108 protein-coding genes, 14 tRNA genes, 1 other RNA gene and 1 pseudogene (2 of these 124 running past the window's edge) are annotated in these 115343 nt (G+C 53.6%); 60 read left to right on the top strand and 64 right to left on the bottom strand.

The window, feature by feature from the left end:
• From F0Q32_RS19900 to aroG, 4 genes are all read right to left on the bottom strand, one after another.
• On the bottom strand, nt 1-426 hold the 5' end (the start) of the coding sequence (locus F0Q32_RS19900) for an iron ABC transporter permease (protein WP_149464559.1). The gene continues 633 nt to the left of window position 1, outside the view; the window shows 426 of its 1059 coding nt (coding positions 1-426); its start codon is at nt 424-426; the stop codon falls past the left edge of the window.
• Between the two features lie 18 nt (nt 427-444).
• Nucleotides 445-1434, bottom strand: coding sequence for an ABC transporter substrate-binding protein (locus tag F0Q32_RS19895; protein WP_149464447.1), 990 nt, complete (start codon nt 1432-1434; stop codon nt 445-447).
• 10 nt (nt 1435-1444) lie between these two features.
• Entirely contained in the window at nt 1445-3616 is a 2172-nt protein-coding gene (locus tag F0Q32_RS19890; RefSeq protein ID WP_149464446.1) for a TonB-dependent siderophore receptor, read from the bottom strand.
• Between the two features lie 166 nt (nt 3617-3782).
• A complete protein-coding gene (gene aroG, locus F0Q32_RS19885) occupies nt 3783-4835 on the bottom strand; it encodes a 3-deoxy-7-phosphoheptulonate synthase AroG (RefSeq protein ID WP_149464445.1) in 1053 nt (350 codons plus the stop codon).
• A 317-nt stretch (nt 4836-5152) separates the two neighbouring features.
• Here aroG and F0Q32_RS19880 point away from each other — a divergent pair, with 317 nt between their 5' ends.
• Both F0Q32_RS19880 and zitB read left to right on the top strand, forming a co-directional pair.
• A complete protein-coding gene (locus tag F0Q32_RS19880; RefSeq protein ID WP_149464444.1) occupies nt 5153-5533 on the top strand; it encodes a YbgS-like family protein in 381 nt (126 codons plus the stop codon).
• A gap of 110 nt (nt 5534-5643) precedes the next feature.
• Nucleotides 5644-6588, top strand: coding sequence for a CDF family zinc transporter ZitB (zitB, locus tag F0Q32_RS19875; RefSeq protein ID WP_149464443.1), 945 nt, complete (start codon nt 5644-5646; stop codon nt 6586-6588).
• Here zitB and pnuC read toward each other — a convergent pair.
• From pnuC to mngA, 23 genes are all read right to left on the bottom strand, one after another.
• Nucleotides 6585-7304, bottom strand: a complete 720-nt coding sequence (pnuC, locus tag F0Q32_RS19870) for a nicotinamide riboside transporter PnuC (protein WP_149464442.1) — start codon at nt 7302-7304, stop codon at nt 6585-6587. The genes zitB and pnuC overlap by 4 nt on opposite strands.
• A gap of 23 nt (nt 7305-7327) precedes the next feature.
• Entirely contained in the window at nt 7328-8371 is a 1044-nt protein-coding gene (gene nadA / locus F0Q32_RS19865) for a quinolinate synthase NadA (protein ID WP_015965295.1), read from the bottom strand.
• 279 nt (nt 8372-8650) lie between these two features.
• A non-coding RNA gene (locus F0Q32_RS19860) (RtT sRNA) lies at nt 8651-8777 on the bottom strand.
• A 29-nt stretch (nt 8778-8806) separates the two neighbouring features.
• Nucleotides 8807-8882: transfer RNA gene (locus tag F0Q32_RS19855), tRNA-Lys, on the bottom strand.
• A 132-nt stretch (nt 8883-9014) separates the two neighbouring features.
• Nucleotides 9015-9090 (bottom strand) — tRNA-Lys (locus tag F0Q32_RS19850).
• Between the two features lie 47 nt (nt 9091-9137).
• Nucleotides 9138-9213 (bottom strand) — tRNA-Lys (locus F0Q32_RS19845).
• A 3-nt stretch (nt 9214-9216) separates the two neighbouring features.
• Nucleotides 9217-9292 (bottom strand) — tRNA-Val (locus F0Q32_RS19840).
• 139 nt (nt 9293-9431) lie between these two features.
• A tRNA-Lys gene (locus F0Q32_RS19835) sits at nt 9432-9507 on the bottom strand.
• A 2-nt stretch (nt 9508-9509) separates the two neighbouring features.
• Nucleotides 9510-9585 (bottom strand) — tRNA-Val (locus F0Q32_RS19830).
• A 36-nt stretch (nt 9586-9621) separates the two neighbouring features.
• Nucleotides 9622-9697: transfer RNA gene (locus F0Q32_RS19825), tRNA-Lys, on the bottom strand.
• A gap of 164 nt (nt 9698-9861) precedes the next feature.
• Nucleotides 9862-10656: a cell division protein CpoB gene (gene cpoB, locus F0Q32_RS19820; protein WP_149464441.1), complete on the bottom strand. Its 795-nt coding sequence runs from the start codon at nt 10654-10656 to the stop codon at nt 9862-9864.
• 9 nt (nt 10657-10665) lie between these two features.
• On the bottom strand, nt 10666-11190 hold the full coding sequence (gene pal / locus F0Q32_RS19815; protein ID WP_015965297.1) for a peptidoglycan-associated lipoprotein Pal: 525 nt from the start codon (nt 11188-11190) through the stop codon (nt 10666-10668).
• Nucleotides 11191-11225: 35 nt separating this feature from the next.
• Nucleotides 11226-12518, bottom strand: coding sequence for a Tol-Pal system beta propeller repeat protein TolB (gene tolB / locus F0Q32_RS19810; protein WP_149464440.1), 1293 nt, complete (start codon nt 12516-12518; stop codon nt 11226-11228).
• A 132-nt stretch (nt 12519-12650) separates the two neighbouring features.
• Nucleotides 12651-13937 carry a cell envelope integrity protein TolA gene (gene tolA, locus F0Q32_RS19805; protein WP_149464439.1) on the bottom strand — a complete coding sequence of 429 codons (1287 nt, stop codon included), beginning with the start codon at nt 13935-13937 and terminating at the stop codon, nt 12651-12653.
• Nucleotides 13938-14019: 82 nt separating this feature from the next.
• Nucleotides 14020-14448 carry a colicin uptake protein TolR gene (gene tolR / locus F0Q32_RS19800; protein WP_149464438.1) on the bottom strand — a complete coding sequence of 143 codons (429 nt, stop codon included), beginning with the start codon at nt 14446-14448 and terminating at the stop codon, nt 14020-14022.
• Between the two features lie 3 nt (nt 14449-14451).
• Nucleotides 14452-15144: a Tol-Pal system protein TolQ gene (gene tolQ, locus F0Q32_RS19795; protein ID WP_015965301.1), complete on the bottom strand. Its 693-nt coding sequence runs from the start codon at nt 15142-15144 to the stop codon at nt 14452-14454.
• Nucleotides 15141-15545, bottom strand: coding sequence for a tol-pal system-associated acyl-CoA thioesterase (ybgC, locus tag F0Q32_RS19790; RefSeq protein WP_015965302.1), 405 nt, complete (start codon nt 15543-15545; stop codon nt 15141-15143). The genes tolQ and ybgC overlap by 4 nt, the downstream gene beginning before the upstream one ends.
• A 272-nt stretch (nt 15546-15817) precedes the next feature.
• Nucleotides 15818-16108: a cyd operon protein YbgE gene (ybgE, locus tag F0Q32_RS19785; RefSeq protein ID WP_108473870.1), complete on the bottom strand. Its 291-nt coding sequence runs from the start codon at nt 16106-16108 to the stop codon at nt 15818-15820.
• A gap of 2 nt (nt 16109-16110) precedes the next feature.
• Nucleotides 16111-16221 (bottom strand): cytochrome bd-I oxidase subunit CydX, encoded by a 111-nt coding sequence (gene cydX / locus F0Q32_RS19780; RefSeq protein WP_015965304.1) that lies wholly within the window; start codon nt 16219-16221, stop codon nt 16111-16113.
• Between the two features lie 14 nt (nt 16222-16235).
• Nucleotides 16236-17375, bottom strand: coding sequence for a cytochrome d ubiquinol oxidase subunit II (gene cydB / locus F0Q32_RS19775; protein WP_149464437.1), 1140 nt, complete (start codon nt 17373-17375; stop codon nt 16236-16238).
• A 15-nt stretch (nt 17376-17390) separates the two neighbouring features.
• The gene (gene cydA / locus F0Q32_RS19770) at nt 17391-18959 is read right to left on the bottom strand and encodes a cytochrome ubiquinol oxidase subunit I (protein WP_149464558.1); all 1569 of its coding nucleotides are present in this window, start codon (nt 18957-18959) and stop codon (nt 17391-17393) included.
• Between the two features lie 679 nt (nt 18960-19638).
• Nucleotides 19639-22281 carry a mannosylglycerate hydrolase gene (gene mngB, locus F0Q32_RS19765; RefSeq protein ID WP_149464436.1) on the bottom strand — a complete coding sequence of 881 codons (2643 nt, stop codon included), beginning with the start codon at nt 22279-22281 and terminating at the stop codon, nt 19639-19641.
• A gap of 26 nt (nt 22282-22307) precedes the next feature.
• Nucleotides 22308-24221 (bottom strand): PTS 2-O-a-mannosyl-D-glycerate transporter subunit IIABC, encoded by a 1914-nt coding sequence (mngA, locus tag F0Q32_RS19760; protein ID WP_188016894.1) that lies wholly within the window; start codon nt 24219-24221, stop codon nt 22308-22310.
• Nucleotides 24222-24422: 201 nt separating this feature from the next.
• On the opposite strand from mngA, the gene F0Q32_RS19755 reads away from it, so the two are divergent.
• On the top strand, nt 24423-25139 hold the full coding sequence (locus F0Q32_RS19755; protein WP_149464434.1) for a GntR family transcriptional regulator: 717 nt from the start codon (nt 24423-24425) through the stop codon (nt 25137-25139).
• Between the two features lie 196 nt (nt 25140-25335).
• A complete protein-coding gene (locus tag F0Q32_RS19750) occupies nt 25336-26109 on the top strand; it encodes a hypothetical protein (RefSeq protein ID WP_149464433.1) in 774 nt (257 codons plus the stop codon).
• A 149-nt stretch (nt 26110-26258) separates the two neighbouring features.
• Here F0Q32_RS19750 and F0Q32_RS19745 read toward each other — a convergent pair whose 3' ends face one another.
• The 10 genes from F0Q32_RS19745 to sdhC form a co-directional block, all read right to left on the bottom strand.
• On the bottom strand, nt 26259-27449 hold the full coding sequence (locus F0Q32_RS19745; protein ID WP_149464432.1) for a tetratricopeptide repeat protein: 1191 nt from the start codon (nt 27447-27449) through the stop codon (nt 26259-26261).
• Between the two features lie 12 nt (nt 27450-27461).
• A complete protein-coding gene (locus F0Q32_RS26210) occupies nt 27462-27614 on the bottom strand; it encodes a hypothetical protein (protein WP_188016890.1) in 153 nt (50 codons plus the stop codon).
• 55 nt (nt 27615-27669) lie between these two features.
• A complete protein-coding gene (gene sucD, locus F0Q32_RS19740; RefSeq protein ID WP_015965312.1) occupies nt 27670-28539 on the bottom strand; it encodes a succinate--CoA ligase subunit alpha in 870 nt (289 codons plus the stop codon).
• Nucleotides 28539-29705 carry an ADP-forming succinate--CoA ligase subunit beta gene (gene sucC / locus F0Q32_RS19735; RefSeq protein ID WP_108473876.1) on the bottom strand — a complete coding sequence of 389 codons (1167 nt, stop codon included), beginning with the start codon at nt 29703-29705 and terminating at the stop codon, nt 28539-28541. The genes sucD and sucC overlap by 1 nt, the downstream gene beginning before the upstream one ends.
• Nucleotides 29706-29838: 133 nt before the next feature.
• A complete protein-coding gene (gene odhB / locus F0Q32_RS19730; protein ID WP_149464431.1) occupies nt 29839-31059 on the bottom strand; it encodes a 2-oxoglutarate dehydrogenase complex dihydrolipoyllysine-residue succinyltransferase in 1221 nt (406 codons plus the stop codon).
• A gap of 14 nt (nt 31060-31073) precedes the next feature.
• Nucleotides 31074-33875 carry a 2-oxoglutarate dehydrogenase E1 component gene (sucA, locus tag F0Q32_RS19725; RefSeq protein WP_149464430.1) on the bottom strand — a complete coding sequence of 934 codons (2802 nt, stop codon included), beginning with the start codon at nt 33873-33875 and terminating at the stop codon, nt 31074-31076.
• A 282-nt stretch (nt 33876-34157) separates the two neighbouring features.
• Nucleotides 34158-34874: a succinate dehydrogenase iron-sulfur subunit SdhB gene (gene sdhB, locus F0Q32_RS19720; RefSeq protein ID WP_015965316.1), complete on the bottom strand. Its 717-nt coding sequence runs from the start codon at nt 34872-34874 to the stop codon at nt 34158-34160.
• A 15-nt stretch (nt 34875-34889) separates the two neighbouring features.
• Nucleotides 34890-36656: a succinate dehydrogenase flavoprotein subunit gene (gene sdhA, locus F0Q32_RS19715; RefSeq protein WP_149464429.1), complete on the bottom strand. Its 1767-nt coding sequence runs from the start codon at nt 36654-36656 to the stop codon at nt 34890-34892.
• Complete coding sequence (sdhD, locus tag F0Q32_RS19710; protein WP_015965318.1) at nt 36656-37003, bottom strand: succinate dehydrogenase membrane anchor subunit; 348 nt, start codon at nt 37001-37003, stop codon at nt 36656-36658. The genes sdhA and sdhD overlap by 1 nt, the downstream gene beginning before the upstream one ends.
• Complete coding sequence (gene sdhC, locus F0Q32_RS19705; RefSeq protein ID WP_015965319.1) at nt 36997-37401, bottom strand: succinate dehydrogenase cytochrome b556 subunit; 405 nt, start codon at nt 37399-37401, stop codon at nt 36997-36999. Before sdhC ends, sdhD begins: the two co-directional genes overlap by 7 nt.
• A gap of 639 nt (nt 37402-38040) precedes the next feature.
• Here sdhC and F0Q32_RS19695 point away from each other — a divergent pair.
• The 3 genes from F0Q32_RS19695 (at nt 38041) to F0Q32_RS19690 (ending at nt 39881) form a co-directional block, all read left to right on the top strand.
• Nucleotides 38041-39324, top strand: coding sequence for a citrate synthase (locus tag F0Q32_RS19695; RefSeq protein WP_149464427.1), 1284 nt, complete (start codon nt 38041-38043; stop codon nt 39322-39324).
• A gap of 117 nt (nt 39325-39441) precedes the next feature.
• Nucleotides 39442-39591 (top strand): hypothetical protein, encoded by a 150-nt coding sequence (locus tag F0Q32_RS26840; RefSeq protein ID WP_370516895.1) that lies wholly within the window; start codon nt 39442-39444, stop codon nt 39589-39591.
• 11 nt (nt 39592-39602) lie between these two features.
• Nucleotides 39603-39881 (top strand): bacteriocin immunity protein, encoded by a 279-nt coding sequence (locus tag F0Q32_RS19690; protein ID WP_149464426.1) that lies wholly within the window; start codon nt 39603-39605, stop codon nt 39879-39881.
• A gap of 55 nt (nt 39882-39936) precedes the next feature.
• Here the strand turns inward: F0Q32_RS19690 and nei are convergent, their stop codons facing one another.
• From nei to F0Q32_RS19650, 8 genes are read right to left on the bottom strand one after another with little or no spacing between them, the layout of a single operon-like run.
• On the bottom strand, nt 39937-40728 hold the full coding sequence (nei, locus tag F0Q32_RS19685; RefSeq protein ID WP_149464425.1) for an endonuclease VIII: 792 nt from the start codon (nt 40726-40728) through the stop codon (nt 39937-39939).
• Nucleotides 40729-40742: 14 nt separating this feature from the next.
• The gene (gene pcp / locus F0Q32_RS19680) at nt 40743-41387 is read right to left on the bottom strand and encodes a pyroglutamyl-peptidase I (RefSeq protein WP_149464424.1); all 645 of its coding nucleotides are present in this window, start codon (nt 41385-41387) and stop codon (nt 40743-40745) included.
• 9 nt (nt 41388-41396) lie between these two features.
• Nucleotides 41397-42392 (bottom strand): DUF979 domain-containing protein, encoded by a 996-nt coding sequence (locus tag F0Q32_RS19675; protein WP_015965326.1) that lies wholly within the window; start codon nt 42390-42392, stop codon nt 41397-41399.
• Entirely contained in the window at nt 42392-43114 is a 723-nt protein-coding gene (locus F0Q32_RS19670; RefSeq protein WP_149464423.1) for a DUF969 domain-containing protein, read from the bottom strand. Before F0Q32_RS19670 ends, F0Q32_RS19675 begins: the two co-directional genes overlap by 1 nt.
• A gap of 57 nt (nt 43115-43171) precedes the next feature.
• A complete protein-coding gene (gene pxpA / locus F0Q32_RS19665; protein ID WP_149464422.1) occupies nt 43172-43906 on the bottom strand; it encodes a 5-oxoprolinase subunit PxpA in 735 nt (244 codons plus the stop codon).
• Nucleotides 43896-44828 (bottom strand): 5-oxoprolinase subunit PxpC, encoded by a 933-nt coding sequence (pxpC, locus tag F0Q32_RS19660; protein ID WP_149464421.1) that lies wholly within the window; start codon nt 44826-44828, stop codon nt 43896-43898. Before pxpC ends, pxpA begins: the two co-directional genes overlap by 11 nt.
• The gene (gene pxpB, locus F0Q32_RS19655) at nt 44822-45478 is read right to left on the bottom strand and encodes a 5-oxoprolinase subunit PxpB (protein WP_149464420.1); all 657 of its coding nucleotides are present in this window, start codon (nt 45476-45478) and stop codon (nt 44822-44824) included. The genes pxpC and pxpB overlap by 7 nt, the downstream gene beginning before the upstream one ends.
• 16 nt (nt 45479-45494) lie before the next feature.
• Nucleotides 45495-46238, bottom strand: a complete 744-nt coding sequence (locus F0Q32_RS19650) for a type 2 GTP cyclohydrolase I (RefSeq protein WP_149464557.1) — start codon at nt 46236-46238, stop codon at nt 45495-45497.
• A gap of 278 nt (nt 46239-46516) precedes the next feature.
• Between F0Q32_RS19650 and dtpD the strand changes: the two genes are divergently transcribed.
• On the top strand, nt 46517-47992 hold the full coding sequence (gene dtpD, locus F0Q32_RS19645) for a dipeptide permease DtpD (protein WP_149464419.1): 1476 nt from the start codon (nt 46517-46519) through the stop codon (nt 47990-47992).
• Nucleotides 47993-47996: 4 nt separating this feature from the next.
• On the opposite strand, the gene phrB is transcribed toward dtpD, so the two are convergent.
• The 3 genes from phrB to F0Q32_RS19630 all read right to left on the bottom strand — a co-directional run bounded on the left by phrB (nt 47997) and on the right by F0Q32_RS19630 (nt 50700).
• Entirely contained in the window at nt 47997-49415 is a 1419-nt protein-coding gene (gene phrB, locus F0Q32_RS19640; protein ID WP_149464418.1) for a deoxyribodipyrimidine photo-lyase, read from the bottom strand.
• Nucleotides 49416-49427: 12 nt separating this feature from the next.
• The gene (locus F0Q32_RS19635) at nt 49428-50384 is read right to left on the bottom strand and encodes a DUF523 and DUF1722 domain-containing protein (RefSeq protein WP_149464417.1); all 957 of its coding nucleotides are present in this window, start codon (nt 50382-50384) and stop codon (nt 49428-49430) included.
• A gap of 109 nt (nt 50385-50493) precedes the next feature.
• The gene (locus F0Q32_RS19630) at nt 50494-50700 is read right to left on the bottom strand and encodes a YbfA family protein (RefSeq protein ID WP_149464416.1); all 207 of its coding nucleotides are present in this window, start codon (nt 50698-50700) and stop codon (nt 50494-50496) included.
• Nucleotides 50701-51129: 429 nt separating this feature from the next.
• On the opposite strand from F0Q32_RS19630, the gene kdpF reads away from it, so the two are divergent.
• From kdpF to speF, 7 genes are all read left to right on the top strand, one after another.
• Nucleotides 51130-51219: a K(+)-transporting ATPase subunit F gene (gene kdpF / locus F0Q32_RS19625; RefSeq protein WP_149464415.1), complete on the top strand. Its 90-nt coding sequence runs from the start codon at nt 51130-51132 to the stop codon at nt 51217-51219.
• Nucleotides 51219-52886, top strand: coding sequence for a potassium-transporting ATPase subunit KdpA (kdpA, locus tag F0Q32_RS19620; protein ID WP_149464414.1), 1668 nt, complete (start codon nt 51219-51221; stop codon nt 52884-52886). The genes kdpF and kdpA overlap by 1 nt, the downstream gene beginning before the upstream one ends.
• A gap of 20 nt (nt 52887-52906) precedes the next feature.
• Nucleotides 52907-54955, top strand: a complete 2049-nt coding sequence (gene kdpB, locus F0Q32_RS19615; protein WP_149464413.1) for a potassium-transporting ATPase subunit KdpB — start codon at nt 52907-52909, stop codon at nt 54953-54955.
• Nucleotides 54956-54963: 8 nt separating this feature from the next.
• Nucleotides 54964-55539, top strand: coding sequence for a potassium-transporting ATPase subunit KdpC (kdpC, locus tag F0Q32_RS19610; protein WP_149464412.1), 576 nt, complete (start codon nt 54964-54966; stop codon nt 55537-55539).
• A gap of 2 nt (nt 55540-55541) precedes the next feature.
• Complete coding sequence (kdpD, locus tag F0Q32_RS19605; RefSeq protein WP_149464556.1) at nt 55542-58229, top strand: two-component system sensor histidine kinase KdpD; 2688 nt, start codon at nt 55542-55544, stop codon at nt 58227-58229.
• Complete coding sequence (kdpE, locus tag F0Q32_RS19600; protein WP_149464411.1) at nt 58226-58903, top strand: two-component system response regulator KdpE; 678 nt, start codon at nt 58226-58228, stop codon at nt 58901-58903. The genes kdpD and kdpE overlap by 4 nt, the downstream gene beginning before the upstream one ends.
• A gap of 267 nt (nt 58904-59170) precedes the next feature.
• Entirely contained in the window at nt 59171-61333 is a 2163-nt protein-coding gene (speF, locus tag F0Q32_RS19595; RefSeq protein WP_149464410.1) for an ornithine decarboxylase SpeF, read from the top strand.
• 237 nt (nt 61334-61570) lie between these two features.
• Here speF and pgm read toward each other — a convergent pair whose 3' ends face one another.
• Nucleotides 61571-63211 (bottom strand): phosphoglucomutase (alpha-D-glucose-1,6-bisphosphate-dependent), encoded by a 1641-nt coding sequence (gene pgm, locus F0Q32_RS19590; RefSeq protein ID WP_149464409.1) that lies wholly within the window; start codon nt 63209-63211, stop codon nt 61571-61573.
• Nucleotides 63212-63235: 24 nt separating this feature from the next.
• Nucleotides 63236-63793, bottom strand: a complete 558-nt coding sequence (gene seqA / locus F0Q32_RS19585; protein WP_149464408.1) for a replication initiation negative regulator SeqA — start codon at nt 63791-63793, stop codon at nt 63236-63238.
• A 183-nt stretch (nt 63794-63976) separates the two neighbouring features.
• Between seqA and ybfF the strand changes: the two genes are divergently transcribed.
• From ybfF to fur, 4 genes are all read left to right on the top strand, one after another.
• Nucleotides 63977-64741, top strand: coding sequence for an esterase (ybfF, locus tag F0Q32_RS19580; RefSeq protein WP_149464407.1), 765 nt, complete (start codon nt 63977-63979; stop codon nt 64739-64741).
• Nucleotides 64742-64870: 129 nt separating this feature from the next.
• The gene (gene ybfE / locus F0Q32_RS19575) at nt 64871-65164 is read left to right on the top strand and encodes a LexA regulated protein (RefSeq protein ID WP_149464406.1); all 294 of its coding nucleotides are present in this window, start codon (nt 64871-64873) and stop codon (nt 65162-65164) included.
• A 150-nt stretch (nt 65165-65314) separates the two neighbouring features.
• Complete coding sequence (fldA, locus tag F0Q32_RS19570; protein ID WP_149464405.1) at nt 65315-65845, top strand: flavodoxin FldA; 531 nt, start codon at nt 65315-65317, stop codon at nt 65843-65845.
• 281 nt (nt 65846-66126) lie between these two features.
• The gene (gene fur, locus F0Q32_RS19565) at nt 66127-66579 is read left to right on the top strand and encodes a ferric iron uptake transcriptional regulator (protein WP_013367108.1); all 453 of its coding nucleotides are present in this window, start codon (nt 66127-66129) and stop codon (nt 66577-66579) included.
• Between the two features lie 52 nt (nt 66580-66631).
• Here the strand turns inward: fur and F0Q32_RS19560 are convergent, their stop codons facing one another.
• Nucleotides 66632-67498 (bottom strand): LysR family transcriptional regulator, encoded by an 867-nt coding sequence (locus F0Q32_RS19560; RefSeq protein WP_149464404.1) that lies wholly within the window; start codon nt 67496-67498, stop codon nt 66632-66634.
• Nucleotides 67499-67605: 107 nt separating this feature from the next.
• Between F0Q32_RS19560 and F0Q32_RS19555 the strand changes: the two genes are divergently transcribed.
• On the top strand, nt 67606-68304 hold the full coding sequence (locus F0Q32_RS19555) for an HAD family phosphatase (RefSeq protein WP_149464403.1): 699 nt from the start codon (nt 67606-67608) through the stop codon (nt 68302-68304).
• 53 nt (nt 68305-68357) lie between these two features.
• On the opposite strand, the gene chiQ is transcribed toward F0Q32_RS19555, so the two are convergent.
• Both chiQ and chiP read right to left on the bottom strand, forming a co-directional pair.
• Complete coding sequence (gene chiQ, locus F0Q32_RS19550) at nt 68358-68690, bottom strand: ChiQ/YbfN family lipoprotein (RefSeq protein ID WP_149464402.1); 333 nt, start codon at nt 68688-68690, stop codon at nt 68358-68360.
• 51 nt (nt 68691-68741) lie between these two features.
• Complete coding sequence (chiP, locus tag F0Q32_RS19545; protein ID WP_149464401.1) at nt 68742-70145, bottom strand: chitoporin; 1404 nt, start codon at nt 70143-70145, stop codon at nt 68742-68744.
• A gap of 79 nt (nt 70146-70224) precedes the next feature.
• Here chiP and F0Q32_RS26835 point away from each other — a divergent pair.
• A pseudogene (locus F0Q32_RS26835) lies at nt 70225-70341 on the top strand (hypothetical protein); the annotation flags it as partial.
• A gap of 194 nt (nt 70342-70535) precedes the next feature.
• Here the strand turns inward: F0Q32_RS26835 and glnS are convergent.
• Both glnS and nagE read right to left on the bottom strand, forming a co-directional pair.
• A complete protein-coding gene (gene glnS, locus F0Q32_RS19540) occupies nt 70536-72200 on the bottom strand; it encodes a glutamine--tRNA ligase (RefSeq protein WP_149464400.1) in 1665 nt (554 codons plus the stop codon).
• Between the two features lie 183 nt (nt 72201-72383).
• Nucleotides 72384-74405 (bottom strand): N-acetylglucosamine-specific PTS transporter subunit IIBC, encoded by a 2022-nt coding sequence (nagE, locus tag F0Q32_RS19535; protein ID WP_149464399.1) that lies wholly within the window; start codon nt 74403-74405, stop codon nt 72384-72386.
• 323 nt (nt 74406-74728) lie between these two features.
• Between nagE and nagB the strand changes: the two genes are divergently transcribed.
• From nagB to asnB, 5 genes are all read left to right on the top strand, one after another.
• Nucleotides 74729-75529: a glucosamine-6-phosphate deaminase gene (gene nagB / locus F0Q32_RS19530; RefSeq protein WP_015965356.1), complete on the top strand. Its 801-nt coding sequence runs from the start codon at nt 74729-74731 to the stop codon at nt 75527-75529.
• Nucleotides 75530-75584: 55 nt separating this feature from the next.
• Nucleotides 75585-76730 carry an N-acetylglucosamine-6-phosphate deacetylase gene (gene nagA, locus F0Q32_RS19525; RefSeq protein WP_149464398.1) on the top strand — a complete coding sequence of 382 codons (1146 nt, stop codon included), beginning with the start codon at nt 75585-75587 and terminating at the stop codon, nt 76728-76730.
• Between the two features lie 12 nt (nt 76731-76742).
• Nucleotides 76743-77963, top strand: a complete 1221-nt coding sequence (locus F0Q32_RS19520; RefSeq protein WP_149464397.1) for an N-acetylglucosamine repressor — start codon at nt 76743-76745, stop codon at nt 77961-77963.
• Between the two features lie 87 nt (nt 77964-78050).
• Nucleotides 78051-78803, top strand: coding sequence for a ribonucleotide monophosphatase NagD (nagD, locus tag F0Q32_RS19515; RefSeq protein ID WP_015965359.1), 753 nt, complete (start codon nt 78051-78053; stop codon nt 78801-78803).
• A 255-nt stretch (nt 78804-79058) separates the two neighbouring features.
• Nucleotides 79059-80723 carry an asparagine synthase B gene (gene asnB, locus F0Q32_RS19510; RefSeq protein ID WP_149464396.1) on the top strand — a complete coding sequence of 555 codons (1665 nt, stop codon included), beginning with the start codon at nt 79059-79061 and terminating at the stop codon, nt 80721-80723.
• 44 nt (nt 80724-80767) lie between these two features.
• Here asnB and F0Q32_RS19505 read toward each other — a convergent pair whose 3' ends face one another.
• Complete coding sequence (locus tag F0Q32_RS19505) at nt 80768-81208, bottom strand: hypothetical protein (RefSeq protein ID WP_149464395.1); 441 nt, start codon at nt 81206-81208, stop codon at nt 80768-80770.
• 348 nt (nt 81209-81556) lie between these two features.
• Between F0Q32_RS19505 and F0Q32_RS19500 the strand changes: the two genes are divergently transcribed.
• From F0Q32_RS19500 to F0Q32_RS19465, 8 genes are all read left to right on the top strand, one after another.
• A tRNA-Met gene (locus F0Q32_RS19500) sits at nt 81557-81633 on the top strand.
• Between the two features lie 9 nt (nt 81634-81642).
• Nucleotides 81643-81727 (top strand) — tRNA-Leu (locus tag F0Q32_RS19495).
• A gap of 23 nt (nt 81728-81750) precedes the next feature.
• Nucleotides 81751-81825, top strand: a tRNA-Gln gene (locus F0Q32_RS19490).
• A gap of 37 nt (nt 81826-81862) precedes the next feature.
• Nucleotides 81863-81937 (top strand) — tRNA-Gln (locus tag F0Q32_RS19485).
• A 19-nt stretch (nt 81938-81956) separates the two neighbouring features.
• A tRNA-Met gene (locus tag F0Q32_RS19480) sits at nt 81957-82033 on the top strand.
• A 44-nt stretch (nt 82034-82077) separates the two neighbouring features.
• Nucleotides 82078-82152 (top strand) — tRNA-Gln (locus F0Q32_RS19475).
• A 36-nt stretch (nt 82153-82188) separates the two neighbouring features.
• Nucleotides 82189-82263, top strand: a tRNA-Gln gene (locus tag F0Q32_RS19470).
• A 126-nt stretch (nt 82264-82389) separates the two neighbouring features.
• A complete protein-coding gene (locus tag F0Q32_RS19465; RefSeq protein WP_149464394.1) occupies nt 82390-82974 on the top strand; it encodes a hypothetical protein in 585 nt (194 codons plus the stop codon).
• 8 nt (nt 82975-82982) lie between these two features.
• On the opposite strand, the gene ubiF is transcribed toward F0Q32_RS19465, so the two are convergent.
• Nucleotides 82983-84158 carry a 3-demethoxyubiquinol 3-hydroxylase gene (gene ubiF / locus F0Q32_RS19460; protein WP_149464393.1) on the bottom strand — a complete coding sequence of 392 codons (1176 nt, stop codon included), beginning with the start codon at nt 84156-84158 and terminating at the stop codon, nt 82983-82985.
• 162 nt (nt 84159-84320) lie between these two features.
• Between ubiF and miaB the strand changes: the two genes are divergently transcribed.
• The 10 genes from miaB to rihA all read left to right on the top strand — a co-directional run bounded on the left by miaB (nt 84321) and on the right by rihA (nt 94684).
• Nucleotides 84321-85745, top strand: coding sequence for a tRNA (N6-isopentenyl adenosine(37)-C2)-methylthiotransferase MiaB (gene miaB / locus F0Q32_RS19455; RefSeq protein WP_149464392.1), 1425 nt, complete (start codon nt 84321-84323; stop codon nt 85743-85745).
• Nucleotides 85746-85931: 186 nt separating this feature from the next.
• Nucleotides 85932-86978: a PhoH family protein gene (locus F0Q32_RS19450; protein WP_149464391.1), complete on the top strand. Its 1047-nt coding sequence runs from the start codon at nt 85932-85934 to the stop codon at nt 86976-86978.
• On the top strand, nt 86975-87442 hold the full coding sequence (gene ybeY / locus F0Q32_RS19445; RefSeq protein WP_149464390.1) for an rRNA maturation RNase YbeY: 468 nt from the start codon (nt 86975-86977) through the stop codon (nt 87440-87442). The genes F0Q32_RS19450 and ybeY overlap by 4 nt, the downstream gene beginning before the upstream one ends.
• A 97-nt stretch (nt 87443-87539) precedes the next feature.
• On the top strand, nt 87540-88418 hold the full coding sequence (gene corC, locus F0Q32_RS19440) for a CNNM family magnesium/cobalt transport protein CorC (protein ID WP_149464389.1): 879 nt from the start codon (nt 87540-87542) through the stop codon (nt 88416-88418).
• A gap of 22 nt (nt 88419-88440) precedes the next feature.
• On the top strand, nt 88441-89979 hold the full coding sequence (lnt, locus tag F0Q32_RS19435; RefSeq protein WP_149464388.1) for an apolipoprotein N-acyltransferase: 1539 nt from the start codon (nt 88441-88443) through the stop codon (nt 89977-89979).
• A 442-nt stretch (nt 89980-90421) separates the two neighbouring features.
• Nucleotides 90422-91327 carry an amino acid ABC transporter substrate-binding protein gene (locus F0Q32_RS19425; RefSeq protein WP_149464386.1) on the top strand — a complete coding sequence of 302 codons (906 nt, stop codon included), beginning with the start codon at nt 90422-90424 and terminating at the stop codon, nt 91325-91327.
• Between the two features lie 161 nt (nt 91328-91488).
• Nucleotides 91489-92229, top strand: coding sequence for a glutamate/aspartate ABC transporter permease GltJ (gene gltJ, locus F0Q32_RS19420; RefSeq protein ID WP_015965369.1), 741 nt, complete (start codon nt 91489-91491; stop codon nt 92227-92229).
• The gene (gene gltK, locus F0Q32_RS19415) at nt 92229-92906 is read left to right on the top strand and encodes a glutamate/aspartate ABC transporter permease GltK (RefSeq protein ID WP_149464385.1); all 678 of its coding nucleotides are present in this window, start codon (nt 92229-92231) and stop codon (nt 92904-92906) included. Before gltJ ends, gltK begins: the two co-directional genes overlap by 1 nt.
• Complete coding sequence (locus F0Q32_RS19410) at nt 92903-93628, top strand: amino acid ABC transporter ATP-binding protein (RefSeq protein WP_149464384.1); 726 nt, start codon at nt 92903-92905, stop codon at nt 93626-93628. Before gltK ends, F0Q32_RS19410 begins: the two co-directional genes overlap by 4 nt.
• A 120-nt stretch (nt 93629-93748) precedes the next feature.
• The gene (gene rihA / locus F0Q32_RS19405; RefSeq protein WP_149464383.1) at nt 93749-94684 is read left to right on the top strand and encodes a pyrimidine-specific ribonucleoside hydrolase RihA; all 936 of its coding nucleotides are present in this window, start codon (nt 93749-93751) and stop codon (nt 94682-94684) included.
• An 86-nt stretch (nt 94685-94770) separates the two neighbouring features.
• On the opposite strand, the gene F0Q32_RS19400 is transcribed toward rihA, so the two are convergent.
• Nucleotides 94771-95253, bottom strand: a complete 483-nt coding sequence (locus F0Q32_RS19400) for a zinc ribbon-containing protein (protein WP_149464382.1) — start codon at nt 95251-95253, stop codon at nt 94771-94773.
• 223 nt (nt 95254-95476) lie between these two features.
• Here F0Q32_RS19400 and leuS point away from each other — a divergent pair, with 223 nt between their 5' ends.
• Genes leuS through nadD form a run of 4 tightly spaced genes read left to right on the top strand, consistent with a single transcriptional unit; the run spans nt 95477 to nt 100329 of the window.
• Complete coding sequence (gene leuS, locus F0Q32_RS19395; protein WP_149464381.1) at nt 95477-98059, top strand: leucine--tRNA ligase; 2583 nt, start codon at nt 95477-95479, stop codon at nt 98057-98059.
• Nucleotides 98060-98073: 14 nt separating this feature from the next.
• Nucleotides 98074-98655: an LPS assembly lipoprotein LptE gene (lptE, locus tag F0Q32_RS19390; RefSeq protein WP_149464380.1), complete on the top strand. Its 582-nt coding sequence runs from the start codon at nt 98074-98076 to the stop codon at nt 98653-98655.
• Entirely contained in the window at nt 98655-99686 is a 1032-nt protein-coding gene (gene holA / locus F0Q32_RS19385; protein WP_149464379.1) for a DNA polymerase III subunit delta, read from the top strand. Before lptE ends, holA begins: the two co-directional genes overlap by 1 nt.
• 1 nt (nt 99687) lies before the next feature.
• Nucleotides 99688-100329 (top strand): nicotinate-nucleotide adenylyltransferase, encoded by a 642-nt coding sequence (gene nadD, locus F0Q32_RS19380; protein ID WP_149464378.1) that lies wholly within the window; start codon nt 99688-99690, stop codon nt 100327-100329.
• On the opposite strand, the gene cobD is transcribed toward nadD, so the two are convergent.
• Nucleotides 100304-101398 carry a threonine-phosphate decarboxylase CobD gene (cobD, locus tag F0Q32_RS19375; protein WP_149464377.1) on the bottom strand — a complete coding sequence of 365 codons (1095 nt, stop codon included), beginning with the start codon at nt 101396-101398 and terminating at the stop codon, nt 100304-100306. The two genes, nadD and cobD, sit on opposite strands and share 26 nt — an antisense overlap.
• Nucleotides 101399-101458: 60 nt before the next feature.
• Between cobD and F0Q32_RS19370 the strand changes: the two genes are divergently transcribed.
• From F0Q32_RS19370 to lipA, 11 genes are all read left to right on the top strand, one after another.
• Nucleotides 101459-102070 (top strand): adenosylcobalamin/alpha-ribazole phosphatase, encoded by a 612-nt coding sequence (locus F0Q32_RS19370; protein WP_149464376.1) that lies wholly within the window; start codon nt 101459-101461, stop codon nt 102068-102070.
• Between the two features lie 257 nt (nt 102071-102327).
• Nucleotides 102328-102645: a ribosome silencing factor gene (gene rsfS, locus F0Q32_RS19365; RefSeq protein WP_041686290.1), complete on the top strand. Its 318-nt coding sequence runs from the start codon at nt 102328-102330 to the stop codon at nt 102643-102645.
• Between the two features lie 3 nt (nt 102646-102648).
• Nucleotides 102649-103116 (top strand): 23S rRNA (pseudouridine(1915)-N(3))-methyltransferase RlmH, encoded by a 468-nt coding sequence (gene rlmH, locus F0Q32_RS19360; RefSeq protein WP_108473933.1) that lies wholly within the window; start codon nt 102649-102651, stop codon nt 103114-103116.
• Between the two features lie 27 nt (nt 103117-103143).
• Nucleotides 103144-105045 (top strand): peptidoglycan DD-transpeptidase MrdA, encoded by a 1902-nt coding sequence (gene mrdA, locus F0Q32_RS19355; protein ID WP_149464375.1) that lies wholly within the window; start codon nt 103144-103146, stop codon nt 105043-105045.
• A 2-nt stretch (nt 105046-105047) separates the two neighbouring features.
• The gene (gene mrdB, locus F0Q32_RS19350; RefSeq protein WP_015965383.1) at nt 105048-106160 is read left to right on the top strand and encodes a peptidoglycan glycosyltransferase MrdB; all 1113 of its coding nucleotides are present in this window, start codon (nt 105048-105050) and stop codon (nt 106158-106160) included.
• Nucleotides 106161-106170: 10 nt separating this feature from the next.
• The gene (gene rlpA, locus F0Q32_RS19345) at nt 106171-107271 is read left to right on the top strand and encodes an endolytic peptidoglycan transglycosylase RlpA (protein ID WP_149464374.1); all 1101 of its coding nucleotides are present in this window, start codon (nt 106171-106173) and stop codon (nt 107269-107271) included.
• A 146-nt stretch (nt 107272-107417) separates the two neighbouring features.
• Nucleotides 107418-108617, top strand: a complete 1200-nt coding sequence (gene dacA, locus F0Q32_RS19340; RefSeq protein ID WP_149464373.1) for a D-alanyl-D-alanine carboxypeptidase DacA — start codon at nt 107418-107420, stop codon at nt 108615-108617.
• Between the two features lie 104 nt (nt 108618-108721).
• The gene (gene ybeD, locus F0Q32_RS19335) at nt 108722-108985 is read left to right on the top strand and encodes a DUF493 family protein YbeD (protein WP_015965386.1); all 264 of its coding nucleotides are present in this window, start codon (nt 108722-108724) and stop codon (nt 108983-108985) included.
• Nucleotides 108986-109046: 61 nt separating this feature from the next.
• A complete protein-coding gene (lipB, locus tag F0Q32_RS19330) occupies nt 109047-109718 on the top strand; it encodes a lipoyl(octanoyl) transferase LipB (protein ID WP_370516894.1) in 672 nt (223 codons plus the stop codon).
• Between the two features lie 274 nt (nt 109719-109992).
• Entirely contained in the window at nt 109993-110946 is a 954-nt protein-coding gene (locus F0Q32_RS19325; RefSeq protein WP_149464371.1) for a YbeF family transcriptional regulator, read from the top strand.
• 199 nt (nt 110947-111145) lie between these two features.
• Nucleotides 111146-112111 (top strand): lipoyl synthase, encoded by a 966-nt coding sequence (lipA, locus tag F0Q32_RS19320; RefSeq protein WP_149464370.1) that lies wholly within the window; start codon nt 111146-111148, stop codon nt 112109-112111.
• 227 nt (nt 112112-112338) lie between these two features.
• Here lipA and tatE read toward each other — a convergent pair whose 3' ends face one another.
• Together tatE and F0Q32_RS19310 are read right to left on the bottom strand one after the other, a co-directional pair.
• A complete protein-coding gene (tatE, locus tag F0Q32_RS19315; RefSeq protein WP_149464369.1) occupies nt 112339-112545 on the bottom strand; it encodes a twin-arginine translocase subunit TatE in 207 nt (68 codons plus the stop codon).
• A gap of 127 nt (nt 112546-112672) precedes the next feature.
• Nucleotides 112673-113461 carry a deaminated glutathione amidase gene (locus F0Q32_RS19310; protein WP_149464368.1) on the bottom strand — a complete coding sequence of 263 codons (789 nt, stop codon included), beginning with the start codon at nt 113459-113461 and terminating at the stop codon, nt 112673-112675.
• Nucleotides 113462-113554: 93 nt separating this feature from the next.
• Here F0Q32_RS19310 and crcB point away from each other — a divergent pair, with 93 nt between their 5' ends.
• Nucleotides 113555-113932, top strand: a complete 378-nt coding sequence (crcB, locus tag F0Q32_RS19305) for a fluoride efflux transporter CrcB (protein ID WP_015965392.1) — start codon at nt 113555-113557, stop codon at nt 113930-113932.
• 59 nt (nt 113933-113991) lie between these two features.
• On the opposite strand, the gene cspE is transcribed toward crcB, so the two are convergent.
• From cspE to F0Q32_RS19290, 3 genes are all read right to left on the bottom strand, one after another.
• Nucleotides 113992-114201 carry a transcription antiterminator/RNA stability regulator CspE gene (gene cspE, locus F0Q32_RS19300; RefSeq protein ID WP_000034825.1) on the bottom strand — a complete coding sequence of 70 codons (210 nt, stop codon included), beginning with the start codon at nt 114199-114201 and terminating at the stop codon, nt 113992-113994.
• Between the two features lie 193 nt (nt 114202-114394).
• A complete protein-coding gene (pagP, locus tag F0Q32_RS19295; protein ID WP_370516893.1) occupies nt 114395-114970 on the bottom strand; it encodes a lipid IV(A) palmitoyltransferase PagP in 576 nt (191 codons plus the stop codon).
• Between the two features lie 149 nt (nt 114971-115119).
• Nucleotides 115120-115343, bottom strand: the end of a protein-coding gene (locus tag F0Q32_RS19290) for an efflux RND transporter permease subunit (RefSeq protein ID WP_149464366.1). The gene runs 2896 nt beyond the window's last position; 224 of the gene's 3120 nt are visible here — the last part of the coding sequence; the start codon falls outside the window, past its right edge; it ends in the stop codon at nt 115120-115122.

The raw sequence follows: 115343 nt of genomic DNA, 5'->3' as shown, positions 1-115343 counted from the left end.
CGCATTGGCAGGGATAAACCAACTCTCCGGCACCCCGGGAATGCCGATGCCCAGCACAATCGCCAGCGCCGCACCAAAGGCAGCCGCGGACGATACGCCCAGCGTGAACGGACTTGCCAGCGGATTGTTGAGGATAGTTTGCATCTCTGCGCCCGCCAGCCCCAACCCCATCCCCACTAACAGGGCCATCAGCGCATACGGCAAACGAATATCCCAGACGATAACACGCATACCGGTTGGTGCATCAGCAGGATGAATCAGCGTTTGCAACAGGGAATGAACAGAGAGCCCGGACGGGCCGAGCGTAAAATCGAGCAGCAGCGAGACAATAATGGCGACAAAAATAGCCGCCAGAATCGCCAGACGCTGGCGGAACACCTGCCGGTAGCGGGTCTCCACCGACAGGGGATTTTCCATCACAGACATCATTTTCCTTACCGCACATCAGCGTGGCGGATTGAGCACATCATCCACCTGCGCATCACTCAACGTCAGGCCAAAGAATTGCTGATAGAAATCATGCGTTTCTTTATGCATATCCACATCGGTAAAACGTTCCGGATAGAGTGTTTTCGCCAACCACAGGAACTGTAACGCCTCTTCGCTGGTTTCCCGACACCACCAGAACATCCCTTTTGGGTTAACGTAAACGCGGTGATGGATCACGGCGTCTATGCCTGCCCACTGAGGCGACGTGAGGATAGACTCGGCATCGCGTTTATTCATGACCACAATAACCGCTGGATTGGCGGTGACGATGTTTTCCATCGCCACTTCACCAGAGCGATTCTGCTTCGTGCCACCGAACCAGTTTTCAGCAATATTTTTGCCGCCTGCCAGATCTATCCAGTCCTGATTCAGCGATGGTCTGCCGGTGGTGGTTAGCGGATTTCCCATACTGTGGTAGAGCGATACGCGTTTAGCATCAGGAAGATCCTTCAGACGCCCGGCAACCAACGCCACATTGCGGTCAAAGTAGCGTTGATAGGCCTGCGCTTTTTGTTGTGCATCCGGCCCCAGCACGGCTGCCGTCTGCTGCACGCGATGGGTCAGCGCCGGCATGGAATTTGCTTCGAACGCCAGCACCTGCACGCCCGCCTTTTTTAGCAAATCCTGTTGCGGCACCACCATGTTATGCGGCACAAACAGCATATCGACGCCCAGCGAAATAATTTGTTCCGGGTTAATTTCATGACCACTGTTCACGCTCACTACCGGCACATTTTCAATGCCGGGCAGGCTCTGGCGAAACAGGGGGATTTTTTTGGCAATCATCGAGGTGCCAACAATGTTATCGCCATAACCCAGCATGGCGATAATGGTGTTCTGCGCAGGCCACGGCGAGGCAATACGCACCTCCTTGTGCGTATTTTCTGCGTGCAGGCTGGCCGCCAGAAACAGCGCCAGCGCGGGGAGTAAACGAGAAAGTTTCATTACCTGTCCGTTAGAAATCAAAGGTCACGGAAGCGCGAACTTCACGGCCGCTGCCGATAAACGCGCTCGGGGAGCCGTTATCGCCATCGGTGCCTGACGGGAAGATAGATGCCCAGTAGTGTTTATCAAACACGTTATTCACCACCACGCGGAAGGTCGTTGGCACGTTACTCACTTTGGTGGAGTAACGCGTGCCCAGATCCCAGGTGGTGTAGCTGCTGGCATAAGACGTGTTGGTGTCGTTCGCCGCACGTTTACCCGTGTAGTGAACATTGGCGCTGTAAACCCACTGCGGGATTGACGGCAAGCTGTATTCAGCCAACAGGTTAGCCTGTACTTTCGGCACGCCGACAACTTGTTTGTCCTGGGTGGCAGAGCTGGCGGTATCTTTCAGTTTCGGATCGAGGAAGGTGACGCCACTGTAGATGTTCAGCCCCTGCCATACGTTCCCGGACGCGGTCAGTTCCAGGCCGTTGTTAACCTGATTGCCCTGTTCTTTATAGACATTATCCGTGTCGAGATAGGCAAACGGACGTTCCAGTCGGAACAATGCCGCGCCCAGGTTCATCCCGGCAACGTCAGATTTCAAGCCCACTTCATACTGTTTACTGCGATACGGGTCGAGCGTCTGGCCCGCGTTTTTCACGCTATCGTCTGTTGGTGCAGTCCCGCCCTGCTCCAGCGAATCGGCATAGCTAACGTAAGCCATGGTATTGGGTGTGATTTTGTACATCAGCGCCACGTTCGGGCTTAAACCGTCTTCATCAACCTGGCTGGTTTCATTTCCATGCTTATCGTAGTTTTTGGTCTGTAACCAGCTCTGGCTCAGGTAGAACATCGCTGACCATTGTGGCGTAAAGGTCACGGTGTCACCGAGCGTGATGCTCTGCTGAGTGTTCACGCTGGAACGATAGCGCGGGCCGCCAGTACGAATTTTGCCATCGCCCTGTTCTTCCATGCCGTCCGGGTTGTACATATTGGTGGTGCCCCAGCTGTAGCTGGAGCCCGTACCTTTCGCACTGTACAGCGACCAGACATAGCCGGTGGTGGAGAGCGACAGATCGTGACCAATTGACCCTGTATCAACATGGCCGTTCAGTCCGGCGGTATTGCTCAAGACACGGAATCGCCCGGCAGCGGTAGAATCTTTCATTGAGCGCGAGATATCGCCCTGGCTGTTGAGGATTTTGCTGGAGACACTGCGCATCGCGCGATCCGCCTGCTGCCAGCCGACCCCCGCATTCATTGACCAGTCATCATTAAAGTAGTGGATCAAGCGTGTGCTAATGGTATCGGTCGTCAGGTCGTTACCTGCCGTACTCAGTGCCAGGTTTTTATCTTTTGGATTCGGCGCGGAAGGCAGTTTAACGTTCGGGCCGTAGCTGAAACTACCCGCGTAACCTTTCTGAATAAACTCGTAGTGGCTGGCATCCAGCTGCAATTGCGTACCCGGCTGAATATTCCAGTCGAGCGCAACGGAAACCAGCTTGCGACGCAGCGTGCTGTCATCGACATTTCCCTCACCTTCCTGATCCAGCAGATTCACGCGATAGCCAAAACGCTTTTCATCATCGAAATGACCACCCAGATCAGCATGACCCGTAAATGCGCTGCGGCTTTGGTAACCGAGCGTGACCTTGCGCAGCGTCTCTTCGGTTGGACGTTTCGCCACAAAGTTAAACTGCCCTGCCGGGCTTGCCGGGCCGTACAGCGCCCCCGTCAAACTATTGAGCACATCCATACGTTCCAGCATTTCAACCGGAAACGCGGTCGTCGATACCACGTTCAACCCGTCAAGGCGACTGTTGGCAACCACGCTACCCTGCATTCCCCGACTTTGTGGCCGACCGACATCCATCCCACCGCGCGCCTGCATCTGCGTACTCGGAGAATATTTCAGCATCTCACTGACGCTCTGTGCCTGCTGATTTTCAATCATCTCTTTGGTGACGGTCGTGGAAGAATACGGTGTATCAACCCAGGATTTTGTACCCAGCGGGCCAACATCAATATCATTCGTTTTGAACCCCGCTCCGGCAGCAGAATCAGTTGTATCGACCGCAGTGTTACCGGTGACAACCATTTCATCTTCAGGAGTGGAACTGGACGCGGCATGCGCGTGAAGAGGAGCCAAAGACGCCAGTGCTGGCAGAAGCGCAGCGAGTGTTATTTGAGTTTTCATTTACCATCAGTCGTTATATAAAATGATATATTACGATCGTGATGAACAAATATTTATGATCGAGATCACACTGAAATAGCACAATTAGCTCACTAACCATTCATGGTTATGATATTTCGAGCACAAAAAAACCGGCTCAAGGCCGGTTTCGAGGAGATTTTTTCGGTTAACCGCGACGGGCTTTAACCGCTTCTGCCAGTTGACGCAGGATAGTTTCAGTATCTTCCCAACCAATACAGGCATCGGTAATGCTCTTACCGTAAACCAGCGGCTCGCCGTTGTCCGGGTTCTGATTGCCTTCCACTAAATGGCTTTCAATCATCACGCCAATAATCGCCTGTTCTCCGCCCGCAATTTGCTGGCAGACGTCCGCGCCCACTTCCATCTGTTTTTTGAACTGCTTGCTGGAGTTTGCGTGACTGAAATCGATCATCACCTGAGCGGGAAGGTCGGCTTTTTTCAACGATTCTTTTACGCTGGCCACGTGTGCGGCACTGTAGTTCGGCTCTTTGCCGCCGCGCAGAATGATGTGGCAGTCACCGTTACCGCTGGTGTTAACGATAGCGGAATGCCCCCATTTGGTGACAGAAAGGAAACAGTGTGGCGCACCTGCCGCATTAATGGCGTCAATAGCCACTTTCATGGTGCCATCCGTCCCGTTTTTAAAACCGACCGGACAGGAAAGGCCCGAGGCCAGTTCGCGGTGCACCTGAGATTCGGTCGTACGCGCACCAATTGCACCCCAGCTCATTAAATCGGCCAGGTATTGTGGGGTTATCATATCAAGGAACTCGCCCGCTGCCGGCAGGCCGGTGTCGTTGATATCGAGCAGCAACTTACGCGCGATGCGCAGGCCATCATTGATTTGGTAGCTGTGATCCATGTGCGGATCGTTAATCAGCCCCTTCCAGCCCACCGTGGTACGCGGTTTTTCAAAATAGACGCGCATGACGATTTCGAGCGAATCACTAAGTTCTTCACGCATCGCCAGCAGGCGTGATGCGTACTCTTTCGCCGCGGCTGGATCGTGGATAGAACATGGGCCAATCACCACCAGAAGACGATCGTCGTTGCCTTTCAGGATTTTGTGAATCGCTTTGCGCGCACGGGAAACCGTATTAGCAGCGTTTTCTGTGGCGGGGAATTTCTCAAGGAGTGCGACCGGAGGCAATAACTCGTTGATCTCTTTAATACGTAAATCGTCGTTCTGATAATTCATGTTCGGTCCAGTGTTGCCATACTTATATGATTGAATGCAATCCCCTCAATCTATATCTTTCGTCAGAAAGTGTAAACTGGGTTTTACACCTTGCGCGGAATAATCCTGGAATTAGCCTAAAAAACGCCAGAAAGTAGCGAATAACGAGATCTAACCTACAATTTTTAACTGTAACGACTCTGTTTTATTATTTTTTCGAGATTCTCTACTGGCTTGATTGGTCTGTGGCGACATCTTTAACCATTGCCTGCCACCCTCGTTGGCATAAGTACGTCGGAAGATGCTATCCGGTACTGAATACATAACAGGAGCACCTTATGAAAACGACTAAACTGAGCACACTTCTCCTTACCGCTACGCTCACTCTCGCCAGCGGCGCGGCTCTGGCCGCAGATACGGGCGCGCAAAGTAACAATGGTCAGGCGAATGCCGCTGCTGATGCCGGCCAGGTAGCCCCTGATGCGAAAGAAAATGTTGCACCGAACGGTGTTGATAATAGCAATATCAATACGGGTTCTGGCAGCACAATGCACCATCAACAAGGTTCCGCCACCCATCATGACGGGATGACTAAGGATGAAGTGCATAATAATTCGATGTGCAAAGATGGTCGCTGCCCGGATATCAACAAAAAAGTTGAAAACGGAAATGGCACCAAGAATGATCCCGCGAGTAAAACTGATGGCACCACTCAGTAATGTTTGAAACATGTCGATAACGGGAGAGCTTATGCTCTCCTTTTTTATTTTGTTGGCGTAAAAAAGGTATGATGTCATACAGTTAACAAAAGCATAAAACGGATGACATTATGGCGCACTCACACTCACATGCTTCCCCCCATCTTCCCGAAGACAAAAACGCCCGCCGATTGCTGCTGGCGTTTATCATCACTGCTGGATTTATGGTGGTGGAGACCATCGGTGGGATTATTTCTGGTTCGCTGGCGCTGCTGGCCGATGCCGGACATATGTTGACCGACTCCGCCGCGCTGCTGTTTGCGCTACTGGCCGTCCACTTTGCGCGTCGTCCACCAAATGCCCGTCATACCTTTGGTTGGCTGCGCCTCACCACCCTCGCTGCGTTTGTTAACGCCATCGCACTGGTGGTCATTACCATTCTGATCGTCTGGGAAGCAATCCAGCGCTTCTACCATCCGCAGCCCATCGCTGGGGCAACCATGATGATCATTGCCGTCGCAGGGTTAATTGCCAATATTCTTTCGTTCTGGATCCTCCACCGCGGTAGCGATGAAAAAAACCTGAATGTACGCGCAGCGGCACTGCATGTAATGGGCGATCTACTGGGATCAGTGGGCGCGATTGCAGCAGCGGTGGTGATCATGATGACGGGCTGGACGCCTATCGATCCGATTCTGTCAGTGCTGGTCTCGTGCCTGGTGCTGCGTAGCGCGTGGTCGCTGCTGAAAGAAAGCGTTAATGAACTACTGGAAGGCGCGCCGCGCACTATGGATGTCACGGCGCTGAAACGCGATCTGCGCAGAGCTATTCCCGAAGTCCGCGACGTGCACCACGTTCACGTCTGGCTGGTGGGCGAAAAACCGCTCATGACGCTGCATGTTCAGGTGGTACCGCCGCACGATCATGATGCGCTACTCGACAGTATTCAGCACTTTCTTGAACATCATTATCAGATTGAGCACGCTACCATCCAGATGGAGTATCAGCCCTGTAGCGGCCCGGAATGCCATCTCAACGAGACGACAGCCGGACACGGGCATCATCACCATCATTAATGAGAAAACGCGCGAGAGCCTCGCTCACGCGCGCTGTTCATCCACATTCGACTACCGTTAAGCGCGATAAAGGTCAGGATCAGGTATTCCAGCGACATGGCGTACACGCCCTGAAGGGCAAAAATCACCACGCTGATAAGGTTGATTATCACCCACAGCAGCCAGTTCTCCACGTATTTGCGCGTCATCAGCACCATTGCCACAATCGACAACACCATCATGCAGGAATCCCAGAACGGGAACGCGTCAGGCTGCAGCGTGGGCTGCGTGATGTTCAGGCCAAAGAACTGCATCACGTTCACCGCCACGCGCGTCAGGAAAGCAAACACCGGGTCGATGTAAACCGTCATCAGGCCAATCGCCACCACACAGGCTGCCAGCCAACCGAGCGCTTTCGGCTTCGGTAGCCAGCGGATTTGCAGTTCGGCTTCATGTTGCTGGGTTTGTCGCGACCACGCATACCAGCCATAAATATTTGCCGCAAAGAAGAACAGTTGCAGCAGCAGGCTGGCGTAGAGCTGAATCTGGAAGAAAATAATCGCGAACAGGGTGACGTTAACCAGCCCAAAAAAGTAGTTCACGATTTTTTCCAGGCTTGCCAGCCAGATACACAGTAATCCCGCCACGGTACCGACGGCTTCAATCCAGGAGAGGTCATAACCGCCCGCGCCGATAGGGATGTGCACCAGAATGTTTTGCGTACTAAAGAAATCCATTTTATCTCCAGAGGGTTATCACGTTATCCCCGAAGTGTAGCCGCAAAATCAAGCATGCGGTTCAGTGGCACCAGCGCGCCCTGACGCTGCGTCTCGTCAACGTGAATTTCATGCGCGGCACCGCCCTGCTCCAGCCCTTCAGCAATGGCTTTCAGGCCATTCATTGCCATCCACGGGCAGTGTGCGCAGGTGCGACAGGTGGCCCCTTCCCCCGCCGTCGGCGCCTCCAGCAGTTCTTTTTCTGGTACGGCCTGCTGCATCTTGTAAAAAATACCACGGTCGGTCGCGACGATCAGCTGTGGGTGCGGCAGGGTTTTGGCGGCGTTGATGAGCTGGCTGGTTGAACCTACGGCATCAGCCATATCGACAATCGCTTGTGGTGACTCCGGGTGTACCAGAATAGCCGCCTGGGGATACAACGCTTTCATACGCGCGAGCGCCTGGGTTTTGAATTCATCATGTACGATACAGGCGCCCTTCCAGCACAGCACATCTGCGCCAGTCTGTTTCTGGACATAACTGCCGAGGTGGCGATCCGGCGCCCAGATGATTTTTTCACCCAAACTATCAAGATGCTCAATGAGTTCGACTGCGATACTGGACGTCACCACCCAATCCGCACGCGCTTTTACCGCGGCGGAAGTATTGGCATAGACAACAACGGTGCGATCGGGATGCGCATCGCAGAAGGCGTTAAACTCTTCAATGGGGCAGCCAAGATCAAGCGAACACTCCGCGTGCAGTGTGGGCATGAGAATGGTTTTCTCAGGGCTAAGGATTTTCGCCGTCTCGCCCATAAAACGTACGCCTGCGACCAGTAACGTTGTTGCCGGATGCTTTGCACCAAAGCGCGCCATCTCCAGAGAGTCCGAGATGCATCCCCCTGTCTCTTCGGCCAGTTGCTGAATTTCCGGGTCGGTGTAGTAATGCGCCACCATCACCGCATTGCGTTCTTTCAACAGGCGTTTGATTTTCTCGCGGTAGAACTGTTTTTCATCCACGCTGAGGGCCACCGGTTTCGGCGGGAAGGGGTAAATTGCGGCTTCTGGGTCAAACATCACGCTCATCATGCTGTCTCGTTTTACTAACTTAACGATATTGCCGATAACAGGCGTATAAAACGCATCAATCGGGCACCGGTGTTTTATATGCTAAACAAGATAGCTGAAATGAGGGGAAAAGTCGTGGAGATTTTAGGGAGAGTTTTGTGCGGACGGTGTCGGGTGGCGCTGCGCTTACCCGACCTACAAGGCAATGCGAGGTGTAGGCCTGAAAAGCGAAGCGCCATCAGGCAATTTCCCAAACCGTAGATAGCAAAAAGGCGCCTTTAGGGCGCCTTTTTACATTGGTGGGTCGTGCAGGATGACTCGCTTCGCTCGCCCTTCGGGTCGTCGCCGCAAGCGGCTCCGTTGTTTCGCTTCGCTCAACACCGAACCTGCTGCAGGTTCGAATCGTATAAACCGTAGATAGCAAAAAGGCGCCTTTAGGGCGCCTTTTTACACTGGTGGGTCGTGCAGGATTCGAACCTGCGACCAATTGATTAAAAGTCAACTGCTCTACCAACTGAGCTAACGACCCCTTGCGGGATTTTACTACTTAAATCATTCAGGATGGTGGGTCGTGCAGGATGACTCGACTTCGTCTCGCCCATCGGGCCGTTGCTGACGCAACGTTATCCTTCACGTTCTCTACCAGAAACCACCTTTAAATTGGTGGGTCGTGCAGGATTCGAACCTGCGACCAATTGATTAAAAGTCAACTGCTCTACCAACTGAGCTAACGACCCATTCGGGTGTTGCCTGAAAGATTTTTACTCGGTTACCAATTTAAAATTGGTGGGTCGTGCAGGATTCGAACCTGCGACCAATTGATTAAAAGTCAACTGCTCTACCAACTGAGCTAACGACCCGAGTGGTGGGTGATGACGGGATCGAACCGCCGACCCCCTCCTTGTAAGGGAGGTGCTCTCCCAGCTGAGCTAATCACCCGATACTGCGCTGGATACTACAAACTGCTTCCACCAAAATGATGGTGGGTCGTGCAGGATGACTCGGCTTCGCCTCGCCCTACGGGCCGTTGCTACGCAACGTTATCCTACACGGTTAACATCGTCATTCGATGTTAAAGTGGTGGGTCGTGCAGGATTCGAACCTGCGACCAATTGATTAAAAGTCAACTGCTCTACCAACTGAGCTAACGACCCGGTGGTGGGTGATGACGGGATCGAACCGCCGACCCCCTCCTTGTAAGGGAGGTGCTCTCCCAGCTGAGCTAATCACCCGATACTGCGCTGGATACTGCTTACTAACAGAGTTAGTGGTGGGTCGTGCAGGATTCGAACCTGCGACCAATTGATTAAAAGTCAACTGCTCTACCAACTGAGCTAACGACCCACTTTTACGTTGTTTTCGAGATGTTTAATATCCCGTTGCAACGGCGGCATATATTACTGATTTCAGAATTGAGCGCAACAAATATTTCGACGAAGATCACCCAAGTGCTTATGTTTCATGCGGCATGACCAGAAATAACGCGATTCCTGGTCATGCTTCAGGCATTACATCCCATTAAGGCGTTTCTGAGCCTGTTTAGCCCCATCGGTGCCTGGGTACTTCGCAACCACCTGCTGGTACACTGCCTTCGCCTTAGCAGTATCCCCTTTGTCCTGCATGATCACCCCGACCTTAAACATCGCGTCAGCCGCTTTCGGTGATTTCGGGTAGTTTTTCACCACGGAGGCAAAATAGTACGCCGCATCGTCTTTTTTACCCTTGTTGTAATTCAACTGACCGAGCCAGTAATTGGCATTCGGCTGATACGTTGAATCAGGATATTTTTTGACGAAGTTCTGAAACGCCGCCATTGCGTCGTCCTGGCGAGAGGAATCCTTCACCAGTGCAATCGCTGCGTTGTAGTCCGTATTGGCGTCACCTGTCTGCGCAGGCACGCCAGAGGCCGCTGCGTCGGCTGCCGGTGCTGGCGTTGCCGTCGCGCTGCCGCCCTGCTCACCGGACGCCTGTTGCGTCTGTGCGCCAGCGCCGCCGCTCGTCAGACTGTCCATTTGCAACAGGATCTGCTTCTGGCGCTCAACAATCTGGTTCATCTGGTACTGACTTTCCTGGATTTGGCCACGCAGGGAGTCGATATCAGATTGGTTGTCAGAGAGTTGTTGCTGGAGTTGGGTCAAAAGTTGACTGTGAGCATTAGAAATACGCTCAAGGGAGGTGACACGGTCTTCGACCGAGCCTGAGCCGACACTACTGATTGGCGCCTGAGCATTAGCGGCCCAGGGGGCCGCTATGCCAACCAGTAACGACAGACTCAACATGTGATGTCTGAAGTTACTGCTCATGCAATTCTCTTAGTAAACCAGTACGGCACGACGGTTTTTGGAGTAAGCCGCTTCGTCATGACCCAGTACTGCAGGTTTTTCTTTACCGTAAGAAACGATGGAGATCTGGTCAGCAGAAACGCCTTTACCCTGCAGGTACATTTTAACAGCGTTTGCACGACGTTCGCCCAGGGAGATGTTGTACTCAGGAGTACCACGTTCGTCCGCGTGACCTTCTACGGTGACTTTGTAAGACGGGTTGCTACGCAGGAAGTTAGCGTGCGCATCCAGCATTGCAGCGAAGTCAGAACGGATATCGTATTTGTCCAGATCGAAGTATACGATGTTGTTCTGCTGCAGCTGTTGCATCTGCAGACGAGCCTGCTCTTCGGAGGACATGTTGCCGCTGCCGTTTGCATCCATACCAGTGCCAGCGCCGTTCAGCATGCCGCCTTCGCTGCCATCGTTGCTTGCATTCTTGTTAGAAGAACACGCCGCGATCGCCATTACCGGCAGAGCCAGCATCAGTCCTTTCAGCACTTTGTTCAGTTGCATTTCTTTGATTCCTTTAATAATTCAATTATTTATTATTACAGATACGGCGACCAGGCAGGGAATTTGACCTGTCCATCAGTTGCCGGAAGACGCGCTTTGAAACGCCCATCTGTAGAAACCAGATTCAGCACGGATCCCATCCCCTGAGAAGAGCTGTAGATTACCATAGTGCCGTTAGGTGCCAGACTTGGCGTTTCGTCCAGGAACGTTGACGACAATACTTGTACGCCACCCGCTTCCAGATCTTGTTTGGCAATGTGCTGCTGCCCACCATTGGAGCTAACCATTACCATAAACTTGCCGTCGCTGCTCACGTCTGCATCCTGGTTCTGAGAACCTTCCCAGGTAATACGCTGCGGAGCACCGCCGTTAACATTCACTTTATACACCTGCGGACGACCGGCCTGGTCAGAGGTAAAGGCCAGATTCTGGCTGTCCGGGAACCAGGTTGGTTCGGTGTTGTTGCTACGACCATCGGTTACCTGACGGATCTGGCCAGAGCCGATATCCATCACGTACAGGTTCAGGCTACCGGTTTTAGACAGGGCAAACGCCAGTTTGCTGCCATCCGGAGAGAACGCTGGCGCACCGTTGTGACGCGGGAACGACGCTACCTGACGAACCGCACCGTTGGACAGCGTCTGGATAACCAGCGCAGAACGGCCGCTTTCGAAGGTTACGTAAGCCAGTTTGGAACCATCCGGAGACCATGCCGGAGACATCAACGGCTGTGGTGAACGGTGAACCACGAACTGATTGTAGCCATCATAGTCAGACACGCGCAGTTCATACGGGAACTGACCGCCGTTAGTCTGCACAACGTAGGCGATACGTGTACGGAACGCGCCTTTGATGCTGGTCAGCTTCTCGAACACTTCGTCACTGGCAGTATGGCCCGCATAACGCAACCACTGCTTGTTCACTTTGTAAGAGTTCTGTGCCAGAACGGTACCCGGCGCACCGCCAGTATCGACCAGCTGGTAGGCAACAGTATAGCTGCCATCAGCGTTAGGCGAGACCTGACCGACGACAACCGCATCAATACCCAGCGCAGACCATGCCGCAGGTTGAACTTCCTGCGCGGAGCCTGGCTGCTGCGGCAGCTTGGCTCTGTCTAACGGGTTAAATTTACCGCTGTTACGCAGATCTGCACCGACGATACCGCCGATATCTTCAGGTGCTGCGCCCGGTCCGGCCCACTGGAAGGGAACCACACCAATTGGACGTGCCGAGTCGACCCCTTGGGTGATCTCGATACGTACTTCTGCGTGCAGCACCGCCGCCCACAGCATTAAGAAACCAAATGCTACTCGTAATGCCTGCTTCATCATATCTCCCTTATCTGGACGAAAAGCCCACGATAATTTAGCAGAATGTTAACAAACTCAAATACACAAAACTACCAAAACCCTGCGACCGCACTGCCTTTATTTTCCCCATTTGCATGGGGAAAATATAACTTAAGGTTTGAAGTCCAGTGGTGCATTTTTGAACGTTTCCCAGACAGCCTGTGAAGGCGGTTTGGGGAATTTGGTCATCCGACTGGTTGCTGACAGCATCTGCTGACAAAACGCCGGATCGCCGCCTTCCTGTTTAACGGTCAATACAGTTCCATCCTGCGCCAGGTTTACACGTAGCGTACAGGTTTTACCTTTGTAGGTATCCCAGTCATAGAGATGCCCACGGATCGCGGCCTGAACCTGTGCGATATAGGACGCGATTTCTGCCTGAGACGCACCACCCTGCCCCGGCTTATTACCTTTAGCAGGAGATGAGCCCCCAGCGGTACCACTGGTGTTACCTTTCGGCGCATTCTTACCTGAGCTGAGATCGCCCAGCAGGTCGTCAACGCCGGAAGCGGCAGCGGCTTTATCTGCTGCTGCTTTCTTCGCCGCAGCCGCTTTGTCGGCAGCTGCTTTATCCGCTGCGGCTTTCTTCGCTGCAGCGGCTTTATCGGCAGCCGCTTTTTCTGCTGCTGCTTTCTTATCAGCAGCCGCTTTCTCAGCCGCAGCTTTCTTGTCTGCTGCCGCTTTCTCGGCGGCGGCAGCTTTTTCCGCTGCTGCTTTTTCAGCGGCAGCGGCTTTCTTATCAGCCTCAGCTTGCGCTTTCTTCGCAGCCTCGGCTTCGGCTTTTTTCGCCGCTTCAGCTGCCGCTTTCGCCGCTTCTGCTTCGGCTACTTTTTTCGCGGCGGCCGCCGCTTTGGCCGCTTCCGCTTCTGCCGCTTTCTTCGCAGCAGCAGCGGCTTTTTTGGCCGCTTCCGCTTCAGCTTGTTTCTGTGCGTCAGCTGCTGCTTTGGCCGCATCGGCTTGCGCTTTCTTCGCGGCATCAGCTGCCGCTTTCGCGGCTTCTTCAGCCTGTTTCTGCGCGTCAGCTTCGGCTTTCTTCGCCGCTTCGGCGGCTTCTTTTGCAGCCTCTTTCACCTGAGCGTCTGCTTTTTCTTTCGCTTCAGCCGCTGCTTTTTCGGCAGCTTCTTTGGCTTCTTTTTCTTTTTGCTGCTGCGCTTTCTTCGCGGCGTTATCGGCCTGCTGTTTAGCGCTGGATTGCTTCTGCGCCTGGTAATTTTCAACCACGGCGCCGGGGTCGACCATCACGGCGTCGATAGACGAACCGCCTCCGCCACCGGCCGCAGCATCCATGTGCTCATCGAACGAACTCCAGATGAGTGCTGCAAACAGGATAACGTGCAGCACTGCTGAAATAATTATCGCTCGTTTAAGCTTGTCGTTTTGTTCGGTTGCCTTTGACACTCTCGGTTCCCAAAAACTGCTCGCCCGTCAGCCTGTAAGCGTTGCCAATATGCATGCAACGCATACAGACCACACGCAAAGGTTAGATCGGTTGGGTCATTAACCCGACAGATTTAACACCGGCGCTGTGTAACAGGTTTAGCGCTTTAATTATTTCATCGTAAGGCACGTTTTTCGCGCCCCCAATTAAGAAGACCGTTTTCGGATTGGCCTGCAGGCGGCTTCTCGCTTCAGCGATAACCTGCTCTGGCGGCAGTTGATCGGAGCGATCCTTTTCAACCACTACGCTGTACTGCCCAATACCCGAAACTTCAATGATCACCGGCGGATCATCGTTGCTGCTAACGGCCTGCGATTCGGTTGCATCCGGCAGATCAACCTCCACGCTCTGTGTGATGATCGGCGCCGTCGCCATAAAGATCAGCAACAGCACCAACAACACATCCAGCAGCGGAACGATGTTAATTTCGGACTTCAGTTCGCGACGTCCGCGTCCACGTGCTCTGGCCATGGCTTACCCCTTGTTGCTCTCGCTAACGGTAAACGCCTGACGGTGCAGAATGGCGGTGAACTCTTCCATAAAGTTGTCGTAGTTCAGCTCCAGTTTGTTGACGCGCTGGTTCAGACGGTTGTAAGCCATAACCGCAGGGATGGCGGCAAACAGACCAATAGCCGTGGCGATCAACGCTTCTGCGATACCCGGCGCAACCATTTGCAGCGTCGCCTGTTTCACCGCGCCCAGCGCGATAAAGGCGTGCATGATCCCCCAAACGGTACCGAACAGACCGATATACGGGCTGATGGAACCGACGGTGCCGAGGAACGGAATATGCGTTTCCAGCGTTTCCAGTTCGCGGTTCATGGAGATACGCATCGCACGCGACGCCCCTTCAACCACGGCTTCCGGCGCATGACTGTTTGCACGGTGCAGACGGGCAAACTCTTTGAACCCGCTGTAGAAGATTTGTTCCGAACCGGCCAGACTATCGCGGCGTCCCTGACTCTCCTGATAAAGGCGAGAAAGTTCGATTCCAGACCAGAATTTATCCTCAAACGTTTCAGCTTCACGCGCTGCCGCGTTAAGAATACGGGTCCGCTGGATGATGATGGCCCAGGATGCGATTGAAAAACCAATCAAAATCAACATGATAAGTTTAACCAGAAGGCTCGCCTTCAGGAACAAATCAAGGATATTCATGTCAGTCACTGCTTAAACTCCGCGACAATAGACTTGGGAAGCGCACGAGGCTTCATGATGAGTGGATCAACACAGACAATCAGTACTTCAGCTTCGTTCAGCACTTTATTCTCAGCGTTGACAATCCGCTGCGTGAACACGAGTGACGTGCCGCGCATTGATGTAATTTCCGTCTGGACTTCGAGCATATCGTCGAGCCTTGCCGGCGCAAAATACTCCAGCGTCATTTTACGCACCACAAACGCGACGCGCTCTTCCAGCAACACTTGTTGGCTGAAATGATGATGACGCAGCATCTCTGTGCGTGCTCTCTCATAGAAAGCGACATAGCTGGCGTGATAAACCACACCACCGGCGTCGGTATCTTCATAATAGACCCGAACCGGCCATCGAAATATATACTTATTCATTCGTACTGCCTCTTCGTTGGCTGCATCCCTCACCCCGCTCACTTACTGGTGTAAGCTCCCGGGGATTCGCGGATTTGCCGCCTCGATGCAGCATGAATGACGTGGTATATAGCGTTGTATTCACTTTACATCCCGGTAATGCAAAAAATTTTGAGCTTTTGAACTTCGCTACTATACGCGCGGTAATCGTGGTTTGGAATGGGGAGAGGTAAACGGAGAGTAAATTTTTATGGGCTATTGCAAGCCCATAAATATTTGCGGATGTTTCCTGGTTACAGGAAGAAAAAAATCAGACCTGCAAGAAGGACTAAATCGGCGATAAGCGGGCAGAAAATCCCTTGCCAGTGGAGCGCGCGAGGGCGGAAACCCACGCCATGAATGACGCCTGCACAAACAGCCCACATCAGCAGAAAACCGTGCCAGATTTCAAGCTCGCTGGTCTTCGCCGCGAAACGCGTCGGGTCCCAGAAGATGCAACCTGCCAGCAGCAGGGCCATAACAAGGGAAAGCGCCCTCAGGGGGCGCTTATCCATTATCGCGTACAGCGTTGCGATAATTTTCATCACTATTTTTCTTCACCTGCTTTGGTCGCTTCGACGTGTTCCAGCGCCAGTGCAGTGATTATCCCAAAGGCACAGGCAAGAAGCGTTCCTAAAATCCATGCGAAATACCACATTTTAAGCTCCTTACTTAGTACAGAGAGTGGGTGTTGCGTTCAATGTCTTCTTTGGTGATACGACCGAACATTTTCCAGTAACACCAGGTGGTGTACAGCAGAATGATAGGTACGAATACCGCAGCGACATAAGTCATCACGCTCAGCGTCAGCTGGCTGGACGTTGCATCCCACATAGTCAGGCTCGCGTTAAACATCGTGCTGGACGGCATGATGAACGGGAACATGGCGATACCGGCGGTCAGGATAATGCACGCCAGCGTCAGTGAGGAGAACAGGAACGCCCATGCGCCTTTATCCAGACGGGTCATCAGGATAGTCAGCAGCGGAAGCACCACACCCAGTACCGGAATCGCCCACAGCGCCGGCATGTTGTTAAAGTTGGTCATCCACGCGCCCGCTTCATGTGCGACTTCTTTGGTCAGCGGGTTAGAGGCTGCGGTGTGATCCATTACCGATTTCACCACATAGCCGTCGATGCCGTAGTAGACCCAAACGCCTGCCAGTGCGAAGCACACCAGCGTCACCAGTGCCGCCACCTGAGAGGTGGTACGGGTACGCAGATGCAGTTCACCCACCGTACGCATTTGCAGGTAGGTTGCGCCCTGGGTCAGGATCATCCCTACGCTCACCACACCTGCCAGCAGACCAAACGGGTTCAGCAGCTGGAAGAAGTTACCGGTGTAGTAAAGACGCAGATACTCATCAACATGGAACGGTACGCCCTGCAGCAGGTTACCGAACGCCACGCCAATCACCAGCGGTGGAACGAAGCTACCCACAAAGATGCCCCAGTCCCACATGTTGCGCCAGCGGGTGTCTTCAATTTTCGAACGGTAGTCAAAGCCCACCGGACGGAAGAATAAAGACGCCAGCACCAGAATCATCGCGACATAGAAGCCGGAGAACGCGGCGGCGTACACCATCGGCCAGGCAGCAAACAGCGCACCGCCGGCCGTGATGAGCCATACCTGGTTTCCGTCCCAGTGTGGCGCGATGGAGTTGATCATGATTCGACGCTCGGTGTCATTACGACCGAGGAAACGGGTGAGCATGCCCACCCCCATGTCGAAGCCGTCAGCGACTGCGAAACCAATCAGCAAGATGCCAATTAGCAGCCACCAGATAAAACGCAATACTTCATAATCGATCATTTGACGACTCCTGTCTTAGCGTGCCGGCTGAGTAGTCGCAGAGGACTGCTCAAAGTGATAGCGACCGGTTTTCAGGCTGCTTGGCCCTTTGCGTGCGAACTTGAACATCAGGAACAGTTCGGCCACCAGGAACAGCGTGTAAAGACCGCAAATCAGCACCATTGAGAAGATAAGATCGCCTGCTGTCAGCGACGAGTTCGCCACAGCGGTTGGCAAGACTTCACCAATTGCCCACGGTTGACGACCGTACTCGGCGACAAACCAACCCGCTTCCACAGCAATCCATGGCAGCGGTAAGCCGTAGAACGCCGCGCGCAGCAGCCATTTTTTCTCACCGATGCGGTTACGAATAACGGTCCAGAAGGAGGCACCGATAATCAGCAGCATCAGCACACCGCACGCCACCATGATACGGAAGGCAAAGTACAGCGGCGCAACGCGTGGGATAGAGTCTTTGGTCGCTTTGGCAATCTGCTCTTCCGTCGCATCTGCCACGTTCGGCGTATAGCGTTTCAGCAACAGGCCATAACCCAGATCTTTCTTCACATCGTTAAACTGTTCACGCACAGCCGGATCGGTTGCTCCAGAACGCAGCTGTTCGAGCAGCGAGTAAGCTTTCATCCCGTTACGGATACGCTCTTCGTGCTGCACCATCAAATCTTTCAGACCGGTAACCTGTTTATCAACAGAACGGGTCGCGATGATGCCCAGTGCGTAAGGAATCTGAATAGAAAGGTGGTTTTCCTGCTTATCCTGATCAGGAATACCAAACAGCGTGAACGACGCCGGAGCAGGCTGGGTTTCCCATTCTGCTTCAATGGCCGCCAGTTTGGTTTTCTGCACATCGCCCATTTCGTAGCCGGATTCATCACCCAGAACGATAACGGAAAGAATCGCCGCCATACCGAAGCTTGCTGCGATAGCAAAGGAACGCTTAGCGAACGCGAAGTCACGACCTTTAAGCATGTACCAGGAGCTGATAGCGAGCACGAACATCGCGCCGGTGACGTAACCTGAAGCCACGGTGTGAACGAATTTCACCTGGGCTACCGGGTTCAGTACCAGCTCGGAGAAGCTCACCATCTCCATACGCATGGTTTCAAAGTTGAAGTCGGAAGCGATTGGGTTTTGCATCCAACCGTTTGCCACCAGGATCCACAGTGCGGACAAGTTTGAACCCAGCGCAACCAGCCAGGTCACCGCCATGTGCTGCACTTTACCCAGGCGATCCCAACCGAAGAAGAACAGACCTACAAAGGTGGATTCGAGGAAGAAGGCCATCAGACCTTCAATGGCCAGCGGCGCACCGAAGATATCGCCCACGTAGTGGGAGTAGTAAGACCAGTTAGTCCCGAACTGGAACTCCATGGTCAGGCCGGTGGCCACGCCCAGTGCGAAGTTGATACCAAACAACTTGCCCCAGAACTTGGTCATATCTTTATAAATCTGTTTGCCGGAAAGGACGTAAACCGTTTCCATGATGGCCAGCAGGAACGCCATACCGAGCGTCAGTGGCACAAAAAGGAAGTGGTACATCGCGGTCAAGGCAAACTGTAAGCGCGACAGTTCGACTATATCTAACATCATGACTCCTTGCTCATCGCATGAAGACTCCGAGAATGAACCTGCGGACAGGGTTCATACACATGCCCCAATACAAATTTATTTGCGCCCTCCCCCACTGCTGACCGTTCGCGTTAACCGATATCAGTCGTGAGCAAAGGTTACAAATACGTTATAAAACAACTCAATTGATCCCTAAAATATATTACTCTGTAATATCCTTACAATAAACAGGTTTTTATTGTATTAGATTTACGATTTTCGACGGTGATCAATTTATAGCTAATCAGGCGGGTTGCAGCCACTTTGATCCAGGACAATTTAACTACTTTTATGGAGCATATCCAGTATTTACGTATTGATATAAATCAATTTTATCTATTTTTGTTAATAATGTTTTTATTAGATGTGATCGGTGAAATGAATGTTAAATGTATGTTTAAAAATTATCTCAGAGTATTTTCATGGAGGGATAATGCGAAAAAAGAGACGAGAGTTTTTAACGGAAGAAGAAATTTAAAGAATGAAGTTATGCAGAATAGTTAATGTTAGCCGACTCACAGTATTTTGCCAGGAAACCTGAACCCTTTTTGAATAATTACATTTTATTCACTTGAAATGCAGACAAAATTAACACCATCACTTTATTATTCAAAAAAGAGGCAAAATCGGTCAGACCAGCTTTTGCCTCTGCACAGACTTATTTTACACGCGCGATGCTAAAGGTTCGCGACTGGCAAGGGAGGAACCGCACGGATGTGTGACAAATATCATCACCCTCTGCGCCTGCAAGCGGTTGTTCATCCATCCGCGTTTCAACACTCTTCACCTGATGTTGATTGAACGCAATCTGCGCGTCCGAACACTCCATCGCCGACGGGTTATAGAGCCGAACAATCAGTTCAGGCCTGTCTTCTGCTTTCTTCAGCGCGCTGAGCGCACAGCCGACGGAAGAAAGAGTGAGAAGGCTATAGTGCTCCGGCACGGTAATGGCCGCGCGATTAAGCTTCATCGCATTCCAGGGAATTTTGTTATAGCACTGAACGGGCGTGAGCCAGCTTCGCGCCTGTTGCGCCACGCCCGCATTCAATGGCGTTCCGCTAAACGGCCACAGACTGAAGCGGCAGTGCAGCGTGCCGCGCAGCTGTGAATCCGGTACTGGCATTTTGATTCCCGAAGGGCGGCCAGGCCGCAGGAGCAGATCCTCTTTTCCCAGAAGCCCAACGCCACGCAACAGCGTTAACGCGAACGCGCTGTTATCTTCACCGATGATTTCAACCTCACGCAGCCCTTCGCTGAATAACGCGATACCGTTAACCCCATGCTGTAAAACAGCATAGTTAAGGAAATTCCAGACCGGTATCGGGGCTTCTTTCCAGCCTTCCTGCTCCCAGTCGCGCATGGCCTCATCCTTAACCGGGCGCATCATCGAACCAAACTGGGTATCGGTCAGCACCGTTTGCGCACGATACGGTACAGGCAGGCGAACACGTAGACGATGATCGTCAGCCTGATTAACGACCCGCACATCAAAATCAATGCGCTTACTGTTGTCGCTCAGCATAATGATGGTTTCGATCTCCACATGCCCACTACATTTTCGTGCGGCGCGCTCGGCCAGATTGCGTGGAACGGCTAGCGTACTGCGTAAAATCGCTTTGCTGCGCCAGCCTTCCTGCACGATCTCTACGTTATGCGGATACGCAGCAGACGTTAATACCCAGTCCTCTCTCGGCGGCGAATAGTCATATTCATCGCCATCATCACCGCTCTCTTCGAACTCCAGCGCCCGGTCGTAGACCAGCCCGCTCTCTTTATCTTCCATTCTGAGCGTCCCGTCGGCGTTGAGCGAGATACGCCATGCCCTATTTTCCAGCATCGAATTCGCCGTAGGAGGGACATTTTTCACCTCGCCCGTTTCGCCTGCAATCACCCGCAGTGAAATGTACCCCATCGCCGGAAGCACCCGCCGCAGCTGGATGTCATACTCCATAAACGGTTCATAATTTCCGTAGTGGACAATTTGCCGGTCTATCAGGCCCGGGTCGATTTCACGGCTGGCGCGAATAAAGTACGGCACCGCCTCACCCTGCTCATCCACCAGCCGGAACTGGCTGGCGCGCAGACGAATCGTGGTGTCGATAACTTCATCGCGCGGCCACGGCATCAGGTTGAATAACCCCAGTCGGTCACCTTCACAGGCGGGCATATTGTCGACAACTTTACGCAGATAAAAGCGAATCAGGTTATCGGCCATGTCTTCCGCCAGCCAGAAACGCGCGGCAATTTCCTGATGAACGTTGTCGCTACAGCAGCAACCAATGCTGTCATGGGCGTGGTTTTTGAGGATCTCCTTCCACATTTTCTCCAGCAGGCCATGGTGATAGTCAAAGCCCAATGACCAGGCCATCGCGGCCAGTGGTTCAAGGATATTGACGATTTTGTTTTCAATACGCGCGTGCGCAATTTTGATATCCATGCGCGTTGAGCCAATGGTGCGATGCACGCGCATATATTTACCGTCGTTAAATTCACCTGTCAGCGTCGCCAGCTTCGCGCGCTGCGCTTCGATTTGTTCAAAAACCGTTTCGAAGCGGCTCATCACAAATTCACGTTGTGGATAAATTTCTCGCAGTTTGTCCATCACCGCAAAGATATTCTGCTGAAGCGGCATCTGATCGTGACCGTTAGGCAGCAGAATCTCTTTGGTGATTGAGGCGTTCTCCAGAACGGTAAAGTAGTTATCAAGACGTTTACGCAGCCCTGCTTCATCGTCAGGTAAGTACTTACCAATGGCGTAACCCAACGGCAGCACCTGCGCCACCACTTCGCTGCCATCCTGGCTTTGCCAGAGAAATTCGGTTTTATCGCTGCCATGGCGCTCCGAGCAGCCACGCCAGAACATCGCCCGTTTAATACCAAAACCGTTGTAGATATGCGGTAGTTGCCCGGACATTCCGAAGGAATCCGGCAGGTAACCGATTTTCATCGGCTCACCAAACGCGGGACAGTCGCGCATCCCGTACATCAGGTTGCGGACGATAGATTCCCCCGCGACAAGGGTCGTATCGGTTTGCGTATACCACGGGCCGATAATCAGTTTACCCGCCTGAACCAGCGCTTTGACGCGCTCGCGGTTTTCCGGCACCACAGCAAAGTAATCTTCAAGAATCGCCGTCTGCCCATCCAGCACGTAATATTTATACTCATCATCCTGCTCCAGCCGGGTCAGGATTTCCGCCATATTGTTAACCAGTAAAATTCGCGACTCTTCAGTGGTGAAGTACCACTCTCTGTCCCAGTGCATATGCGGTGTAATGTGAACGCGAGATACAGCTTTCATCTTCGTTTCCTGAATCAGTCAAAAGGTTAGTCAATGGCTTGTGTGTTGTAGGTTCCGGCCTGAATCGCCTGACGGCGCCACAGCACCAGAATGCAGGTAGAAATTGCGGTACCTATCAACGCCGCGCCGAACCAGCCAGCCGCAGCCATCACGCGCCCCAGCCCGCCATCCTGTAATAAAAAGAGAGAGAAAATACCTGCGCCCGGCGTTTGCAGGCCGATGTTCATCGCACCGACGATCGCGCCCGTCGCCATCGAACCGATCACAAACGAACCGATTACCCGTAGCGGATCTTCAATCGCCATCGGGATCGCCCCTTCGGTGATCCCTGCAAGACCCAACAGCCAGGTGGATTTACCTGTTTCGATCTCAAACGATTTAAATAGTCGGGGGGCAATCATTGTGGATGCGGTGACGGTAAACGCGGAGACCATTTTGACGGAAGCGAAGATGGCGTACGGGCCGTACACACCATTTGCCATCGCCCCGAGACAGAAGGCATAAGCGGCTTTATTTACCGGCCCGCCGAGGTCAAACGAACACATAACGCCAATAATGGCGCCAAGCATCAACGCATTACTGCCCGATAAACCATTCAACCAGGCCGTAAGGCTGTTGTTGATCCATGCCACGGGTTCACCGATAACAAACAACATCAGGCTTCCCGCAGTCAGCGTGCCAATGACCGGGTAGAGATAGAACGTCAGGAAACCGTTAAAGCGGCTGCTCAGGCGGATGTGATTTTTTACCCAACGCATCAGATAGCCGGCGATCAAACCACCGGCAATCGCCCCTAAAAATCCTGAACCAATCATGTTGGCGGCAAGCCCTGCCGCAAATCCCGGAGCCAGCGCCGGTTTATCGGCCAGTGAATACGCCGTGTAGGCCGCCAGCACAGGCACCATCAGGATCCCAAGCATGCCTCCGCCAAGTTTACGGTAAAGCCACAGCCACGAGTTCTCCTCGTTAAACAGGTGCTGTAAATCAAACATCTGCGCGAGCAACACCGCCACTGCCAGTACGGTCCCCCCCGCGACAATCAAGGGTACGGCAAAAGAAATGCCGCTAAGCAGCGCCTGTTTTAATTCCGTTTTAAAACCGAGTCGGGTCGTCTCCTGAACGACCGTCGTCCGCGTTTCATTGACCGGTTCCAGCGCCAGCGCCTGCTTTATCAGCCTTTCCGCATGCTTAATCGGCTCGGCAACCGGTACGCTTAGCGAAGGAATACCGCGAAACCGCTCTGCATCTTTAATCGCGACTTCTGCTGCGAAAATAGCCGCCTGGGCGGTTGCCAGTTGATCTGAAGTCAATCGGCCTTCAATGCCATTCGCCCCCTGCTTTTCAACCACCACACGCACGCCCAGTTTGTGTCCGGCCTTTTCCAGATATTCTGCAGCCATATAGGTATGTGCAATCCCTGCCGGGCAAGCCGTCACGCAGACAATCAAAGGCGTATCGTCAGATAGAGAGGACGTCTTCTCTGGCGTGGTCAGGGAGAGCGCAGACAATAACGCCTGCGGTGTCGTCGCATTCATCACCGCCGCGCGCACAGTGTCATCAACTAACGCGCTGGTAAGTTGGGTAAGGATTTCAATATGCGTCGAGCCCGCCTCGGATGGCGGAATCGCCAGCAGAAAAATAAGATTGACGCTCTCCGGGCCGTCCACACCTTCCCACTGCAATGGCTCGGCTAACGTCGCCACGGCGAACGCCGCTTCTTTTACCGCAGCGCTTTTACCATGCGGCACCGCCAGACCTTCACCAAGCGCAGTCGGCCCGATGCTTTCACGATGAAAAACTTCCTGTAAATAGGTTTGGGGATCATCGATTTTACCCAGCTCAGCCAGCCGCTTCGCCAGTTCGCAAATTGCCTCATCCCGGCTGTTAAACCGGGCGTTAAGGCAAATTGCACTGGGGTGTGTCAACGCCAATAAATTCATCACGTTCCTTCCTGTGTCATAAAGCCTGCGCACCACCGCGCAGAAAGTACGCATTTTGCCCAGGAAATTAATACCATTATGTGATCAATTTCACTTCATAGTGATAATTTGTATTTAATTTGTATTGTTTACAATGTTCCATAACTGCGCATAATTAGCCGAAATCATCTTTTTTTTGTTTTGTCACTGAACGGAATCGTTATGAGTCAGAAACCTCTCTATCGTCAGATTGCCGATGCCATTCGCCAGCGAATTGAGCGCGGAGAGTTAAAAGCGGGAGATGCTCTGCCTACGGAAGCCGCTCTTCAGACAGAATATGGCGTCAGCCGGGTAACCGTGCGCCAGGCGCTTAAACAGCTCACCGAGCAAAAGGTGATTGAGAGCATTCAGGGCAGCGGCAGTTACGTAAAAGAGGAACGGGTTAATTATGATATCTATCAACTCACCGGCTTTTACGAGAAAATTGCTGATCGCCATGTGCAAACACACAGTGAAGTACGCGTGTTCGAAGTGATTACCGCCGATGACAGCCTGAGAGAAAAACTTCAGCTTCAGGCCGGCGAGAAAGTCTGGCACATCAAACGCGTGCGTTTTCTGAAACAAAAGCCAATGGCACTGGAAGAGACGTGGATGCCGCTCTCGCTATTTCCCGATCTCACCTGGAGCGTGATGGAAGGATCGAAGTACCATTTTATCGAAGAGACCAAAAAGCTGGTGATTGATCGCAGCGAGCAGGAAGTGATCCCCCTTCTTCCTGACGCGGAAACAATTGATGCCCTGGAGCTTGCGCCGGGTAAACCCATCCTGGAGAAAATCTCGCGCGGTTTTCTGAGCGATGGGCGGATCTTCGAATACAGCCGCAATGCTTTTAAAAGCGACGATTACCGCTTTACGCTGGTTGCCCGCCGTCAGCATTAAATGAGCTGCGGTTCTATAAATCAGAGCACTGAATAAATATCAGCCATCTCATTTCGCGAAATTTATAGTAATTTCTTATTTTACAATGAATTACATCTTTCTCGTTTTCCCTGACTCACGGCTGTTTTTATAATCGCGCCGCTAACTGGGTGCAATTTATGCGCACTTACACAGGGAATTCAGGAAAGGATACGCTATGGTTCATGTAAAATATCTGCTGGCGCCCGCGTTACTGTGCTGCACGTTGCACGTCTGGGCCGAAGACACCGTCGATAAAGCCAACAACCCGCTACATCTGGCAACATCATTGTCTGTTCAGGACTACTGCACCCCAAACCTCTACGACAGCGATCAGCACACCAACGATACGCTACTGCGTGCCACCATGCCTGTTGCCGCAGGCGATCTCATTCCGGTGCCGCAAATTCTGCGCTTAACGGCCCCCATCGCCACGCGCCCGCAGGTTTCCGGTGGTTATGACACCGGGCTGGGTGATATCAACCTGTTCGATATTTTTCTGCTTAAGCAAAAAGGCGTGATGCTGGGCGTCGGGCCACTGATAACCGCCAATACCGCATCGAGTGATGAACTGGGGACCGGGCAGTGGCAGACCGGGCTGGCGGCAGTCGCCGTCGATACATCACCTCAATGGTTAAAAGTGGCGCTGGTGCAATGGCAAAAAAGTTTCGCCGGCGATGATGACCGTAGCCATGTTGAAACCGCCACCTTCCAGCCGTTTGTTATCTACAAAATGTCAAAGGGCTGGTATATGCGTTCCAGCGGCATCTGGACGTACAACATCAAAAACGATGATTACTATGTTCCGGTGGGATTAGGTGTGGGGCGTGCGATGCCGATTGGCGGGTATATCGTCAATAGCTTTGTGGAGCCGCAGTGGACCGTCGCCCACAGAGGGGATTATCAGCCGCAGTTTACGCTTTATGCGGGGTTCAGCGTGATGCTGAAATAAGCCTTCTGCTGGCAACGCGCTCGCTGTAGGCATTGCCTGATGCGCTTCGCTTATCAGGCCTACAAAATATGTGCAATTCATTGAAATTGCATTCTATTGTAGGCTTGTTAAGCACTGCGCACCCGGCAAAAAAGCAAATTACAGGAACCCTACATTTTCGCTTTTACGCGCGCAATCGCCTCTTCATAAGTGGGTTTGTTTTTTTCTGCATTCGCCAGTTGATAATGCCTTAATGCGTCTGCATTTTGCCCGGCATTTTCATAGATTTTCGCGATGTTATAATACGAGTTAGCCCGCGTTGTTGCCGCATTAGCCCCACTCGCCAGTGAAATAGCTTTGCGATTAGCCCAGATCGCTTCCGCAATTTGGCCATTTTTCTGATAAGCCAGCCCAAGATTACTGAAGGCCTGGCCGTAATTACCATCTAATTCAGTTGCTCGCTGGAAATAGCCAATAGCCTGCTCAAGCTGACCATTTTTATAGATAGCCTCACCTTCGCGGTTATACTGTTTTGCCAGCGTAATATCACCACTATGTTGTACTACAGGGGCTGACGTTGCGGCCATTGTTGCAGACGCTAACACGTTGGGTAAGTCACTTACTCCCTGAGGGCGATCGCCAAAGTTGGCACCCGTTATGGTGTTGATATCTTCAAACTCGCCGTTGGGATTGAGCTTAAATACCGTCCAGATATTCCCTGTTTTTCCCACGGGAACGCTATAACTGCGCACCAGAGAACTGCCTACATAAACAAATACTTTCGCACTGCTGGCGGAAAGCCGGTCGCTTTCAGGGCGTGCGTTATTGCTAAAGTCCTGAACCGCATAGATGTAGCTATCACCGAAATGCTTTTTGCTGATAGTGACGGTTTCAGGACCATAGCTGTCCGTATCATCAACGTCAAGATTCGCATCAACGCCTTCTTTATGCCTAAAAAAGACATGTCCACCCGGGAACATGAGATGCGAATCAAGATCATAGGGCGTATTCCCCCAGTTCAGTACCACACGCATTCCATCAAGGTTGGTCATCACCGGACTAATGGCGTAAGTCATCCCAGCGCAAGGACATTTAACAACCAGGTTAGAATAACCTTCTTTTTTTACGATCAATAACGCGTCCTGATCGTCAGAGAATGTCGATGCCAGTTCAACGCGACCGGATGCATTAGTTACCCCCGTCACCGACTGCGCGCCATTGCGCTGCAAAGTCACCGATGCGCCGTCGATATGTTTATCCTTAACCGTTGCACTTAATATATCGACGTTGATGGGAGAAGCCTGAATGCCACAACTCATCCCTAATGATGCGAATGCCATCGCCAATGCCACTTTTTTCATCAATAAGTCCTTTTAACGATATGAGAACAGAAAATCTGGCAGCATTATTACGGAAAGGGAGGCAAAGAACAGAGCGACAGGCAATTTTGAGAATTGCGCCCGGTAGAAGTTACGATAAATAAAAAAGGCCATCATACGATGGCCAACCATGTCGAAATCGAACATATAAGGCTCCCCTGCTCCATATTTCTTGAAGCTTACCGGGGAGCTGAGAGGATTTTTATCCCAGTACCACTTTCAGCGCTTCGCCGATATCGGCCAGGCTGCGAACGGTACGAACGCCAGCCGCTTCCAGTGCAGCAAACTTCTCGTCTGCCGTACCTTTACCGCCCGCGATGATGGCGCCAGCATGGCCCATACGTTTGCCTTTCGGCGCAGTAACGCCCGCGATGTAACCAACAACCGGTTTAGTGACGTGATCTTTAATGTACGCCGCCGCTTCTTCTTCCGCGCTGCCGCCGATCTCACCGATCATCACGATCGCTTCAGTCTGCGGATCTTCCTGGAACATTTTCAGGATATCGATGAAGTTAGAGCCCGGAATAGGGTCACCGCCGATGCCCACACAGGTGGACTGGCCGAAGCCGTAGTCGGTGGTCTGTTTAACCGCTTCATAAGTCAGGGTACCGGAACGGGAAACGATGCCCACTTTACCCGGCTTATGAATGTGGCCTGGCTGGATACCGATTTTGCACGCGCCCGGGGTGATAACGCCTGGGCAGTTCGGGCCAATCATGCGCACGCCTGCTTCGTCCAGCTTCACTTTCACGGTCAGCATATCCAGCGTCGGGATACCTTCGGTGATGGTGATAATCAGTTTGATGCCTGCATCAATAGCTTCCAGAATGGAATCTTTGCAGAACGGTGCCGGAACGTAGATAACCGATGCGGTAGCGCCGGTGGCTTCTACAGCTTCGCGCACGGTGTTAAATACTGGCAGACCCAGATGCGTGGTGCCGCCTTTACCTGGCGTTACGCCGCCAACCATCTGCGTACCGTAAGCAATCGCCTGCTCGGAGTGGAAAGTCCCCTGGCTACCGGTGAAGCCCTGACAGATAACCTTGGTGTTTTTATCAATTAAAATGGACATTATTTCCCCTCCACTGCTGCAACAACTTGTACTGCTGCATCCGTCAGACCTTTCGCTGCAATAATATTCAGGCCACTATCAGCCAGTTTCTTCGCGCCGAGTTCGGCGTTGTTACCTTCCAGACGAACAACAACCGGTACGTTTACGCCAACTTCTTCTACCGCACCGATAATGCCGTCAGCGATCAGGTCGCAACGGACGATACCGCCGAAGATGTTAACCAGAACGGCTTTCACTTTGTCATCGGAAAGGATGATTTTGAATGCTTCGGTCACGCGCTCTTTGGTTGCGCCGCCGCCAACATCGAGGAAGTTAGCCGGTTCGCCGCCGTGCAGTTTAACGATGTCCATGGTGCCCATTGCCAGGCCCGCACCGTTAACCATGCAACCAATGTTACCGTCCAGCGCAACGTAGTTCAGTTCCCACTGTGCAGCCTGCGCTTCACGCGGATCTTCCTGAGACTGGTCACGCATTTCGCGCAGGTCAGCCTGGCGGAACAGTGCGTTACCATCAGCGCCCAGTTTGCCATCGAGGCAGATCAGGTCGCCTTGTTTGGTGATAACCAGCGGGTTGATTTCAATCAGCGCCAGGTCGCGCTCAAGGAAGATGGTCGCCAGACCCATGAAGATTTTAGTGAACTGCTGAACCTGCTTACCTTCCAGACCCAGTTTGAATGCCAGTTCGCGACCCTGATACGGCATCGGGCCCGCCAGCGGATCCAGTGCTACTTTGTGGATCAGGTGCGGGGTTTCTTCCGCCACTTTCTCGATTTCCACGCCGCCTTCGGTAGACGCCATGAAGACCACGCGACGAGAGGAACGATCGACTACCGCGCCCAGATAGAGTTCTTTATCAATATCCGTCGCTGCTTCAACCAAAATCTGGTTAACCGGTTGACCGTGCGCATCCGTTTGGTAGGTCACCAGACGTTTACCCAGCCAGTGCTCAGCAAAAGCGCGAATTTCTTCTTTGCTCTTCACGACTTTCACACCGCCCGCTTTACCGCGGCCACCAGCGTGAACCTGACATTTTACTACCCACGGACCTGCACCGATTTTTGAAGCGGCTTCTTCTGCTTCACGCGGAGTAGTACAGGCATAACCCACCGGAGCCGGTAAGCCATAGCGGGCAAAAAGTTGTTTTGCCTGATATTCATGTAAGTTCATGTGTTCTATCCATCCTTCAGGTAATCATCGCCAGGCTATATTCATCCTGACTTTCTTTGTTTCGCCGGAGAGCCTAACGCTCTCCGGCCTACAGGTGATGCTCCTGTCCGGCGACGCGCGCCGGACAAAGTGACTACACGTCCAGCAGCAGGCGAGTCGGGTCTTCCAGCAGCTCTTTAATCGCCACCAGGAAACCAACCGACTCACGGCCATCGATCAGACGGTGGTCGTAAGAGAGAGCCAGGTACATCATCGGCAGAATTTCTACCTTACCATCCACAGCCATTGGGCGATCTTTAATGGCGTGCATGCCCAGGATAGCGCTCTGCGGCGGGTTGATGATAGGGGTAGACATCAGAGAACCGAAAACACCACCATTTGTAATGGTAAAGTTGCCGCCGGTAAGATCTTCTACTGTCAATTTGCCATCACGCCCTTTCAGCGCCAGCTCTTTAATGCGTTTTTCGATGTCAGCCATGCCCAGAGAATCAACATCACGCAGAACCGGGGTCACCAGGCCGCGCGGCGTAGACACTGCCATGCTCACGTCGAAGTAGTTGTGATAAACCACATCTTCGCCATCAATGGACGCGTTCACTTCCGGGTAGCGTTTCAGCGCTTCAACAACCGCTTTCACGTAGAAGGACATGAAGCCCAGACGGATGCCGTGACGCTTCTCAAACACTTCACCGTACTGCTTACGCAGATCCATAATCGGCTTCATGTTGACTTCGTTGAACGTGGTCAGCATGGCGGTGGAGTTTTTCGCTTCCAGCAGACGCTCTGCCACACGCTTACGCAGGCGAGTCATCGGGACGCGTTTTTCGCTACGGCCAGCCAGCGGTGCAACCGGCGCTGCAGCTGCTGCAGCGGCAGGCGCTTCCGCTTTAGCCGGCGCTTTCGCCAGGTGTTTTTCTACGTCTTCACGGGTGATGCGACCACCGACGCCCGTGCCTTTAATGGCGCTGGCTTCGAGGTTGTGTTCACCCAACAGACGGCGAATCGCCGGGCTGAGCGCATCGTTGTTTTGTTCTTCCAGAGACGCCTGCTGACGCTGCGCCGGAGTAGAATCTTTTGCTTCAGACTTGGCGCTGGTTTCTTTCCCGGCGCTGTTGCCTTCACGCAGGCGACCCAGGAGCTGACGAGAGGTTACGGTCGTGCCTTCGTCTTCCAGGACTGCATCCAGAATGCCGTCTGCCGACGCCGGTACTTCCAGTACCACTTTGTCAGTTTCGATTTCTACCAGCACTTCATCACGAACAACCGCGTCGCCAGGTTTTTTATGCCAGGTTGCGACGGTGGCATCTGCTACGGATTCAGGCAGGTCAGGGACCAGAATATCTACGCTACTCATTGTGTATCCTTTAATTAATCGACGTTCAGCGCGTCATTGACCAGATCTTGTTGCTGTTTCTGGTGAACGGACATGTATCCTACCGCAGGTGAAGCGGAGGCCGGGCGACCTGCGTAACGCAGAGACGCTCCAAAGGGAATGACTTCACGGAAATGGTGCTGGCTACAGTACCAGGCGCCCTGGTTGAGCGGCTCTTCCTGACACCAGACGAAATCATGCACGTGGGCGAACGGCTTAAGCGCTTCCTGCATCGCCTGATGCGGGAACGGATAGAGCTGCTCAATACGCACAATGGCGACATCTTTCTGCTCGTTCTTACGACGCTGTCCGAGCAGGTCGAAATAAACCTTACCAGAACAAAGCACGACGCGTTTCACCGCTTTCGGATCCAGTTCGTCGATTTCGCCAATCGCCGGCATAAAGGTGCCGTTTGCCAGTTCATCCAGGCTGGAGACCGCCAGCGGGTGGCGCAGCAGGGATTTCGGTGACATAACCACCAGCGGACGACGCATCCCGCGCAGCGCCTGACGACGCAGCATGTGGTAAACCTGTGCCGGGGTGGTCGGTACGCAAACCTGCATGTTTTGTTCAGCACAAAGTTGCAGATAACGTTCCAGACGCGCAGAAGAGTGCTCCGGACCCTGTCCTTCATAACCATGCGGCAGCAGCATCACCAGGCCACACATACGGCCCCATTTCTGCTCACCAGAGGAGATGAACTGGTCGATAACTACCTGTGCGCCGTTGGCGAAGTCGCCGAACTGCGCTTCCCAGATGGTCAGCGTGCGCGGCTCTGCAGTGGCATAACCGTATTCAAACGCCAGCACCGCTTCTTCAGACAGCACGGAGTCCCACACTTTGAACTCGCCCTGGCCGTTATGCACGTGCTGCAACGGGGTATAAGTAGAGCCGTTCGCCTGGTTGTGAATGACCGCGTGGCGGTGGAAGAAGGTCCCGCGACCGGAGTCTTCACCAGACAGACGGACGGAAACGCCTTCATCAACCAGCGTGGCGTAGGCCAGGTTTTCTGCACCACCCCAGTCGAACAGTTTCTCGCCTGCGGCCATGGACTGACGATCGCCATAAATCTTCGCGACGCGAGACTGCATTTCGACCGCATCCGGCACCGTACTGATACGGTTAGCCAGCTCCTGCAAGCGCTTCATCTCAACCTTGTTCGGATAGCTTTCATCCCACTCATGGTTGAGGTACGGCGACCAGGTAAAGGAGTGCAGGTTCATCTGACGCCACTCTTTCACCACGCACTCGCCCGCGTCCAGCGCGTCACGGTACAGGTTGACCATTTCGGTGGCATCTTCCAGCGTGGCGACTTTCTGCTGCTCAAGTTTGTCAGCATAGATCTTACGCGGAGTCGGGTGTTTCTTGATTTTCTGATACATCAGCGGCTGAGTTGCGCTCGGCTCGTCGGCTTCGTTATGGCCGTGACGGCGGTAGCATACCAGGTCGATAAAGACATCACGTTTAAAGGTGTTACGGAAGTCCAGCGCCAGACGGGTGACAAACGCAACGGCTTCCGGGTCATCCGCATTCACGTGGAAAATCGGCGCCATCACCATCTTACCGATATCGGTACAGTACGGTGTGGAACGCGCATCCAGCGGGTTAGAGGTGGTAAAGCCGACCTGGTTGTTAATGACGATGCGAACGGTACCGCCCACTTCGTAACCACGCGCTTTCGACATGTTCAGGGTTTCCTGAACTACGCCCTGCCCTGCAACCGCCGCATCACCGTGAATGGTGATTGGCAGCACCATGTTGCTGCTCGGGTTATCCAGACGATCCAGACGCGCACGCACGGAGCCGATAACCACCGGGCTGACAATTTCCAGGTGTGACGGGTTAAACGCCAGCGCCAGGTGTACCAGGCCGCCGTCGGTTTCAAAGTCAGACGAGAAGCCCATGTGATACTTCACGTCACCGGTGCCGAGGTGCTCTTTGTGTTTGCCGGAAAACTCGTCAAACAGGTCCTGAGATTTTTTACCCAGCACGTTAATCAGTACGTTCAGACGACCGCGGTGCGCCATACCCAGCACCACTTCACGCGTACCGTTGTTACCCGCGTGACGAATCATCTCTTTTAACATCGGAATTAACGCATCCCCACCTTCCAGCGAGAAGCGTTTCGCGCCCGGGAATTTCGCACCCAGGTAGCGTTCCAGACCTTCCGCCGCGGTGAGTTCGCTCAGGAAGCGTTTTTTCTCTTCCGCCGTAAAGGTGGCATGCCCGGCCTCGAAGCGCTGCTGAATCCAGCGTTTTTCTTCGGTGCTGGTGATGTGCATATATTCCGCACCGATGGAGCCACAGTAGGTTTGCTTGAGTGCTTCAAGCAGATCGCCCAGCTTCATCGTCTCTTTGCCGATAGCAAACGAGCCTACGTTAAAGCTTTCCTGGAAATCGGCCTCGGTCAGATCGTGGAAAGACGGATCTAAGTCTGCCACTTTATCTTGCTGCCACAGTCCTAACGGGTCGAGATTGGCCTGTTGGTGACCACGGAAGCGATAAGCGTTAATGAGCTGCAGGACTTTAACCTGCTTCGCATTGGTGTCAGGGTCGGAAATCGAAGAAGAGTAACGTGAGGCATCCTTCGCCAGACGACGGAAATATTCACGCGTGGTGGAATGGAGTTGATCCGGTTTGACTCCGGTGCCAGGTAACTGCTGGAACGTCGAACGCCAGTTAGCGTCTACCGAGTCAGGGTCGGTCAAGAAGTCTTCATAGAGCTGTTCTATCCAGCTCTGGTTCGAGCCAGAGAGGTAAGAAGAGTCCAACCAGGCTTTCAAAGCGCTGTTCTGCATCGTGATCCCTTAAGCATTTTTATGCTTACTTCGCCGTGGATACTACCACGTACATTGGCTGTACGTGCCGGGGTTCACCTGCGAGCTCTTGTCTAAGTAGTGGCTCGCGAAGGAACCTTTAAAAACTGTCAAACATAATTAGGGGCAGTTTTTAGAGGTTTCCTGCATATCTTTGTTACACCTGATGGCGCTTCGCTTATCAGGCCTACGGGTGCTTACTTGTAGGCCGGATAAGGCGTTTACGCCGCATCCGGCACTGTGCACCGGATAAGGCGTTTTTACTTACGCACTGCGCTGTAACAACATCGACTTAATATGACCAATCGCACGCGTCGGGTTCAGCCCCTTCGGACATACACTGACGCAGTTCATGATGCTATGGCAGCGGAATACGCTGAAAGCGTCACTCAGGCCATCAAGGCGGCTATCGGTTTCGGTATCACGGCTGTCAATCAGGAAGCGGTACGCTGCCAACAGACCTGCCGGGCCGATAAACTTATCCGGGTTCCACCAGAACGATGGGCAGGACGTCGAGCAACATGCACACAGGATACACTCGTACAACCCATCGAGTTTTTCACGCTGCTCTGGCCCCTGGAGGTGCTCACGAGCAGGAGGATTTTGCCCATTATTCAACAAGTAAGGCTTAATCTTCTCATATTGTGCATAGAATTGCCCCATGTCTACCACCAAATCACGAATGACCGGTAAACCAGGCAGCGGACGGATGACAATCTTCTGCTTGCCATTGCCCAGCGCCGAAATGGGCGTGATGCAGGCCAGACCGTTTTTGCCGTTCATGTTCAGGCCATCGGAACCACATACCCCTTCACGGCAGGAGCGGCGGAACGACAGACTTGGGTCTTTCTCTTTCAACTGGATGAGGGCATCCAGCAGCATCATGTCGCGCCCTTCTTCGCCTTCCAGGGTATATTCCTGCATGCGCGGAGCGTCATCGACATCCGGGTTATAACGATAAATTGAAAATTCGAGTTTCATTGACCTGTCTCCGCATTAATAAGTACGAATCTTCGGCGGGAACGCCGGACGCAGTTTTGGTTCCATATTGACGCTACGACGCGTCATGGACTCAGACTCTGGCAGATACAGGGAGTGGCACAGCCAGTTTGCGTCATCACGATCCGGATAGTCGAAGCGGCTATGCGCGCCACGGCTCTCGGTGCGGAAGTTCGCGGAAACAGCAGTCGCGTAAGCGGTTTCCATCAGGTTATCCAGCTCCAGGCATTCAACACGCTGGGTGTTAAATTCGCTGGAAGTGTCGTCCAGACGGGCATTTTTCAGACGCTCACGAATGGCTTTCAGTTGCTCAAGACCTTTCGCCATCGCATCACCTTCACGGAATACCGAGAAGTTGTGCTGCATACATTCCTGAAGCGCTTTGCGGATTTCGACCGGATCTTCACCGTCACGGTTACCGTTCCAGCGATTCAGACGTTCCAGAGAAGCGTCAATCTCTTCTTCGGTGGCATCGCGCAGTGCGCCCTGCTCAGCGATAGATTCCTGCAGATGCAAGCCCGCCGCACGGCCAAATACCACCAGATCCAGCAGCGAGTTGCCGCCCAGACGGTTGGCGCCGTGAACCGATACGCAGGCGATTTCGCCTACCGCAAACAGCCCCGGAATCACCACATCTTCGCCCTGCTCGTTCACGGTCAGCGCCTGGCCGGTCACTTTGGTCGGAATACCGCCCATCATGTAGTGGCAGGTTGGGATTACCGGAATCGGCTCTTTAACCGGGTCGACGTGGGCGAAGGTACGGGAAAGCTCAAGGATGCCCGGCAGACGGGATTCCAGAACTTCTTTACCCAGGTGGTCGAGTTTCAGTTTCGCGTGTGGGCCCCAGGGACCGTCACAGCCACGACCTTCACGGATTTCGATCATGATGGAACGCGCCACCACGTCACGACCCGCCAGGTCTTTCGCATTCGGCGCATAACGCTCCATGAAGCGCTCGCCGTGTTTGTTCAGCAAGTAACCACCTTCACCACGGCAGCCTTCTGTCACCAGCACGCCCGCACCGGCGATACCGGTTGGGTGGAACTGCCACATTTCCATATCCTGCACCGGAACACCGGCTCGCAGGGCCATACCGACGCCGTCACCGGTGTTGATATGCGCGTTAGTGGTGGACTGATAAATACGGCCTGCGCCACCGGTCGCCAGCACGGTGGCGTTAGCTTTGAAGTAAACCACTTCACCGGTTTCGATACACAGGGCGGTACAACCGACCACTGCGCCATCGGCGTTTTTCACCAGATCCAGCGCGTACCACTCAGAGAAAATAGTGGTGTGGTTTTTCAGGTTCTGCTGATAAAGGGTGTGCAGCAGTGCGTGACCGGTACGGTCAGCTGCCGCCGCAGTACGTGCCGCCTGCTCGCCACCGAAGTTTTTCGACTGGCCGCCAAACGGACGTTGATAGATACGACCATCATCCAGACGGGAGAACGGCAGGCCCATGTGTTCCAGCTCCAGAATCGCTTCCGGGCCAGTTTTACACATATATTCGATAGCGTCCTGGTCACCAATGTAGTCCGACCCTTTTACGGTGTCGTACATGTGCCATTCCCAGTTATCTTCATGGGTGTTACCCAGCGCGACGGTAATACCGCCCTGCGCGGAAACGGTGTGCGAACGGGTTGGGAAAACTTTAGAGAGCAGCGCACAGGTCTGGCCGCTCTGGGAAATTTGCAGTGCCGCACGCATACCCGCGCCACCGGCACCAATCACAACAGCATCAAATTCTCTTACTGGCAGTTTCATTACACACCCCACACCACAACAAATCCATAAATGACGTAAACCACCAGCGCAACAACGATTGCCAGTTGCAGCACCATGCGCAGTGCCAGCGGTTTAACGTAGTCGGTCAGCACCTGCCACATGCCAATCCAGGCATGAATCAGGATAGAAAACAGGGCCAACAAGGTGAACACTTTGGTGAACGCAGAGGAGAAGAAACCACTCCAGACTTCCCAGGTGAGGTCGCCGCTCGTCGCGAAAAAGCCAACCATGTAGATAATGTACAGAGTCAGGACGATGGCGGTGGCGCGTACCAGGATGAAGTCATGTACGCCGTTGCGTCCTAATGCTGAGGCGTTGCTTACCATACGAGGACTCCTGCAAGAATTGAAAGCACGACAGTAATAACAAAAGAAATTTTGGCGGAGCGCTTACCTGCTTCGAGGGTTTCTTCCAGATAGCCAAAATCCATCAGCAGATGGCGAATCCCTACGATGGCGTGATACGCCAGCGCGGTGAGAATGCCCCACATAATAAATTTAACGAAGAAGCTGCCCATGATGGAGGACGCATAAAGGAAGCCTTCCGGAGAGGAGAGACTGGTGCCCAGCAACCAAAGCAGAATACCGACAGCCACAAACGTTATGACTCCGGAGACGCGATGGAGAATGGACGCTATCGCCGTGATTGGGAACCGGATCGTTTGCAGATCCAGGTTGACAGGTCTTTGTTTTTTCACATTTCTTATCATGAATAACGCCCACATGCTGTTCTTATTGTTTCCTTTCCTCCGGTCTGCTTGCGGGTCAGACAGCGTCCTTATCTATAACTTCGCGTCATATAAAACTCTGCTTCCAGATGCTAAATCGACACGTTACAACGCTGGGTGGCTCGGGATTGCAGGGTGTTCCGGAGACCTGGCGGCAGTATAGGCTGTTCACAAAATCATTACAATTAACCTACATATAGTTTGTCGGGTTTTATGCTGAACAGTGATCAACGTCACGATTACAACAATATTTTAAAAATTAATCACGTGATTTGACAAATATTAAACATTATTGTTACAACCATCACCTGAAAAAGCATATAATGCGCAAAAGTTATGGGGTCACTCTTTCACCTGATAATAAGTTATGTAACAGTGTCCTGCTATTGACCAAAGTTATCAGGAAAGATATTAGTGATAGACAGGTTTTGACTATTCGGGCTGCTAATGTCCTGATTTGCTGATGTTTCACTGTAGATTAAACGCGTACCGTCAAGCGCCATTTGCTCTGTACCCTGGTATCACCTCTGCAGCAGAGCCTTGAGCCAAATAACAAACTGGTCACGTTAAACTATCATTTGAATGCAAACCAGGTAGCCGGCAGCCTTAAGCAATAAGGCGCTAAGGAGACCGTAAATGGCTGATACAAAGGCAAAAATCACCCTCGGTGGTGACACTCCTATTGAACTGGATGTGCTAAAAGGCACGCTCGGTGAGGATGTTATTGATATCCGTAGTTTGGGTTCGAAAGGCATTTTTACTTTTGACCCTGGTTTCACCTCTACCGCATCCTGCGAATCCAAAATCACATTTATTGATGGTGATGAAGGCATCCTGCTGCACCGCGGTTTCCCGATTGACCAGTTAGCCACTGAATCTAACTACCTCGAAGTGTGCTACATCCTGCTGCACGGTGAAAAGCCAACGCAGGCTGAGTATGACGAATTCAAAACCACCGTTACCCGCCACACCATGATTCATGAACAGATCACTCGTCTGTTCCACGCGTTCCGCCGCGATTCTCACCCAATGGCGGTAATGTGCGGGATCACCGGTGCCTTAGCGGCGTTCTACCACGACTCGCTGGATGTGAATAACCCGCGTCATCGCGATATCGCTGCATTCCGCCTGCTGTCTAAAATGCCGACCATGGCGGCGATGTGTTACAAATATTCTATCGGCCAGCCGTTTGTTTACCCGCGCAACGACCTCTCCTACGCGGGCAACTTCCTGAACATGATGTTCTCCACGCCGTGCGAACCGTATGAAGTGAACCCGATTCTGGAACGCGCAATGGACCGTATTCTGATCCTGCACGCTGACCACGAACAGAACGCCTCAACCTCTACCGTGCGTACCGCAGGCTCCTCCGGCGCGAACCCGTTTGCCTGCATCGCGGCCGGTATTGCATCCCTGTGGGGGCCGGCACACGGCGGCGCCAACGAAGCTGCCCTGAAGATGCTGGAAGAGATCAGCTCTGTTGAACACATTCCGGAATTCGTGCGTCGTGCGAAAGACAAGAATGATTCTTTCCGCCTGATGGGCTTCGGTCACCGTGTTTATAAAAACTATGACCCGCGCGCGACCGTGATGCGTGAGACCTGCCATGAAGTGCTGAAAGAGCTGGGCACCAAAGATGACCTGCTGGAAGTGGCGATGGAGCTGGAACACATCGCGCTGAACGACCCGTACTTCATCGAGAAGAAACTCTACCCGAACGTAGACTTCTACTCCGGCATCATTCTGAAAGCGATGGGCATTCCGTCTTCCATGTTTACCGTTATCTTCGCGATGGCGCGTACCGTGGGCTGGATTGCGCACTGGAATGAAATGCACAGCGAAGGCATGAAAATCGCCCGTCCTCGTCAGCTTTATACCGGCTACGAAAAACGCGATTTTAAATCTGACCTGAAGCATTAATCTGCCAGGCTGCCGGGAAACCGGCAGCTTCCCTCGCTTTAAACCATTTTCTTTTTCAATATTTCTTTGTGTATTTATTTATCACTTCTATTTCTTTCTTCTAAATAACCATCCTAATTGACGCCCTCCTCACAATCTGCTTATCTCAGGCTTGCACTCTCTTTTGGCTTAGCTGTCATTTACATTAAGAATAAAGGTGAGGTTTATGACATAGATAATATGCACGTAAACACGCCTGAAAATCACATTAATACTCACAGTAAATAAAGGGTTTCAAAATGTTGATTAAACCAGCTATTGAAGATTACACAGAAGAAGAGTTTCTTGAATTTCTTAATGAATTTTTCAAAAACCCCAAGAATCTCAAAGGCAAAGAACGAGAGTCATACATTGATTCATTAGTAGAATACTTTGACCAAATCGTAACACATCCGGAAGGAAATGGGCTGTTGTTTTACCCACCCAAAGATAGAGAAGATAGCCCTGAAGGTATCGTTAAAGAAATCAAACGCTGGCGGAAATCCCAGGGGCTCCCGCTGTTCAAAGACAGCGAATAAATATGCCCACCATACAGGGCCGGATGATGTAAACCCTCATCCGGCCAAAACCACCCTACTTCTGACAATTCGGGCACCAGTAAAACGGCCTCGACGACATACTCGTCTTTTCAATCACGCCCCCACAGCGCTCGCAAGCTTCACCCTCGCGATGAAAAACCTTAAAGCGGAACAATGCGCCGTGATGTTTATTCTCATCCACCCGCCCGCGCGTGTTGTATGACAGCCGCGGGATCGCCAGCAACGCCTGCGCCAGCGCATCAAGCTGTGCATCAGAAAGCTGCGAGGCTTTACGCTGCGGGGCAAGCTGCGTCTGCCAGAGAATCTCAACGCGCAGGTAATTGCCTAACCCGGCGAGAAACGCCTGGTCAAGTAACAATCCGGAAAACTGACGATTGCGAAAACGCGGCGACAACAAACGCGCTTTAACATCGGCTTCCGTCAGCTTAAGGTCGAGCACGTCCGGGCCCACGCGTTGTAAAAACGGGTGCGTGGTCAGTTGCTCGGGCGTCAACATTTCGATGTCTGAAGCGCTGTAGAGCAGAATCGCTTTGTCCGCCGTTTGCAGCTTCACGCGCAATACGCGCGTGGTTTGCGGCACGGAATTCGCCTTTACCACCCGCCACACGCCGTAAAGCTGATTATGGCTGTAGAGCGTCAAACCGTTAGAAAAATGGGTGAGAAGCGCTTTACCGCGCGTTTCGATATGGGTAATGCACTGCCCCACCAGTTGGGATTCATAAGGTTTCAGTTGTTCGAAGGCAAACCCCACCTCAGTGAGCGGTTTGCCTTTAACAGCTGCCTCCAGGCTATCCGCCGCACGGCGGATCTCCGGGCCTTCAGGCATAGTGTCGTCCTTTGTTAATGCGTTGCGCCGCCAGTAATCGGAATGTCGTTTTCCACCTGCAAGGCAGTGGCAATCGCCAGTTCCAGTCCCTGACGCACGGTTTCCGCCGCCATGCTCGGCGCACCAGGATGCGCCGCCGCCTGCTGCGGCAAATACGGAATATGGATAAAACCGCCCTTCGCTTCCGGTATACCGCTCAGTTTATGCAGCAGACCATACATCACGTGATTACACACAAAAGTGCCCGCCGTTTGCGACACTGACGCGGGAACACCCACATCACGCAGCGCGCTCACGATGGCTTTGATCGGCAGCGAACTAAACCACGCCGCCGGGCCATTGGCCACAATCGGCGTATCGACCGGCTGATTGCCCCGGTTGTCAGGAATGCGGGCGTCATCAACGTTAATCGCCACGCGCTCAACGCTGATATCCGTGCGCCCCCCTGCCTGCCCGACGCTCAGAACAAGCGTGGGCGAGAGCGAATCGATGGCCGCGTTCAGTTCAATCAGCGCCTCCCCAAAGACGCACGGCAGCTGACGCGCCACCACGCGGCACCCGCCGATGATAGCATTATCAAGACGCGAAACGACTTCCCATGAAGGGTTAACCGCTTCGCCATCAAACGGTTCAAACCCGGTGATTAACACTGTGCGCATTTTCACTCCTTACAGGAACATCAGGAAATAGAGCAGGAAAACGTTAACCAGCAGCAACAGCACGCCCGTCGGCACCTGCGCTTTGATCACCGCGTTTTTATCCGGCAGTTCCAGCAATGCTGCCGGAACGATATTGAAGTTCGCCGCCATCGGCGTCATCAGCGTACCGCAGTAGCCTGAGAACATGCCAATCGCCGCCATCACCGCCGGGTTGCCGCCGTGCTGCAACACCAGAATCGGGATCCCTATCCCCGCCGTGACAATCGGGAAGGCCGCAAAGGCGTTGCCCATCACCATCGTTAACAAGGCCATGCCGATGGTATACACCGCCACGGCAATGAATCGACTGTCGACCGCAAGATAGGTTTTGGTCAGCCACGAAATCCCTTCGCCCACACCTGCGGCGGTAAACAGCAGGCCGAGGGTCGCCAGGATCTGCGGCAGAATAAACGCCCAGCCGATGGAGTCCAGCAGGCGACGCGCTTCCTGAATTGGTTGATGCACGCGCTCGTGGGTCATTTTAATTGCCATTGCCAGACCAATCAGCGTGCCGACGGTCATCGAGAAAAGCGTGACCAGCGTGGAGTGATTGCCTTCGCCAAACAGCGAGGTCTGTAAGCCCGGCACGTTGTTAAACAGCAGCACGCCAATAACCGTCACCACCGGAATCGCCAGCGCAGGATAGAAAAGACGGTTCCCCAGACGGCTGGCGCTCTCTTCACGCTGTTTCTGCGTGCGCTGAGAATAGCTCCCCAAACGTACGCCGCCGAAACCGGCAATCAGCGCCATCAGCACCACCGCCACGCCAACGGCGATATGCACCGTACGCTTGTCGCCAACCAGTTCATAAGCCCAGTCGCCGAGTAAAAACAGCAGGCCGTAGACACCCCAGAAAAGGCCCGTCGTCAGACGACGCGGGTTGGCTTTGTCGCCCCAGGACATCAGCGCCACAATCAGCAGCACGATCCCCGCCAGCCAGTAGAGATAACTTTGTTGAAAATGCATTATGCGTCTCCCCTGGCTGCCGCAGCATGGGCTTTCGCCACTTCGCGTTGCAGGTAATTATCCAGCCGCCACATCCGCGCGCCGTGGATCAGGAATGCGCACAATGCGGTAGGGATACCCCACAGGGCGATGTGCAGCGGTTCGGTCTGAATACCGCCTGACTCCAGCATAAAGTTATGCATGAAGATAACAGCGCCGAAGGCCACGAAGATATCTTCACCAAAGAACAGCCCGACGTTATCGGTCGCGGCCGACATCGCACGCAGGCGATAACGCACTGCACCAGGCAATTCACCGTGCGTCTTCTCCGCCGCACCTTCCGCCATCGGCGCCAGCAGCGGGCGCACCATTTGCGGATGACCACCGAGGCTGGTCAGCCCCAGCGCCGCCGTGGCTTCCCGCACAAAGAGATAGACCACCAGCAAGCGCCCGGCGGTCGCACTGTGAATTTTGGCAATCCACGCCTGAGCGCGCTCTTTCAGCCCGTGACGTTCAAGAAGGCCGATAACCGCCAGCGGCACCAGAAGGATAAACGGCAGGTTACGCGTGTTGAGAAAGCCCTCGCCGAGCTTTTCGAGGATAGTCAGCAGCGGCATATGTGCCGCCAGACCGGTGACGATACCAGCGGCAATCACCACCAGTACCGGGTTAAAACGCAATAAAAATCCAGCCACAATGACGGCGATACCCATCAGCGGCCAGAGAGATACTATCTCTCCCATACTCTCCACCCTGTTTTCGTTATGTTATGTTGTTGTAAAACATCTAGTTATATGCGCTTATGCGCTAATTTTTATACTGCGCTCGTCAAACGCGCGACGCAAACGGCGCGCGAAAAGGAGTGCGTGTTCCCCGTCGCCATGCAGACATACCGTTTGTGCAATTACCGGCGTCCAGACACCGTTAATACTTTTCACCTGTCCTGATTCCACCATCTCCAGCGTTTGCGCCAGCGCCTGCTCTTCATCGCTGATGAGTGCGCCCGGCTGGCTGCGTGGCACCAGGCTACCATCGTCCTGATAACCTCGGTCGGCAAACACTTCCTGCCGCGTAACCAACCCGTAACGTTCGCCTGCGCGAATCAACTCGCTCCCTGCCAGGCCCACTAAAATCAGCGATGGCGAACAGTCATGCACCGCACGGGCGATGGCATCCGCCAGTTGTGGATCTTTGGCCGCCTGGTTATAGAGCATGCCGTGCGGTTTTACATGGCGCAGAATGCCGCCCTGCGCACGAGTGATGGTATCCAGCGCGCCAATTTGATACAGCGTCTGGGCGTAGACCGTTTCCGGCGGCAGCTGCATTGCTGTGCGGCCAAAGTTTTCGCGGTCAGGGAAGCTGGGATGCGCGCCAATCGCCACGCCGTTTTTCAGCGCCTCACGCACGCTTTCAACCATGGTTTGCGCATCGCCCGCGTGGAAGCCGCAGGCGATATTGGCGGAAGAGACCAGTTGTAACAGGGCGGCATCGCTGCCGCAGCCTTCACCTAAATCAGCATTTAAATCAATGTGCATCGTTGAGTCGCCATGCCAGTTGTTCCAGATAACGCTGCTGATCTTGGCGCGCCTTTAGCGCCTCCTCCAGCGTACAGGGAACGAAGTGAATCGGTTGCCCGAGGGGAATTTGCGCCAGTTGATACATATCGGCTTCGATAATACAGGCTATGCGCGGATAGCCGCCGGTGGTTTGCGCGTCGTTCATCAGCACAATCGGCTGGCCGTTATGCGGCACCTGCACCACACCCGGCAGCAGGCCGTGCGAATACATTTCGCGATCGGTCTGGCGCATCAGTGGTTGCCCTTGCAGGCGATAACCCATGCGGTTACTTTGTGGGCTCAACTGCCACGGTGAACGCCAGAACGCGTCCTGTGACGCTTTATCGAACTCATGATATTCCGGCCCCGGCAGCGCACGGATGCGGTTGCTGTGCTGTAACTGTTTCACCCCCTGCGGCCCGTCGAACGGGCGCAACGCTTCACCCAGCGGCAGCGTATCGCCATCCTGCAATCGCCGCCCTTCCAGACCGCCAACGCCCACTTTCAGATCCGTACTGCGCGACCCCAGCACCAGCGGGACATCAATTCCGCCCGCTACCGCAAGATAGCTACGAATGCCGTGAACGGGGCGCTTAAGAACCAACTGCTGCCCGGCTTTTGCCCATTGTCGCCAGCCGCTCCAGACCGGTTTATCATCCAGCTGCGCATCGCAGCCTGCACCGGTTAAGGCAAACCAGCCGTCGCGGGTAAATTCAACGCTGACCTGCCCAAGGGTGATTTCCAGTGCAGCAGCGTTGGCGTCATTGCCCACCAGCAGGTTAGCGGTGATCAACGCGGGTTTATCCAGCGCGCCGCAGCGGCTGATCCCCGACTGCCTCAGCCCTTCTCGCCCGCAGTCCTGTACCGAGGTATAAAGCCCGGCGCGAATGAGTTTTAGCATACGCCCTCCTTTTGCGGCACAAAGCGCAAGGTATCGCCGGGGCGTAACAGCACCGGATCGTCTTTCTGTGGATCAAACAACGGCTGCGAAGTCAGGCCAATTAGCTGCCAGCCACCCGGCGTCGCGAGCGGGTAGATCCCGGTTTGCGCGCCGCCGATCCCCACCGATCCCGCCGGAACCAACAAACGCGGTTCGGCGCGACGCGGCATGGCGAGTTGTTCCGGCAGGCCGCCAAGGTACGGGAAGCCCGGCTGGAAACCGAGGAACCACACCACGTAATCCACCGATGAGTGCAGTTCAACGACCTGCTTTGGCGTCAGACCGCTATGTTGCGCGACCTCATTGAGATCGGGCCCCTGCTCACCGCCGTAAATCACCGGAATTTCGATATAGCGGGATTCCGGCTCCAGCGCGTCACTCTCCTCCCACCATCGCTGTAAACGCTCAATGGCATCAAGGGCCAGATCCTGCGGGTTACGCAAAATCACCGTAATGTTATTCATACCCGGAATGGCTTCCACCACTTCCGGTTGCTCAGCCAGACGCTGAGTTAATCGCCAGATTCTTTTCTGGCTCGTCAGGGTGACCGGCGGCTCGAGTTCGAGCACCACCGCTGTTTCCCCCAATAGATAACAACGCGCTCGCTGCACTCTTTACCCTCTTTAATCAGGCCGGGTTAGGGATGTCGACAAAGGTCACATCCAGATCGGTTGTTTCATTCAGCCATTCGCTTAATGCGCGAATGCCGCCACGTTCAGTGGCGTGATGCCCTGCCGCATAAAAATGCAGCCCCTGTTCACGGGCGGAGTGGATGGTTTGTTCGGACACTTCGCCGGTGATAAACGCATCCACCCCAAAACGGGCGGCGCTATCGATAAAGCCTTGTCCACCGCCGGTGCACCACGCTACGCGGCTGACTTTATCCGGCCCGGTATCGCCGCTCCACAGTGGTTTGCGTCCCAGACGCGCTTCAATCCATGAAGCAAGCTCAAGCCCGGAAACCGGCATGGAGAGCTCACCCCAGGGCACCAGCGGCTCGATTTCGCCCATCACATTGATGCCCAGCAACTGCGCCAGCTGCACGTTGTTGCCCAACTCCGGGTGCGCATCCAGCGGTAAATGCCAGCCAAAAAGGTTAATGTCATTGCTGAGCAACGCTTTCAGGCGGTTGCGCTTCATGCCACGAATCACCGGTGATTCACCTTTCCAGAAGTAACCGTGATGAACGATAACCGCATCCGCCTGCTGGCGAACTGCTTCGTCAATCAACGCCTGGCTGGCGGTCACCCCGGTAACAATTTTTTGAATCTCTTCACGACCTTCGACCTGTAAGCCATTTGGCGCATAGTCGCTGAAGGCGGCGCTGCCGAGTTTTTCGTTAATCAGTTGTTCCAGCTCGGTATTTTTCATCATCGCTCCCTTGTGCGCGAATGTCGTATCACAGACTAAAATAGCGTCCTCTTCGCCTGACGTCGATAACCCATTCTTTGTAGTCGAAATCGTGCGTCAAACGAGCCCTATCAACATTTAATCACACAAATTACTTTTCTTTACCTGAACGATATCCTGTATATTTATGCAAACAGACAGCATATTACATAAATATTTTGAGCTGCTTCGCAAAAATACATCACGAAAACAAATCTATCCGGCGCTGAGATGCTGGACAGAACCGAGGTTAAAGCACTATGAACACGTCACAGCCGCGAGCGATTTACTACCTTGTCGCCCTGCAAATTTGGGAATACTTCAGCTTTTACGGCATGCGCGCGCTGCTGATTCTGTATCTCACCAACCAGCTTAAGTACGACGATAACCACGCCTATGCACTGTTCAGCGCCTACTGTTCACTGGTTTACGTGACCCCTATCCTCGGCGGCTTCCTCGCAGACAAGTTATTGGGAAATCGTATGGCCGTCATGATCGGCGCGTTCCTGATGGTGGTCGGTCACCTGGTGCTGGGTGCCAGCGAAATAGCGCCGGTGTTCCTCTACCTGTCGCTGGCAATTATTGTCTGCGGTTATGGGTTGTTTAAATCTAACGTCAGTTGCCTGCTCGGCGAGCTATATCATCCGGAAGATCCGCGTCGTGACGGGGGATTCTCACTGCTGTACGCCGCCGGGAACATCGGTTCAATTGTCGCCCCCATCGCTTGCGGCTACGTGCAGCAGGAGTATAGCTGGGCAATGGGCTTTGCGCTGGCGGCCATTGGTATGCTGGCCGGGCTGGTAATTTTCCTGTGCGGTAATCGCCACTTCACCCATACCGCGGGCGTCAATAAAGCGGCGCTGCATGCATGCCAGTTTGGTCTGCCAAACTGGGGCTGGCTGCTGGTGCTGCTGGTTGCCACGCCACTGCTGATCACCGTTTTGTTCTGGAAAGAGTGGTCGGTGTATGCGCTGATTGTCGCCACGGTGATTGGCCTTGGCGTGCTGGCAAAAATCTACACCAAAGCGGAAAACAGCAAACAGCGTAAAGAGCTGGGGCTGATTGTGGTGCTGACCTTCTTCAGCATGCTGTTCTGGGCCTTCGCGCAGCAGGGCGGCAGCTCCATTAGCCTGTACATCGACCGCTTCGTAAACCGCGATATCTTCGGATATGAAGTCCCTACCGCCATGTTCCAGTCGGTGAACGGCTTTGCGGTAATGCTCTGCGGCGTGGTGCTGGCGTGGCTGATTAAAGAAGGGGTGAGCGGCAACCGTACCGTGCGTATCTGGGGCAAATTTGCCCTGGGTTTAGGGTTGATGAGCGCAGGTTTTTGCATTCTGACCCTCAGCGCACGCTGGTCAGCGGCCTACGGTCACTCCTCTTTGCCGCTGATGGTGCTGGGGATGGCGGTAATGGGCTTTGCCGAACTGTTTATCGACCCGGTCGCCATGTCGCAAATTACGCGTATTGAAATTCCCGGCGTGACCGGCGTACTGACCGGGATCTACATGCTGCTGTCCGGGGCGATCGCCAACTATCTGGCGGGCGTGATTGCCGACCAGACATCGCAAAGCGCCTTCGATGCGGCGGGCGCGGTGAACTACGCTATCGACGCCTACATTGACGTCTTTAGCGAGATTACCTGGGGCGCGCTGGCCTGCGTGGGTGCAGTGCTAGTCATTTGGCTCTACCAGGCGCTGAAATTCCGCGCCCGTCGGATTGCCGTTGAAGCCTGATGAATCAACCTTTCCGCGCCGCCTCATAGGCGGCAAGCGTCTCACCCCGCGCCTGTTTGTGATCGACAATCGGGCGCGGATACGCAAGCGTTACACCCTCTTTATCCGCCCATTTCCAGGGTTCATGAATCGCTTTTTGCGGAACCTCCGCTAACTCTCCGACCCACGCGCGAATAAACTGGCCCTCTTTATCAAACCGTTCGCCCTGAGTGGTCGGGTTGAAGATGCGGAAGTAAGGCGCTGCATCCGTGCCGGTAGACGCCGCCCACTGCCAGCCGCCGTTGTTCGCCGCCAGGTCGCCATCAATCAACTGCGACATGAAGTAACGTTCACCTTCGCGCCAGTCGATAAGCAGATCTTTCACCAGAAAACTGGCGGCGATCATCCGCAGGCGGTTATGCATCCAGCCCGTGGCGTTAAGTTGCCGCATCGCCGCATCGACAATCGGGTAGCCCGTTTGCCCTTCCTGCCAGGCTTTCAGATGCTCAGGCGAGACGCGCCATTTCACCCGTTCCGTCCAGCCGATAAAGGGGCGATGTTTACACAACGCCGGGTTATAGGTCATCAGATGACGGTAAAATTCACGCCAGATTAGCTCATTAAGCCAGACGCTTCCCGGCCCGTCATCCAGCGTTTTGGGCTGTTCGGTCAGCAGGCGATGCAGACACTGGCGCGGGGAGATAGCCCCGACGGCAAGCGCCGCAGACAAACGACTGGTGCCCTCAATCGCCGGGAAATCACGTGCAGACGCGTACTCCCCCGCGCCCTGCTGGCAGAACTGCCGTAGCTGGCGAATCGCGCTTTTTTCATCGGCGGCAAAAAGCGATGCATCAAAATCCTGATGCGAATAGCTGAACGTAATCGGCGAAAGGGTTACGTTGTGCGCCGCATTTTTCCGCTTCGCGGGGGCCGCGACGCACTCAGGCATGCCGTCATTCAGGCGCGTCAGCCACGCTTTTTTAAACGGTGTGAACACTTTGTACATCTCATGATTGCCGGTCATCACCGCGCCCGGCGGCAGGATCACGCTGTCATCAAATCCCTGACAGCGCACCCCGTCCAGCGTTTTTTCTACCGCGGCATCGCGCTGACGTTCGTTCACTTCATATTGATAATTGTAGAAAAGAGAGCTCACCTCATGCTCATCGCAAAAGGCTTTTAACGCCTCTACGCTTGCAGCGAAGTCATCGACTTCCACAAACGCCAGCGGGATCCCCTTCTCTTCCAGCGACCCGCGCAGCGCAGTGAGGTGGGCATAAATATATGCCGCCTGTCTGGGGGACATCGCATGTTGCTGCCACTGCTTTGGCGTGGCGATATACAGCGCTATCACCGTCGCATCGGCAGAGCGACAGGCAGCAGATAGCGCAAGATTGTCATTCAGGCGTAAATCGTGGCGAAACCACATCAGATGGGTGGGCATAGCGCTCCTGCATTAAGATCCATAACGTAAACGAAGGGCCTCCGGCCAGGGGTCGAAATAGCGTTGTGTGGCGAGATAAGTATCGGGAAATTCTGCCATATAGTGTTTGAGCAGCGTAACGGGCGCAAGCAGCGGCTGCGTGGCCAGACGGTAGCCCTCAATCAGGCTTGAAAGCTCCTGGCGCTGGCGGCTGTTAAGCTGTTTACGGAAATAACCCTGCACGTGCATCAGCACATTGGTGTGATTACGCCGGGTGGCCGGAATAGAAAGCAGGTTCATCAGCCGCTGGCGATAAGCAATAAACCACGCGTCGAGCGATTCCCACTCATGTAACGTGGCGACAAAACGGCCCAGTTCGCGGTAATCAGGCTGTGAATGGGCCAACAGTGAGAGTTTGTAGCGGCTGTGATAAGCAATCAGTTTGCCGCGCGTGAGGCCTTCTTCGCGCAGGCTGTTCAGTTCATGCAGCGCGTATATGCGCTCGACAAAGTTTTCGCGCAACACCGGATCGTGCAGCCGCCCATCTTCCTCCACGGGTAGCCACGGAAAGCGCGCCATCAGCGCTTCGGTGTAAATACCGCGCCCGGCTTTACGGTTGTTTTTGCCGTCCACTTCATAAATGCGCACCCGCTCCATACCGCAACTGGGTGATTTTGCGCAGACGATATAGCCACAAAGCCTATCGAAAGATTCTATGCGTTGCGCGCTAAAGTCGCGCATAGCCTGGGTTAAATCACCTTCCCTGCCATCACTAAAACGCAGTGCAACCTCGTCTTGCGCCGCCTTCACCAGCCGTAACGCCGGGCGTGGCACAGGTAAACCTATTGCCATCTCCGGGCAAACCGGCTCGAAACGCACCCACGGCGATAACTCTTCCACCGCAAAGGGCAAACGCTTATGGCCGCCGTCAAAACGGACGGGCTCACCTAACAGACAGGCGCTGATGCCAACGGGGATTTTCTTTTGCATACTGACTCCTTACTTCCTCTCTGTAAGTGTAGCCAGCAGGCATAAAAAAAACCGCCGTCAAATGACGGCGGTTCTCGTTGAAAAGTCTGATTTACAGGCTGTGCAGCGCTTAGTAGAAGTCGCTCGCTGCTTTTTCGGCCTGATCCATCCACACCGGCTTATCGCTGGTTTTCGACCAGACGCGATGCAGATAGCTGTAAAAACGTGCGCGATCTTTCCAGAACAGCATGATCGGCAGGGCAATGACGCCAGCCGCCACGGCGAAAGTACGACGCAAAATGACAATATGTGCTGGATATTCTTTATACAGTTCCATAATTCTCTCCCCTTACACTTCATCCTTCAAGCTGCCTCTGCGTTGGCTGCGCTTGCTCACCCCAGTCACGTACATTTGTACGCTCCAGGGGATTCACGCGCTTGCCGCCTTGATGCAACCTGAATGATTTTGTGTTCGTTGGCTGGCAATAAACGCCATAAAAATGAATCTCAGTAATCTGGTTAAAATAATACCGCTTTGACTGTAATTTTACTACTCATCCGACCACTTATTTTTGGTTATCTAAGTTTAATTTACATTCACACTGTAACTAAGTTACAAAAAAGTTAAATTAATACTAACCATGAGTTAAATCATGGTCTTTGCCATTTTTATACTTTTTTTACACCCCTCCCCCTGATTTTTGCGAAATCTTTGCACCGAAAATCCTACCGTTAATCCAATCACTTAATGTGTTGGAGGTGGGTTGTGACTACAGGCGTAATAGCCGGCATGGTGCTGGTGTTCCTGTTACTGGCGTATCTGGTGTACGCCCTGCTGAAGGCGGAGGTGTTCTGATGGCCGCTCAGGGATTTTTACTTATCGCCAGTTTCTTAGTCGTTCTGTTCATACTGGCGCGCCCGTTAGGCAAAATGCTGGCGGGCATGATCGCCAACGAACCACTGCGCGGTGAAGCCGTACTGTGGCGAACGCTGGGGATTTCGACCGACGAAATGAGCTGGCAGCGGTATGCGCTCGCCATTCTGCTGCTCAACCTTTGCGGACTGGTCGCCCTGTTCGCGCTGCTGATGCTCCAGGGCGTGCTGCCGTTTAATCCGCAGGGGTTCCCGGGGCTCTCCTGGCATCTGGCGCTTAACACTGCTGTCAGCTTTGTCACCAATACCAACTGGCAATCATACGGCGGGGAAACCACGCTCAGTTATCTCAGCCAGATGGCTGGCCTGACCGTGCAAAACTTCCTGTCGGCGGCGAGCGGTATCGCGGTGCTTTTCGCCCTCGCCCGCGCATTTTTCCGCCAGCGTGTAACGACGCTTGGGAACGCATGGGTCGATCTGGTGCGCATCACGCTGTGGGTGCTTCTGCCGTTATCGCTGCTGGTTGCGCTGTTCTTTATTCAGCAAGGCACGCTGCAAAACCTGCTGCCGTATCAGCACATCACCACGCTGGAAGGCATTAGCCAGCAGTTGCCGATGGGGCCTGTAGCCTCACAGGAAGCGATCAAAATGATCGGCACCAACGGCGGCGGTTTCTTCAACGCCAACTCATCGCATCCGTTTGAAAACCCGACTGCGCTAACGAATTTCGTGCAGATGCTGGCGATCTTCCTGATCCCTGCTGCGCTTTGCTTCGCTTTTGGTGAAGTGGTGAACGACAAACGCCAGGGCCGCGCGATTCTGTGGGCAATGGGCATCATCTTTGTCATTTGCGTCGCGGTAGTGATGTGGGCGGAAACCAAAGGCAACCCGCACCTGATGGCGCTGGGCGCAGACAGCAATCTTAACCTGGAAGGGAAAGAGAGCCGCTTTGGCATTCTTGCCAGCAGCCTGTATGCGGTGGTGACTACGGCGGCATCCTGCGGCGCGGTCAACGCAATGCATGACTCGTTTACCGCACCTGGCGGCATGGTGCCGATGTGGTTGATGCAAATTGGTGAAGTGGTGTTTGGCGGTGTCGGCTCCGGGCTGTATGGCATGTTGCTGTTCGTTCTGCTGGCGGTGTTCATCGCCGGGCTGATGATTGGCCGTACGCCAGAGTATCTCGGTAAAAAAATCGACGTGCCTGAAATGAAAATGACCGCGCTGGCGATTCTGGTGACGCCGACGCTGGTATTGCTCGGCACCGCACTGGCGATGATGACCGACGCCGGGCGCAGCGGCATGCTCAACCCAGGCACCCACGGCTTTAGCGAAGTGCTTTACGCCGTTTCCTCTGCGGCAAACAACAACGGCAGCGCCTTTGCAGGATTAAGCGCCAACACTCCGTTCTGGAACTGCCTGCTGGCGTTTTGCATGTTGCTGGGCCGTTTTGCGGTGATTGTGCCCGTGCTGGCCATCGCCGGGTCGCTGGTGAACAAAAAAATCCAGCCCACCACGCCCGGCACGCTTGCCACTCACGATGCGCTGTTTATCGGCCTGCTGATTGGCACCGTGCTGCTGGTCGGTGCCCTGACCTTTATTCCCGCCCTGGCGATTGGCCCGGTCGCGGAACATCTTTCCCTGTTTTAAGCATTGCGGAGTATGTGTTTATGAGTCGCAAGCAACTGGCGCTGTTTGACCGCAAACTGGTTGGGCAGGCGATTACCGACGCCATTAAAAAACTGAGCCCGACCATTCAGTGGCGCAACCCGGTGATGTTTATCGTTTGGATTGGCAGCGTGCTGACCACCGTGATGAGCCTCGCGATGGCGACCGGGCACATGCCGGGTAACGCGTTGTTTAGCGGCGCGATCGCCCTGTGGCTGTGGTTTACGGTGCTGTTCGCCAACTTCGCCGAAGCGATGGCGGAAGGCCGCAGCAAGGCACAAGCTAACAGCCTGAAGAGCGTGCAGAAAACCGCCTTCGCCCGCAAACTTCGCGCCCCGCAGCACGGGGCCGAAATGGACCACGTACCGTCTGATGAACTGCGCAAAGGTGACGTGGTGCTGGTTGAAGCCGGTGACATCATTCCCTGCGATGGCGAAGTGATTGAAGGCGGCGCGTCGGTGGATGAAAGCGCCATCACCGGGGAATCGGCACCCGTTATTCGTGAATCCGGCGGCGATTTCGCGTCGGTGACGGGCGGTACGCGTATTCTCTCCGACTGGCTGGTGATCCGCTGTAGTGTGAACCCGGGCGAAACCTTCCTTGACCGCATGATCGCCATGGTCGAAGGCGCGCAGCGTCGTAAAACCCCAAACGAAGTGGCGCTGACGATTCTGCTGGTCGCCCTGACGATTGTCTTCCTGCTGGCGACCGCCACCCTGTGGCCCTTCTCCACCTGGGGCGGTAAACCGGTGAGCGTGATCGTGCTGATAGCTCTGCTGGTGTGTCTGATCCCAACCACCATCGGCGGCCTGCTGTCGGCCATCGGCGTCGCCGGGATGAGCCGCATGCTGGGCGCTAACGTAATTGCCACCAGCGGCCGCGCGGTAGAAGCCGCAGGCGACGTCGATGTATTGCTGCTGGATAAAACCGGCACCATTACCCTCGGCAACCGCCAGGCATCGCAATTTTTACCGGCTAACGGCGTGGATGAAAGAACGCTGGCCGACGCCGCGCAGCTCTCGTCGCTGGCCGATGAAACGCCCGAAGGCCGCAGCATCGTGGTGCTCGCCAAACAGCGTTTTGGCCTGCGCGAGCGCGACGTGCAGCAGTTACACGCCACCTTTGTGCCCTTTACCGCACAAACCCGCATGAGCGGGATTAACATCGATAACCGCCTGATCCGTAAAGGTTCAGTGGATGCTATTCGTCGCCACGTTGAAAGTAACGGTGGGCAATTCCCGGCGGATGTCGAGCATCTGGTCGACGGCATTGCGCGTCAGGGTTCAACGCCGCTGGTGGTAGTGGAAGGCGCGAAAGTTCTTGGGGCGATTGCCCTGAAAGATATCGTAAAAGGCGGCATTAAAGAGCGTTTTGCGCAACTGCGCAAAATGGGTATCAAGACGGTGATGATCACCGGCGATAACCGCCTGACCGCCGCCGCGATTGCCGCCGAAGCGGGCGTCGATGATTTTCTCGCCGAAGCGACGCCGGAAGCCAAGCTGGCGCTGATTCGCCAGTATCAGTCCGAGGGGCGCATGGTGGCGATGACCGGCGACGGCACCAACGATGCCCCGGCGCTAGCGCAGGCTGACGTCGCTGTGGCGATGAACTCCGGCACCCAGGCGGCGAAAGAAGCCGGCAACATGGTTGATCTCGATTCCAACCCGACCAAGCTGATCGAGGTGGTGCATATCGGTAAACAGATGCTGATGACCCGTGGCTCACTTACCACCTTCAGCATCGCTAACGACGTAGCGAAATACTTCGCCATTATTCCGGCGGCGTTTGCCGCAAGCTGGCCACAACTGGGTGTGCTGAACATTATGCATCTGCACTCGCCGAATTCAGCGATTCTGAGCGCGGTGATTTTCAACGCCCTGATCATTGTCTTTCTGCTACCGCTGGCGCTGAAAGGCGTGAGTTATCAGCCTCTTTCCGCTTCTGCCATGTTGCGCCGTAACCTGTGGATTTACGGCCTCGGCGGCCTGATTGTGCCGTTTATCGGCATTAAAGCTATCGATCTGTTACTGACTCTGTTTGGTCTGGTGTGAGGTATACCATGTCTCTGCTTCGTCCTGCTGTTGTGATTTTTCTTTTTCTGGCGCTTATCACCGGCGGCGCTTACCCGTTGCTGACCACCGCGCTCGGCCAGTGGTGGTTCCACGATCGGGCCAACGGTTCGCTGATTATTGAGGGCAATGAGGTTCGCGGTTCCACGCTGATTGGGCAAAACTTTACCCAACCTGGCTATTTCCACGGTCGCCCCTCTGCCACGTCAGACATGCCCTACAACCCGATGGCGTCGGGCGGCAGTAATCTGGCTGCGAGCAATCCGGCGCTGGATGACGTAATTCGTGCGCGCTTGGCGCAACTGCGAACTGCCAACCCGGATGCCCCGGCAATCGTTCCCGCGGAACTGGTGACGGCCTCCGCCAGCGGGCTTGATTACGGCCTGACACCGGAAAGCGTGCGCTGGCAAGTGCCGCGCGTCGCCAAGGCGCGTCACGTCTCAGTTGAATGGCTCAATCAACAAATTGATGCCGCCACGCAGAAACCGCTGCTCGGTTTTCTCGGCCAACCTGTGGTAAATATTGTTGAGCTGAATATGGCATTGGATGCCCACAAGGATAACTGATGATGACCGACGAGCCGCAACGCCCAAACCCGGATCGCCTGCTGGAGCAGGCGGCCTCCTCGCATCGCGGAAAGCTGAAGATTTTCTTCGGTGCCTGTGCGGGGGTGGGCAAAACCTGGGCGATGCTGGCGGAGGCACAGCGTCTGCGGACGCAGGGGCTGGATATCCTGGCGGGCGTGGTGGAAACCCACGGGCGTAAAGAGACGGCGGAAATGCTTAAAGGTCTGGCGCTGCTACCGCAAAAACGCCTCGCCTGGCAGGGCCGTTATCTGCATGAGTTTGACCTGGATGCCGCCCTCGCCCGCCGCCCGGCGCTGGTCCTGATGGATGAACTGGCGCACAGCAACGCGCCCGGTTCGCGTCATCCCAAACGCTGGCAGGATATCGACGAACTTCTGGAAGCCGGAATCGACGTCTTTACTACTGTTAATGTCCAGCATCTGGAAAGCCTTAACGATATCGTCAGCGGCGTCACCGGCATTCAGGTGCGCGAAACAGTGCCCGACCCGTTCTTTGATGCCGCTGATGAAGTCGTGCTGGTGGATCTGCCTCCGGATGATTTACGCCAGCGGCTGAACGAAGGCAAAGTCTATATCGCCGGGCAGGCCGAACGCGCTATCGAGAATTTTTTCCGTAAAGGGAATCTCATCGCCCTGCGTGAACTGGCTCTGCGCCGCACGGCGGACCGCGTGGATGAACAAATGCGCGCCTGGCGCGACACGCAGGGGCAGGAAAAAGTCTGGCATACCCGCGACGCGATCCTGCTTTGTGTTGGACACCATACGGGCAGTGAAAAACTGGTGCGCACCGCCGCACGTCTGGCGGCGCGTTTAGGCAGCGTCTGGCATGCCGTATATGTAGAAACACCGACGCTACATCGCCTGCCGGAGGCACAGCGCCGCGCAATCCTCAGTTCACTCCGTCTGGCGCAGGAGCTGGGCGCGGAAACCGCCACCCTTTCCGATCCCTCGGAAGAAAAAGCGGTGATCCGCTACGCGCGTGAGCATAACCTTGGCAAAATTGTGATCGGCAGGCAGGAAAAGCGTCACTGGTGGAGCGGCGAGCGCTTCGGCGATCGCCTGGCACGCCATGCGCCGGATCTCGATCTGCTGGTCGTTGCAATGGACGAAAAGCCCGAACCGCTACCTTCATCAACCCGCGATCCGCGCAGCTTCTTTGACAAATGGCAGGTGCAAATCCGTGGCTGCGCGGTGGCATTTGCCCTTTGTGCCGCCATCACGCTTGTCGCGGCGCAGTGGTTGATGGCGTTCGACGCCGCCAACCTGGTGATGCTCTATCTGCTCGGCGTGGTGATCGTCGCCCTCTTCTATGGCCGCTGGCCCTCGGTGCTGGCGACGTTTATCAACGTGATCAGCTTCGATCTCTTCTTTATTGCCCCGCGCGGTACGCTGGCGGTGTCTGATGTGCAATACCTTCTGACCTTCGGCGTGATGCTCACTGTGGGGCTGGTGATTGGCAACCTGACCGCTGGTGTACGCTATCAGGCGCGCGTGGCGCGCTATCGCGAACAGCGCACCCGCCATCTGTACGAGATGTCGAAAGCCCTGGCAGTGGGACGCAGCGCCGAAGATATCGCCCGCACCTGCGAGCAGTATATTCAGTCTACCTTTAATGCCCGCAGCCAGGTGCTGCTTCCCGATGAAAACGATAAGCTCACGCCGTCCACACAGCAGGATGGCCTGACACCGTGGGATGATGCGATTGCGCGCTGGAGCTTCGATAAAGGCCTTCCCGCCGGAGCGGGCACCGATACCTTGCCAGGCGTGCCGTATCAGATCCTGCCGCTAAAAAGCGCCAGCAAAACGCTGGGGCTGGTGGTGGTCGAACCGCTTAACTTGCGCCAGTTGATGATCCCTGAGCAGCAGCGTTTACTGGAGACATTCACACTACTGGCCGCGAGCGCGCTGGAACGGCTGGCGCTAACCGCCAGTGAAGAACAGGCGCGTTTTGCCAGCGAACGGGAAAGTTTACGCAACTCGCTGCTGGCCGCGCTTTCCCATGATTTGCGCACGCCCCTGACGGTGCTGTTTGGTCAGGCGGAAATTCTGACGCTCGATCTCGCCAGCAGCGGCTCACCCTACGCCCCGCAGGCCAATGAAATTCGCCAGCATGTGCTCAACACCACACGGCTGGTGAATAATTTGCTCGATATGGCCCGCATTCAGTCCGGCGGCTTCAATCTCAATAAAGAGTGGCTGACACTGGAAGAAGTGGTCGGCAGCGCGCTGCGTATGCTGGAACCCGGCCTGAACGGGCTACAGATTGCGCTGTCGCTTCCCGACCCGCTGATGTTAATTCACGTCGATGGCCCACTCTTTGAGCGCGTGCTCATCAACTTGCTGGAGAACGCAGTGAAGTACGCCGGATCGCAAGCTAAAATTGGTATTAACGCCAGCGAGCAAAATCATCAGCTCTGTATCGATATCTGGGATAGTGGACCGGGTATTACCCCTGGTCAGGAAACGCGAATTTTTGATAAATTCTCACGCGGGAATAAAGAATCTGCCATTCCCGGCGTCGGGCTGGGGCTGGCGATTTGCCGGGCCATTGTCGATATTCATGGCGGCACGCTTTCAGCCAGCAACCGCCCTGAAGGTGGCGCCTGTTTTCGTGTTACACTTCCGCTGGAGTCTCCACCGGAACTTGAAGAATTTCATGAGGATATGTGACCAGCGTTCTGATTGTTGAAGATGAACAAGCCATCCGCCGTTTTCTGCGCACCGCGCTGGAAGCCGAAGGGCTGCGCGTATTTGACGCTCAAACGTTGCAACGTGGGTTACTTGAAGCGGCGACGCGCAAACCCGATCTGGTTATCCTCGATCTCGGCTTACCCGACGGCGACGGTATCGATTTTATCCGCGATTTTCGCCAGTGGAGCGCTACGCCGGTGATAGTGCTTTCCGCACGCAGCGAAGAGCACGACAAAATCGCCGCACTGGATGCAGGCGCGGATGATTATCTCAGCAAACCGTTTGGCATCGGTGAGTTGCAGGCCCGCCTGCGCGTCGCACTACGCCGCCACGCCACTACCCAGCCCAACGACCCGCTGGTGACGTTCTCTGATGTGCAGGTCGATCTCGCCGCTCGCCGCATTGTGCGCGGCGGTGAAGAGGTTCACCTCACGCCTATCGAATTTCGCCTGCTGGCGGAATTGCTCAATAACCCGGGGAAAGTCCTGACTCAACGTCAGTTGCTGAATCACGTCTGGGGGCCTAATGCGGTGGAACATAGTCATTATCTGCGCATTTATATGGGGCATATTCGGCAAAAACTGGAAGCCGACCCGGCACGGCCAAAACATTTCCTGACGGAGACGGGAATTGGTTATCGTTTTATGCTTTAAATAAATAGTTATTTCCATTCCATAGAAATAAAACACTAAATATATTCCATGGGGTAATTCCAAGGTATTATTCCACGGAATAACCCACTCCTTATTTCTGTTTTTTTATCGAGCAAGCTCACAAAAAAACGCTATTTTAGCCGTGCATCACTCCATTAATTATTGATAACATCCCACCGACAGTTAATCTGCGACGTCGTGATCACCTTCAGGGAACAGGCAAGTTTAAGGCTTGCTGAACTAACGTTATTAAGGCAAAAGGACATCATGAAAAAATTAAAAATTGCCCTGGGCAAGGCTTGCCCGCAGGCGTTCATCACAACCCGCGAGTTCACCCCACTCGACACCGCAAACTTTGTCGATGTTGCTGCCGTCGTTCTGAGTTATGCTGAACTCAATGATGAAATATTGAATCGCATTAACCTTACCGGATATTCACTACCGATCTTCGTCACAATAGCGCCCACACAGAATATCCATGAAAAATACCTGGCATCTATTACAGCTATTTTCTCAGAAAACCCAGAAGATGCTGAATATCAAGGAAGGCAACTTGAAACCGCGGCACTGAAATATGAAAGCAATATTCTCCCTCCTTTCTTTCATGCGCTCGTCGATTACGTTGAACAAGGTAACAGCGCCTTCGATTGTCCCGGGCATCAGGGAGGGCAATTCTTCCGTCGTCATCCTGCGGGGAATCTGTTCGTCGACTATTTTGGTGAAACGCTTTTCCGCTCAGACTTGTGTAACGCCGATGTCGCGATGGGCGATCTGCTCATTCATGAAGGGGCGCCCTGTACTGCCCAGCAACATGCGGCAAACGTGTTCAACGCCGACAAAACCTACTTCGTGCTAAATGGGACCTCCTCATCGAACAAAGTGGTACTGAACGCTCTGCTCACACCAGGCGATTTAGTACTCTTCGATCGCAATAACCATAAATCCAACCACCACGGCGCACTGCTTCAAGCCGGTGCGACGCCCGTTTATCTGGAAACCACGCGTAATCCTTACGGCTTTATCGGCGGAATTGACGCTCACTGCTTCGAGGAGAGTTACCTGCGTGAGTTAATCGCTGAAGTGGCTCCCGCTCGTGCGCAGGAAAAGCGACCTTTCCGTCTGGCTATTATTCAGTTAGGAACCTACGACGGCACAATTTACAACGCGCGTCAGGTTGTCGATAAAATTGGCTCCCTGTGCGACTACATCCTTTTTGACTCGGCCTGGGTTGGCTATGAACAATTTATTCCGATGATGGCTGATTGCTCGCCGCTACTGCTTGAGCTCAACGAAAATGACCCGGGTATACTGGTCACTCAGTCGGTGCATAAACAGCAGGCCGGGTTCTCACAAACATCGCAAATTCACAAAAAAGACAGCCACATTAAAGGGCAGCCGCGCTACGTTCCACATAAACGCCTGAACAACGCCTTTATGATGCATGCTTCCACCAGCCCGTTCTATCCACTGTTCGCCGCACTGGACGTCAACGCGCAGATGCACAAAGGTGAAAGTGGGAAAAAAATGTGGATGGATTGCGTGAAAAATGGCATCGAAGCGCGCAAATTGATTCTTAGCCGTTGCCGCCACATTCGCCCGTTTGTGCCACAGACAATCGACTCTAAGCCATGGCAAAGCTGGGATACTGACGTTATCGCCAACGATCTGCGTTTCTTCCATTTTGTACCCGGTGAACGCTGGCACGCCTTTGAAGGCTATGCCGATCATCAGTACTTTGTTGACCCCTGCAAACTGCTGCTCACCACGCCGGGTATCAACACACAAACCGGCGAGTACGAAGCGTTTGGCGTACCGGCGACCATTCTGGCGAACTTCCTGCGTGAAAATCACGTTGTACCGGAAAAATGCGACCTGAACTCGATTTTGTTCCTGATGACGCCAGCAGAAGACCAGCCAAAACTGCAACAACTGGTTGCACTGCTGGAGCGTTTTGAACAATTACTGGAGGAAGATGCTCCGCTTGCTGACGTATTACCGTGCCTGTACAAACAGCATCAGCAGCGTTACTTCGGATATACCCTACGCCAGCTCTGCCAGGAAATGCACGATCTCTACGCCCGTAATAACGTTAAACAACTGCAAAAGGAGATGTTCCGCAAAGCCCATCTACCTCGCGTGGTAATGAGCCCTCAGGAAGCCAACTATGCCTATCTTCGTGGGCAGGTGGATTTAGTGTCTCTGCGTAATGCTGAAGGACGCATTGCGGCTGAAGGCGCACTTCCTTACCCACCGGGCGTGTTGTGCGTCGTACCTGGCGAAATTTGGGGTGGTGCGGTGCTGAACTATTTTGCCGCGCTGGAAGAAGGTATCAATCTGCTGCCGGGCTTCGCGCCAGAATTACAGGGGGTTTATATCCAGGAACATGACGGCCGCAAAGAGGTGTGGTGTTACGTGATTAAAGAGAGTTAATTGCACGACACGCCATTATAAAAGGAGCCTTTCGGCTCCTTTAGATGACTGACAAAGTGCGCTTTGCTCATGCCGGATGCGGCGTAAACGCCTTATCCGGCCTGCAAAATAGTGCAAATTCACTATATTGCAGAAACCTTGTGGGCCTGATAAGCGTAGCGCATCAGGCAATGTTGCGTTTGTAATCAGTCACCAATAAAAAAGGAGCCTTGCGGCTCCTTTTTTATTTCTTCGCTTTTACGCGTTTTTCAGCACTTCGCTGACAATCTCAACCGCTTCTTTCTCAATCTGCTTGCGGTGTTCTTCGCCGAGGAAGCTTTCGCAATAGATTTTATACGCGTCTTCCGTGCCTGACGGACGTGCGGCGAACCAGCCGTTGTCGGTCATCACTTTCAGACCGCCGATGGATGCGCCGTTACCCGGTGCCGCCGTCAGACGTGCGGTGATCGGATCGCCTGCCAGCGTGCTGGCGCTCACCATCTCTGGGGAGAGTTTAGACAATGCCGCTTTCTGCGCAGACGTCGCCCCCGCCTGCAAACGATTGTAGCTTGGCGCACCGAAGCGTTTTGCCAGCTCGTTGTAATGCTCTTGCGGGTTCTTACCAGTAACGGCGGTGATTTCCGCTGCCAGCAGGCACATGATGATGCCGTCTTTATCGGTGGACCATGGGGTACCATCGAAGCGCAGGAAAGAAGCCCCGGCGCTCTCTTCGCCGCCAAAACCGAAGCTGCCGTCAAACAGGCCATCTACGAACCATTTGAAGCCCACCGGTACTTCCACCAGCTTGCGGCCCAGATCGTTAACTACACGGTCGATCATTGCGGAAGACACCAGCGTTTTACCTACGGCGACGTCTTTGCCCCACTGCGGGCGGTGCTGGAACAGGTAGTTGATAGCAACCGCCAGATAGTGGTTCGGATTCATCAGGCCCGCAGGCGTGACGATACCGTGACGGTCGTAGTCCGGGTCGTTGGCGAACGCGAGGTCAAACTTATCGCGCAGCGCCAGCAGGCCCGCCATCGCGCACTCGGAAGAGCAGTCCATGCGGATTGCGCCATCTTTGTCGAGATGCATAAAGCGGAAAGTCTGGTCAACCTGGTCGTTAACGATGGTCAGATTCAGCTTGTAGTATTCGCCGATACGTTTCCAGTATTCGATACCGGAACCCCCCAGCGGATCGACGCCTAGCGTCAGGCCCGCTTTCTGGATAGCCGCCATATCGACGATATCCGCCAGCCCTTCAATGAACGGCTGAACCAGGTCCATCTCTTTCACATGACCGGACGCCAGCGCGGCATCCAGCGAAATACGTTTCACGCCTTTCAGGCCATCGGCCAGCAGCGCATTGGCGCGATCTTCCACCACTTTGGTGACGTTAGTATCGGCCGGGCCACCGTTAGGCGGGTTGTATTTAATACCGCCATCTTCCGGCGGGTTGTGAGACGGCGTAATCACAATACCGTCAGCCAGTGGGCCACCCTTTTTGTTGTGGACCAGAATCGCATTCGACACAGCAGGCGTCGGCGTAAAGCCGTTATTTTCCTGCACAATGACATCCACACCGTTTGCCGCGAGCACTTCGAGCACCGAGATAAACGCCGGTTCAGAGAGCGCGTGGGTATCTTTACCGACGAAGCAAGGACCGGTAATGCCGTTTTTCGCACGATCTTCGGCGATAGCCTGCGCGATCGCCAGAATATGAGGTTCATTAAAACTCTGGCGCGCCGCGCTACCACGGTGTCCGGAAGTACCGAACTTCACTGCATGCTCTGCGTTACCCACTTCCGGTTTCAGCACGTAGTACTGAGACGTCAGTTGGGCGACGTTAATCAAATCACTCTGTTGTGCAGGTTGGCCCGCACGGTTATGGATTGCCATTGCTTGATCCTTCTTATGCAAGGGTTAGATTGTGCCGCATACCTTTTCGATTAATTCAGCGGGGAACTGCATAAATTGCATAATGTGTTCCACCATACTGCATTTACGACCGGTGTTGGTATTCGTAATCACCCAATATGGGGTTTCCGGTACCTGTTTCGGTTTAGTCTGATTACCGTTTTTCAGCAGGGTTTGCTCATTGGCGGCAAAGTAGACACGCGTACGCCCGTGAAGCGATTCCGTCGCCTCGGCAAACGCGTTGTTATCCAGTTTGTAGAGCGTCGTCAGGATCAGCATAAAGCGATTGACGGCTTTTTTCTGCTCAGCGTATTCGTCAGAGAGCAGCAGTTCACGCATAGCACGAACTTTGTCTTTCGCGGTTTTAACCGGTTTTACCTCGGCAACTGGAGCAACCTGAGCAGGCGCAACTTCAGTTTTGGCAACCGGAGCAGCAACAACAGGTTGTGATGCGGCGGTAAACTTCAGCATCCGCCGTAAAATGTCAGATGCGCTCTCGCCAATGTGCAGTGTGTGGGCGGCAATATAGCGATAGAGTTCGTCATCAACTTCGATCGTTTTCATCTTAATCCAGTGCAATTATTTTTCTGAATACAAGTTGCTGGGATTTTATGTTCAAAACCCAACAGCGGATAGCGTCATACCAGGATAGCGGCAAAAATGGGATAAAAATCGTATCTTGCCCCTGAACGTGAGAATGTCCAACATAATACCCTAACCCGACAGAGCGAAAAAAAGAACTTTGCTATGAAATTGAATACCCGAGCGCAAACTGCACAAAACCTGCACAATAATTCCCCCATTCTGCTCGTTCACGGCCTTTTTGGCAGCCTGGACAACCTCGGCGTGCTGGCGCGCGACCTGGTGACCGACCACGATATTCTGCAAGTGGATATGCGTAACCATGGTCTTTCTCCGCGAGCAAACGAAATGACCTACCCGGCGATGGCCCAGGATCTGCTGGATACCCTCGACGCCCATAACATCGAGAAAGCCACGGTGATTGGTCACTCGATGGGCGGCAAAGCAGTGATGGCCCTGACCGCGCTGGCCCCGGAACGCATCGATAATCTGGTCGCCATTGATATCGCGCCGGTGGACTACCAGGTGCGACGCCACGATGAGATTTTTGCGGCAATTAACGCGGTCACCAGCGCGGGGGTCTCCTCGCGCCAGCAGGCTGCAACCGTAATGCGCGAATTTTTAGCCGAAGAAGGCGTGATTCAATTTCTGCTGAAGTCGTTTGTCGACGGCGAGTGGCGCTTCAACGTACCGGTCCTGTGGGATCAGTACCCGCACATCGTCGGCTGGGAGACAATTCCGGCATGGGAACATCCGGCACTGTTTATCCCTGGCGGAAATTCCCCTTATGTTACCGAAGCTTACCGGGAGGCTCTGCTCTCGCAATTCCCGCAGGCACGCGCACACGTCATTGCAGGCGCTGGTCACTGGGTGCATGCAGAAAAACCGGACGCGGTGCTGCGCGCTATTCGTCGATATTTAGCAGACTGATTAAAAACTCAACGACCGCGCGCCATTATGGTCGTGGTCGTTGGCGTGTCGGTTGCGGTGATGTATGATTGCGCGCTGTCTGCACCGGGCGTTTCCCGGTAGCTTGTTTCCCCGAAGTCACTCTGAACCATGGCAAAAGAACAAACGGACCGCACGACAATTGATTTGTTCGCAAATGAGCGTCGGCCGGGAAGACCCAAAACCAATCCGCTTTCGCGTGACGAACAGCTGCGCATCAATAAGCGTAATCAATTAAAACGCGATAAAGTTCGCGGCCTGAAGCGTGTCGAACTGAAACTCAATAGCGATGCGGTAGATGCCCTGAACGAACTGGCAACCGCGCGCGATATGAGTCGCAGTGAGCTTATCGAAGAGATTCTGATGAGCCAGTTAGCCCTGCTTCGCGCGCAGGAAAAGCTCTGAAAATTTCATAAAACCCCGCTTTCATGTAGCAGAGTGTGCAGTCCGGTACGATTGCTGATTCCGCACCCTTCTCTGTTCTGCTATGATTGCCCTTATCTGTGGGCAATACGCCACCACCATATCATTAAGTTTCAAGAGGTTATTTAACTCATGGCAATCGTTGGCATTTTCTTTGGTAGCGACACCGGCAATACCGAAAATATCGCAAAAATGATTCAGAAACAGCTTGGTAAAGACGTTGCCGACGTGCATGACATTGCCAAGAGCAGCAAAGAAGACCTGGCTGCATTCGACATTCTGCTGCTGGGTATCCCTACCTGGTACTACGGTGAAGCGCAGTGCGACTGGGATGATTTCTTCCCGACGCTGGAAGAAGTTGATTTCAATGGCAAACTGGTTGCACTGTTCGGCTGCGGCGACCAGGAAGACTATGCGGAATACTTCTGTGATGCGCTGGGCACTATTCGCGACATCATTGAACCGCGCGGTGCAACCATCGTCGGCCATTGGCCAACAGCCGGTTACCACTTCGAAGCCTCTAAAGGCCTGGCTGATGACGATCACTTCGTGGGTCTGGCTATTGATGAAGATCGTCAGCCGGAACTGACCGCTGAACGTGTAGAAAAATGGGTTAAACAGGTCTCCGAAGAGCTGCATCTGGAAGAGATCAAAAACGCCTGATGTTTGTTGCGGTGTGATTGTTAAATCACACCGCATTAATAGGCAAAAGCAATCAAAATAATAGCTACAATTTTTTAACTTTTGAGCGCAAATCTGTACAATATCTTCTGAATTTAGCGAGTTTGCTGGTCAAGCCTCGTTTTCGAAATCTTTATTCGCCTGGGTCTTGCTGTTTTCATTTAGAAGGCGTCATTCTATAATGAGACGCATTACACTCGGTGCACTCTCTGTGATACTTCCGCGTTTGGAAGTCAATCGTTTAGCAACAGGACAGATTCCGCATGACTGACAACAATACCGCATTAAAGAAGGCTGGCCTGAAAGTCACACTTCCCCGGTTAAAGATCCTGGAAGTGCTTCAGGAACCAGACAATCACCATGTCAGCGCGGAAGACTTATATAAACGCCTGATCGACATGGGTGAAGAGATTGGTCTGGCGACCGTCTACCGTGTTCTGAACCAGTTTGATGATGCGGGCATCGTAACGCGCCATAATTTTGAAGGCGGTAAGTCCGTTTTCGAACTCACTCAACAACACCATCACGATCACCTGATCTGCCTCGACTGCGGCAAGGTTATCGAATTCAGCGATGATTCCATCGAAGCTCGCCAGCGTGAAATTGCCGCGAAACACGGTATCCGCTTAACCAACCACAGCCTGTACCTGTATGGTCACTGCGCTGAAGGCGATTGCCGCGAAGATGAACACGCACATGATGGTGTAGAGAAGTAATTTTCACACTGAAATGACAAAACCAGCTTACGGGCTGGTTTTTTATGGTGGTCTATGGCTTCATTTCCATCACCATCCGCAGAAAATTGTCCCGTCCTTCATGCTCTCGCGTAGGATCCCAGGCCATCGCAATTTCCCACCCCACTTTGACATTAGCCAGTTCGACCATTTTTACCCCGGCAGGCAGAACGTTACAGATACTCTCAGGCAAAAAGGCAATACCGTTGCCGCCACCGATCAGCGCCAGTAAAGAATGCATATCGTCGGAAACGGATACCGCATGCACATCGGGAAACTGCTCGGCGAGGATGATGCGAACCTGCTCAGCCAGACACGGCGCGGCGTGCGTACTGAGACGTAATAACGGATAGTGTTCAACAAGATGATGTAATCCTTCTTTTACAGACGCATTCGCGGGAACGGCAAGCACCAGACGCTCCTGTTTAATCACAAAATGTGACAGAGGCGGCAGAACGGGCAGCCGCAAGAAACCAATATGCAGCGCTCCTTCGAGCAGCATTCGGCACTGCACGCTTGAAGGAATGTTGTTGAGCGAGACGGTGACATCAGGAAAACGCGCCTGAAAAGTATTAATCCATTGCGGCGTAAGAGAATATGTCGATAGCCCAAACCCGAGGGCGAGTTTGGCTGTCGCCCCCCGTTTGATATCCCCGGCAAATTTCCGCAATTCGCGGTAACGCACCAGAAATTCGCACGCCTCGGGGTAGAACAATTTCCCCTGGCAAGTAAGTGTTGCACCGTGGCGCCCACGAGTAAAAAGCACCAAACCCAAATCGTCCTCCAGCACCTGGATCTGTTTGCTTAACGCAGGCTGAGTGATACACAACGCATCTGCAGCGGCATGGTAACTCCCCTGCTCCGCGAGCGTAACAAATGCCTGTAGTCGGCGATTTTCCATTCCCGTTTTTTATCCCTGCGCGAAAAAAAAGCATTATACATAGCCCCTGTTTCAACCGATTATCCATAAAAAGTCACAGAATGTTTTCAGAAGATACAGGGGGAAAAATGACTCAAGCGATGCCCGTACTGACTGCTGTCCTTTTTGATATGGATGGCGTGTTGATCGATTCAAACCTCGTGATTGAGAAGGCATGGAGAGGGGCTGGCAAGCTTTACGATCGTGATATCAGCAACGAAGATATTGCTCTACACATTCATGGTCAACCGGGGCCACATACAATTCGCGCACTCTTCAGCGATCTTTCCAGGAAAGATCAGGCGATCGTTCAGCAGTACATTATCGATGCAGAAAATAATGCGGATTACGAGCCCATTAAGGGTGTTGCCGAGTTTATTACAGCCCTACACCATGCAGGGGTCATCATCGGTATCGTCACCAGCGGCTGGCGCAAGAAAATCGATCGTGTTATTCATATGCTGGGTGTAGACGATGCGATTTCAATCATCGTCGAACGTGATGATGTCGAAAGAGGAAAGCCCTGGCCTGACCCCTATTTGTTGGCGGCAACGCAACTGGGGATCACACCAGATAAGGCATTAGTTTTTGAAGATTCCCACAGCGGGATCACCTCCGCTGTCAGCGCGGGTACGTACTGCGTTGGCGTCGGTAGCGAGGCGTTACAAAACGGTGGTCCGGAGTGTGCCGTAATCGATTTCAGTCACCTTCAATGGCACACCGATGAGGCAGGACAATTCATCTTATCGCTTCGACCTGGGAATACGATAATGTTGATACCCGCTTAGTTTGCACATTCATGCAGCCGTGCCCGACAAGCAAGCTTATCGGGCACGTTATCTTAACGGGGAGTATTATTACTGCGAATTTCCTGCCAGATTAACCCGCAATCTTTCTTCACAGCCTGATCGTTGCCGGTTTTTCTCGCCAGAATGCACGCCTGGTAATCGCTTACCCGCACAGTTTCCTGATTAGCAAACTGCTGATGCGCCTTCTCCTGCTTCAGTACGTTCAGCACCTGCTGGCAGGCTTCGATTTTCTCCGGCGAGCCTTCCGCGGTGTTAATACAGGCACTATAGGCATCTTTTAAACGCGTATCTTCTTTCGGTGCTTCAGACTGGGCGCAACCTGCCAGCGTCGCGACCAGCGCAGCAATCATCACTGTTTTTTTCATATTATTAGCCTTATACGACACGGCGGGCGCTGCGGCCCGCCGGTATGCTTATCAGAAGATAGTGAACGGTGCGATAACCATGAATTTCACGTCGCGTTCATCCTGGAAGATGTTGCCATAACCACCGCTCCAGCTCGGGATATCGGAGTGGTTGTCGTACTGGGTGAAGTGCAATTTGAACAGGGTGCCTTTCGCGCGGCCTTCCTGTACGGTGTACGCCACGTCAAAGCTGTAAGAAGACTCTTCGATAGTTTTGTTTTTGTCGTAGTACGCGTCCGGGTTGATCTGCCAGGTAGACGGTTTGGCATCCCAGGCGTAAACGTATGATGCGCCCACAGCCCAGCCCGGCAGGTTCCAGTTCTTCAGGTCATACATCGCGCCGAAGAACACCGCTTTTTCGCCGTTGGCGTTGAAGTCAGAACGGTTATCCCACCAGATATCCAGACGACCGTTTGAGGAGGCGTAGGTTGGGGTCATACGCTGTAAGAAGAAGCCCTGCTGGCCTTCTGCCTTAACCCAGGTCCCTTCCAGGCGCAGGTCAACCTGACCCACTTTGTAACCGAAGGTGAGTGCCTGCAGCCAGGCAGTGCCGTCGTAAATGTCGTTTACGCTGCGATCGTCTACTTTATCGCGAGTACCGTAGAACTGATAGCTGGTAGACAGCGGGCTACCGGCGATATCAAATTTGTAGCTGGCTTTGGCGAAGTATTGATCGACATAGCCTTCCGCCTGACCAAATGCCGCTTCCAGCACCAGGTCATTTTTGAAGTCATATTTCATACCGATGGAGTGCAGATAATCGACTTTCGTGCGCTTATCGTTCTGGTAGAAATTATCCATTTCGATATGCCATGGGGCCTTATATTCATTGGTCCACATGTAGGAGAAGCTCAGCGCGCCAGCGTCGTCAAAATCAAAGTTCGCCCCGGCTTCTGCGCCCTGATAAGTACCCGGCATAAAGCTCCAGTGCGGCGCTAACAATGTTTGGCCGGTCGGCTGGATATAACCACCACGCGCCCAAACCGGGCCGTATTTAAATTTCGCCGCGGCTTTATAAAGGCTCACACCGCTTTTATCGCCGGAGTAATCTTCCGAGTAGCCTTTATTTTTAGACGAGAACGCAATTTCGTTCGGGTGACCACTTTCTGAGGATTCCGCCATTTCGATAGCGGTGAACGCCGCAATATCGAGGCCGAACATATCAGCAGCATAGCCGGACTGGAAATCGAGGTTGGCGTTCCAGGTAGAGTGAGAAAGGTTGGTTTTATATTTGTCGTTGTCGGTTACATCTTTACGGTCACGTTCACGCTGCCAGTAATAGATGCCGCCCGTTAACGTAGAGTCATCGATAAAGCCTGCTGCACTCGCCTGGGGAACAACCACCAGGCCCGACATTGCTGTTACACCGGCAATAGCCAGCGCCAGCGTACTACGTTTGCCACTGAACGTACGCATATGTGTATCCTCTTTGACTTTTAAAATGCCGCTGCAAAGCAGAGGCTAAAAATAAAAAAACAGATAAAAAAGTAGCGTAGTGAAAAGCACCTTTTGCTACAGGATTAGATTATTTTTCGCGACGCGAATTATCAATCCTTTTTCGCAAGCAAAACGCAGGACTATGACAAAGCGCACATATTTCGTTGCGTCTTGTAACAAATGCGATTTATTAACATTAAGCGGCGCAATGCCTTATCTCATCAGGGGAAAATGTTAATAGCACAGGTTGCGAGGATGTATCTGGGCGAAATGATGCAAACGGGTGATGGCTGGATAAAAAAGATTAATTCGCATCGCGAATATGAGACAAAAAACGCCGCGTGAGCGGCGTTTTTCACAAACAAGGGATTATTCGCCCGCTTTCGCCCAGGTATCACGCAGCCCAACGGTGCGGTTGAACACCAGTTTTTCTGCGGTAGCGTACCGGCTGTCGAGGCAGAAGTAGCCTTCACGCTCGAACTGATACGCTTTACCGGCAACAGCAGCTTTCAGAGACGGTTCAGCAAAGCCCTGCTTGATAATCAGCGAATCCGGGTTCATCACCGACAGGAAGTCATCTGCCGCACCTGGGTTCGGCACGCTGAACAGACGGTCATACAGGCGGATTTCAACCGGCAGCGCATGTGCCGCACTCACCCAGTGGATAACACCTTTTACTTTACGGCCATCAGCCGGGTCTTTGCTCAGGGTATCGGCATCGTAAGTACAGAAGATGGTGGTGATATTGCCTTCTGCATCTTTCTCTACACGTTCTGCTTTAATCACGTAAGCATTACGCAGACGCACTTCTTTACCCATCACCAAACGCTTGTACTGCTTGTTAGCTTCTTCGCGGAAGTCAGCGCGATCGATCCAGATTTCACCGCTAAACGGTACTTCACGGCTGCCCATTTCCGGTTTGTTCGGATGGTTCGGCATGGTGACCATTTCGCCTTCGCCCTGATAGTTTTCGATAACCAGTTTCACCGGATCGATAACAGCCATTGCGCGCGGGGCATTTTCGTTGAGATCTTCACGAATGCAGGATTCCAGCGACGCCATCTCAATGGTGTTGTCCTGCTTGGTCACGCCAATGCGTTTGCAGAACTCACGGATAGCTGCAGCGGTGTAACCGCGACGACGCAGACCAGAGATGGTCGGCATACGCGGGTCATCCCAGCCTTCAACGTGTTTTTCCATGACAAGCTGGTTCAGCTTACGCTTGGACATCACGGTGTATTCCAGATTCAGGCGCGAGAATTCGTACTGGCGCGGATGAACCGGAATAGAGATGTTATCGAGAACCCAGTCATACAGGCGACGGTTGTCCTGGAACTCCAGGGTACACAGGGAGTGCGTAATGCCTTCCAGCGCATCGCTGATGCAATGGGTGAAGTCGTACATCGGGTAGATGCACCACTTGTTGCCAGTCTGGTGGTGATCGGCAAATTTAATACGGTACAGCACCGGATCGCGCATGACGATGAACGGCGACGCCATATCGATTTTCGCGCGCAGGCAGGCTTTACCTTCTTCAAAACCGCCGGTACGCATTTTCTCGAACAGCGCCAGGTTTTCTTCGACGCTACGGTCGCGGAACGGGCTGTTTTTACCCGGCGCAGTCAGAGTGCCGCGGTATTCGCGGATCTCTTCCGGCGACAGTTCGTCAACATAGGCCAGGCCTTTGTTGATCAGTTCAACGGCGTACTGGTGCAGTTGATCAAAATAGTCTGAGGAGTAGTGAATATCACCGGCCCAATGAAAACCTAACCACTCGACGTCGTGCTTGATAGACTCGACGTATTCGATATCTTCTTTTACCGGGTTAGTGTCATCAAAACGCAGGTTGCACAGGCCCTGATAGTCCTGCGCGACGCCAAAGTTCAGGCAGATCGATTTCGCATGGCCGATGTGCAGATAACCGTTCGGCTCAGGCGGAAAACGGGTATGGACTGTGGTGTGCTTCCCACTGGCCAGATCTTCATCGATGATCTGACGAATAAAGTTACTCGGGCGGGCTTCAGCCTCACTCATCGTGGATTCCTCAAAAGCGTAAATAACGTATAACGGCGTATGATCTTATAAGCCGGACGCAGAGACAACCCTTAACTTACAGAAAATGCGTCTTTGAAGAGGAATATGGGGATCATTTGCTGCAAAAAAAAGCGGCGGAGGAAAGTCCCCCGCCGCTTAAGGCAATCGCGAACTCAGGAGCGATTATTTACCTTTAATTTCATACAGCGCTGTTTGCCCCGCAACGACATGACCCTGCGCCTTAATCACCAGGCCGCTGAAGTCGTCAATGTTGCTACAAACCACCGGGCTAATCATTGAACGCGCATTGGCGTTCAGGTAGTCGAGATCCATTTCCAGAACCGGCTGACCTGCTTTCACTTCCGCACCCTCTTCCACCAGGCGAGTAAAGCCCTGGCCGTTCAGCGCAACGGTATCGATCCCCATGTGGACAACGATTTCCGCGCCTTTCTCGGTTTCCAGGCAGAACGCATGGTTGGTGTTAAAGATTTTAACGATAGTGCCCGCCGCCGGGGAAACCACGGTTTTATCCGTTGGTTTAACCGCAACGCCGTCGCCCACCGCTTTGCTGGCAAAGGCTTCGTCTGGCACCGCTTCCAGCGCCACCACGTCACCGGTGACCGGGGAAACCAGCTCGGCAATCACCGTGCTGTTATTCGGCACAGCTTGCGGTTTAGCCGCAGGCGCTGCTGCCGGTGCCGCAGTGGCTTCAGCCGCCGCAACCGGGCCTGTGGTTTTCATCGCGTTGGCGATTTTCTCTGCCACGAAGCCAACGATAATCTGCACGCTGGTTTTGTTCAGGCGAATCACACCGGATGCACCCAGACGTTTCGCCATTGCGTCGTTCACCAGAGAAGAGTCTTTCACGTTCAGACGCAGGCGGGTGATACAGGCGTCAATGCCGGTCAGGTTGTCAGAACCGCCAATTGCGGCGATGTACTGGCGCGCCAGGCCGGAAACATCCTGCTCTTTATCGCTTCCTACATTCGTGTCCTGACCATCCGCTTCGCTACCGGCAACCGCCAGCTCACGACCCGGGGTCATCAGGTTGAATTTGGTGATGGTGAAACGGAACACCACATAGTAGATAACGAAGAACACCAGTCCCTGCGGGATAAGCATCCACCAGTGTGTCGCCAACGGGTTACGCGACGACAGCACCATATCAACCAGACCTGCGCTGAAGCCGAAACCGGCAATCCACTGCATGCTGGCCGCGATAAATACAGAGATACCGGTCAGGAAAGCGTGGATCACGTACAGTACCGGCGCCACAAACATGAAGGAGAATTCCAGCGGCTCGGTGATCCCGGTGAAGAATGCCGCGAAGGCACCCGCCATCATGATACCCAGCACTTTCGCTTTGTTCTCAGGACGCGCGCAGTGATAGATAGCCAGCGCCGCACCCGGCAGGCCGAACATCATGATTGGGAAGAAGCCCGCCTGATAACGACCGGTGATACCGACAACCGCTTTACCCGCTTCGATAGACTGTGCGCCACCGAGGAAGTTAGGAATGTCGTTAATGCCCGCCACGTCGAACCAGAATACGGAGTTCAGGGCGTGGTGCAGGCCAACCGGAATCAGCAGACGGTTGAAGAAGGCGTAAACGCCCGCGCCAACGGAGCCCAGTTTCTGAATGTGCTCACCGAAGTTCACCAGACCGTCGAAAATTACCGGCCAGATGTACATCAGAATAAAAGCGACCACGATCATCACAAACGAGGTCAGAATTGGCACCAGACGGCGACCGCTGAAGAACGACAGCGCCTTCGGTAGCTCAACGCTGCTGAAGCGGTTGTAGAGTTCTGCAGAGATAATACCGACCAGAATACCCACGAACTGGTTGCTAATCTTACCGAACGCCGCCGGAACCTGGTCCGCCGGAATCTTCTGGATCATCGCTACCGCCGCCGGAGAACACAGCGTGGTCAACACGAGGAAGCCCACAAAGCCGGTCAGCGCCGCAGCACCGTCTTTATCTTTGGACATCCCATAAGCCACACCAATGGCAAACAGGACGGACATGTTATCAATAATGGCCGAGCCAGACTTGATGAAGAACGCGGCGAGGGCGTTATCGCCACCCCAACCAACAGGGTCGATCCAGTAACCAACCCCCATCAAAATTGCCGCCGCAGGCAGCGTGGCGACCGGCACCATCAGTGCACGACCGACCTTTTGTAAATAACCTAGAATACTCACTTTATTCCCCCTATGAGACCCCGTTAGGCTCACGCTTTGCTGTTTTTTTATAGTGTTACAACTGATAAGTACGACGAATTATTCATTGACATGTGGAGTGTGTGAAAAATTAATTCGTATCGCAAATTAAACACCCTTTTTTTGTGATTTTTGTCACCAAATATCGCTATACCCCCTCCCTTTTGCTGGCTAACTCGCAAAACTTATTTTATCATTCAAAAAATCAAAGCGGATTGACCCCTTGTTACCGCGAAAGTGCGTTACGCTTTATGATAAGCATTCGTCAATCCACGACCTTTTTAAATTAACTATAGAGGTGAACAATGAGACTGATTCCCCTGGCTACAGCAGAACAAGTGGGCAAATGGGCCGCGCGTCATATCGTTAACCGCATCAACGCGTTCAACCCAACCGCCGATCGTCCGTTCGTGCTGGGTCTGCCGACTGGCGGCACACCGCTGACTGCCTATAAAGCACTGGTAGAAATGCATAAAGCGGGCCAGGTTAGCTTCAAGCACGTTGTGACGTTCAACATGGACGAATACGTGGGCCTGCCGAAAGAGCATCCGGAAAGCTATCACAGCTTCATGCACCGTAATTTCTTCGACCACGTTGATATTCCGGCTGAAAACATTAATTTGCTGAATGGTAACGCCGCAGATATTGACGCAGAATGCCGTCGTTATGAAGAAAAAATTCGTTCTTACGGCAAAATCCACCTGTTTATGGGCGGTGTAGGTAACGATGGTCACATCGCGTTCAACGAACCGGCGTCCTCTCTGGCTTCCCGTACCCGTATCAAAACCCTGACACATGAAACCCGCGTGGCGAACTCCCGTTTCTTTGACGGCGACGTCTCTCTGGTTCCAAAATACGCGCTGACCGTTGGCGTGGGCACCCTGCTGGACGCAGAAGAAGTGATGATTCTGGTGCTGGGCAACCAGAAAGCACAGGCTCTGCAGGCGGCCGTAGAAGGCAACGTCAACCACATGTGGACCATCAGTTGCCTGCAGCTGCATCCGAAAGCCGTTATGGTGTGCGACGAGCCGTCCACGATGGAGCTGAAAGTGAAAACGTTGAAATATTTCAACGAACTGGAAGCGGAAAACATCAAAGGTCTGTAATGTATTATCGCCCTGCGGCATGTGCAGGGCGCTTTTTAGAAACCCGGGGGTCGTAATGTATGCATTAACTCATGGTCGGATTTACACTGGCCGCGAAATTCTGGATGACCACGCGATTATTATCGCCAATGGCCTTATCGAACGTCTCTGCCCGCTGGCAGAATTACCGTCAGATATTGAACAACGTTCAGTCAACGGCGCCATTATTGCCCCTGGTTTTATCGACGTTCAGCTGAATGGCTGCGGCGGCGTGCAGTTCAACGATACGGCAGAAGCCGTGAGCGTTGAAACGCTGGAAATTATGCAGAAAGCCAATGAAAAATCGGGCTGCACCAGCTACCTGCCAACGCTGATTACCTGCAGCGACGATCTCATGAAACAGGGCGTGCGCGTGATGCGCGAGTACCTGGCTAAGCATCCGAATCAGGCGCTGGGCCTTCATCTGGAAGGGCCGTGGCTGAACATCATTAAGAAAGGCACCCATAATCCGGCCTATATCCGCAAACCAGAAGCGTCGCTGGTCGACTTCCTGTGTGAGAACGCGGATGTGATTACTAAAATCACCCTGGCACCGGAAATGGTAGAACCTGAGGTAATTCGTAAACTGGTTGCCGCAGGCATTGTGATCTCTGCCGGTCACTCCAATGCGACGCTGGAAGAAGCCAAAACCGGCTTCCGTGCGGGCATTACGTTTGCTACCCACCTTTATAACGCGATGCCGTACATCAGTGGCCGCGAACCGGGTCTGGCGGGCGCCATTTTTGACAATGCCGACGTCTACTGCGGGATCATCGCTGATGGCCTGCACGTCAACTACGCCAACATCCGTAACGCCAAACACCTGAAAGGTGAGAAACTGTGTCTGGTTACGGACGCCACCGCGCCGGCAGGTGCAAACATTGATCAGTTCATTTTTGCTGGTAAAACAATATACTACCGTAACGGTTTGTGCGTAGATGAAAACGGCACACTGAGCGGCTCCTCTCTAACCATGATTGAAGGGGTTCGCAACCTGGTTGAGCACTGCGGTATTGCGCTCGACGAAGTGCTGCGCATGGCCACGCTCTACCCGGCTCGCGCAATTGGCGTCGATAGCCATTTGGGCCAGATTGCCCCGGGCATGACCGCAAACCTGACCGCGTTCACACGCGATTATAAAATCACCAAGACCATCGTTAATGGTAACGAGGTCGTTAACTGAGTAAGCGAAAGTATGACATCAGGCGGACAAGCTCAAATTGGTAATGTTGACCTCGTAAAACAGCTTAACAGTGCGGCCGTTTACCGCCTGATTGACCAGCATGGGCCAATCTCGCGCATTCAGATCGCCGAACAGAGCCAGCTTGCTCCCGCCAGCGTAACCAAAATTACGCGTCAGCTTATTGAGCGCGGATTGATTAAAGAAGTCGATCAACAGGCCTCCACCGGGGGCCGCCGCGCTATCTCTATCGTCACTGAAACCCGCAATTTCCACACTATCGGCGTGCGCCTGGGGCGTCACGACGCGACGCTCACCCTTTACGATCTCAGCAGCAAAGCGGTGGCTGAAGAGCACTATCCGCTGCCAGAACGCACTCAGGAAACCCTGGAACACGCGCTGCTCAATACCATCGCCACCTTTATAGAAACCTGCCAGCGCAAAATTCGCGAGCTTATTGCTATTTCCGTGATTTTGCCCGGCCTGGTTGATCCTGAAAGTGGCGTGATCCGCTATATGCCGCACATTGCGGTGGAAAACTGGGGGTTGGTTGGCGCGCTGGAAAAATGCTTTAACGTCACCTGTTTTGTCGGCCACGATATTCGCAGCCTTGCGCTGGCGGAGCACTATTTCGGTGCAAGTCAGGATTGTGAAGACTCTATTCTGGTGCGCGTGCACCGGGGGACCGGGGCGGGCATCATCTCTAACGGGCGGATTTTTATTGGCCGTAATGGGAACGTCGGTGAAATTGGGCATATTCAGGTCGACCCGCTCGGCGAGCGTTGCCACTGCGGTAACTTCGGCTGTCTGGAGACCGTTGCCGCCAACGCCGCGATTGAACACCGCGTCCGTCACCTGTTGGAACAAGGCTATCAGAGCCGTTTGACGCTGGATGATTGCAATATCAAAACCATCTGCAAAGCCGCCAATAAAGGCGATGCGCTGGCAACGGAAGTGGTTGAGCATGTAGGACGCCACTTGGGTAAAACCATCGCCATTGCTATTAACCTGTTCAACCCGCAGAAAATCGTCATTGCCGGGGAAATTACCGAGGCGGAGCGTGTTCTGCTACCCGCCATCGAAGGCTGCATTAACACCCAGGCGCTGAAAGCGTTTCGCAAAAATCTGCCAGTGGTGCGCTCCACGCTCGATCACCGCTCCGCGATTGGCGCGTTTGCGCTGGTCAAGCGCGCGATGCTCAACGGCATTCTGTTGCAGCATTTGCTGGAAGGTTAATCCTCTTGCGCGCAGGCGGCCTCTCGCAAGGCAGCCTGCGTAATTCCGTGTATAATTACGCCTCTTTCAGACCATGTCAGGTAGTCCATGACCATTCAGAATGTAATTTGTGATATCGACGGCGTGCTGATGCACGATAACGTGGCCGTACCGGGTGCCGCAGAATTTCTAACTCGAATTCTGGAGAAAGGCCTGCCGCTGGTACTGTTGACCAACTATCCCTCCCAAACCGGGCAAGACCTGGCGAACCGTTTCGCCACCGCAGGCGTAGACGTGCCAGATAGCGTGTTTTACACCTCGGCGATGGCAACCGCGGATTTCCTGCGTCGTCAGGAAGGGAAAAAAGCCTACGTTGTTGGCGAAGGCGCGCTGATCCACGAACTCTACAAAGCCGGTTTTACCATTACCGATGTGAACCCGGATTTCGTAATTGTGGGCGAAACCCGCTCCTACAACTGGGAAATGATGCATAAAGCGGCCTTCTTCGTCGCCAACGGCGCACGCTTTATTGCCACCAACCCGGACACCCACGGTCGCGGATTTTACCCGGCCTGCGGCGCACTATGCGCGGGTATCGAAAAAATTTCCGGTCGCAAACCGTTCTACGTGGGCAAACCCAGCCCGTGGATTATCCGCGCCGCGCTGAACAAAATGCAGGCGCACTCCGAGCAGACAGTGATCGTTGGCGATAACCTGCGTACCGATATTCTGGCGGGCTTCCAGGCCGGTCTGGAGACCATTCTGGTGCTCTCTGGCGTCTCGACGCTGGACGATATCGACAGCATGCCGTTCCGCCCATCGTGGATTTATCCGTCGGTCGCGGAAATCGATGTGATTTAAGATTTATGTTGCCGGGTTACACTTCGCTTATCCGGCAACACTCACAAACATAGATTCATTTAATAAAACCGCTATTTTATTATCGAATCATCAATTTTGTAGGTTAATACCTGTCCGTTTTTCAGCATCCAACAACTCCTGTTGCACTATTTCTTTTTCAGCCCCTAAAACGCTTGCGCCCTTTCGCGCTTTACGGCATTTTTTATCCCATAGCCACAACAATTTCACGACATTACAGGGTTAACGGAGAAGTCTATGTGTTCGATTTTTGGTGTACTGGATATTAAAACTGACGCGGGCGAGCTGCGTAAAAAAGCGCTTGAGCTCTCCCGCCTGATGCGCCATCGCGGCCCGGACTGGTCCGGTATTTATGCGTGCGACAAAGCCATTCTGGCGCACGAACGTCTGTCGATTGTTGACGTCAACGCCGGTGCGCAGCCGCTGTATAACGAAAAGAAAACGCATGCGCTGGCCGTGAACGGTGAAATCTATAACCATCAGGCACTGCGCGCGGAATACGCTGACCGCTACCAGTTCCAGACCGGTTCTGACTGCGAAGTGATCCTCGCGCTGTATCAGGAAAAAGGCCCGGAATTCCTTGACGATTTGCAGGGGATGTTTGCCTTCGCGCTTTACGATAGCGAAAAAGACGCCTACCTGATTGGCCGCGACCACATCGGCATTATCCCGCTGTATATGGGTTACGACGAATTCGGTAACTTCTATGTTGCCTCTGAAATGAAAGCGCTGACCCCGGTTTGCCGCACCATCAAAGAGTTCCCGGCTGGCAGTTACCTGTGGAGCAAAGATGGCGAAATTCGTCAGTATTATCAGCGTGACTGGTTTGACTATGACGCAGTGAAAGACAACGTTACTGATAAAAATGAACTGCGCCAGGCGCTGGAAGAGTCCGTAAAAAGCCACCTGATGTCTGACGTGCCTTACGGCGTCCTGCTCTCCGGTGGTCTGGATTCCTCCGTGATTTCCGCCATCACTAAAAAATTCGCCGCACGTCGCGTGGAAGATGGGGAACGCTCCGAAGCCTGGTGGCCGCAACTGCACTCCTTTGCGGTTGGCCTGGAAGGCTCTCCTGACCTGAAAGCCGCGCAAGAAGTGGCAAACCACCTCGGCACCGTGCACCATGAAATTCACTTCACCGTGCAGGAAGGTCTGGATGCCATTCGTGATGTTATCTATCACATCGAAACGTATGATGTAACGACCATTCGCGCCTCGACGCCGATGTATTTAATGTCGCGCAAAATCAAAGCGATGGGTATCAAAATGGTGCTCTCTGGCGAAGGTTCTGACGAAGTGTTTGGCGGTTATCTTTACTTCCACAAAGCGCCAAACGCGAAAGAGCTGCACGAAGAGACCGTACGTAAATTGCAGGCACTGCACATGTACGACTGTGCACGCGCCAACAAAGCAATGTCGGCCTGGGGCGTGGAAGCACGCGTACCGTTCCTGGATAAAAAATTCCTCGACGTGGCGATGCGTATTAACCCGCAGGATAAAATGTGCGGCAACGGCAAAATGGAAAAACACGTTCTGCGTGAATGTTTTGAATCCTACCTGCCGGCAAGCGTGGCATGGCGCCAGAAAGAGCAGTTCTCTGATGGCGTAGGCTACAGCTGGATTGACACACTGAAAGAAGTGGCGGCGAAACAGGTTACCGACCAGCAGCTGGAAACCGCACACTTCCGCTTCCCGTACAATACGCCGGGCTCTAAAGAGGGTTATCTGTACCGCGAAATCTTCGAAGAGTTGTTCCCGGTGCCAAGCGCAGCGGAATGCGTGCCGGGCGGCCCGTCAGTCGCGTGCTCTTCCGCGAAAGCGATTGAGTGGGATGAAGCGTTCAAAACCATGGACGATCCGTCTGGCCGCGCGGTGGGCGTGCACCAGTCAGCCTACAAATAACAGCGTTTTGTGAAATGCCCCGGCCCACAAGCCGGGGTTTTTTATTACTGTTTTTTCGTATCCTGTTTCAGGTACGCTGTCAGGAAATGTTCCGCGTTAGCACCCGATCCGTCAGAAAGTTCCTCGCTATAGTTGATCCACCCGTTGGATTGCTCATCGGGAATATAGAGGTTACCGCTGCCTTCTTTAATGCGCACCAGTTCAAACGGTTTCCCTTTTATTTCAGCGGTATAGCTTTTCTCACCGTCTCGTGTAATTTGAACTTTGCAGCGGAAAATACGCCCGTCAATGTCGTTATCGACATGCGAAACCTGCACTAACGCTTCATTCGCTTCGCGTGGCCCAATGCGCATCAGCCAGACAACGGCACCTTCTTGCCCGCGATAAGCCTGCACATATTTGCTGGTTTCCGGCCGAGCCTGATCGGCAAACGCGGACTGCATCAGGAAAAAAACACCTAAAAAAGCGGTTATCAAACGCAACATACTATTCCCTCAATAATGTAGCGATGGGGAGTTCCCCTCATGGTCGTGACAAATGTACAGGCGCAAGGCTTCCTGCCCTGACAAATTTGGCGGCGTTAGTATTTCACAGAGCAATTTATCAACACTATTGATGGAATCCGAATTTCATCCTTTACGCTGAAATAACAGCTTCATGCCGTGGATAAAAACACGAAGCAACCAATTTTTGCCGAATATTCCATCACGCTGTTCGCAACCTAACCAAACAGTCACATTCCGGCAATTTTCCGTGAAAAAGAGGTTGACGCTACAAGGCTCAATACGCATAATGCGCCCCGCAACGCCGATAAGGTAACGCGAAAAAAAGATGGCTACGTAGCTCAGTTGGTTAGAGCACATCACTCATAATGATGGGGTCACAGGTTCGAATCCCGTCGTAGCCACCATCTTTTTTTGCGGGAGTGGCGAAATTGGTAGACGCACCAGATTTAGGTTCTGGCGCCGCAAGGTGTGCGAGTTCAAGTCTCGCCTCCCGCACCATTCACCAGTAAGCGTTGCACGGATGGGGTATCGCCAAGCGGTAAGGCACCGGTTTTTGATACCGGCATTCCCTGGTTCGAATCCAGGTACCCCAGCCATTTTTTCTTCGATATTTGCGGTTAACCGCGACGGTATTGGGGTATCGCCAAGCGGTAAGGCACCGGTTTTTGATACCGGCATTCCCTGGTTCGAATCCAGGTACCCCAGCCATCGAAGAAAGCAGTAAATTGGCTACGTAGCTCAGTTGGTTAGAGCACATCACTCATAATGATGGGGTCACAGGTTCGAATCCCGTCGTAGCCACCAAATTAGAAATTTATCGATCACTTCGGTAAGTTAGCAAGAATTGTTGGGGTATCGCCAAGCGGTAAGGCTCTGGTTTCTGATACCAGCATTCCGAGGTTCGAATCCTCGTACCCCAGCCATCTTTAAAAGACGTTCAGATTGTGAACGCACCCTGTTGGGGTATCGCCAAGCGGTAAGGCACCGGATTCTGATTCCGGCATTCCGAGGTTCGAATCCTCGTACCCCAGCCACATAAAACAAAAAAGCTCGCTTCGGCGGGCTTTTTTGTTTTATGAAATCCGAAAAAAATCCCGCCCCGTAGAAGCCGTCAGCGCCTGGTGATACATTGCCCGCTTTCACAGCTAATGGATTTAGCAATGGACGCTGATCTTTACTCTCCCTTTCTGCAAAAAGTTGTCATTTGTATTGTGGCGCTAATTTGCATCATTCTTGCAAACTACGGTATCTCTGCGCCCGTATTTTACGTTTTTTTTATCGGTATCATTTTTCCCGTCATCATATCCATGCGATTACATCGGCTCAGCGAAGCCGGCACGGCGCTAATGATCACCGCCGATTTACACTGGACACAATACATTCATGGTTTTCCAGCCCAGGAGCGGCTTCAGGTATTAAAAAATCCCTGTTTCTGGTCCCCTCAAAGACTCAAAGCATTTTTTATATCGGGCATCACAGGCAAACTTATAATTCAATGCATCACTATTGCCATTCTGGTACTTGAATATGCCCCTTCCCCTGAGCCCTCTATGAAAGAGTCACTCGCCGCTATAGTACTGATGTTTATCGTGTATAAAATAAGTCGTAATCTCTGGACGCTTTATCTCATTGCGGCCGGTAAATGGCAGTGCGAAACCCTGATGACCGAGAGTGGAAGTCTCTGGTATCAGGGTTTTGTGAAAAAGGGGAAGAAACGCGTCACGCTTTTTTCGCGCCTTGTATAGCCCGTGCGCTACACGCCTAACGCATACTTCAGCGCCTGACGTTTTAACACGCCTGCGCGCTGGGCGGCCATCAGCCCGAGATTCCGCACCACTTTCAGCGGGCTGAGATCGTTGCTAAAGCCGGCATAGAAGAGATCCATCCCGGACTGCATCAGCAGATTATCCGCACGACGGCGCGCCTGATAGCGCTTCAGCACCGTTTCACTGGCCCAATCTTCGGCATAACCGCGCGCATTCGCCAGCACGTCAATCAGCGCATCCACATCGCGATAGCCCAGATTCACCCCCTGCCCCGCCAGCGGATGAATGGTATGCGCCGCATCGCCCACCAGCGCCAGCCCCGGCTGGATATATTGCAACGCGTGGCGACGTGTCAGTGGGAACGAACCCGCGGCAACCGGCGTGACATGTCCTAAACGCTGCGGAAAATGAGTATGAATTTCCTGTTGCAGTTGCGCCATGGTGAGCGTCTGCAACTGGCGAATCCGTGCCGGCGTGTCATACCACACCAGCGATGCCCAGTGTTCAAAGAGCGGTAAAAACGCGCGCGGCCCGGTAGGTGAAAACTGCTGCCAGGTGCTGTCGCCCGGATCGTTCTCGCACTGTACGGTGATCAGCATGCAGGATTGCGGATATTGCCAGCCATGTGTGCCAATGCCAGCCATCTGACGTACCTGGGAAAATGCGCCATCCGCACCAATCACCAGACGCGCGGACAACGTTTCGCCTTCTGCCAGCGTCACCACACGTCGCCCGGCGACCATCGTCATTGCGCTGAGGGTTTGACCCGTTTTCAGCGTGACCTGCGGATGTGCCTCAAGCGCCTGCCACAGCGCCAGCTGTAAGACGTTGTTCTCTACCATATAACCCAACTGCGGCAACTTCAGCTCGGCGGCATCAAACACCACGTGCGCGTTTTGCCACTCCCAGGTCTCCAGGCGACGCCAGGCATGCACGCGCATCGCCTGAATCGCATCCCAGACATCGAGCCCGCGCAGAAGCGATACGGACGCGGCGCTGATAGCCGAAATACGCACATCAGGCGGCGATGCCGGATCAAACGCAACAGGCGCGGATTTCTCCAGCACGGTGACGGAGAACCCTTCACGCGCCAGCCCTAACGCCAGTGCGCCGCCGACCATCCCACCGCCTACCACAACGATGTCTGTTTGCTGAATTGTCATAGTCAATTATCCTTAACCGTTAATGCGTTAAGTTTACCGGATTTTGCGCCGCTTGAGGTCATACTGGTCACAACCGCGTCAAAGCATTACAATACGCGCCCTGCATTCCTGGCTATTTCCCCGCCATTTTCGGGGTTTAAACATTTGAGCAAGAGCAAGTCGATGACAAAAAAACTCCATATTAAAACCTGGGGCTGTCAGATGAATGAGTACGATTCATCCAGGATGGCCGATCTGCTGGATGCCACTCACGGGTATCAACTCACTGATGTGGCTGAAGAAGCGGATGTGCTGCTGTTGAATACCTGCTCTATCCGCGAGAAGGCACAGGAAAAAGTTTTCCACCAATTAGGCCGCTGGAAATTATTAAAGGAAAAAAATCCGAAGCTGATTATTGGTGTTGGCGGCTGCGTGGCCTCTCAGGAGGGGAAACTGATCCGCCAGCGTGCACATTACGTCGATATTATTTTTGGCCCGCAGACCTTACACCGCCTGCCTGAGATGATTGATACCGTGCGTGGCAACCGCCGCCCGGTCATCGATGTCAGCTTCCCGGAAATCGAGAAGTTTGACCGTCTGCCGGAACCGCGCGCAGAAGGCCCGACCGCCTTCGTCTCCATCATGGAAGGCTGCAACAAATATTGTACTTACTGCGTGGTGCCGTATACCCGTGGTGAAGAAGTGAGCCGTCCGTGCGACGATATTCTGTTTGAAGTGGCGCAACTGGCGGCACAAGGCGTGCGTGAGATTCACCTGCTCGGCCAGAACGTTAACGCCTGGCGTGGTGAGAACTATGACGGCACGACCGGTTCATTCTCCGAACTGCTGCGCCTGGTCGCCGCTATCGACGGTATCGACCGCCTGCGTTTCACCACCAGCCACCCAATCGAATTTACCGACGATATTATCGATGTGTATCGCGATACGCCGGAACTGGTGAGTTTCCTGCATCTGCCGGTCCAGTGTGGTTCCGACCGCGTACTGAACCTGATGGGCCGCACGCACACCGTGCTGGAATACAAATCGATTATCCGCAAACTGCGCGCCGCGCGTCCGGATATTCAGATTAGCTCTGACTTTATTGTCGGCTTCCCCGGTGAAACGACGCAGGACTTCGAGCAAACCATGAAACTGATTGGCGAAGTCAATTTCGACGTTAGCTACAGCTTTATTTTCTCTGCACGCCCGGGTACGCCAGCCGCCGATATGGTTGACGACGTGCCGGAAGAAGAGAAAAAACAGCGTCTGTATATTTTGCAGGAGCGTATCAACCAGCAGGCCATGGCGTGGAGCCGCCGCATGCTCGGCACTACACAACGTATTCTGGTGGAAGGCCTGTCGCGTAAGAGCGTGATGGAACTGACAGGACGCACCGAAAATAACCGTGTGGTGAACTTTGAGGGCACTCCGGATATGGTCGGTAAGTTTGTCGATGTTGAGATTGTGGATGTCTATACCAACTCACTGCGCGGCAAACTGGTGCGTACGGAAGATGAAATGGGGCTACGCGTGGTTGAATCGCCGGAGTCCGTCATCTCTCGTACCCGTAAAGAGAATGACCTGGGCGTCGGTGTCTACCAGCCGTAAACCTTTCGGCCTGCCGCTCCGGCAGGCCTTGTTTTCTCTGCCTTCCACCCAAATATCCATTGCAATGCTTGCGCCTTTATTCGCTGGCGTGAATAATTTCATCAATGATGCCCCGATTGTCGGGATGAGCCTAATCGTAGGCCGGATACGCATATCGCCTTCCGGCAAACATGAAAGAGGAACAGTTTGAACATAGACACTCGCGAAATTACGCTGGAACCAGCAGACAACGCCCGCCTGCTGAGCCTGTGCGGCCCGTTTGATGACAACATCAAACAGCTTGAGCGGCGATTGGGCATCGAAATCAACCGCCGCGACAACCATTTCAAACTCACCGGACGCGCGATTTGCGTCACCGCAGCGGCAGATATTCTGCGCAGTCTGTATGTCGACACCGCCCCGATGCGCGGTCAGATTCAGGATATTGAACCGGAGCAAATTCATCTCGCGATAAAAGAAGCGCGTGTGCTGGAACAGAGCGCCGAGAGCGTGCCGGAGTACGGTAAAGCCGTCAATATCAAAACCAAGCGCGGCGTGATTAAACCGCGTACGCCGAACCAGGCGCAGTACATCGCCAATATTCTTGACCACGACATCACCTTCGGCGTGGGCCCGGCGGGTACCGGCAAAACCTATCTGGCGGTCGCGGCGGCGGTTGATGCGCTGGAGCGGCAGGACATTCGCCGTATTCTGCTCACTCGACCAGCAGTAGAAGCAGGTGAAAAACTCGGTTTCCTGCCGGGTGATCTGAGCCAGAAAGTTGACCCATATCTGCGCCCGCTTTACGACGCGCTGTTTGAGATGCTCGGCTTCGAGAAAGTGGAAAAACTGATTGAACGTAACGTGATTGAAGTGGCTCCACTGGCCTACATGCGTGGTCGCACACTGAACGATGCCTTTATCATTCTCGATGAGAGCCAGAACACCACTATCGAACAGATGAAGATGTTCCTGACCCGTATCGGCTTTAATTCGAAAGCAGTCATCACCGGCGACGTCACCCAGATTGACCTGCCGCGTAATACTAAATCCGGCCTGCGCCACGCGGTTGAAGTACTGGCAAACGTCGATGAAATTAGCTTTAACTTCTTCCACAGCGAAGACGTGGTCCGTCACCCTGTGGTGGCGCGCATCGTTAACGCCTATGAAGCGTGGGAAGAAGCGGAACAAAAACGTAAAGCTGAGCTGGCTGCGGAAAGAAAACGCGAAGCTCAGGAACAGGAGCAGAAATGAGTCAGGTGATCCTCGATCTCCAGTTGGCCTGTGAAGATAACACCGGTCTGCCCGATGAAAGTCAATTTCAGGCATGGCTGGATGCCGTTATCCCGCAATTTCAGGAAGAATCAGAAGTGACGATTCGCCTGGTGGATACCGCTGAAAGCCACGAGCTTAACCTGACCTATCGCGGAATGGACAAGCCGACCAACGTGCTCTCTTTCCCGTTTGAAGCACCGCCGGGAATGGAAATGCCGCTGCTGGGCGATCTCATCATCTGCCGTCAGGTGGTTGAACGCGAAGCCAAAGAGCAAAATGTGTCGCTCGATTCCCACTGGGCGCACATGGTGGTGCACGGCAGCCTGCATCTGCTGGGCTACGACCATATCGAAGATGACGAAGCCGAAGAGATGGAAGGCATCGAAACGGAGATAATGCTTGCTCTGGGCTATGAGGATCCGTACATTGCCGAGAAAGAGTAACTGCCGGGCTTCGGCCCGACGGTATTTTATTGCCGTCTAACGCTGAGTTTGCGCGTGACGGCCCTGATTAACTAACCATGAGAACCCAAACGACGCCATGAGCGACGACAATTCACACAGTAGTGACACAGTAAGCAGCAAAAAGGGATTTTTCTCCCTCTTACTCAGCCAGCTTTTCCACGGTGAACCGAAAAACCGCGATGAACTGCTGGAGCTGATCCGTGATTCCGGGCAAAACGACCTTATCGACGAAGATACGCGCGATATGCTCGAAGGGGTAATGGACATCGCCGACCAGCGCGTTCGCGATATCATGATCCCCCGTTCCCAGATGATTACCCTGAAACGTAACCAGCCCCTTGATGAATGTCTCGACGTCATCATCGAATCTGCGCACTCCCGTTTCCCGGTGATCAGCGAAGACAAAGATCACATCGAAGGGATTTTGATGGCCAAAGACTTGCTGCCGTTTATGCGCAGCGATGCCGAAGCCTTCAGCATGGACAAAGTGTTACGCCAGGCGGTTGTCGTACCTGAGAGCAAACGGGTTGACCGGATGCTCAAGGAGTTCCGCTCACAGCGCTATCACATGGCGATTGTTATCGATGAGTTTGGCGGCGTTTCCGGCCTCGTCACCATCGAAGATATTCTGGAACTGATCGTTGGTGAAATTGAAGATGAGTACGACGAAGAAGATGACATCGACTTCCGTCAGCTCAGCCGCCACACCTGGACGGTGCGCGCGCTGGCCTCAATCGAAGATTTCAACGAAGCCTTCAGTACCCACTTCAGCGATGAAGAAGTCGATACCATCGGCGGGCTGGTGATGCAGGCGTTTGGTCATCTGCCGGCACGCGGCGAGACCATCGACATCGACGGTTACCAATTCAAAGTGGCAATGGCGGACAGCCGCCGTATCATTCAGGTTCATGTCAAACTTCCTGATGACGCGCCACAGCCGAAAATGGAAGACTAAACTAACAGGACATTTCACCCAAATGGTATTTGCCTCTCTTATTGAACGCCAGCGCGTGCGCTTACTGCTGGCGCTGTTATTCGGAGCCAGCGGAACGCTGGCTTTTTCTCCTTATGATATCTGGCCTGCCGCGCTCATCTCATTGATGGGTTTACAGGGGCTCACTTTCAATCGCCGACCGCTGCAAAGTGCCTGGATTGGCTACTTCTGGGGGCTGGGGCTGTTCGGTTCCGGCATTCACTGGATTTACGTCAGTATCGCCCAGTTTGGCGGTATGCCCGGGCCGGTGAACGTTTTCCTCGTGGCATTACTGGCCGCGTACATGTCACTTTATACCGGGCTGTTTACCGGTATTCTGTCGCGTCTGTGGCCGAAAGCGAACTGGATCCGTGTCGCCATTGCTGCGCCTGTGGTATGGCAAATCACTGAATTCCTGCGCGGCTGGGTGCTGACCGGCTTCCCATGGTTGCAGTTTGGCTACAGTCAGATTGATGGCCCGCTGAAAGGCATTGCGCCGATTATGGGCGTGGAAGCGATCAACTTCCTGCTGATGTCAGTCAGCGGTCTGCTGGTACTTGCTGCCTGCACCCGCAACTGGCGTCCGGCGGCAATCGCCATCGTGCTCTTCGCGCTGCCCTTCCCGCTGCGTTACATTCAGTGGTATCAGCTTGAGCCACAGCGCGCGACGCAGGTTTCTCTGGTACAGGGCGATATCGCGCAGTCATTAAAATGGGATGAAAATCAGCTGATTAATACGCTGAAAATTTATCTCGATGCCTCGCAGCCGGAGATGGGCAAATCGCAACTGATTATCTGGCCGGAATCCGCTATTCCGGACCTGGAAATCAATCAGCAGAACTTCCTGCGCATGATGGATGACCTGCTGCGTTCGAAAGACACCACGTTGGTGACCGGTATCGTTGACGCGCGTCTGAATAAACAGAACCGTTACGACACCTACAACACCATCATCACGTTGGGTAAAGATAGCCCGTACAGCTACGAATCGAAAAATCGCTACAATAAAAACCACCTGGTCCCGTTTGGTGAGTTTGTTCCGCTGGAATCGATTCTGCGCCCACTGGCACCGTTCTTCGACCTGCCGATGTCATCCTTTAGCCGAGGCGCATACGTTCAGCCGCAACTGCTGGCGCACAACCTGAAACTGACAGCGGCGATTTGCTACGAGACTATTCTCGGCGAGCAGGTACGCGATAACTTCCGTCCGGATACAGACTTCCTGCTGACCATCTCTAACGATGCGTGGTTTGGTAAGTCTATCGGCCCGTGGCAGCACTTCCAGATGGCGCGCATGCGTTCGCTGGAGCTGGCACGTCCGTTGCTGCGCAGCACCAACAACGGCATCACCGCCGTGATTGGTCCGCAGGGTGAGATTCAGGCGATGATCCCGCAGTTCACTCGTCAGGTATTAACCACCTCCGTGACGCCAACGACCGGCTTAACACCGTATGCACGTACCGGCAACTGGCCGCTGTGGGTGCTCACCGCGCTGTTTGGCTTTGGTGCGCTGGTGATGAGTTTGCGTCAGCGTCGCAAGTAACCGCTTCCCCCCCTCACCCTAACCCTCTCCCACAGGGAGAGGGGACTGTTCGAACCCATTTTATGAGCCCTGCGCTGGTTTTCTCCCTCTCCCTGTGGGAGAGGGCCGGGGTGAGGGCATCAGCGCGCACATCTCCCCCTCCATCCTGGCACGCCAATTGCTTAATAAACACAGGCAGTAACGAATTCTGCATGAGCGCAACCCGGTAGCACCAAAACGAATCATCGGTAGCACCTCTACAGTGCAATCTGCGATTTTTGCCTCAAAATGGTGCGGAGCAGTTCGCAAAAATAAACAATAAATCAGCAAATTCTTTACATTAAGCCACACTAAATGTTAACAAACACAGATAACGCTGCACGCTGAAATTGCAGACGATAACAACACAAACATCACTATGGGTATCTATGCGCCGATGGCGCAGAGGATAAAGGAGTTGGATATGCAATTACGTAAACTGACCGCTGCTATGCTGGCGATGGGATTATGCGCCGGGCTGGCACACGCAGAAGATGCACCAGCGGCAGGTAGCACCCTGGACAAAATCGCCAAAAACGGCGTGATCGTTGTCGGGCACCGTGAATCTTCCGTTCCGTTCTCTTACTACGACAACCAGCAAAAAGTGGTCGGCTATTCTCAGGATTACTCCAACGCCATCGTTGAAGCCGTAAAGAAGAAGCTGAACAAGCCTGACCTTCAGGTGAAACTGATCCCTATCACCTCTCAGAACCGTATCCCGCTGCTGCAAAACGGCACCTTCGATTTTGAGTGTGGCTCTACCACCAACAACCTCGAACGCCAGAAACAAGCGGCTTTCTCTGACACCATCTTTGTCGTCGGCACCCGTCTGCTGACCAAAAAAGGCGGCGACATTAAAGACTTCGCGGATCTGAAAGGCAAAGCGGTTGTTGTGACTTCCGGCACCACCTCTGAAATTCTGCTGCACAAGCTGAATGACGAACAGAAAATGGATATGCGAATCATCAGCGCCAAAGACCACGGTGACTCCTTCCGTACCCTGGAAAGCGGTCGCGCGGTGGCGTTTATGATGGATGATGCCCTGCTGGCCGGTGAGCGCGCGAAAGCGAAGAAACCAGACAACTGGGAAATCGTCGGCAAGCCGCAGTCGCAGGAAGCCTACGGCTGTATGCTGCGTAAAAACGACCCGGATTTCAAAAAGCTGATGGATGACACCATCGCCCAGGCGCAAACCTCCGGTGAGTCAGCAAAATGGTTTGAGAAGTGGTTCAAAAACCCAATCCCACCGAAAAACCTGAACATGAACTTTGAACTGTCTGACGAAATGAAGGCCCTGTTTAAAGAACCGAATGACAAAGCTCTGAACTAATTATAACAACCAGGGCGGGACTACCTGCCCTCTCGATTGTTGAATAGCACGGACAGACTACAGGTCTGGCGGTCGTTCCCCGCCGGGCCCGAATATCGCAGTACGCCGTTCACCAATCTTCGAGGGTAGCACTGCTACCCTTTTTTTTCTGGAGTAGATTTATGTCAATAGACTGGAACTGGGGGATCTTTCTTCAGCAAGCCCCGTTCGGCAACACCACCTATCTTGGCTGGCTTTGGAGTGGTTTTCAGGTCACCGTCGCCTTGTCGATTACCGCCTGGATTATCGCCTTCTTCGTTGGCTCTCTGTTCGGCATCCTGCGTACCGTTCCTAACCGTTTCCTCTCCGGAATCGGCACCCTGTACGTTGAACTGTTCCGTAACGTTCCGCTGATCGTGCAGTTCTTTACCTGGTATCTGGTGGTGCCAGAATTGCTGCCGGAAGATCTGGGAATGTGGTTTAAAGCAGAGCTGGACCCTAACATTCAGTTCTTCCTTTCATCAATGATTTGTCTTGGCCTCTTTACCGCGGCACGCGTGTGTGAGCAGGTACGCGCGGCGATTCAGTCCCTACCGCGCGGGCAGAAAAACGCCGGTCTGGCGATGGGTTTAACGCTGCCGCAAACGTACCGTTACGTGCTGCTGCCGAACGCCTACCGCGTGATCGTGCCACCGATGACCTCAGAGATGATGAACCTGGTGAAAAACTCCGCTATCGCCTCCACCATCGGTCTGGTCGATATGGCCGCGCAGGCAGGCAAACTGCTGGATTACTCGGCGCATGCCTGGGAATCGTTCACCGCAATCACCCTTGCTTATGTCTTGATCAACGCCTTCATTATGCTGGTGATGACCCTGGTAGAACGTAAAGTTCGCCTGCCGGGCAATATGGGAGGCAAATAATGTACGAGTTTGACTGGAGTTCTATCGTTCCTTCCCTGCCCTATCTGCTTGCCGGGCTGGTAGTGACGCTGAAAATTACCGTGACGGCGGTGATCGTCGGTATCGTTTGGGGCACTGTCCTTGCAGTGATGCGCCTGTCGACATTTGCGCCCATCTCCTGGTTTGCCAAAACCTACGTTAACGTTTTCCGCTCCATTCCGCTGGTGATGGTGCTGCTGTGGTTTTACCTCATCGTGCCGGGGCTGTTGCAGGATGTGCTGGGGCTGTCACCGAAAACCGATATCCGCCTGATCTCCGCCATGGTAGCGTTCTCAATGTTTGAAGCCGCCTACTATTCGGAAATTATTCGCGCCGGTATTCAGAGTATTTCGCGTGGCCAGTCCAGCGCTGCGCTGGCGCTCGGGATGACCCATTGGCAGTCGATGAAGCTCATCATTCTGCCGCAGGCGTTTCGCGCCATGGTGCCGCTGCTGCTCACCCAGGGGATCGTCCTGTTCCAGGATACCTCCCTGGTGTACGTCTTAAGTCTTGCCGACTTCTTCCGTACCGCGTCCACCATCGGTGAGCGTGACGGAACCCAGGTCGAAATGATCCTGTTTGCCGGCGCCGTTTATTTTGTGATTAGCCTGAGTGCTTCGTTGTTGGTCAGCTACTTGAAAAGAAGGACAGCTCAATGATTACCCTGAAAAATGTTTCTAAATGGTATGGTCAATTTCAGGTGCTGACCGACTGCTCCACCGAAGTGAAAAAGGGTGAAGTGGTGGTGGTTTGCGGCCCGTCAGGATCGGGTAAATCGACGCTTATCAAAACCGTTAACGGCCTGGAGCCGGTACAGAAAGGCGAGATCCTGGTGAACGGGATTCAGGTCAACGATAAGAAAACCAACCTCGCGGCGCTGCGCTCAAAGGTTGGGATGGTGTTCCAGCACTTTGAACTGTTCCCACATTTGTCGATTATCGAAAACCTGACGCTGGCACAGGTAAAAGTTCTGAAACGCGATAAAGCAGCCTCGCGCGAAAAAGGGCTGAAACTGCTGGAACGTGTAGGTCTTTCCGCACATGCCAATAAGTTCCCGTCGCAGCTTTCCGGCGGCCAGCAGCAGCGTGTGGCGATCGCCCGCGCCCTGTGCATGGATCCAGTGGCGATGCTGTTTGACGAGCCGACTTCAGCACTCGATCCCGAGATGATCAACGAAGTGCTGGACGTCATGGTTGAACTGGCTAACGAAGGCATGACCATGATGGTGGTAACCCACGAAATGGGCTTTGCCCGTAAAGTGGCGAACCGGGTGATCTTTATGGATGAAGGGAAAATCGTTGAAGACTCCGAGAAAGAGGCCTTCTTCGCCAACCCGAAATCGGAACGCGCCAAAGACTTCCTGGCGAAAATACTGCATTAATCTTTTCGGCGCGCGCTTCAGAGTGCGCGCCGCTTCACGCTTTTCTGTTCATCCCCTCGAATGCATTGCCTTGCAGCGCTAACCTTGTCGCAAAAATGCCTGACCAGACAAGGAGTAACTATGGCAACCCCAATCATTCTCGACTGTGACCCAGGACACGACGATGCCATTGCCATCGTGCTGGCCCTCGCCTCTCCGGAGCTGGATGTCAAAGCCATCACCTCCTCCGCCGGAAACCAAACGCCGGATAAAACCCTGCGTAACGTGCTGCGCATGCTCACGCTGCTGAAGCGCTCCGATATTCCGGTGGCGGGCGGAGCGATTAAACCGCTGATGCGTAAACTGATTATTGCCGATAACGTGCATGGAGAAAGCGGTCTTGACGGCCCGGCGCTGCCGGAACCCGGTTTTGCCCCGCTTACCTGCACCGCTGTTGAGTTAATGGCAAAAACCCTGCGCGAAAGCGACCAGCCGGTCACGATTGTTTCCACCGGCCCACAGACTAACGTCGCCCTGCTGCTCAACAGCCACCCGGAACTGCACCCGAAGATCGCGCAAATTGTGATTATGGGCGGTGCAATGAGTCTGGGTAACTGGACGCCTGCCGCAGAATTCAATATCTTCGTTGACCCGGAAGCCGCAGAAATCGTCTTCCAGTCCGGCATTCCGGTGGTGATGGCAGGGCTTGATGTTACGCACAAAGCACAAATTCACGTTGAAGATACGGAACGATTCCGCGCCATTGGTAACCCAATTTCCACCATCGTTGCCGAGTTGCTCGACTTCTTCCTTGAATATCACAAAGATGAAAAATGGGGTTTTGTCGGCGCGCCGCTGCATGACCCGTGCACCATCGCCTGGCTACTGAAACCCGAGTTGTTTACCACCGTGGAGCGCTGGGTTGGCGTGGAAACGCAGGGCAAATATACCCAGGGCATGACCGTTGTGGATTACTATTTCCTGACCGGCAATAAACCGAATGCGCGGGTGATGGTCGATGTGGATCGTCAGGGGTTTGTGGATTTACTGGCAGAAAGATTAGCGTTTTACCATTAATAAAAGCCCGGTGGCACTTCGCTTGCCGGGCCTACGGAGAAGCCATATTGTAGGCCGGATAAGCGTAGCGCATCCGGCACAAATCCTTACGGCTCGAACGGCCTTCTCTGGAACTGGTCATGCCCGCATTTCGGGCACAGTGGCAGCACATCCGGCGTATACACTGCCAGGTGGAAATGACACTTCTCGCAGACCAGATTGCCCAGCCCTACCACCTCACCGCTGTGATATACACCGTGGTGATTGAGATCCTGAAAGACTTCACGCCATTCCAGCTGTGTTTTATCGGTAATATCCGCCAGTTCCTGCCAGATACTCTCCTTGATGACGCGTAAAAATACGCTGTCTTCTTCGTCGTCCTGGCTTTCACTGTAACTCATGGCGAACTCTTCCAGGTCACGCCTGACTGCGCGAATCAGTTCGTCCACCTCCGTTCGCGTTAACTCGCCGGTCTGAACAACCCGCGCACGCGCCTGTTCCACCAGCGCATCGATATCACGCTCACCGTTGCGTAGACGTTCGGTCAGCGTCGTCACCAGTTCGCGGTAAAATTGAGCAACCTTGTTCATTGTTTCCTCTCCCGGGCAGTTAACCTACTCTTATAATAGACCTTATTTCTTGTCTACTCTGTCAGCTACCCCACAGAGTTCGTAAATCAGTGTCCGGGCTTTTCATCGCCATAATGTGTGAAAGGCTGTTTTGACGATGCGCTTTGGGCTATGCTATGCGGATCTGATTACCACATCCATTGGCTACATTGTAGCTGTATTGAAAACAGGACCACTGGCTGCCATGCAAGAGCAATACCGCCCGGAAGAGATAGAATCAAAAGTCCAGCAACATTGGGACGAGAAGCGTACCTTTGAAGTAACTGAAGACGAGAGCAAAGAGAAGTATTACTGCCTGTCGATGCTTCCTTATCCTTCTGGTCGACTACACATGGGCCACGTGCGTAACTACACCATCGGTGACGTGATCGCCCGTTATCAGCGCATGCTGGGCAAAAACGTTCTGCAACCGATTGGTTGGGATGCGTTCGGTCTGCCGGCAGAAGGGGCTGCGGTTAAAAACAATACGGCACCGGCTCCGTGGACGTATGACAACATCGCCTACATGAAAAACCAGCTCAAAATGCTGGGCTTTGGCTATGACTGGAGCCGCGAGCTGGCAACCTGTACCCCGGAATATTACTGTTGGGAGCAGAAATTCTTCACCGAGCTGTATAAAAAAGGCCTGGTCTACAAGAAAACGTCTGCGGTCAACTGGTGCCCGAACGACCAGACCGTTCTGGCGAACGAGCAGGTTATCGACGGCTGCTGCTGGCGCTGCGATACCAAAGTTGAGCGTAAAGAGATCCCACAGTGGTTTATCAAAATCACCGCTTACGCTGACGAACTGCTCAACGACCTGGATACGCTGGACCACTGGCCTGACACGGTGAAAACCATGCAGCGCAACTGGATTGGCCGTTCCGAAGGTGTGGAAATCTCCTTCGACGTAAACGACTACGCCGACAAACTGACCGTCTACACCACCCGTCCAGACACCTTTATGGGTTGTACTTACCTGGCTGTCGCCGCAGGCCACCCGCTGGCCCAGCAGGCTGCTGCCAACAATCCAACGCTAGCGACTTTCGTTGACGAATGCCGTAACACCAAAGTGGCCGAAGCCGATATGGCGACCATGGAGAAAAAAGGCGTCGACACCGGCTTTAAAGCCATTCATCCGCTGACCGGCGAAGCGATTCCGGTTTGGGCGGCTAACTTTGTTCTGATGGAATACGGCACCGGCGCCGTCATGGCCGTTCCGGGTCACGATCAGCGCGACTACGAGTTCGCCACCAAATACGGTCTGAACATCAAGCCGGTTATCCTGGCGGCTGACGGTTCGAAACCGGATCTCTCCGAGCAAGCGCTGACCGAAAAAGGCACCCTGTTCAACTCCGGCGAATTCGACGGTCTGAGCTATGAAGACGGCTTTAACGCCATTGCCGACAAACTGGCCTCTATGGGCGTGGGCGAACGTAAAGTGAACTACCGTCTGCGCGACTGGGGTGTTTCCCGTCAGCGTTACTGGGGCGCGCCGATTCCGATGGTGACACTGGAAGACGGCACCGTTATCCCAACGCCTGAAGATCAGCTGCCGGTTATCCTGCCGGAAGATGTGGTTATGGACGGTATCACCAGCCCAATTAAAGCTGACCCGGAGTGGGCGAAAACCACCGTTAACGGTCAGCCAGCGCTGCGTGAAACCGACACCTTTGACACCTTTATGGAATCTTCATGGTACTACGCGCGCTACACCTGCCCGCAGTATCAGGAAGGTATGCTGGATTCAGACGCGGCCAACTACTGGTTGCCGGTGGATATCTACATTGGCGGTATCGAACACGCCATCATGCACCTGCTTTACTTCCGCTTCTTCCACAAACTGATGCGCGACGCAGGCATGGTGAACTCTGACGAACCGGCTAAACAGCTGCTGTGTCAGGGCATGGTGCTGGCTGATGCCTTCTACTATGTTGGCGAAAACGGCGAGCGTAACTGGGTTTCCCCGGTTGATGCTATCGTTGAACGTGACGACAAAGGTCGTATCGTGAAAGCGAAGGACGCGGCAGGCCATGAGCTGGTGTATACCGGCATGAGCAAAATGTCCAAGTCCAAAAACAACGGCATCGACCCGCAGGTGATGGTTGAGCGCTACGGCGCAGACACCGTTCGTCTGTTCATGATGTTTGCTTCCCCGGCAGATATGACCCTGGAATGGCAGGAATCCGGCGTGGAAGGGGCTAACCGCTTCCTGAAACGTGTCTGGAAACTGGTTTATGAGCACACATCTCAGGGCCCGGTTGTGGCGCTGAACGTGGATGCGCTGAGCGAAGATCAACAAGCGCTGCGCCGCGACGTTCATAAAACCATCGCCAAAGTCACCGATGATATCGGTCGCCGTCAGACCTTCAACACCGCGATCGCGGCGATCATGGAGCTGATGAACAAACTGGCGAAAGCGTCGGTGGAAGGCGAGCAGGATCGCGCTCTGATGCAGGAAGCGCTGCTGGCGGTTGTTCGTATGCTCAACCCGTTCACGCCGCACGCCAGCTTTACCCTGTGGCGTGAACTGGGCGGTGAAGGTGATATCGACAACGCACCGTGGCCGGTGGCTGACGAAAAAGCGATGGTGGAAAACACCACGCTGGTTGTCGTCCAGGTGAACGGTAAAGTACGCGGGAAAATCACCGTGGCCGTTGACGCAACCGAAGAACAGGTTCGTGAACGTGCAGGCCAGGAACACCTGGTCGCGAAATACCTTGATGGCGTTACCGTGCGTAAAGTGATTTACGTACCGGGTAAACTCCTTAACCTGGTCGTGGGCTAAGCGCGGGAGGAAGCGTGCGATATCTGACAACTCTGTTGTTATCTTTGGCGGTGCTGGTCACCGCCGGATGTGGCTGGCATCTGCGTAGCACTACGCAGGTTCCGAGCGAAATGAAAACGATGATCTTCCAGTCCGGCGATCCGAACGGCCCGTTAAGCCGTGCGGTACGTAATCAGCTGCGTCTGAACGACATCACTCTGCTGGAAGACAGCACTCTGCGTAAAGATGTGCCGTCGCTGCGTATTATCACCAGCAGCATGTCGAAAGATACGGCATCCGTGTTCCAGAACGGCCAGACGGCGGAATACCAGATGGTATTAACCGTGCGTGCGTCGGTGCTGATCCCGGGGCAGGATATCTTCCCTATCTCGACCAAAGTGTACCGTTCGTTCTTCGATAACCCGCAGCGTGCGCTGGCGAAAGATGCCGAGCAAACAATTATCATCAACGAAATGTACGATAAAGCGGCTGAACAGCTGATCCGTAAACTGCCGAGCGTACACATCGCCGACAGCAAAACGGCACCAGATACCATTCCGATGGCGGAAGAATCGCCGATTGGTCCTGGCCGTGTCTCCACCACTCTGGGTAACTGATGATTCGGTTGTATCCAGAACAACTCCGCGCGCAGCTCTCTGAAGGGCTGCGCGCGGCGTATCTGCTGCTCGGTAGCGATCCGCTGCTGCTTCAGGAGAGCCAGGACGCCGTGCGCCATATGGCCACTGAGCAGGGCTTTACCGAGCACCACACCTTTTCCCTCGATGCCAGCACCGACTGGAACGAGATCTTCTCGCTGAGTCAGGCCCTGAGCCTGTTCTCCAGCCGCCAGACGCTGTTACTGCTGCTGCCGGAAAACGGGCCAAATGCCGCCATCAACGAACAACTGGCGCGCCTGGTTTCACTGCTGCATGACGATTTGCTGCTCATTATTCGCGGCAACAAGCTTACCAAAGCGCAGGAAAATGCGGCCTGGGTGAGCGCGCTTGCCAGCAATGCCGTTCAGGTAAGCTGTCAGACGCCAGAACAAGCCCAGCTTCCGCGCTGGTTAGCGACGCGTGCAAAACAACTGAATCTTCAGTTAGATGAGCCCGCCAGCCAACTGTTGTGTTACTGCTATGAAGGCAACCTGTTGGCGTTGTCGCAGGCGCTGGAACGTTTATCACTGCTTTGGCCGGACGGTAAACTGACGCTACCGCGCGTAGAGCAGGCGGTGAATGATGCGGCGCACTTTACGCCCTTCCACTGGGTCGATGCCCTGTTAGCGGGGAAAAGCAAACGCGCCCTGCACATCCTGCAACAGTTGCGGCTTGAAGGCAGCGAGCCGGTCATTTTGCTGCGTACCGTGCAACGCGAATTGCTGTTACTGGTGAACCTCAAGCGCCAAAGCGCTCACATGCCGCTGCGCGCCCTGTTTGATAAACATCGCGTCTGGCAGAATCGCCGTGGTCTGGTAGGCGACGCCATTAATCGTCTGAGTAGCGACCAGTTACGTCAGGCGGTCACCCTGCTGATGCAGGCGGAACTTACTTTGAAGCAGGATTACGGTCAGTCTGTCTGGGCTGAACTGGAAAGCCTGTCGCTACTGCTTTGCCATAAAGCCTTAGCCGACGTATTTATTGACGGATGATATGACAAAGCTTCAGGCACTGTTTGGCGGTACTTTCGATCCCATTCATTATGGTCATCTGAAGCCGGTAGAAATTCTGGCAAATCAGATAGGGTTATCGCGCATAATTATTATGCCCAATAACGTCCCGCCGCACCGTCCGCAGCCGGAAGCCACCAGCGACCAGCGCAAACACATGGTGGAACTGGCGATTGCCGATAAACCGTTATTTGTACTGGATGAACGTGAGCTGCGCCGTGACATGCCGTCGTATACGGCGCAAACCTTACAGGAGTGGCGTCAGGAAGAAGGGTCGGAAGCACCGCTGGCATTCATCATCGGCCAGGACTCCCTGCTGACGTTTCCCACCTGGCACCAGTACGAAACTATCCTTGAGAACGCGCATTTGATTGTGACGCGTCGTCCCGGTTATCCGATGACCATGCAGCAGCCAGAGCATCAGCAGTGGCTGGATGACCGGTTGACGCTGCGTTCGGAAGATCTGCACGAACAGCCTGCGGGGAAAATCTTTCTCGCCGAGACGCCGTGGTTTGATATCTCCGCCACCATTATTCGCGAGCGATTACAAAACGGCGAATCCTGCGACGAAATGATGCCCGCGCCAGTGCTGGAGTACATCATGCAGCAGGGCTTGTACCGCTAAATACAGAATTCAACGCCTGGCACAGCCGGGCGTTTTCTTCCCGACTGCGGATCGCCACACGGTAATAGCGCTCGTCCAGCCCCGGATAATTCGCACAACTGCGGATGAGTACATGGCGCGTCAACAGCGCCTGCTGTAAATCCAGGCCCAGAACATTACAGCGTAAGAACAGATAGTTCGCACGCCCTTCCCAAACCGTAAGCCCGGAAAAACCTCTCAGCTGCGTCAGCAAACCTTCGCGTTCCCGCGCCAGCCACTGCCAGGTTGCCTGCTGATATGAATGGTCGCACAGGACCATCTCCCCCGCCAATGCGGCAAACGCATTGATAGACCAGGGCATCTGGCGCTGGCGCATTCGCGCCACGGCGTCAGCGTCGCTGTTCAGCAGATACCCCAGACGCAGCCCCGGAATGGCATAGAATTTGGTTAGCGAGCGCAGCACCCAAACATGCGGATTATTCTTCAGGTGCGGGATCAGCCCCGGTTCATCAGGAAGGAAATCGAGAAACGCCTCATCCACCACCAGCGTTATCGACAGCGCCCGACAGCGTTCAACAATCGCCGCCAGTAATGATGCGTCAGGATAAAGCCCGGTCGGGTTATTCGGCGTACACAGAAACAGGCAATCCAGCTCAGCGGTCAGGGCCGGAAGTATGCGTTCGGTAAGCTGCCAGCCCTCTTCTTCGCACAGGGAAAATTCGCTGATCTGACAACCGACCTGCGCCAGCGCGCGTCGATATTCCGCAAACCCCGGCGTCACCAGCATGGCTCGCTGCGGTTGAAGCCCCTGCGCCAGCGTATAAATTGACTCCGTTTCGCCATTACCGGCCAGAATCCACTCAGCGGGAACATCATGGTGCGCCGCCAGTTGCTGGTGCAGGCGCTGATACTCCACATCCGGATAACGTTCCGCCACGCCAATTTGCGTCACTAACGCTTGTTTGAGCGGTTCCGGCATACCCAATGGATTGATATTCGCGCTAAAATCAACGAGCAATGCGGGGTCAATGCCCAGCATTTGCGCCGCCTCGCGAATATTACCGCCGTGGGTGCTGGTAAGCTTAGCCATGATACTTCTCCGCCAAAAAGCAGTATCTTACTTCAGTTTGTTGATTCAGGGAGAAACACAATGAAACTCTGGCTGGTACGTCACGGAGAAACCCAGGCGAACGTCGATGGGTTGTACTCTGGCCACTCACCTACCCCGCTGACGGCGAAAGGCATCGGGCAAGCCGAGACACTCGGTACGCTTCTGCAACAGGTACCTTTTGATCATGTGATGTGCAGCGAACTCGAACGCACGCAACAAACGGCGCGCCTTCTGCTGGGCGATCGTCCACTGGTGCCCGAAATTGTCCCGCAGCTTAATGAGATGTTTTTTGGCGACTGGGAGATGCGTCATCACCGTGATTTGATGGTCGAAGACGCAGCCAATTATGACGCCTGGTGTAACGACTGGCAGAATGCGGTTCCCACTAACGGCGAAGGTTTTCAGGCCTTCTCAGCGCGGGTTAATACCTTTATCGACAGGCTTCCTCACACAGATTATCAGAACCTTCTACTAATCAGTCATCAGGGGGTCTTAAGACTTTTAACCGCACTTTTACTGAAGATGCCCTCGTCAGCAATGTGGCATTTTCGCATCGACCAGGGTGCATGGAGTGTGATTGAGTTTACCCCCACGTTTGCCACACTTCGCGTCCTCAATAGCCGCGCGCGCTGGCAGCCGGAAGCGGGATAATCCCGATTTCTACCGCCGCGCCCGGCGCAGCCATTGACACCCGGCGACAGCCTGTTATCCTCCGCAGCCAGAATCATTCCACATGCAGCTATTGGCAAAAATTGTTTTACAAAAATGGCGATGCATTCGTTATTAATGAATGGGATGATAGCCCGCCTTACGACCCGTCCGGTGACATTTGTCCCGACAACGCCTTCAGTTCGGGTATACTGTCGGGCTCTACGACTATTTTCTTCACACACCCAAGGGGAACACACTTGCAGGGTAAAGCACTCCAGGATTTTGTAATCGACAAAATTGATGACCTGAAAGGTCAGGACATCGTGGCTATCGACGTTCACGGTAAATCCAGCATCACCGATTGCATGGTGATCTGCACCGGCACGTCCAGCCGTCATGTCATGTCTATCGCCGATCATGTTGTTCAGGAATCTCGCGCTGCGGGCTTAATGCCGCTGGGCGTGGAAGGCGAAAACGTCGCCGATTGGGTTGTTGTCGATTTAGGCGATGTGATTGTCCACGTCATGCAGGAAGAGAGCCGTCGCCTGTATGAACTGGAAAAGCTCTGGAGTTAAGTTGTGAAGCTGCAGTTGGTCGCCGTCGGCACCAAAATGCCGGATTGGGTTCAAACCGGGTTTACTGAATATTTGCGCCGTTTTCCGAAAGACATGCCGTTTGAGCTGGTAGAAATTCCTGCCGGTAAGCGCGGTAAGAATGCGGACATCAAACGTATTCTCGATAAAGAAGGCGAGCTGATGCTCGCCGCCGCCGGTAAAAATCGCATTGTCACGCTCGATATTCCCGGCAAACCGTGGGATACGCCGCATCTGGCAGTCGAACTGGAGCGCTGGAAGCAGGATGGCCGCGACGTCAGCCTGCTGATTGGCGGGCCTGAGGGGCTTTCTCCGGCCTGCAAAGCCGCCGCTGAACAGAGCTGGTCGCTTTCGAATCTGACGATGCCGCACCCGCTGGTGCGCGTGCTGGTCGCCGAGAGCCTGTACCGGGCGTGGAGCATCACCACCAACCACCCTTACCACCGCGAGTAATGATGACCAGGGTAATTTAAGCAGCGAATGAAACTACAGAATTCTTTTCGCGACTATTCGGCTGAGTCTGCGCTGTTTGTGCGCCGGGCGCTGGTCGCTTTTACGGGGATTTTGCTGCTTACCGGCGTGCTGATCGCTAACCTCTATAATCTGCAGATCGTCCGTTTTACCGATTATCAAACCCGTTCCAACGAGAACCGCATTAAGCTGGTGCCAATAGCCCCCAGCCGCGGCATCATTTACGATCGCAACGGTACCCCGCTGGCGCTCAACCGCACCATCTACCAACTGGAGATGATGCCGGAGAAAGTCGATAGCGTGCAGGACACGCTGGAGGCGCTGCGCGGCGTGGTCGATCTCAACGATGATGATATCGCCAATTTCAAAAAGGAGCGCTCGCGCTCGCATCGCTTTACGTCTATCCCGGTGAAAACCAACCTGACGGAAGTTCAGGTGGCGCGCTTTGCGGTGAACCAGTACCGCTTCCCGGGCGTGGAAGTGAAAGGCTATAAGCGCCGTTACTACCCGTTTGGTTCCGCCCTCACCCACGTCATTGGCTACGTTTCAAAAATTAACGATAAAGACGTTGAGCGGCTCGACAAAGACGGCAAGCTGGCAAACTACGCGGCAACGCATGATATCGGTAAGCTCGGTATCGAACGCTATTACGAAGATGTGCTGCACGGCCAGACCGGTTATGAAGAAGTTGAGGTCAACAACCGTGGGCGCGTCATCCGTCAGTTGAAGGAAGTGCCCCCGCAGGCCGGGCATGATATCCATCTGACGCTCGATCTTAAGCTCCAACAGTATATTGAAACGCTGCTGGCCGGCAGCCGTGCGGCCGTCGTGGTTACCGACCCGCGAACAGGCGGCATTCTGGCGCTGGTTTCTATGCCAAGTTACGACCCCAACCTGTTCGTCGATGGCATCTCCAGCAAAGATTACTCCGGGCTGCTGAACGACCCGAATACGCCACTGGTTAACCGCGCTACGCAAGGGGTTTACCCGCCCGCGTCTACCGTTAAGCCATATGTGTCCGTATCCGCACTTAGCGCGGGGGTGATCACCCGCAATACCAGCCTGTTTGATCCGGGGTGGTGGCAGTTGCCGGGCTCTGAAAAACGCTATCGCGACTGGAAAAAATGGGGCCACGGCCACCTGAACGTGACGAAAGCGCTGGAGGAATCGGCGGATACCTTCTTCTATCAGGTCGCCTATGACATGGGTATTGACCGCCTGTCCGAGTGGATGGGGAAATTTGGCTATGGTCATTACACCGGCATCGACCTTGCGGAAGAGCGCTCTGGTAATATGCCGACCCGTGAATGGAAGCAGAAACGCTTTAAAAAGCCGTGGTATCAGGGCGATACCATTCCGGTCGGTATCGGCCAGGGCTACTGGACGGCAACGCCGATTCAGATGAGCAAAGCGCTGATGATTCTGATTAACGATGGCATAGTGAAAGTGCCACATCTGCTGATGAGCACCACCGAAGGCGGGAAGCAGATCCCCTGGGAGCAACCGCATGAACCCCCTGTCGGTGATATTCATTCCGGCTTCTGGGAAATTGCCAAAGACGGGATGTATGGCGTCGCCAACCGTGGCAACGGTACCGCGCATAAATACTTCGCCAGCGCGCCGTATAAAATTGCAGCTAAGTCCGGTACGGCTCAGGTATTCGGCCTGAAAGCGAATGAAACCTACAACGCGCATAAAATTGCCGAGCGTCTGCGTGACCACAAACTGATGACCGCCTTCGCGCCGTATAACGATCCGAAAGTTGCCGTTGCCATTATTCTGGAAAACGGCGGCGCAGGCCCGGCGGTGGGGACGATCATGCGTCAAATTCTCGACCACATTATGCTTGGCGATAACAACACCGATTTACCAGCCGAAAATCCGGCCGCAACAGCGGCGGAGGACCAATAAACATGACGGATAATCCGAACAAAAAATCGCTGTGGGATAAAATCCACATCGATCCGGCCATGATGCTGATCCTGCTGGCGCTGCTGACCTACAGCTCGCTGGTCATCTGGAGCGCAAGCGGCCAGGACATCGGCATGATGGAGCGTAAAATCGGCCAGATCGCCATGGGTCTGGTTATCATGGTAGTGATGGCACAAATCCCGCCGCGTGTATACGAAGGCTGGGCACCGTGGCTCTATATCTTCTGTATTATTCTGTTGGTGGCGGTCGATGCCTTCGGTGCGATTTCGAAAGGCGCTCAGCGCTGGCTTGACCTCGGCGTCGTGCGCTTCCAACCGTCAGAGATAGCCAAGATAGCTGTCCCGCTGATGGTCGCGCGCTTTATTAACCGTGATGTTTGCCCACCGTCGTTGAAAAACACCGGTATCGCGCTGATATTAATCTTCATGCCAACGCTGCTGGTCGCGGCACAGCCTGACCTCGGGACATCCATCCTTGTCCTGCTCTCCGGTTTATTTGTGCTGTTCCTCTCCGGCCTGAGCTGGCGGCTTATCGGCATTGCCGTGGTACTTATCGCCGCATTTATCCCGATATTGTGGTTCTTCCTGATGCATGACTATCAACGTCAGCGCGTCATGATGCTGCTCGATCCGGAATCAGACCCGCTCGGCGCAGGCTATCATATTATACAGTCCAAAATTGCCATAGGCTCCGGCGGTCTGCGCGGAAAAGGCTGGCTGCACGGTACCCAGTCACAGCTGGAATTCCTGCCTGAACGCCACACAGACTTTATCTTCGCCGTTCTGGCAGAAGAACTGGGGCTGATTGGCATTCTGGTGTTACTGGCACTGTATGTGCTGCTGATTATGCGTGGGCTCTGGATCGCCGCCCAGGCGCAAACCACTTTTGGCCGCGTCATGGCCGGTGGCCTGATGCTGATTTTATTCGTTTATGTCTTTGTAAATATTGGTATGGTAAGTGGCATTCTTCCGGTGGTGGGCGTCCCGTTACCGCTGGTCAGCTACGGGGGGTCGGCCCTTATTGTACTGATGGCCGGGTTCGGTATCGTCATGTCGATACATACCCACAGAAAAATGTTGTCGAAAAGCGTCTAAGAGGTGCTCAATGCAAAAGCTTTGGCTGGGGATCTGCATCGCAGCAGGATTGCTGGCAGGTTGTTCGAATGATGATGTGCAACAAAAAACCGTCACCGTTCCGCAGCCCGCAGTATGTAATGGCCCGATAGTGGAAATCAGCGGGGCCGATCCGCGCTTTGAGCCGCTGAGCGCCACCGCAAACCAGGATTACCAGCGCGACGGTAAAAACTACAAAATCGTGCAGGATCCTGCCAACTTCAGCCAGGCGGGTTTAGCCGCTATCTACGACGCTGAACCCGGCAGCAATCTGACAGCGACGGGTGAGGCGTTTGATCCAACACAAATCACCGCCGCGCACCCCACGCTGCCGGTGCCGAGCTACGCGCGCGTCACCAATCTGGCGAATGGACGCATGATCGTCGTGCGCATTAACGATCGCGGCCCGTATGGCAACGATCGCGTGATTTCCCTTTCCCGCGCGGCAGCCGATCGTTTGAATACATCAAACAACACCAAAGTGCGTATCGATCCGATTATCGTTGCCCAGGACGGCACGCTTTCAGGTCCAGGTATGGCCTGTACGACCGTCGCGAAACAAACCTATGCTTTACCCAGCCGCCCGGATCTGAGCGGTGGGTTAGGCAGCGCGTCATCAGCCCCGCAGGCTGCTTCGCCGCAGGGCGATGTGCGTGCCATCAGCAACGATACGCTGAAACCTGAAGACACTGCCGGTGCGCCCGTCAGCAGTAGCGGTTTCCTCGGCGCCCCTACTCCACTTAACAACGGTGTACTGGAAAGCAGCGAGCCCACCCCAGCGGTGCAAACCGCCGCACCTGTGACCGCACCCGCCTCAACCCCTGCCCCTGCGGCTGTCGCAGCCCCCGTAGCTGCGCCTGCCGCGACCGGTGACTTTGTGGTCCAGGTTGGCGCTGTCAGCGATCAAGCGCGCGCGCAACAGTATCAACAGCGCCTGAGCCAGCAGTTCTCTGTACCAGGTCGCGTCACGCAGAACGGTGCCGTCTGGCGTATTCAGTTAGGTCCGTTCAGCAACAAAGGCGAAGCCAGCACCCTACAACAACGTTTGCAGAGCGAAGCCCAACTGCAATCATTTATCACTCGCGCCAACTAAGATGTAGCCAGGTTTCCGATGTCGTTTGCTAATGAATGTAAAAGTCATTAACAAAGTCGTATGCGATGTCGGATGCCTGCCTGCACTGCATTTGCTATAGTAAGGCACTTTTTTTAATTCCATAAACGGACGTCGTTGTTCTGACCATGAAGACCTCTCTCTCTGCTTGCTTACTTATCCCAGCGCTCTCAGTCGCCGTACTGACCTCCGCTGCCCATGCCGATGATTTAAACATCAAAACCATGATCCCGGGCGTACCGCAGATTGACGCGGAGTCCTACATCCTGATCGACTACAACTCAGGCAAAGTTCTGGCTGAACAGAACGCCGACGCCCGCCGTGACCCGGCCAGTTTGACCAAAATGATGACCAGCTACGTTATCGGTCAGGCAATGAAAGCGGGTAAATTCAAAGAGTCCGATCTTGTCACTGTCGGCAACGACGCATGGGCGACCGGCAACCCGGTGTTCAAAGGCTCTTCACTGATGTTCCTGAAACCTGGCATGCAGGTTCCTGTTTCTCAGTTGATTCGCGGTATCAACCTGCAATCCGGTAACGATGCCTGCGTGGCAATGGCCGACTTCGTAGCAGGCAGCCAGGATTCCTTCGTGGGCCTGATGAACAGCTATGTCAGCGCATTGGGTCTGCAAAATACCCATTTCCAGACCGTTCACGGCCTGGACGCTGACGGCCAGTACAGCTCCGCACGTGATATGGCGAAAATCGGTCAGGCGCTGATCCGCGATGTGCCGAACGAATACACGATTTATAAAGAGAAAGAGTTCACCTTTAACGGTATCCGCCAGACTAACCGCAACGGCCTGCTGTGGGACAACAGCCTCAACGTAGACGGTATTAAAACCGGCCACACCGATAAAGCAGGCTATAACCTGGTGGCTTCCGCGACAGAAGGTCAGATGCGTCTGATCTCCGCCGTAATGGGCGGTCGCACCTACAAAGGTCGCGAAACGGAAAGTAAAAAACTGCTGACCTGGGGCTTCCGCTTCTTTGAAACCGTCAGCCCGCTGAAAGCCGGTAAAGAGTTCGCCTCTGAGCCCGCCTGGTTCGGCGACAGCGATCGTGCTTCCCTCGGCGTGGACAAAGACGTTTATCTGACCATCCCGCGTGGCCGCATGAAAGATCTGAAAGCCAGCTATGTACTGACCTCCACCGAACTGCACGCGCCGCTGCAGAAAAACCAGGTCGTAGGCACTATTAACTTCCAGCTGGATGGCAAAACCATTGAACAGCGTCCGCTGGTGGTGCTGCAGGAAATTCCGGAAGGTAACTTCTTCGGCAAAATCATTGATTACATTAAATTAATGTTCCATCACTGGTTTGGTTAAAAATCACCCACTTGAAAGTGTGATTTCGATCCCCATATACTATGTAACGTTAAGCAACTCCCGCCTGTCCGGCGGGAGTTGTTCTTTTTACCACTGGAGCTGACATGAAAACCAAACTGAACGAACTGCTTGAATTCCCGACTCCCTTTACTTACAAAGTGATGGGTCTGGCGAAACCTGAGTTGGTTGACCAGGTGGTGGAAGTGGTACAGCGCCATGCGCCTGGTGATTACTCTCCGCAGATAAAACCGAGCAGCAAAGGCAACTACCACTCGGTGTCCATTACCATCAACGCGACGCATATTGAGCAAGTGGAGACGCTGTACGAAGAGTTAGGCAATATCGAAATTGTTCGTATGGTGCTGTAATCCCTGCCACGTTACCCGGCCTGCCGGGTAACGTTAATTGTTTGTGATATACTCCCCGTCCATGAATTCCTCTCTCTACGGAGATGCTGTTTTGGACACCAATACCCTTCTCATCCGCCAGCTTGGCTTACAGCCGTACGACCCCGTATCGCAGGCCATGCATGAGTTTACCGATCAACGCGACGACACAACGCTCGATGAAATCTGGCTGGTTGAGCATCACCCTGTCTTTACTCAGGGCCAGGCCGGTAAAGCGGAACATGTACTGGTGCCGGGCGATATTCCCGTAATTCAAAGCGACCGTGGCGGCCAGGTGACCTATCACGGGCCGGGTCAGCAGGTGATGTACGTGTTGCTGAATCTGAAGCGTCGTAAGCTTGGCGTGCGTGAACTGGTGACACTGCTGGAACAAACGGTGGTGAATACCCTGGCGGAATGCGGTATTGACGCGCATCCACGTGCCGATGCGCCGGGCGTCTACGTGGGTGAGAAAAAAATCTGCTCCCTGGGACTGCGTATTCGCAAGGGGTGTTCTTTCCACGGCCTGGCCCTGAATATTGCGATGGATTTATCGCCCTTCCTGCGCATCAATCCTTGCGGTTACGCCGGTATGGAGATGACCCAGGTACAGCAGTGGAAAGCTGATGCCACGCCTGACAATATATCACCGCTTTTAGTCTCACATTTTTTAGCGCTGCTAAACAATCCACCACACGAATATATTCACAGTTAATATATATTCTCCCCAGCCCAACCTTACCGTTGGGCTGGCGTTATTTCCCTCCTGCCCCCCTTTACAAAAATATCAAAATTCTATATTTTCTCTTCAGCTTCATTCAGCAAAAATAACACACCAGGCTACCACAGCAACCAATACATAAAGACAACCCATTGAATAAATGAGATAAAATTAAAATAAAATCACAAATTGCAATTTTGTATCGAAGATAATAATAACGACAAAAGCAATAAACCATTCACATGGTGAATGTAAAAGGGTAAATAGAGTGGAATATCAACAACCGTTAGAAAATAAATCACCACCACGTATCGATAATGATACCACCCAGATTTTCCGCACATTACGTAATATTGATCTTAATTTGCTGACAATTTTTGAAGCGGTCTATGTCCATAAAGGGATTGTTAACGCAGCGAAAGTGTTAAATATCACGCCGTCTGCCATCAGCCAGTCGATTCAAAAACTGCGTGGTCTTTTCCCTGACCCGCTGTTTATCCGTAAAGGTCAGGGGGTGACGGCAACGGCCTATGCCACGCATCTGCATGAATATATTAGCCAGGGGCTGGAGTCGATACTTGGCGCGCTGAATCTTACCGGCAGTTATGATAAACAGCGTATCCTCACCATCGGTACGCCGCCCTCCGTCGGGGCGCTTATCATGCCCGCGATTTACCAGGCCATTAAAGAAAGCTATCCGCAAATTCTGGTACGCAATGTTGCCGTCAACGACACAGGCAATCAGCTCAGCCAGTTCCAGACGGATTTAATCATCGATAGTCATGCTCAGACCATGCCTGCGCTTTACAGCCACACGCTGTTCCGCGACCCGCTGGTGCTGGTCTGTCGCCATGGGCATCCCGTTTTACAGCAATCCGTTTCCCTGGCATTGCTGAAGGCGTATGAATATACGCTGTTGACGCCCGATGGCAGCAGCCATAGCCCCCTGCATAAACGCATTCATGAGATGTTGCCAGACCGACAGGTGAGTTTTAGCAGTTACAATTTGTTCACCATTGCTTCACTGATTGGCGGCAGCGACCTGCTGGGGATTATGCCGCGTCGATTCTTCTCTCTTTACCGTCAGTGCTGGCCGCTGGCCTGCATTGATTTTGCGCCCATTCAGCAAGAAGAAGTCGAATTTTCATTGCATTACAACAAGCTCAGCCTGCGCGATCCGGTTTTACAGGGTGTCATTGATGTCATTCGTCAGGCATTCTGATCGCGAAAACAGGTAGACCGTCCGATAACTAAAAAGCATAAAACAACAACTATTTTACAATTTGCCGCACTGGCAGGCTGCTTTGACACCCGTTTCAATGGTATACTGCTTACAATGAATTCAAAAATAGTTGATAAATGCAACATTTCATTGAATTGAAACGCTTTCCTTAAAGACTCGCAACTGGAACACGCACGCTATGAGTAAACCCATTGTGATGGAACGCGGTGTCAAGTACCGCGACGCCGATAAAATGGCACTTATCCCGGTCAAAAACGTGGCCACCGAGCGCGAAGCGCTGCTACGCAAGCCCGAGTGGATGAAAATCAAACTTCCGGCTGATTCCTCCCGTATTCAGGGTATCAAAGCGGCGATGCGTAAGAATGGCCTGCACTCTGTTTGTGAAGAAGCCTCTTGCCCAAACCTGGCGGAATGTTTTAACCACGGCACCGCGACATTCATGATTCTGGGTGCTATCTGTACCCGCCGTTGCCCGTTCTGTGACGTTGCCCACGGTCGCCCGATTGCCCCGGATGCCAACGAACCGGGAAAACTGGCGCAAACCATCGCTGATATGGCGCTACGTTATGTGGTGATTACCTCAGTTGACCGTGATGATCTGCGCGACGGCGGTGCTCAGCACTTTGCCGACTGCATTACCGCTATCCGCGAGAAAAGCCCAACCATTAAAATTGAGACGCTGGTTCCTGACTTCCGTGGACGTATGGATCGCGCGTTAGAGATCCTGACGGCAACCCCGCCAGATGTCTTTAACCATAACCTGGAAAACGTGCCGCGTATCTATCGCCAGGTGCGTCCGGGCGCGGACTACAACTGGTCGCTGAAGCTGCTGGAACGCTTTAAAGAAGCGCACCCGGAAATCCCAACCAAGTCTGGCCTGATGGTCGGTCTGGGTGAAACCAACGCGGAAATCATTGAAGTGATGCGCGACCTGCGTCGCCACGGCGTCACCATGCTGACCCTGGGTCAGTATTTGCAGCCAAGCCGCCATCACCTGCCGGTACAGCGTTATGTAAGCCCGGATGAGTTTGAAGAGATGAAAGCGGAAGCGCTGGCGATGGGCTTCACCCACGCTGCGTGCGGCCCGTTCGTTCGTTCCTCCTATCACGCCGATCTTCAGGCGAAAGGGATGGAAGTGAAATAAACGCAGACGCTGCGTTTAGCCAAGCCGTTGCTTTTAAGCAGCGGCTTTTTTTATACCGGCATTAGAAACATCTGATTGCAACTTAATACCTTTAGTCATATTTCAGGTATTAAAAAAGGCCATTGCGTCTCGGCATTGGCCTTTTTAACAGGCAATGATTGCCCGCTATAAGACATGCACCTGCTTAAAGCAGAATTTATCCGCACGCCTTATCCAATGTCTGCAGCTTACTCTTTGTGAGAGAGTTTTTCCGCCGGGATGTCATCCACATCAACACTTTTCTTCGCGCTGACCTCATCCTCGTTCATGGCTTTCTTGAAGCCCTTGATTGCTGAGCCCAGGTCGCCGCCCAGCGTACGTAATTTTTTGGTACCAAACACCAGAATAATCAGCGCTGCGACAACCAGCAGTTTGGTAATACTAATCTCACCCATAGATACCTTCTTTTCTAAAACAGGCTGCAAAATGCAATAAATGACCATAACGTATTAACGGTCATCTTACCGCGCGCACACAATAGCAATCTGTAACAAGGTGAATCAAGTGTTGTTTAAAAAAACGTCACAGTAATTGCGGTAGCGCAAAGCGACGGTTAGTTAATACCGGTAATTGTGCGCGCACCTCTTTAACCTGCTGTTCAAAGACTTCCGCCATTATAAGTTGCGGCGTTGCTCCGGCACCGGCGAGGGTGACGCCTAAAGGGTCAATGATGCGGCTCTGGCCGATATTCCGACTGCCACATTCGCCCGAGGCGACGATATAACAGGTTGTATCCAGCGCGCGTGCCGCCAGAAGCGTTGACCAGTGGTGCTCCTTCAGCGGCCCGCGTACCCATGCCGCCGGCAGAACCAACAGATTTGCGCCCTGAAGCGCCAGGTTTAACGCCAGCTCCGGGAAACGCAAATCGTAACAGGTCATCAACCCCACGCGCATCTCACCAACCTCAAGCAGCGGTGGCACCACCGCGCCCGCATCCACAAGCCTGGACTCCTGAACGTTAAACGCGTCATACAGGTGCAGCTTCTGATATTGCGCGATCACCTCTCCGCCACGCAGCGCCACCAGCATATTCACGGCCCTGCCCGCCGTAGAGGGCACGTGCAGCGTCAGGATGGTCGTCAGGGTGTCCTGTCGACTCTGGGCCTTCAGTTGCTGCATGAAGCCGCCATCGAGCATTTGAGCGGATTTCACGCTGAGATCGGGGTCAGCGATATCGCGCGCCAGCAACGCCTCAGGCAGTACCAGCAATGAGACACCACGTTCTGCTGCCGTGCGCATCAGCGAGATGCATTCCTGCGCGTTGGCCTGCCAGTCGGCAGAAACGCTAAATTGACCCGCCGCGACCCACATATGACGTCCTCTTTTTTACGTTGGTTCTGGCAAGATTAGCAGCTTCAACGCTAAACTCACCCACTTCGATGGTTTGAAAACAGGAAAAATCAGGTGTTCAACGTTCTCCTGGCAGTTTTTATCGGCGGCGGAACCGGTAGCGTCGCGCGCTGGATGCTCAGCACCCGACTCAACCCGATGCATCATGCACTGCCGATTGGCACGTTAACGGCAAACCTGCTGGGCGCGTTTATTATTGGTGCGGGGCTGGCGTGGTTTAACCGGATGACGCATATTGACCCGATGTGGAAACTGCTAATCACGACAGGGTTCTGCGGCGGCTTAACCACCTTCTCCACCTTTTCAGCGGAAGTGGTCTTTCTGTTACAGGCGGGGAAGCCGGGATGGGCGCTGCTGAATGTCGGGGTTAACCTGCTGGGCTCGTTTGCGATGACCGCCCTGGCCTTCTGGCTGTTTAACGCCAGCCGATAAGCAGGCGAAAAAAAACCCGCGATTAGGCGGGTTTTGAATTCTGACTGCTAATGCGCTGATTACAGAGCGATTACGTTAGCAGCAGAAGGGCCTTTGGCACCGTTAGTGATTTCGAACTCTACACGCTGACCTTCAGCCAGAGTTTTGAAACCATTGGTCTGGATTGCAGAGAAGTGTACGAACACGTCTTTGCTGCCATCTTCCGGAGTAATGAAACCGAATCCTTTGGACTCATTAAACCACTTAACGTTACCTTTAATCTTAGACATCAAAATTACCTTTATATGAAAAAACGACACAAATGCTGTGTCAGGTATCAGTACATCAATAAAGCTGTGTTTTGTCCAGTGCAGGTTAGCTAAAAAGTGATAAATGTCTCTAACTTTTATACGGGGGTTGACTTTAATTCGAGTTTGTTTGCAAGCCAGTCAACCCCACTGCTCCCGTGCGCAAAATCAGGGGTTAAAACTGGAAGCGCATCCAGGCAAAGTAGACGTTACCGTTATTGTAAGTGCCCGGTATGTAGGTCATCTGGAACGTTGCCGGGCCATAGCCGATTGACGCCATCGGCAGCAGCACCGGAATGGGCACATAGTTGTAGTTATCACGTGCTGTCACCCCGACTGTATAACCCAGCCCCAGGCGGAAATTATCGTCGGTCAGCGGTCGCCAGGTTTTCTCCCAGCCGTACCCGCCAATCGGCTCCCACTTGTTCCAGGAGTCTTTAAACGCCATCAGATAGATACCGTGCCAGTTCCCTTTTTCATCCCAGCGAGAGACACCAAAACCCGCGCCCCAGGGACGCTCATTGTAACGGTCGGTTTTCTCTTTATCGTAGGCAAAGCGCGCATGCCAGGTGATTGCCGGAACATAGAGATCGTAATGCTGGGGTTCATCCCAGGTTTGCGCAATATTATCGTTGAGCGTGGAGAAGCCGTTGCGCACCGATTCGATAAATGAGGCATTCGCCACAGGCAGAACGCAGAGTTGAGCCGCAATTATCGCAGCTAATAAATAAATTCTTTTGAGCATTAACACGTTAGCATTACCAAAGCTTATTACATAATAAAAATAGCGTACCAATGCTAACCTTAATCAAGGCTTAACAATATCGGGTTATTCTTTATTTTAGGGTAATTCTTGGTAAATAAAGTAAAGTAATTAAGCACCCCGCAGGGTGCTTGTATTCATTGTTTAGGGTGGATGATGCGATAAAGTGCGGGAATAACCAACATCGAGAGTAATGGTGCGGAAATCATTCCGCCGATCATCGGCGCGGCAATCCGGCTCATCACTTCCGAACCCGTACCACTGCCCCACATGATAGGCAGCAGGCCGGCCATGATGGTCGCCACCGTCATCACTTTGGGGCGCACACGTAGCACCGCCCCCTCATGAATCGCGCGCATTA

The sequence above is a fragment of the Pseudocitrobacter sp. 73 genome (genome assembly GCF_008369545.1).
Classification (GTDB): domain Bacteria; phylum Pseudomonadota; class Gammaproteobacteria; order Enterobacterales; family Enterobacteriaceae; genus Pseudocitrobacter; species Pseudocitrobacter vendiensis.
This window is presented reverse-complemented; position numbering and strand designations above follow the sequence as displayed.

Coding starts and splice junctions, on each gene's coding strand:
- F0Q32_RS19895 (WP_149464447.1), bottom strand. CDS start 1,434: ATGAAACTTTCTCGTTTACTCCCCGCGCTGGCGCTGTTTCTGGCGGCC.
- F0Q32_RS19890 (WP_149464446.1), bottom strand. CDS start 3,616: ATGAAAACTCAAATAACACTCGCTGCGCTTCTGCCAGCACTGGCGTCT.
- aroG (WP_149464445.1), bottom strand. CDS start 4,835: ATGAATTATCAGAACGACGATTTACGTATTAAAGAGATCAACGAGTTA.
- F0Q32_RS19880 (WP_149464444.1), top strand. CDS start 5,153: ATGAAAACGACTAAACTGAGCACACTTCTCCTTACCGCTACGCTCACT.
- zitB (WP_149464443.1), top strand. CDS start 5,644: ATGGCGCACTCACACTCACATGCTTCCCCCCATCTTCCCGAAGACAAA.
- pnuC (WP_149464442.1), bottom strand. CDS start 7,304: ATGGATTTCTTTAGTACGCAAAACATTCTGGTGCACATCCCTATCGGC.
- nadA (WP_015965295.1), bottom strand. CDS start 8,371: ATGAGCGTGATGTTTGACCCAGAAGCCGCAATTTACCCCTTCCCGCCG.
- cpoB (WP_149464441.1), bottom strand. CDS start 10,656: ATGAGCAGTAACTTCAGACATCACATGTTGAGTCTGTCGTTACTGGTT.
- pal (WP_015965297.1), bottom strand. CDS start 11,190: ATGCAACTGAACAAAGTGCTGAAAGGACTGATGCTGGCTCTGCCGGTA.
- tolB (WP_149464440.1), bottom strand. CDS start 12,518: ATGAAGCAGGCATTACGAGTAGCATTTGGTTTCTTAATGCTGTGGGCG.
- tolR (WP_149464438.1), bottom strand. CDS start 14,448: ATGGCCAGAGCACGTGGACGCGGACGTCGCGAACTGAAGTCCGAAATT.
- ybgC (WP_015965302.1), bottom strand. CDS start 15,545: ATGAATAAGTATATATTTCGATGGCCGGTTCGGGTCTATTATGAAGAT.
- ybgE (WP_108473870.1), bottom strand. CDS start 16,108: ATGAAAATTATCGCAACGCTGTACGCGATAATGGATAAGCGCCCCCTG.
- cydX (WP_015965304.1), bottom strand. CDS start 16,221: ATGTGGTATTTCGCATGGATTTTAGGAACGCTTCTTGCCTGTGCCTTT.
- cydB (WP_149464437.1), bottom strand. CDS start 17,375: ATGATCGATTATGAAGTATTGCGTTTTATCTGGTGGCTGCTAATTGGC.
- cydA (WP_149464558.1), bottom strand. CDS start 18,959: ATGTTAGATATAGTCGAACTGTCGCGCTTACAGTTTGCCTTGACCGCG.
- mngB (WP_149464436.1), bottom strand. CDS start 22,281: ATGAAAGCTGTATCTCGCGTTCACATTACACCGCATATGCACTGGGAC.
- mngA (WP_188016894.1), bottom strand. CDS start 24,221: ATGAATTTATTGGCGTTGACACACCCCAGTGCAATTTGCCTTAACGCC.
- F0Q32_RS19755 (WP_149464434.1), top strand. CDS start 24,423: ATGAGTCAGAAACCTCTCTATCGTCAGATTGCCGATGCCATTCGCCAG.
- F0Q32_RS19750 (WP_149464433.1), top strand. CDS start 25,336: ATGGTTCATGTAAAATATCTGCTGGCGCCCGCGTTACTGTGCTGCACG.
- F0Q32_RS19745 (WP_149464432.1), bottom strand. CDS start 27,449: ATGAAAAAAGTGGCATTGGCGATGGCATTCGCATCATTAGGGATGAGT.
- F0Q32_RS26210 (WP_188016890.1), bottom strand. CDS start 27,614: ATGTTCGATTTCGACATGGTTGGCCATCGTATGATGGCCTTTTTTATT.
- sucD (WP_015965312.1), bottom strand. CDS start 28,539: ATGTCCATTTTAATTGATAAAAACACCAAGGTTATCTGTCAGGGCTTC.
- sucC (WP_108473876.1), bottom strand. CDS start 29,705: ATGAACTTACATGAATATCAGGCAAAACAACTTTTTGCCCGCTATGGC.
- odhB (WP_149464431.1), bottom strand. CDS start 31,059: ATGAGTAGCGTAGATATTCTGGTCCCTGACCTGCCTGAATCCGTAGCA.
- sucA (WP_149464430.1), bottom strand. CDS start 33,875: ATGCAGAACAGCGCTTTGAAAGCCTGGTTGGACTCTTCTTACCTCTCT.
- sdhB (WP_015965316.1), bottom strand. CDS start 34,874: ATGAAACTCGAATTTTCAATTTATCGTTATAACCCGGATGTCGATGAC.
- sdhA (WP_149464429.1), bottom strand. CDS start 36,656: ATGAAACTGCCAGTAAGAGAATTTGATGCTGTTGTGATTGGTGCCGGT.
- sdhD (WP_015965318.1), bottom strand. CDS start 37,003: ATGGTAAGCAACGCCTCAGCATTAGGACGCAACGGCGTACATGACTTC.
- sdhC (WP_015965319.1), bottom strand. CDS start 37,401: ATGTGGGCGTTATTCATGATAAGAAATGTGAAAAAACAAAGACCTGTC.
- F0Q32_RS19695 (WP_149464427.1), top strand. CDS start 38,041: ATGGCTGATACAAAGGCAAAAATCACCCTCGGTGGTGACACTCCTATT.
- F0Q32_RS19690 (WP_149464426.1), top strand. CDS start 39,603: ATGTTGATTAAACCAGCTATTGAAGATTACACAGAAGAAGAGTTTCTT.
- nei (WP_149464425.1), bottom strand. CDS start 40,728: ATGCCTGAAGGCCCGGAGATCCGCCGTGCGGCGGATAGCCTGGAGGCA.
- pcp (WP_149464424.1), bottom strand. CDS start 41,387: ATGCGCACAGTGTTAATCACCGGGTTTGAACCGTTTGATGGCGAAGCG.
- F0Q32_RS19675 (WP_015965326.1), bottom strand. CDS start 42,392: ATGCATTTTCAACAAAGTTATCTCTACTGGCTGGCGGGGATCGTGCTG.
- F0Q32_RS19670 (WP_149464423.1), bottom strand. CDS start 43,114: ATGGGAGAGATAGTATCTCTCTGGCCGCTGATGGGTATCGCCGTCATT.
- pxpA (WP_149464422.1), bottom strand. CDS start 43,906: ATGCACATTGATTTAAATGCTGATTTAGGTGAAGGCTGCGGCAGCGAT.
- pxpC (WP_149464421.1), bottom strand. CDS start 44,828: ATGCTAAAACTCATTCGCGCCGGGCTTTATACCTCGGTACAGGACTGC.
- F0Q32_RS19650 (WP_149464557.1), bottom strand. CDS start 46,238: ATGAAAAATACCGAGCTGGAACAACTGATTAACGAAAAACTCGGCAGC.
- dtpD (WP_149464419.1), top strand. CDS start 46,517: ATGAACACGTCACAGCCGCGAGCGATTTACTACCTTGTCGCCCTGCAA.
- phrB (WP_149464418.1), bottom strand. CDS start 49,415: ATGCCCACCCATCTGATGTGGTTTCGCCACGATTTACGCCTGAATGAC.
- F0Q32_RS19635 (WP_149464417.1), bottom strand. CDS start 50,384: ATGCAAAAGAAAATCCCCGTTGGCATCAGCGCCTGTCTGTTAGGTGAG.
- F0Q32_RS19630 (WP_149464416.1), bottom strand. CDS start 50,700: ATGGAACTGTATAAAGAATATCCAGCACATATTGTCATTTTGCGTCGT.
- kdpA (WP_149464414.1), top strand. CDS start 51,219: ATGGCCGCTCAGGGATTTTTACTTATCGCCAGTTTCTTAGTCGTTCTG.
- kdpB (WP_149464413.1), top strand. CDS start 52,907: ATGAGTCGCAAGCAACTGGCGCTGTTTGACCGCAAACTGGTTGGGCAG.
- kdpC (WP_149464412.1), top strand. CDS start 54,964: ATGTCTCTGCTTCGTCCTGCTGTTGTGATTTTTCTTTTTCTGGCGCTT.
- kdpD (WP_149464556.1), top strand. CDS start 55,542: ATGACCGACGAGCCGCAACGCCCAAACCCGGATCGCCTGCTGGAGCAG.
- speF (WP_149464410.1), top strand. CDS start 59,171: ATGAAAAAATTAAAAATTGCCCTGGGCAAGGCTTGCCCGCAGGCGTTC.
- pgm (WP_149464409.1), bottom strand. CDS start 63,211: ATGGCAATCCATAACCGTGCGGGCCAACCTGCACAACAGAGTGATTTG.
- seqA (WP_149464408.1), bottom strand. CDS start 63,793: ATGAAAACGATCGAAGTTGATGACGAACTCTATCGCTATATTGCCGCC.
- ybfF (WP_149464407.1), top strand. CDS start 63,977: ATGAAATTGAATACCCGAGCGCAAACTGCACAAAACCTGCACAATAAT.
- ybfE (WP_149464406.1), top strand. CDS start 64,871: ATGGCAAAAGAACAAACGGACCGCACGACAATTGATTTGTTCGCAAAT.
- fldA (WP_149464405.1), top strand. CDS start 65,315: ATGGCAATCGTTGGCATTTTCTTTGGTAGCGACACCGGCAATACCGAA.
- fur (WP_013367108.1), top strand. CDS start 66,127: ATGACTGACAACAATACCGCATTAAAGAAGGCTGGCCTGAAAGTCACA.
- F0Q32_RS19560 (WP_149464404.1), bottom strand. CDS start 67,498: ATGGAAAATCGCCGACTACAGGCATTTGTTACGCTCGCGGAGCAGGGG.
- F0Q32_RS19555 (WP_149464403.1), top strand. CDS start 67,606: ATGACTCAAGCGATGCCCGTACTGACTGCTGTCCTTTTTGATATGGAT.
- chiQ (WP_149464402.1), bottom strand. CDS start 68,690: ATGAAAAAAACAGTGATGATTGCTGCGCTGGTCGCGACGCTGGCAGGT.
- chiP (WP_149464401.1), bottom strand. CDS start 70,145: ATGCGTACGTTCAGTGGCAAACGTAGTACGCTGGCGCTGGCTATTGCC.
- glnS (WP_149464400.1), bottom strand. CDS start 72,200: ATGAGTGAGGCTGAAGCCCGCCCGAGTAACTTTATTCGTCAGATCATC.
- nagB (WP_015965356.1), top strand. CDS start 74,729: ATGAGACTGATTCCCCTGGCTACAGCAGAACAAGTGGGCAAATGGGCC.
- nagA (WP_149464398.1), top strand. CDS start 75,585: ATGTATGCATTAACTCATGGTCGGATTTACACTGGCCGCGAAATTCTG.
- F0Q32_RS19520 (WP_149464397.1), top strand. CDS start 76,743: ATGACATCAGGCGGACAAGCTCAAATTGGTAATGTTGACCTCGTAAAA.
- nagD (WP_015965359.1), top strand. CDS start 78,051: ATGACCATTCAGAATGTAATTTGTGATATCGACGGCGTGCTGATGCAC.
- asnB (WP_149464396.1), top strand. CDS start 79,059: ATGTGTTCGATTTTTGGTGTACTGGATATTAAAACTGACGCGGGCGAG.
- F0Q32_RS19505 (WP_149464395.1), bottom strand. CDS start 81,208: ATGTTGCGTTTGATAACCGCTTTTTTAGGTGTTTTTTTCCTGATGCAG.
- F0Q32_RS19465 (WP_149464394.1), top strand. CDS start 82,390: ATGGACGCTGATCTTTACTCTCCCTTTCTGCAAAAAGTTGTCATTTGT.
- ubiF (WP_149464393.1), bottom strand. CDS start 84,158: ATGACAATTCAGCAAACAGACATCGTTGTGGTAGGCGGTGGGATGGTC.
- miaB (WP_149464392.1), top strand. CDS start 84,321: ATGACAAAAAAACTCCATATTAAAACCTGGGGCTGTCAGATGAATGAG.
- ybeY (WP_149464390.1), top strand. CDS start 86,975: ATGAGTCAGGTGATCCTCGATCTCCAGTTGGCCTGTGAAGATAACACC.
- corC (WP_149464389.1), top strand. CDS start 87,540: ATGAGCGACGACAATTCACACAGTAGTGACACAGTAAGCAGCAAAAAG.
- lnt (WP_149464388.1), top strand. CDS start 88,441: ATGGTATTTGCCTCTCTTATTGAACGCCAGCGCGTGCGCTTACTGCTG.
- F0Q32_RS19425 (WP_149464386.1), top strand. CDS start 90,422: ATGCAATTACGTAAACTGACCGCTGCTATGCTGGCGATGGGATTATGC.
- gltJ (WP_015965369.1), top strand. CDS start 91,489: ATGTCAATAGACTGGAACTGGGGGATCTTTCTTCAGCAAGCCCCGTTC.
- gltK (WP_149464385.1), top strand. CDS start 92,229: ATGTACGAGTTTGACTGGAGTTCTATCGTTCCTTCCCTGCCCTATCTG.
- F0Q32_RS19410 (WP_149464384.1), top strand. CDS start 92,903: ATGATTACCCTGAAAAATGTTTCTAAATGGTATGGTCAATTTCAGGTG.
- rihA (WP_149464383.1), top strand. CDS start 93,749: ATGGCAACCCCAATCATTCTCGACTGTGACCCAGGACACGACGATGCC.
- F0Q32_RS19400 (WP_149464382.1), bottom strand. CDS start 95,253: ATGAACAAGGTTGCTCAATTTTACCGCGAACTGGTGACGACGCTGACC.
- leuS (WP_149464381.1), top strand. CDS start 95,477: ATGCAAGAGCAATACCGCCCGGAAGAGATAGAATCAAAAGTCCAGCAA.
- holA (WP_149464379.1), top strand. CDS start 98,655: ATGATTCGGTTGTATCCAGAACAACTCCGCGCGCAGCTCTCTGAAGGG.
- nadD (WP_149464378.1), top strand. CDS start 99,688: ATGACAAAGCTTCAGGCACTGTTTGGCGGTACTTTCGATCCCATTCAT.
- cobD (WP_149464377.1), bottom strand. CDS start 101,398: ATGGCTAAGCTTACCAGCACCCACGGCGGTAATATTCGCGAGGCGGCG.
- F0Q32_RS19370 (WP_149464376.1), top strand. CDS start 101,459: ATGAAACTCTGGCTGGTACGTCACGGAGAAACCCAGGCGAACGTCGAT.
- mrdA (WP_149464375.1), top strand. CDS start 103,144: ATGAAACTACAGAATTCTTTTCGCGACTATTCGGCTGAGTCTGCGCTG.
- mrdB (WP_015965383.1), top strand. CDS start 105,048: ATGACGGATAATCCGAACAAAAAATCGCTGTGGGATAAAATCCACATC.
- rlpA (WP_149464374.1), top strand. CDS start 106,171: ATGCAAAAGCTTTGGCTGGGGATCTGCATCGCAGCAGGATTGCTGGCA.
- dacA (WP_149464373.1), top strand. CDS start 107,418: ATGAAGACCTCTCTCTCTGCTTGCTTACTTATCCCAGCGCTCTCAGTC.
- ybeD (WP_015965386.1), top strand. CDS start 108,722: ATGAAAACCAAACTGAACGAACTGCTTGAATTCCCGACTCCCTTTACT.
- lipB (WP_370516894.1), top strand. CDS start 109,047: ATGAATTCCTCTCTCTACGGAGATGCTGTTTTGGACACCAATACCCTT.
- lipA (WP_149464370.1), top strand. CDS start 111,146: ATGAGTAAACCCATTGTGATGGAACGCGGTGTCAAGTACCGCGACGCC.
- tatE (WP_149464369.1), bottom strand. CDS start 112,545: ATGGGTGAGATTAGTATTACCAAACTGCTGGTTGTCGCAGCGCTGATT.
- F0Q32_RS19310 (WP_149464368.1), bottom strand. CDS start 113,461: ATGTGGGTCGCGGCGGGTCAATTTAGCGTTTCTGCCGACTGGCAGGCC.
- cspE (WP_000034825.1), bottom strand. CDS start 114,201: ATGTCTAAGATTAAAGGTAACGTTAAGTGGTTTAATGAGTCCAAAGGA.